Origin of the sequence: Ensifer sp. R-19 (assembly GCF_049905105.1) — a bacterium.
Classification (GTDB): Bacteria; Pseudomonadota; Alphaproteobacteria; order Rhizobiales; family Rhizobiaceae; genus Ensifer.
In genome coordinates this window covers 1,180,399-1,289,592 of the sequence record NZ_CP184569.1, presented here as the reverse complement: position 1 = coordinate 1,289,592, position 109,194 = coordinate 1,180,399, and the positions used below count along the sequence as shown (strand labels likewise).

Below are 109,194 nucleotides of genomic sequence, written 5' to 3'. Positions count from 1 at the left end.
TCAGGGATGCCGACCCTGTGACCAAGGCGCGGCTCGCCGAACAAGATTCGCGCATTCGCGCCCGCTACCAGAGCCTTTCCGACAACTACCAGTCGGGCAAGGATCACAACGCCATTCCGCTGAACTGAGATCCATGGAACCTTCACGCGATATAAAACGCCTGCTCGATATCATGGCCGCGCTCCGGCAGCCGGAAACCGGTTGCCCCTGGGACATCGTCCAGACCTTCGAGACGATCAAACCCTACACGATCGAGGAAGCCTATGAGGTTGCCGATGCCATCGAGCGCGGCGACATGCACGACCTCTGCGACGAACTCGGCGATCTGCTGCTGCAGGTGGTGTTCCATGCCCGGATGGCGGAGGAAGCCGGCGACTTTGCCTTTGGCGACGTCGTCGAAGCGGTGACGCGCAAGATGATCCGCCGCCATCCGCATGTCTTTGCCCGCTCCGAGGCCGATACGCCTGAAGCGGTCAAGTTGCAGTGGGACGAGATCAAGCAGGCCGAAAAGGCTGAGCGGCAGGAAAAGCGCGCCAAGCGCGGCCTTCTTCCGGACTCCGCCGCAAGCCATCTCGGCTCGGTCCAGCGCTCGTTTCCGGCACTGGTCGAGGCCCTAAAGCTGCAGGAACGGGCCGCCAAGGTCGGCTTCGACTGGTCGGAGCCCGAGCCTATTCTCGATAAGATTGAGGAAGAGATCGGCGAATTGCGTCAGGCGCTGCGCGAAAAGGACCGCGCCAAGGTCAGCGATGAACTGGGCGACGTGATTTTTGCGGTGGTCAATATTGGCCGTCATGTCGGGACCGATCCGGAAATGGCCCTTCGCGGCACCAACACCAAGTTCCGCCGCCGCTTCGCCCATATCGAGCGCGAACTCGGCGACGCCGGCGAGACGCTGGATGGCGCGACGCTCGAGCGGATGGAAGAGCTTTGGCAAGCGGCGAAGGCGATCGAGCGGCAACTCGGCTAAGGCAATCGGGAACGCATATATCCTATGCGTTCCCTCGCGCGAAAGCTGAGGTCAACAGTGAGCGAATCGGAGGAAGGCGCAGGCTTACCAGTCTTCCTCAACGGGCTTTGGCCCGTTTCCGAGGCGGCGTTCCAGATCGGCGGCCTCGTTTTCGGTCAGCCTGAGTTCAAGGCTCACACGCCCGTCCTCCAGGTCCTCACGGCCGTCGACGATGGCGTGCTGATAGACCCAGGGCAGAAGCTGCAGCTGATCGATGCCGAGCACGACGGTGCATTCGGTCAGCACGCCTGACAGGCGGCGACCAATTTCGCCGAGCAGCTCATCGACGCCCTCGCCGGTGATGGCGGAAACGGCGACCGTGTTGCCCGAGGTTGCCGCCTTGCTCTGCAGCGCCTCACGCGATTCGGCGTCGAGCCGGTCGATCTTGTTCCAGACCTCGATGAGCCGTTCGGAGGCTTCCTTCTCGTCGATGCCGAGATCGGCGAGAATGCGAAGCACATCGCTTGCCTGCGCCTGGTTGTCCGGGTCGGAGAGATCGCGCACATGCAGGATCAGGTCCGCTTCCAGCACCTCTTCAAGCGTCGCGCGGAATGCGGCGACCAAGTGCGTCGGCAGATCGGAAATGAACCCGACCGTGTCGGAGAGGATGACCATGCGGCCATGGGGCAGCTTCAAGCGCCGAAGGGTCGGATCCAGCGTCGCAAACAGCATGTCCTCGGCCAGAACGCCCGCCCCAGTCATGCGATTGAAAAGCGTGGACTTGCCAGCGTTGGTGTAGCCGACGAGAGCGACGATCGGATGCGGCACCTTCTTGCGCTTTGAACGGTGCAACTGCCGGGTCCGGCGGACCTGCTCCAATTCGCGCTCGAGCTTGACGATGCGGTCCTGCAGCAGGCGGCGGTCCGCTTCGATCTGGGTTTCACCCGGACCGCCCATGAAGCCGCCACCACCGCGCTGACGCTCAAGGTGCGTCCAGCTTCGGACCAGGCGGCCTTTCTGGTAATTGAGATGGGCGAGATCGACCTGCAGCGTGCCTTCCTTGGTGGAAGCGCGGCGACCGAAAATCTCCAGAATGAGGCCGGTCCGGTCGATGACCTTGGCGTTCCATTCTTTTTCGAGGTTGCGTTGCTGCACCGGCGTCAAGGGATGGTCGACGATGACGAGGCCAGCATCGAGATCAACGAGAATATGGCCGATTTCCTCGATCTTGCCGCTGCCGAGCAGCGTGCCTGGCTTGGGCTGCGACACCGGAACGATGACGCCATGCACGACTTCCAGATCGATCGCCATCGCCAGACCGGTCGCCTCTTCAAGGCGACTTTCGTCAGTACGCGTCGTTGTCGTCGAGAGGATCTCTGCGGACTGCCTTCCGGTCTTTTTCAAGACCGGAACGATGACGACCGCGCGCATGTCGTCGCGGAGCTTCTCGAGCTCCGGAATGATCGACGACGACTTTGAATCTCGCTTGGTAATGTGCCTAACGTCCCGTCAGGATGCAGCTTCTTCGTTCTCGAACATCTGCAGCGGCTGGCCGGGCATGATGGTCGAAATTGCGTGCTTGTAGACCAATTGCGAATGGCCATCGCGACGCAACAGGACGCAGAAATTATCAAAAGACGTCACGACGCCGGTGAGCTTGACACCGTTGATAAGAAAAATTGTCAATGAAATCTTTTGCTTGCGGACCGTGTTGAGAAAGAGATCCTGCAAGTTTTGAGAACGTTCCGCCATCGCGCCGCTTCTTTCTTATTTGCCGGCGTTTCGCGCCGGTGCATTTTTGTCGATATCTGCAATCAGAGGCGCCACAAGTACCTTCCCCGACACCTCTTTAAGTTTGGTATCAAATCAATGTCTTTTCCGCAACGCCGAAAAAGGCTTCACGAATATTCTGTGCTATGCTTCCCGGATGCCCATTGCCGATCGGTCTGCCGTCCACCGAAATGACCGGAAAGCAGATGCTGGTGGCAGCGGTAATGAAGACCTCGCGCGCCGCGAGCATTTCCTCGACTGAGAACGCTCTCTCCTCGACCTTGAGCCCAAGTGGCCCCGCCACATCCATCAAGGTGGTGCGGGTGATTCCCTTCAAGATTCCGTGCTCGGCCGGACGGGTGCGCAGGGTTCCGTCGCCATCGACGATCCAGACATTGGTCGCGGCGCCCTCCTTCACCGTGCCATCGGCGTCGACGAAAATTGCCTCCTGAGCACCCTCCTCCTTCGCCTTCTGGCGGGCGAGCACGTTGGGAAGGAGCCCGACGGACTTGATGTCCACCCGGTCCCAGCGGTTTTCCGGTACGGTGATCGCCGCGATCCCTTGCGTCGCCTTTTCGGCGATGGCCTCGGCATCGGTGCGCTTCGCCGTCACCACGATCGTCGGCATCGTCTCCTTGGCCGGAAACACATGGTCACGGCGCGCCACGCCGCGCGTGACCTGGATATAGAACAGACCATTCCGGACCCGGTTGCGCCGAACCACCTCTCGGATCACATGCACGAGCGCCGCCCGGCTCATCGGCCGGTCGATGCGCAGTTCACGAAGCGAACGGTCGAGGCGATCGAGATGCCGGCTGAGATCGACGATGTAACCATGGCGTATCTCACAAACTTCGTAGACGCCGTCCGCAAATTGATAACCGCGATCCTCGATATGGATGCCGGCGTCGGCATGCGGCACGTAGGCACCGTTGACATAGGCAATTCTCGGCATGGATCTCGGCCCTAGAAGTACTGGATGCTGACGCGGAAAAGCTGTTCGACGTGCCGTACGGCATCGGCGGTGGCAAAGAGCACAACACGGTCCTTCGCCTTGATCTTTGTATTGCCGTCCGGGCGAATAAACGTCTTGTCGCGATAGAGTGCACCGATGCGGATGCCTTCGGGAAGATCGAGGTCACGCAGGGCTCTGCCAACGAGCGGCGAGGTTTCCAACGCTTCGGCCTCGATCACCTCGGCCATGCCCTTCTGCACCGCATACACGGAGCGAATGCGCCCCTTGCGGACGTGCTGCAGCACGCGCGAGATGGTCACGGCACGTGGGTTCACATAGGCGTCGACGCCAGCCGTGCCGGCAAAATCCTGATAGGACGGCTCGTTGATCAGCACGAGCGTCGACTTGGCGCCCAGCCGCTTCGCCATCATGCTGCCGAGGATGTTGATCTGGTCGTTGTTGGTCAGCGCCACCACGAGATCGGCATCCTGAACGTCAGCTTGTGCCAAAATCCGCTGATCCATCGCCGAACCGTTGAGCACAACGGTGTTGCTCAGCTTATCCGCCATCACCACTGCCCGGTCGCGATCGCTTTCGATCAGTTTCACCCGGGTCCGCGGCTGATGCTCCTCGATGGCCTTGGCAACGAAGTAGCCGACATTGCCGCCACCGAAGATGATGATGCGCCGCGCTTCCTGCTCCTCATGGCCGAAGAGCGCCAAGGTCCGGCGGGCGTGGTCCCGGTCGCAAACGACATAGGCGATATCGCCGGCCTGCAGCTGGTCATCCGAATGCGGCACCATGACCTTGCCGTTGCGGAAGATGCCGGTGACTGTTGCAAGCAGATCGGGGAACAGTTCGCTCAGCTGCTGCAGTGGCGTGCCGACGACCGGGCAATCTTCCAGGCACTCGAAGGCGACCATGGCGATGCGATCTTCGGCGAAACGCACGACATCGATCGCCCCCGGAAAGGATATGCGCCGCAGCACCAGCCGCCCAACCTCGACTTCGGGCGAGATGGTGACGTCGATCGGCACGTTCTCACGCGAGAACAGGTTCGAATACTCGGGCGCGAGATAGCTTTGCGCCCGGATGCGCGCGACCTTCGTCGGCACGTTGAAGATCGCATGGGCGACTTCACAGGCGACGATGTTGACCTCGTCGGAGAGCGTGACGGCAATCAGCATGTCGGCCTGGTCGGCGCCGGCCTTGGCCAGCACATCCGGATGCGCGCCGTGGCCGACATAGCCGCGCACGTCGAGGCTCTCGGTGATGTTGGCAATCAGCGTCGCCGAGGTATCGATCACCGATACGTCGTTATCTTCCTGCGCCAGCCGCTCGGCAATGCCGTACCCCACCTGGCCCGCACCACAAATGACTACCTTCATGTCGTACTTTCACCTGGGAGCGCTGCCGCGATGGCCGGAAAATGCCTCAGACGCCCAGCGACTTCAGCTTGCGATGCAGCGCCGACCGCTCCATTCCGACAAATTCCGCCGTACGGGAAATATTGCCCCCGAATCGGTTGATCTGCGCGATCAGATAATCACGCTCGAACATTTCGCGAGCCTCGCGCAACGGCAACGTCATGATGTGCTGGTCGCCCTGCGCGGAGATCTTCGGCAGCGTATCGCCCACCTCCGTCGGCAGCATGTCCGCGGAAATCGGCGTGTCCGGACCGTCGCTGCGGGCAAGAATCATCAGGCGCTCGATGTTGTTGCGAAGCTGGCGGATGTTGCCCGGCCAGTCGTGGGCCTGGAGCACGGCCAGGGCATCGTCGCCGATCTTGCGCGGACGAATGCCGGCCTGTTCGCTGACCTGGCGCATGAACATGTCGACGAGGAACGGAATATCCTCGCGCCGTTCGGCGAGCGCCGGCACACGCACCGGAATGACGGCAAGCCGGTGGAACAGGTCTTCGCGGAACAGGCCCTCGGAGATCATGTTTTCGAGATTGTAGGCGGTCGAGGAGATGATCCGGACATCGACCTTGACGCGCTTGGTACCGCCGACACGCTCGAACTGCTGGTCGACGAGCACCCGCAGAATCTTGTTCTGCGTCTCGCGCGGCATCTCGCCGATTTCGTCGAGATAGAGGATGCCGCCATGGGCTTCCTCGAGCGCACCGGTGCGGCGTGGCTGTCCCGGCGTTCCCTCGGTTCCGAACAGCGCGATTTCCATGCGGTCAGGCGTGATCGCCGCCGCGTTCAGCGCCACGAAAGGACCGGTCGACCGTGTCGACTTGCGGTGGATCATCCGCGCGACCAGTTCCTTGCCCGATCCTGACGGCCCCTGGATCATGATGCGGCTGTTGGTCGGCGCGACCTTCTCGATCGTCTGACGAAGCTGCGACACGGCAACCGACGTCCCGATCAGTTCGACGGGATCGCCGGACTTCTTCTTCAGCTCCGAGACTTCACGCTTGAGCTTCGAGTTTTCCAGCGCCCGCTCGGCAATCAGGATCAGCCGGTCGGCCTTGAAGGGCTTCTCGATGAAATCGTAGGCGCCACGCTTGATGGCGTTGACGGCGGTCTCGATATTGCCGTGACCGGAAATCATGACGACGGGGAGGTCCGGATAGCGCCCCTTGATCTCGTCGAGCAGCGCCAGGCCGTCGAGCCGGCTTCCCTGCATCCAGATATCGAGGAAGACTAGGCGCGGCACGCGATCGCTGATCGCCGCCAGCGCGCTGTCGCTGTCGAAGGCGGTGCGGGTTTCGTGCCCTTCGTCAGAGAGAATACCCGACACGATCTCGCGGATATCTTCCTCATCGTCCACAACCAGAATATCAGCGGCCATCGCTCGCACCCTTATCCTTCAAACTGTCTTCGCCCCCGGTTTCTCCGGCAGGCGGCAGGACCACGCGGATCATCGCCCCGACACCGCCGTCAAAATCGGCTGGCGCGTCGTGCAACTCCAATTGTCCGCCATGGTCCTCAATGATCTTCTTGACGATGGCGAGTCCCAGGCCCGTGCCCTTCTCGCGCATCGTCATGTATGGCTCCAGAATCCTGTGTCGGTTCTCCGTCGGCAGCCCCTTGCCGTTGTCGATGATATCGACGACAAAGCGACCCGTTGCCACGTCGGTTCGTGCTCGTGCGACAATCCTCGGATGGCCGCGCACCGCATCGGCCGGCACCGCTTCGATCGATTCGACCGCGTTCTTGACGATGTTGCCGAAGGCCTGACCGAGCATGCGCCCGTCGAACAGGCCCTCGAGCGGCTCTTCGCCGAGGTCCCGCACAAAATCGATGTGATTGTTGCCCATCTCGCGCAGGAACATCGCATCCTTCAGGATCGTGCGGAGATCCGCCTTTTCCTTGGTCGGCTTCGGCATGCGCGCGAAAGCCGAGAACTCGTCGACCATGCGACCGATGTCTTCTACCTGGCGCACGATCGTATCGGTGCACTGGTCGAAGATAGCCTTGTCTTCCTGGTTGATCTGCTTGCCATAACGGCGCTTCAGACGTTCGGCGGAGAGCTGGATCGGCGTCAGCGGGTTCTTGATCTCGTGCGCGATGCGGCGCGCTACATCGGCCCACGCGGTCGAGCGCTGAGCGATGACGAGGTCGGTGATGTCATCGATGGTGATGACGTAGGATTCGTTCGCTTCGCCACCCTCTTCGCGCGTCACCTGAACGTTCAGCGTCCGCTCGGTTCCGCTGCGCATGATATTGATCTGCTTGCGGTAGTCGTTGCGATGGCGGCTTTCGGCCTCCACCAGAACCTCTTCGACCTCCGGCGCTACCGTGCGCAGGTCCGCGCCGAGGAGTTCAGGCGCCGCCTTCTTCAGGAACTCTTCGGAAAACGAGTTGACGATGGTGATCTGTCGATCGCGCCCGACACCGATCACCGCCGCAGTCACGCCTGAAAGAACAGCCTCGATGAAACGACGGCGATGATCGACTTCGTCCTTGGCCTCCAGGATCTGTTCCTGCTGGCTGCGGATTTCCGAGACCATCTTGTTGAAGGTGCGCGACAGGTTACCAACGTCGCCGTCGACGGCACGGACCGGCACGACAACATCGAGATTGCCGGAGGCGACACTGTCGGCAGCGCCGATCAACTGGCGAATGGGCCGGACGATGCGGTCGGCAACCGCGATCGCGGTCCAGATCGCAGCCAGGAGAACGATGAGCGCAAACCCGATATAGAGAACACCGAAGGCGATCTGCGTGAAGGTTCGACCGGCCTCAAGCATCTTGTACTCGGCCGTGTTCTCTTCCATCAGCCGCAGCGAGCGCATCACTTCCGGATCGACATTGCGAACCGTGTAGAGATAGGTGCCCGGAATGTCGTCGAGCGGAATAACGGCCCCGACAAGGTTGGTGACCCCTGGCGGAATCAGTGTCGGTTGACCGGATACCGAGCTTTTCAGTGCGTCCGGCGGAATGGAGGGCAGCGGACGGTCCGTGGAGATGTTGGCCTGAATTATAGCGCTGCCATCAGCACGAACCAGGAATGCCCCAAGCATGCCGCGGCCGCGCGCCTGGCGGGTCATGAGTTCCGTGAAACCGGTGCGGTCGAGGCTATAGAGCTGCCGGTTGCGTTCGAGGTCGTTGGCCATCGACACCGTCTGACCCTGCAGATAGCTGGCATTCTCGAGCACATAGGCCTGGGCGACGTTGATCGACGAGCGGACGATCGCCTGCGTCCGCAGCGAAAACCAGCGATCGAGGCCGACGTCGAGCGTGATGCTGGCAAAAATCGCGACAAGAACCGCAGGCGTGATCGCCACGATCGAAAACAGCGCAACGATGCGCACGTGAAGGCGCGCGGCGGCGCGGCCTTTGCGTCGGGCGCGTAGCAGCCGCAGGATTTCGCGGGCGATCAGATAGATCAGGCCAACGACGAACAGGCTGTTGATGGCAGCGCAGGCGATGACGACATTTCGCTCGAGCCGTATCGGCGTCAATCCGAGAAGAACGAGCAGCGAGACAGTGGCGCAGATCAAGGCGCCGGTCGCCAGCATCAGCCCCGGCAGGGCAAAGGACGCGCGCCGGTCCTGCGCCGCGAGTCCCTCATCTGTGCCCAGCGGCAAGGCCATTGCGTCCACCATGAAAAGCGTTCCCCCAACCGGCGCCAGCCGGCGACGGCATCACTTGCTAGCATTCTCTGGTCAAAGGTTGACCTCGCCGCCCAAAGGGCTGCCGCGTTGCACCCCCAGTCAATCAATTGGGTCAAATCGATTGAACGAGACGGCAACGACACGCGATTCGGCGATCGTCACACGTTCAAGCAACGCATTGTGGCGAAAATGCAACGGTGGCCGTGTCCAAGTCAAGCGCTGCGTGAGCTGCGATAGACCGAAACACCGAGTTCGCGGATTTTCTTGCGCAGCGTGTTACGGTTGAGGCCGAGCAAATCGGCCGCCTTGATCTGGTTACCACGGGTTGCGGTGAGCGCCGCAAGGATCAGCGGATACTCCATTTCGGCAAGCACGCGATCGTAAAGGCCGGCCGGAGGCAAAGCTTCGCCGAAGCTTGCGAAATACTGGCGCATGTTTTCTTCGACGGCCTGCGAAATGGTGAGCGATCCGGGCCGCGCCGCGGTCTTTTCGATCGGGCTGTCCGGTATCTCGGAACGCAACTCGTTTTCGATGATCTCGCGGGTGATCACGTCCTGTGGATAAAGTGCCGTCAGGCGCCGCACCAGGTTTTCCAACTCGCGCACGTTGCCCGGCCATGCATGCGCCTTCATCAGTTCCAGCGCTTCATGATCGAAGCGCTTGACGTCGAGCCCTTCCTTTTCGGCCTGCTGGACGAAGTGACGAACGAGATCCGGAATATCCTCCGCGCGGTCACGCAGCGGGGGCAGACGCAGCGGCACGACGTTGAGGCGATAATAGAGGTCTTCGCGGAACAGGCCCTGATTGATCGATTGCTTCAGGTCCTTGTTGGTCGCCGCCACGATGCGCACGTCCGAACGGATCGGCGTGCGGCCGCCAACGGTCGTGTATTCGCCCTGCTGCAGCACGCGCAGCAGGCGGGTCTGTGCGTCCATCGGCATGTCGCCGATTTCATCGAGGAAAAGCGTGCCGCCCTCGGCCTGTTCGAAACGACCAGTCGAGCGCACCTGGGCACCGGTGAAGGCGCCCTTCTCGTGGCCGAAAAGCTCCGATTCGATAAGATCGCGCGGGATCGCCGCCATGTTGATCGCAACGAACGGACCGTTGCGTCGCTTGCCATAATCGTGCAGCGCGCGGGCGACGAGTTCCTTGCCGGTGCCGGACTCGCCGGTGATCATCAGGGTGAGGTCCGTCTGCATCAGGCGCGCCAGCACCCGGTAGATTTCCTGCATCGCCGCCGAACGACCAACCAGCGGCATACCGTCCTGGGTGTCGTCGTCGAGCTTGGCCGGCCGGCGCTTGGGCTCCGACAGCGCCCGGCCGATGATGCCGATCAATTCGGTCAGGTCGAAGGGCTTGGGCAGATAGTCGTAGGCACCCTTCTCCGAAGCCTTGATCGCCGTCATGAAGGTGTTCTGGGCACTCATGACCAGCACCGGCAGATCGGGGCGCGCCTTCTTGATGCGCGGCAGGAGATCGAAGGCATTCTCGTCGGGCATGACAACGTCGGTCACGACGAGATCGCCGTCGCCCGCTGCGATCCAGCGCCAGAGCGTCGCCGCATTGGAGGTGATGCGGACATCGTAGCCGGCGCGGCTCAGCGCCTGGTTCAGCACGGTGCGAATGGCGGCATCATCATCCGCAACGAGGATCGTGGCACCCGTCATGCAAGGCTTCCTTTTGTCATCGGCATGTCGTCTTCATCCGCTGCCTGGCCTTTGGAGGCCGGCATCAGGACACGGAAAGTGGTGCGGTTCTGCTGGCTGTCGCATTCGACGATGCCGCCATGGGCACCGATGATCTTGGCGACCAGCGCCAGCCCCAGGCCGGAACCGTTGGTCTTGGTGGTAATGAAAGGATCGAAGAGCAGCGGCAGCAGGTCGGACGGCACGCCCGGTCCATTGTCGTGCACGCAGAATTCCAGCGGCAGCGAGATCTTCTCGCGCGTCCCGGCTACCGACAGGCGTATACCCGGCCTGTAGGCCGTCGTCAGCACGATCTCGCCATCGCTGCGGTCGCCGATCGCTTCGGCCGCATTCTTGATCAGGTTCAGGAACACCTGAACCAGTTGGTCGCGGTTCGCATAAACGGGCGGCAGAGACGGATCGTAGTTCTCCGCAAACTTGATGTGTCGGGCAAAACCGGCCTTGGCGATCGCCTTCACATGGTCGAGCACCGAATGGATGTTCAGCGGCACGCGATCCACCGGGCGCTCGTCGGAAAACACCTCCATGCGATCGACCAGCGAGACGATGCGGTCGGTCTCATCGCAGATCAGACGTGTCAGCGCCCTGTCTTCGTCATTGGCGGAGGTTTCCAGCAGTTGGGCGGCACCGCGGATGCCCGAAAGCGGGTTCTTGATTTCGTGCGCCAGCATCGAGGCAAGCCCCGTCACCGAACGGGCAGCACCACGATGGGTAAGCTGCCGGTCGATCTTGTCGGCCATCGAGCGCTCCTGGAAGACGACGACGACCGAGCCTGGCTCGGAAAGGACCGGGGCGACATAGAGATCGACGAGCTTGTCGGCGCCGAGACGCGGCGAACTCAGGTCGACGCGGTACTCGTTGACCGGCGCCTTGCGCTCGCGCACCTGTTCGATCAGGGTCAAGAGCGGGCTGCCGAAGGGGATGAAGGCGCTGATGTTGTGGCGCGCCAGATGATTGGCGCTCGCGCCGAAAAACGATTCGGCTTCCCAGTTGGCAAACGCGACCAAACCATTGGCATCGACCAGAATCACCGGGTTCTGAATGGCGTTCAGAACCGCCATCGACAGACCGTTGGCGGCCGCATCGGGAATGCTCGGCTTCTCGGTCATGCGGCCATTCCTTCCGCGACCGCCTCGCCTTCCAGCTTGGCCGGAGCCGCATCGAGTATCGCGGCGCGTGCCCTGTCGCAGACGAAACGGGTATCAGTCGATGTCAGGATCGCTGCCTTTTCCGTGCCTGCGATATCAGGGGCAAAGCGGTCAAGGTACCAGGCGACATGTTTGCGCGCGTGCCGCACGGCGACGTCGACACCATAGAATTCGAGCATCATTTCGTAGTGCTCCGCAAAGATATCGGCGATCGCCGCCTGCGACGGGTGCTCAACGGCACCGGCAAGAAAGCCGACGTGCCACGGGCGCCCCTGCGACGAACGCCCGGCCATGACGGCATCAGCGCCCGACCGGCGGAGAATCTCTTCCGCGTCGGCGATCGTCTCCACGTCGCCATTGGCGACCAGGGGGACGGTAATGACCTCGCGAACCGGGCGAATGGCATCCCAATCCGCCTTGCCGTTGTAGAACTGCATGCGTGTACGGCCGTGCACGGTAATCGCCTTCACCCCGGCGTCTTCGGCGCGCTTGGCAATCAGCGGCGCGTTGATCGAGTTTTCGTCCCAGCCGAGCCGCATCTTCAACGTCACCGGCACTTCGACGGCATCGACTGTCGCCTCAACCAGCGACAGCGCGTGATCGGGATCGCGCATGAGTGCCGAGCCGGAGTAGCCACCCGTCACCTTCTTGGCCGGGCATCCCATGTTGATGTCGATGATATCGGCACCATTGTCTGCAGCTATCTTGGCGGCTTCCGCCATCCAATGGGCCTCACGGCCGGCAAGCTGAACGATATGCGGTTTGATGCCGGAGTTCTTGAGCCGCGCCCAAGATTCAGACGCGTTGCCGACCAACTCGCGGCTCGCAACCATCTCGGTCACGACAAAGCCGGCGCCATAGCGCCATGCAAGCCGCCGGAACGGCAGATCGGTAACGCCGGACATGGGGGCGAGCGCAACGCGATTGCGGAGTTCGATAGTCCCGATCCGGAGCGGAGACGAAAGAGCCGGAATTGGCAAATGCATATCTTTCAGGCACATGTTGTTCCTGCACTATTTTTAGACATTGTTCTCAGGCTTGCCAAGCGATTTCGGCGCCTTGCGCAAAATTCCCGGCTTACAGCGCCGCGCGTCTCTCAAGACGCGCTAAGGTCGCTGTAAGATTTTAGACCTGCCGCATAATTTTGCCCGTAGATCGATTCCGATCTAAGCAATTATGCAGTGCTGGCAAAGCACGACCCTTCGCGGTACATCACGGCGAAGATCGGCGAATGCGGGACCTCATACAGAAGATGCAGCCTCAAGAACAGCTAAAGTGCGGCGTGGTAATCGTTGCAGCCGGACGCGGCGAACGTGCCGGGCAATCCGCCGAGGGCCCGAAGCAGTATCGAACCATCGGCGATCGCCCCGTTATCGCCCATACGCTTGACACTTTCGCGACATGGCCGGGCGCCGGCCCGATCGTCGTCGTCATCCATCCGGACGACGAGGCCCTGTTCGATGCCGCACGCAAACGCTCAGTCGTCGGCGATGTGATCATCGTCCATGGTGGCGCGACCCGGCAGATCTCCGTGCTCGCCGGCCTCGAAGCCCTGGCTGAAACCGGCGCCGGTCATGTGATGATCCACGATGCGGTCCGTCCCTTTGCCGATCACGCACTACTCTCGCGCTGCGCAGCGGCGCTTGGTGGCGAGGTCAAAGCCGTGTTGCCGGCGGTCGCCGTCGCGGACACGCTGAAGCGCGCGTGCAAGGATGGCGTCGTACTGGAGACTGTGCCGCGCGACGGTCTCTATGGCGCGCAAACACCGCAGACCTTCGATCTTCCGGCCATTCTTGCTGCCCACCGGGATGCAGCCAAGAGCGGCCGCGCTGATTTTACTGACGATGCCTCGATCGCCGAATGGGCCGGCCTCAAGGTCGTCCTCGTCGAGGGCACGGTAGACAACGTCAAGCTGACATTGAAAAGAGACATCGCCATGGCCGACGAGAAGCTCAACCGGACCGCCCTGCCCGACGTACGCACGGGCAACGGTTACGACGTGCACCAGTTGATCGAGGGCGACGGCGTGACGCTCTGCGGCGTCTTCATTCCGCACACGAAGAGGCTCTCCGGCCATTCCGATGCCGATGTGGCGCTGCACGCGCTCACCGACGCGCTGCTTGCCACCTGTGGCGCCGGCGACATCGGCGACCATTTCCCGCCGTCCGACCCGCAATGGAAGGGCGCGCCGTCGCGCATCTTCCTGGAGCATGCGGCTCGCATCGTGCGCGAGCGCGGCGGCATCATCACCAATGCGGACGTTTCCCTGATCGCGGAGGCACCGAAGGTCGGCCCGCATCGGCTGACGATGCGCGAGAACCTTGCAGACATGCTCGGCATCTCGCTCGACCGCTGCTCGGTCAAGGCAACGACGAACGAACGCCTCGGCTTCGTGGGCCGCGATGAAGGCATTGCCGCCATCGCCACGGCGACCGTCGTCTATGGGAGCCTTTCGTAATGTGGCCCGCCGATATCGAAGTCAAAGCCGGTGAGATCATCGCCAAGTTCACGGCGCGGGACCTCAAAGTCGCCACCGCCGAATCCTGCACCGGCGGCCTGATCGCCGGGGCGCTGACCGAGATTTCCGGTTCGTCCGCGGTCGTCGATCGCGGTTTCGTCACCTACTCCAACGAAGCGAAGGTAGCGATGCTTGGCGTCGAGACCGCAACACTTGCGGCCCATGGCGCCGTTTCGCGGGAGACAGCAATTGAGATGGCGCGTGGCGCCCTCTCGCATTCGGCAGCGGATTTCGCCGTTGCCGTCACCGGCATTGCCGGTCCCAGCGGCGGTTCGGCTGAAAAGCCGGTCGGGCTCGTGCACCTTGCGGCATCCGGGCGAAACGGCGCGATGCTGCACCGGGAGATGCGCTATGGTGATATCGGCCGCAGCGGCATCCGGCTTGCGACCGTCCGCACCGCGCTCGACATGCTCATGGAAATCGCTCAGGCCGTATAGATGCTGTCGGCGCGCTTTTCGAAGGCGTCGGAGAACATGCGGAAGGCGCGGTCGAACATCGATCCCATCAACGCGCCGAGAATGCGGCTCTTGAACTCGTAGTCGATGTAGAAATGCACGATCGACTGCCCCTCGCCCGCGGGTTCGAAGCGCCAGCGGTTGTCGAGATATTTGAACGGCCCGTCGATGTATTTGACTTCGATCGCGCGCTCGGCCTTGTTCAACAGCACCTGCGTCGTGAAAGTCTCGCGGATCGCCTTGTAGCCGACGGTCATGTCGGCCAGCAGCAACACCTTGCCGTCGCGCTCCTTGCGCGTGCGCACCGTCAGTGCCTCGCAGAGCGGCAGGAATGCGGGATAGTGCTCGACATCGGCAACCAGATCGAACATCTGGTCCGCGGTATGCTTGACGACATGGTTGGTTTCAAAATGCGGCATGATCGAGAGCTAGTCGCCCCGCCTTATCTTCGCAAGTAGTAACGCCGTTTCCGCGTGCGATTTCAACACGAGAACCGGCAGGTTGGCATGGCCGGCCAGCTGCGCCTCGATCTCAACCGCATCCCTGCGCTCGAAGTTCCAGATGTAGCGAAGGAAATCGAGATCGACCTTCTCCGGACAATCATCGGCCATATCCGGGCGGGTCTTTTTCCAATGGGCGAACCAGCGCCAGAGCACACCGCGCAGCGAAACCCAGCGCGGCGGCCGCATCCAGATCACCACGTGTGTGCGTGGCAAGCGGAGCGGCAGCGTCTTCGGACTGGTACCATCCATGATCCAGCGTTCGCCAGCCGCAGCCTTCGAGATCAGGGCAAGCATTTCCTGCCTCGGCCGCAGCTTCCACCCCGGCAACCAGAAGAATTCCCGATCCATCGCCAGATGCGGCAAACCGAACTGCTCGGACAGTTGCCGGGAAAGCGTGCTCTTGCCGCTGCCGGAACAGCCTATTACCAGAATGCGTTGCGCGCTTTCGAGATGCGACACCGCCTCGTCCCAGTTGCTCACGTATCGCGGCATCGGCTCGCGTCCTCCAGAGACAGCCGTTAGGTGATTGAACGGGAGGATGCAAGCTTTGCGCGAGCAGCCCGATGTCGCTCCGACGCCCTCCCCAAAACAAAAACTCCGGCGCAAGCGCCGGAGCCGATCGTTTTTTGAGAACCTGTTTCCGTCTTACTCGGCAGCCTGCAGCTTCTTCTCACGCGCTGCCCTGAGGCGGGCGAAGTCGTCGCCGGCATGGTGCGACGAGCGCGTCAGCGGGCTCGAGGAGACCATGAGGAAGCCCTTGGTGTAGGCGACGGTCTCGTAGGACTTGAACTCCTCGGGGGTCACGAACTTCTCGACCTTGTGGTGCTTGCGCGTCGGCTGCAGGTACTGGCCGATCGTCAGGAAGTCGACATCCGCGGTGCGCAGGTCGTCCATCAGCTGCAGCACTTCGTTGCGCTCTTCGCCGAGGCCGACCATGATGCCGGACTTGGTGAACATCGTCGGATCCAGCTCCTTCACGCGCTGCAACAGGCGGACGGAGTGGAAGTAGCGCGCACCCGGACGGACCGTCAGATAGTTGCCGGGCACGGTTTCCATATTGTGGTTGAAGACGTCGGGCTTGGCGGCGACGACGCGCTCCAGTGCACCCGGCTTCTTCAGGAAGTCCGGCGTCAGGATCTCGATGGTCGTCGCCGGCGACGCTTCGCGGATCGCCCAGATCACCTTCTCGAAGTGCTCGGCGCCGCCATCTTCCAGGTCGTCACGGTCGACGGAGGTGATGACGACGTGTCTGAGGCCCATCTGCTTGACGGCCTTGGCAATGTTCGCCGGCTCTTCGAGATCGAGCGCATTCGGCTTGCCGGTCGCGACGTTGCAGAAGGCGCAGGCGCGGGTACAGATCTCGCCCATGATCATGAAGGTGGCGTGCTTCTTGTCCCAGCATTCGCCGATGTTCGGGCAGCCCGCTTCTTCGCAAACAGTGACGAGCTTGTGGCTCTTCACGATCGAACGCGTCTCCTGATATCCCTTGGACATCGGCGCCTTGACGCGGATCCACTCCGGCTTGCGCATGACTTCGGTGTCGGGCTTGTGGGCCTTTTCCGGGTGGCGGACGCGTTGCGCCCGGTCAGAGACGACATCGAATACCGTTACCATACTGTCTTCCTCGTCGCGGCGGGCCGGCATCAGGCCGGATGACCCATTTTCGCTCTATATAGACGGCCCGACGGGAAATGTCAGGCCGTCTCGCCCGACGGAAGCGCAAATGGCCCGGCAGGCTATCGTTTGACGGCGCGACCAACGGCAATCAGCAGGCAGGCGCCGATAAAGCCGATGACCAGATAGGCGACCCAGCCGGCAAAAGCCATGCCGAAGGCCTCCAGGATGAAATTCAGCACCACCGCGCCGATGATGCCGAGCAGTATGTTCATGAACAGACCCATCTCGCTGCTCATGAACCTCTCCGCGAGCCACCCGGCCAAACCGCCGATGATGATCGCAGCCAGAATGCCGACGCCGTTCACGCTCATTTTGATCTCCGTGCATTGAAAACGAGGCCATTCTCAATGCCGAAGCCTATCAAAAGTTCCGGCGAGGATACAGCGCCGCGCGTCTCGAAGGACGCGCAAAGGTCGCTGTAACCCTTTGAATGCCGTATAATTTTGTCCTTAAATCGATGTCGATCTAAGGAATTATACGGGGCTCTAGGCGTTGAGCGCGCGGCCGTAGGCGTCGAGCACGCTTTCCTTGATCGTCTCCGAAATCGTCGGATGCGGGAAGATCGTGTGCATCAGGTCTTCTTCTGTCGTCTCGAGGTTCATCGCGACGACGAAGCCCTGGATGAGCTCGGTGACTTCGGCCCCGACCATATGGGCGCCGAGCAGCTCACCGGTCTTCTTATCGAAGATGGTCTTGACGAGACCCTGGTCCTCGCCGAGCGCGATTGCCTTGCCGTTGGCAACGAAGGGGAAGCGGCCGACGCGGATCTCGCGGCCCAATTCCTTGGCCTTGGCTTCGGTGAGGCCGACGGAGGCGACCTGCGGATGGCAATAGGTGCAGCCCGGGATCTTCAGCTTGTCCATCGGGTGCACATTCGGCAGGCCGGCGATCTTTTCGACGCAGATCACGGCCTCGTGCTCGGCCTTGTGGGCGAGCATCGGCGGGCCGGCGACGTCACCGATGGCGTAGATGCCCGGCACGTTGGTCTTGCCGTAACCATCGATGGCGATGAAGCCGCGATCGGTCTTCACGCCGAGGGCCTCAAGACCGATATTTTCGACATTGGCCTGCACGCCGACGGCGGAGATCATCCGGTCCGCGGTGATCTTTTCGACCTTGCCGTCCTTCATCTCCACATGGGCTGTGATCGAGTTCGCGCCCTTCTCGACCTTCGTCACCTTGGCTTCGAGATGGATCTTCATGCCCTGCTTTTCGAACTGCTTCTTGGCAACGCCGGATATTTCGGCGTCCTCGACCGGCATCACGGTCGACATGACTTCGACAACCGTTACGTCAACGCCCATGGTGCGGTAGAACGAGGCGAACTCGATGCCGATCGCGCCCGAGCCCATGACCAGCAGCGACTTCGGCATTTCCTCAGGCTTCATCGCCTCGAAATAGGTCCAGATCAGCTTGCCATCGGGCTCGATGCCCGGAAGCGCGCGCGGCCGGGCGCCGGTCGCGATGATGATGTGCTTGGCGGTGTAGGTGCCCTCGCCCTTGGTGTTCTTCGGCAGCGGCGCCTGCGGCTGGACAACCGGCTTCGTCGATTTACCGACGACGATCTCGCCGGGCCTCGTCAGCTTCGCCTCGCCCCAGATCACGTCGACCTTGTTTTTCTTCATCAGGAAGCCGACGCCGCCGTTCATGCGTTCGGCAATGCCGCGTGAGCGTGCGACGATCGCCTTCAGGTCCGGCGTCACCGTGCCTTCGATCTTGACGCCATAGGCGCCCGGATGCTGGGCGTAGTGCAGAACTTCGGCGGAGCGCAGCAGCGCCTTGGTCGGAATGCAGCCCCAGTTGGAGCAGATGCCGGCCAGATGCTCGCGCTCGACGATCGCGGTCTTGAGACCCAACTGCGCCGCACGAATGGCGGCGATATAGCCCCCTGGACCCGAACCGATGACGATGACGTCGTAATTCTCAGCCATATGTTTCCTGCCTTTGTCTCAAGCGACCTTGCGGGTGAACAGCACCCAGTCGTGTTTCTTGCTTTCCTCAAAGAGCGGAACCGCCCCGGCGCGCGCTGCCTCGCCGAAACCGTTTGCTCTGTATAGTGCCTGGGCCCTGTCGTTGTGGCTTTCGGTGATCAGGCTCACCGGCGCCGATCCGGCGCGTTCGAATTCCTTTGCCAGGAGCGCGCTGCCGATTCCGCGGCGGCGCTGATGGCGATAGACGCCGAGGCTCTCGATGAACCAGTGACCGACGATCTGCCTCTGCAGTGCCAGCAAGGGTTCCAGAACCGGGTGCTTGGGAACGATCTCCAGCACTTCCGGACCGATCGAATAGCCGACCGCCAGACCGACAACTTCATCATCAACTTCAGCAACGAGAGCGTCGCGCCAGTTTCCAGGCCCGGGCTCTTCGCGCAGCTTGTTGCGGCCACGCTCGAAGGCCGTATCCGTCACCCCATGAAGAACGGCGCCGTACCAGAGCCAGGAGGCAAAGCCATGCGCGGCGACATCGACGAGGATGGCGAGCTCGGCCGCCTCGCGCTTTTCCGCCGGACGAATGGTGACGCCCCCCACCATCTCTAGACCCCAAGCATCATCCGCACGACCGGTTCGAGACCCCGGCCGATCGCACGCGTATTCTCCGCATCGAGATGCACACCATCGAGCGGCGTGGTCTGAGCGACCGATCCGGCGTCGAAAAAGCCGCAATCGAGTTCGTCGGCGAGATCGCGATAAAGCGGTGCCAGCATCGCCGACTGCTCGACGCCGCCGGCGTACATCGCGCCGAAGGCGGCATTGGCCGTTTCGCAGAGCATCGGCGGCGAGACGATCAGGATTTCCGGCCCACCCTCGTCTTCGACCGGCCAGTCATGCCGGCGCACGAGCGTGACGAGACGCTGGATGCCCTTCACGGCGCCGAAAGCGGTTCCGTGGATCACCGGCTTCATATCGTTGGCGCCGAGAAGAAGAATGATCAGATCGAGCGGCGCATGGCTGTGCAGCACCGTCGGCAGCACTTTTGCGCCGTTGCGGTCGCAATCGGCGAGATGGTCGTCATAGGCGGTCGTACGACCGTTCAGTCCCTCGGCGATGACCTGAACGTCCGAACCCAGCGCCTTCTGCAAGACGCTCGGCCAGCGATCGGCAAACGCGTGACGACCACCATCCGCGGCATCGTAGCCCCAGGTCAGACTGTCGCCATAGCAGAGAACTGTTTTCATCGTCCGGGCCGCCTTCGACTGCGCGAAAAGGAACGGACCGGCCCGAAGGCCGGTCCCTATCCAACTCAGACCAGCATGCCCATCGGGTTTTCGATGTAGCGCTTGAAGGCTCCGAGCAGTTCGGCGCCGAGCGCGCCATCGACGCAGCGATGGTCGGTCGAGAGCGTAACGGTCATGACATTGGCGATGACCATCTGTTTGTTTTTGACGACGACGCGCTCCTCGCCCGCACCGACCGCGAGGATCGTGGCATGCGGCGGGTTGACGACGGCGGCGAAGTTCTTGACGCCCATCATGCCCATGTTGGAGACCGCCGTGGTGCCGCCCTGGTACTCCTCGGGCTTCAGCTTGCGGTCCTTGGCGCGCTGGCCGAGGTCCTTCATCTCGTTGGAGATGGCAGACAGGCTCTTCAGCTCCGCCTGGCGCACGATCGGGGTGATCAGGCCGCCCGGGATCGACACGGCAACGCCGACGTCAGCGTGCTTGTGCTTGACCATGTTGCTCTCGGTCCAGGAGACGTTCGCATTCGGAACGTCGCGCAGCGCAAGCGCCAGGGCCTTGATGACCATGTCGTTTACGGAGAGCTTGTAGACCGGCTTGCCGCCCTGCTCCGGAGCAGCGGCATTGAGCTGGGCGCGCAGTGCAAGAAGCGCGTCGAGCTCGCAGTCGAGCGACACGTAGAAGTGCGGGATCGTCTGCTTGGATTCGACCAGGCGCTTGGCGATCGTCTTGCGCATGCCGTCATGCGGTATGAGCTCGTAAGAGCCCGGCTCGAAGAGCTTGAGAACGGCATCGTCCGACGGGCCCTTGGCAAGCGGTGCGGCCGCGGGAGCGGCAGTGCCGGCAACCGGTGCGGTTGCAGGCTTCGCGGTGCCACCGGCAACGGCAGTCTCAACGTCCTTCTTGACGACGCGACCATGCGGGCCTGTGCCGGCGATTGCCGACAGGTCGATGCCGGCGTCCTTGGCCAGACGACGGGCGAGCGGCGAGGAGAAGACGCGAGCGCCTTCGGACTTCGCCGGCTGGGCTGCAACCGGAGCCGGAGCAGCGGCAGGAGCCGCAGCCGGAGCGCTCGGCGCTACCGGTGCCGGCGCTTCCGCCTTGGCCGCGGGAGCCGGTGCGGCTGCGCCGTTGCCACCCTTTGCAGCGGCAGCAACATCCTCGCCATCTGCGGCGAGAACGGCGATCAGCGCATTGACCTTGACGCCATCGGTGCCGGCGGGAACGACGATCTTGGCGACGGTGCCTTCGTCGACGGCTTCGACTTCCATCGTCGCCTTGTCGGTCTCGATCTCGGCAATCACGTCACCGGACTTGACCTTGTCGCCTTCCTTGACCAGCCACTTGGCCAGATTGCCTTCTTCCATCGTCGGAGAGAGGGCCGGCATTGTGATGTTGATAGGCATCGAAGAACCCTCCCCTTATTTGTAGCAAACGGCTTTCACCGCATCGACGACTTCAGCAACGTTCGGAAGCGCGAGCTTCTCGAGGTTCGCGGCGTAAGGCATCGGCACATCCTTGCCGGCGATCGTCAGGATCGGAGCGTCAAGGTAATCGAATGCCTGCTGCATGACGCGGGTCGCGATCTCGGTACCGACGGACGACTGCGGGTAGCCTTCTTCGACGGTGACGAGGCGACCGGTCTTCTTGACCGATTCGATGACCGTCGGCAGGTCCATCGGACGGATGGTACGCAGGTCGATAAGCTCGACGTCGATGCCCTGGGCTTCGAGTTCAGCAACCGCCTTGACCGCATAGGTCATACCGATGCCGAAGGAGACGATAGTTGCGTCCTTGCCGACCTTGTGGATGCGGGCCTTGCCGATCGGCAGCACGAAATCGTCAAGCTTCGGCACTTCAAAGGAGTGACCGTAGAGGATTTCGTTTTCGAGGAAGATGACCGGGTTCGGGTCGCGGATCGCGGCCTTCAGCAGACCCTTGGCGTCGGCTGCCGTATAGGGCATGACGACCTTGAGGCCGGGGATATGGCTGTACCAGGCGGCATAGCACTGCGAGTGCTGGGCAGCCACGCGGGCAGCGGCACCGCTCGGGCCGCGGAAGACGATCGGCGCGCCCATCTGGCCACCGGACATGTAGAGCGTCTTGGCAGCGGAGTTGATGATCTGGTCGATCGCCTGCATGGCGAAGTTGAAGGTCATGAACTCGACGATCGGGCGAAGACCGGTCATGGCAGCGCCGACGCCGACACCGGCAAAGCCATGCTCGGTGATCGGGGTGTCAATGACGCGACGCGAACCGAATTCCTGCAACAGGCCTTGGGTGATCTTGTAGGCGCCCTGGTACTCGGCGACTTCTTCGCCCATGACGAAAACGTCGTCGCTCAAGCGCATTTCTTCGGCCATGGCGTCGCGAAGCGCTTCGCGAACGGTCATCGTCACCATTTCGGTGCCGGCCGGGATTGCCGGATCGGCGGCAACTTCAACCTTCGGCTGGGCTGCAACCGGAGCCGGCGCGGACGCAGCCGGAGCCTCAGTGGCTGCCGCCTTCGGCGCTTCGGCCTTTGGAGCGGCGATATCGCCTGCCGCTTCGCCGTCCTGCAGCAACACGGCGATCGGCGTGTTGACCTTGACGCCCTCGGTGCCGGCGGCAATCAAGAGCTTGCCGATCGTGCCTTCGTCGACGGCTTCGACTTCCATCGTCGCCTTGTCCGTCTCGATTTCAGCGATGACGTCGCCGGAAGACACCTTGTCTCCCTCGTTCTTCAGCCATTTCGAGAGCGTGCCTTCCTCCATCGTCGGGGAAAGGGCGGGCATAAGAATTTCTACTGGCATGTTTGTCCCTCCCCGGATCAAAGCAGGATGTCGGTGTAGAGCTCGGATGCATCCGGCTCCGGATCAGCCTGGGCGAAATCGGCGCTGTCGGCGACGATGTCGCGGACGTCCTTGTCGACCTGCTTCAGCTCGTCCTCGCTCGCCCAGCCCTTTTCGGTCAGACGGGCTTTCACCTGCTCGATCGGGTCGTGTTCCGACCGCATCTTCTGCACTTCGTCCTTCGAGCGGTATTTCGCCGGGTCGGACATGGAGTGGCCACGATAACGGTAGGTCTGCATTTCGAGGATGATCGGGCCCTTGCCGGAACGGCAATACTCGACGGCCTCGTCGGCGGCCGCCTTGACGGCGCGAACGTCCATGCCGTCGACCTGGAAGCCCGGAATGTTGAAGGAAACGCCGCGCTGCGAAAAGTCGGTCTGGGCCGAGGCACGCGATACTGCCGTACCCATGGCGTAGCGGTTGTTCTCGATCACGTAGATCACCGGCAGCTTCCACAGCTGCGCCATGTTGAAGCTTTCGTAGACCTGACCCTGGTTGGCAGCGCCGTCACCGAAATAGGCGACGCTGACATTGTCGTTGCCGCGATAGCGGTTTGCGAATGCAAGGCCGGTACCGAGCGACACCTGGGCGCCGACGATGCCGTGACCGCCGTAGAAGTGCTTTTCCTTGGAGAACATGTGCATCGAGCCGCCCTTCCCCTTGGAAAGACCGCTGCGACGACCGGTAAGTTCGGCCATGACGCCACGAGCGCTCATGCCGCAGGCCAGCATGTGGCCATGGTCACGATAGGCGGTGATAACCTGATCACCGTCTTTCAGTGCCATCTGCATGCCGACGACAACAGCCTCCTGGCCGATGTAAAGGTGACAGAAGCCGCCGATGAAACCCATGCCATAGAGCTGGCCGGCCTTTTCCTCGAAACGCCGGATGAGCAGCATTTCGCGGTAAGCCTTCAGGTCATCTTCTTTGGTGAAATCGGCGATGGTGCCGCCGTTGAAGTCCTTCTTGGCCGGCTTTGCGGCGGCCTTACGGCTGGAGACGGACGCGGTTTTTCGCGGAGCCATTCATTCCTCCCAATGGTTAGCCTTTGGCGGTTACCATAGGGAAAGAAAAGCGCCACAGCAATGCCATATTTGCATGGCTCGCATTCCACGCAAACAATTGAATTTGCTTCACAAATTTCAATTAACTGAATTCAGGTTAATTTTCGGGGCGGTGAAAAATAACGATCTCGTCACTTCGCGACATGTTCAGCGCGAGGCGAGCTTTTTCATCCAGCATGTCCCGTTCCAGCGACCCATCACTCATCAGTTGGACCTCTTTTTCAAGGATCATCCGCTGCTTCGTGAGCTTATCCAGCCGCGCCTGCCGCTCGACAATCTGGCGATCGAATTGCTCCGTCGCCTTCAAGCCATAGCCGCCGTGGATGGAATGATAGCCGAAGTAAGAGAGAAAGGCGACCGCGATCAACGGCATAACCAGCCGGCCCAGTTTCCGTTTCTTATGATGCCGTGTCCACATCCATTCACGCCCTGATACGCATTACGGAAATGAGACTAGCGTCGATTGATTAACCGACCGTTGACCATGAATGGCAGGAAAACAGAAACCCGCCCACGTGGGAACGTGGGCGGGTTTCGTTTGTCAGCTACAGCGACCTTTGCGCGTCTGAAAAGACGCGCGGCGCTACAGGATCAGCCGCGCAGGATCGAACGGCCGGCGTACGTGGCCTGCAGGCCGAGCTGCTCTTCGATGCGGATCAGCTGGTTGTACTTGGCGAGCCGGTCCGAACGGGCGAGCGAACCGGTCTTGATCTGGCCGCAGTTGGTGGCAACCGCGAGATCGGCGATCGTGGCGTCTTCGGTTTCGCCCGAGCGGTGCGACATGACGGCGGTGTAGCGCGCCTTGTGCGCGGTCTCGACGGCGTCGAGTGTCTCCGAAAGCGAGCCGATCTGGTTGACCTTGACGAGGATCGAGTTGGCGACGCCCATCTTGATGCCGTCGCGCAGGCGCGCCGAGTTGGTGACAAACAGGTCGTCGCCGACGAGCTGGCACTTGTTGCCGATGAGGTCGGTCACGGCCTTCCAGCCGTCCCAGTCGTCTTCCGCCATGCCGTCTTCGATCGAGAAGATCGGGTACTTGGCAGCGAGTTCCGCCAGGTATTCAGCCATTGCGCCCGGCTCCAGCGTGCGGCCTTCGCCTTCGAGCACGTACTTGCCGTCTTTGAAGAATTCGGTCGCAGCGCAATCAAGCGCGACGAACATGTCTTCGCCCGGCTTGTAGCCGGCCTTCTCGATTGACTTCATGATGAAGTCGAGCGCTGCCGGAGCGGAAGCGAGGCCCGGAGCGAAGCCGCCTTCGTCACCGACATTGGTGTTGTGGCCGTCGGCTGCAAGCTGCTTCTTCAGCGTGTGGAACACTTCCGAGCCCATGCGGACCGCATCGCGCATCGTATCGGCACCAACCGGAACGATCATGAATTCCTGGAAGTCGATCGGATTGTCGGCATGGGCGCCGCCGTTGATGATGTTCATCATCGGAACCGGAAGCACGTGAGCGTTCGGGCCGCCGACGTAACGGTAGAGCGGCAGGCCGGCCGCTTCGGCCGCAGCCTTGGCGACCGCAAGCGACACGCCGAGGATGGCGTTGGCGCCGAGGCGCGACTTGTTCGACGTGCCGTCGAGTTCGATCATGGTCTTGTCGATCTGGATCTGGTTCTCGGCATCGAGACCGCCGATCGCTTCGAAGATCTCGCCATTGACGGCTTCTACGGCGCGCTCGACGCCCTTGCCGAGGTAGCGCGTACCACCATCGCGCAGCTCGACAGCCTCATGCGCACCGGTCGAGGCGCCCGACGGGACCGCCGCACGGCCGAAGCTTCCGTCTTCCAGGTACACGTCGACCTCGACGGTCGGGTTGCCGCGGCTGTCCAGAATTTCTCGGCCGATGATGTCGATGATTGCAGTCATGATCTCTTCCCTGCTTGAGGACGGTGGAATGGTCGGGGCCTGTCATACGCCAAGGCCTCGAAATTTCAATGGCGCGCAAGATGCAAAACCGTTCGCGCCATTGCGGTTCATGAAAATTTCACGAAGCGCCGCTGATGGCTCAGCCCTTGGCGATCGCGTCGAAGGCGAGCAGCTTTTCGAGCAGCCGCGGCATGTCTTTCAGGTGCACCATGTTCGGACCGTCCGACGGCGCGTTGTCCGGATCTTCGTGCGTCTCGACGAACACACCGGCGACACCGACCGCGACGGCGGCGCGCGCCAAGGTCTCGACGAATTCACGCTGGCCGCCCGAAGAGCCGCCCTGCCCGCCCGGCTGCTGCACGGAATGGGTTGCATCGAAAACGATGGGTGCGCCGAGGGAAGCCATGATCGGCAGCGAGCGCATGTCGGACACGAGCGTGTTGTAGCCGAAGGAGGCGCCGCGCTCGCAGAGCATGACATTCGGGTTGCCGCTCTCGGTGAATTTCGCCAGTACGTTCTTCATGTCCCAGGGGGCGAGGAACTGGCCCTTCTTGACGTTGATTGCCCGGCCGGTCTTGGCCGCCGCGACCAAGAGGTCCGTCTGGCGCGACAGGAATGCGGGGATCTGCAGGATGTCGACCGTCTCGGCGACGAGAGCGCACTGCTCTTCGGTGTGCACGTCGGTCAGGACCGGAAAGCCGAACTCCTTCTTGAGGTCGGCAAAGATTTCCATCGCCTTATCCAGGCCGATGCCGCGCTTGCCGGAGAGCGATGTGCGGTTCGCCTTGTCGAAGGAGGACTTGTAGACGAGGCCGAGATCGAGCTTCTTGCAGAGTTCCGAGAGCGCGCCCGCCATCATGAAGGCGTGCTCGCGGCTCTCCATCTGGCAGGGGCCGGCGATCAGCGACAGCTTCTCGGTTTGCGCGAAGGCGACCTCATGGCCGCCGTTGCCGACTACTACTCTGGCATTGGTTTTCATCATCAAGCTCCAAAAGCAAAGATCACCCCTTGCCCCGGCATTTCGGGAACAATGAGGCGCCCGCCCATTTCTGCAAATTCGATGTCGTTCTCAGCAAACAGTGCACGCGTCGCCTCGAGGTCGGCGACACGGAAGACGATGGCGCGACCACGCAGGCCGCGCTCGGCACCGCGCACGGAACGGCCGAAGAAGGCTTCCATGCCGGCGGCGTTCAGCACCGAGATCTTGGCGTTGGTGGCCGACACATCCATGCCGAAGGAGTGGGCCGCGACCTCGCGCTCATCGATCGCTTCCTGCAGCAGGTACTGGAAATCGGTGGGGTTGGTTTCCGACAGAACCACCTCGGCGATGCCGATCACGCCGTTTTCATGCTGCTCCAGCGCAGCCCGATCGGTGGGCAGCGCCCGGACACGCTGACAGTTGAAGAGAAAGAGATCCGGCGAGCGCAGGTCTGCCGCGAAGGCAAGGCGGAAGGAACCCAATCCCTCACGGCCATCCGGCAGCTTCATCGGCCGCGAGAACTCCAGCATGTCGCCACCGGAAATGCCGCGCGCCCGAAAGCGGATGTGATCGCTCGCCGCATCTTCGGTGCCGAGGACCAGCGCCGAGAGACCTTCAGGACCCTGGCGGAAGCGGAAGGCCTGGTCGCGCGCGACAAAGGCATTACCTTCGAGTGCAGCGGCTTCGCATTCCTCGCGGGAAGCAACGGCGAGCGGCTCAAGATAGGTGCCATCGGAAAAGAACACGCAGGCGTTTTCGGTACCGAAGGGATGGCGGGCATCCTCAGCGACGGTGAAGCCGAGATTAGATAGGCGGCGCCGTGCCTGCGTAAGCGTATCCACCGGCAGCACGAGGTGATCGAGCGGGCGGGTGGTTCGCTTGGAGAGGCTCATGGCGTTTTCCCTGATGGTTCGCCGCTGTTTGCAACTTTTGGCCGGCGAATGCAAGCGGGCTGGCGGCCACAGAGCCGATTGGCCGCTTGAGCCCAAACAAAGGCCGCAAACAGGAACCCTCCGCGCCGGGCCGCGCCCGCCGCAGAGTCATGCTTGCCAGATGGTGCCGGGCTGCCAGGGTCTCAGTAGTAGCCCGGAGCCGCCGTGGCGTTGGCCGTATTTCCCGCCCCGAGACCGGGGGCGAAGATTTGGGGCTGCGCGTAGGTCGTATTGGTCGAGGACGTGGTGGCACAGCCCGCAAGCCCCAGCACGACCGCCAACGGTACGAACAACGAAGCGATGAAGCGCATATCTATTGACCCTTTCCAGTTTCGCTGACGAACAGAAAAGAATGAAACCGGTGATTTGGCGAGTACGTAACAGTAACGCGACGTAACAAGGCGGCAAAGGGGGCCGGTATCCGCAACCGCAGCGTCGTGTCGACCGCCGCGGTTGTTCTCGTTCCGCCTATGCTTTTGGCCTGAACAGCACGTTCGGGCCAATCCCATCAAAGATGCAGATCGCTCTTAATGGCGCACGTGGCAACAAAGGTCGGCACGAACCTGTCGATCAGGAAGCGTGGTACAGGTTGCCAGTCTTCGTGGAAGCCCGCCAGCACGAATCCGGCCCGTAATTGACCATCGATCTGTTCGGCTAGGTTATGCCCGAACACCAGCGCCTCGCCGCGTTCGATCTTGGATTTTACCACACCGCAGCGAGATGCTCAGCCTCGGCAAAGGGCAGCGCGTAGGCCGGGCGAATGAGGCCGTCTTCCGCATAGCTCGGATTCCGGTCGCCAACGAAAACCACCGGATTGAAGAAGCTGGCGAGCAGTCGTCCGCCGGCCTTGAGCACGCGATGGCATTCCTGCCAAACCGGCTGGATATCCGGAACGTAGAGATTCGATATCGGGTGAAAAACGATATCGAAGGTGTCATTCCGAAAAGCCGAGAGATCGCGCATGTCTCCCTGCACGGCCGTCAGCGACAGACCCTCGCGTGCGGCAACGAGCCGGTCCAGCGCGAGTTGCCCCTCGGAGATATCGAAGACGGTGACCTCGGCACCGGCGGCCGCCAGAATGGGCGCCTGCTGGCCGCCGGCCGAAGCCAGGCACAGGATCTTCTTGCCGCGAACGTCCGGCAGCCACCCCTTCGGCAGATCGCCGGGTGTCAGCCGCGCCTGCCAATGCCCCTCACGGGCCGCGGCGATCATTTCCGGCGTTACCGACCGCGACCACTCGCAGTGCTGACTTGCCTGCCTGTCCCAGGCCTGGCGGTTGTGATCGATGATATCGAGACTGGATTTATCTTGCACGTTCGGTCCCTGGAAACTTGTCCAAATGTGACCGCTCACGATGGAGAAGAGATCGCAGGCGAGGAATGCCTCGGCGTCTGTCCGTCAACGCGGGTCGAGCAATGCCATCGTCCATCCCCTTCGCAAGCGAAGTTGAGGCGAATTCGGTTTTCACCGGGCATTACTGGCGCATTGGACGACGCTGCTCCTGTTGCACCCGCAAGCTAGCGGCTGGGTTGCAGGCGGTCAATGTCGGCGACGACGACTTCGCAGTCGATGGCCGTGGCGTGGCGTCGCATCGGTTTGCGTTCGGTCGCCTCTCAGCGGGAGCGAATATCCAGGGCTCCTGGTCCGTTATCACGTTGCGTGTGATTTCAACCGCTTGAGAAGCGGGCGCAATCGCGTAAGGTTGGTCGATTGCAGCCTGGGGTTACGCCGGGCGCAGGCTGAGGGGGCAGCGCTTGATCTTATTGTTGCAAGGCATGGAACACATCTGGGCCCGACCGGCACGCTCTGCAAAGCGCGCTGGTACGACGGCCTGTTTATCTGGACATGAGCCCACATGATCCGCGATCTGACGGCCAAGCTGGCTTCCATCGCCATCATGATGTTTGCGCGCGCGCTGACTGCGGCGCGCGCCATCTGGCATGAGACCGGCCTCCCACCAAAGCAGAGTATCTATTTCGCCAATCACTCCAGCCATGGCGACTTCGTGCTGGTCTGGGCGGTGTTGCCACCCTGGCTTCGGGAACATGCGCGGCCGGTTGCCGGAGCGGAATACTGGCTGAAATCGAAGCTCTCGGCCTTCATCGGTCGCGACGTGTTCGACGCCGTATTGATCGAGCGCGACGCGACGGCCCGCACCCAGGATCCGGTCGAGCAGATGACAGCCATCCTCAATGACGGCTCGTCGCTGATTCTCTTTCCCGAGGGAACACGCAACCAGACCGAGGCGCGGCTCCTGCCTTTCAAGAGCGGGCTCTACCACCTCGCCTGCAAGCGGCCGGACGTGGCGCTCGTGCCCGTCTGGATCAACAATCTCAACCGCGTGATGCCGAAGGGGGAGTTCGTGCCGATCCCGCTGATTTGTACCGTAAGTTTCGGCGAACCGATGCGCCTCAAAGCGCAGGAGACCAAGGACGAGTTCATCGCCCGTGCCGAGGCCGCCCTGCTCTCGCTCGCCCCCTCTTCGACGGAAGACAATGCATGAGCGCGGCGAGCCTGGATATGCTCAAACTGCTTCTCGGCGTCGGCGGCATTCTCGTCCTGGCGTCGAGCATCGGCTACGTGCTCAAGCAGAAGCTTTCACCGGACGGATCGAACGGCGCGATCGAGAACCTCAACGCCCGCATCAAGGCGTGGTGGGCGATGGTGGTGTTGATTGCCATCGCCTTCGTTGCTGGTCGGGTCGGCGTGCTGCTGCTCTTTGCCTTTTGTTCTTTCGCGGCGCTGCGTGAATTCATCACGCTCATCAACACCCGCCGCGGTGACCACTGGGCGATCGCCGCGGCCTTCTTCGTCGTGCTGCCGATCAATTATTTCCTGCTTTGGGCCGAGCAGTACGGCATCTATTCGATCTTCGTGCCGGTCTATGCCTTTCTGCTGATGCCGATCATCGCGGTTCTGCACGGCGACACGCGCGACTTCCTGCTCAGGATCTCGGAGGTGCAATGGGCGCTGATGATCTGTGTCTTCTGCGCCTCGCATGTGCCGGCGCTGCTGACCCTGCAGATCCCGGGCTATGAGGGACGCAACGTTCTCTTGATCGCCTTCCTGGTCATCGTCGTCCAATCGAGCGACGTGCTGCAATATGTCTGGGGCAAGCTATTCGGCAGGACCAAGATCGCCCCAACGCTTTCGCCCTCGAAGACGGTCGAGGGTTTTGTCGGCGGGGTCGCAAGCGCCACCCTGATCGGCGCCTCGCTCTGGTGGATCACACCGTTCACGCCCGCCCAGGCGGCGTTGATGTCCTTAATCATCACCCTGATGGGCTTCTTCGGAGGGCTCGTCATGTCGGCGATCAAGCGGGACCGCGGCGTCAAGGACTGGGGCCATCTGATCGAGGGCCATGGCGGGTTGATCGACCGGCTGGATTCCGTCGTCTTCTCGGCGCCGATCTTCTTCCATCTGACGCGCTATTGGTGGTCGCTGACATGACCGCGAAGCTGAAGGGACTGGCGGGCAGCGGCGTCGTGCACGTGGCATTCGCTTTTTTCGCCATGGGCGGCTGGGCGCTTTTCGCCAACCGCCATCACCCGATGCCCAAGCCGCTTCTTGCCGCCGTCATCCAGGGTACGCTCTCGGCGCTTCTGACCCTTTACCTCAAGACAGCGGTCGACGCGCTTTCCCGGCGGTTCCGTGGAACCAAGCGATTGTTCCTGCCGCCGCTCCTCGCCTGTCTCGGCTCGTCGGCGGCGCTCGTGGCAATCCACACGATGAGCGGCACGCCGGAGGTCCTGAGGACGATCGCGTTGCCGCTCGCGGTGTCGACCACCTACGCCGCCATCTACAACTATTCCATCAACCGAGGAGAGCCCGGGCATGACCGGTGACCGCAGGCCGCTCGCAAGCCGCAACACCCGCTGGGCCCAGGCGATCGCCCGCCGCCTGGCATCGATGAATGTCACACCCAACCGGATCTCGCAGGCAAGCATGCTGGCCGCCGCCTTTGCCGGGCTGGCCTTCTGGCTGACGGGCGAAACCCAGGATGGCGTGAGGGTTACGCTGTTCATCGCTGCCGCCCTCTTCTGCCAGTTGCGCCTGCTCTGCAATCTCTTCGACGGCATGGTCGCCGTCGAGGGCGGCAAGGGCGAAGCCGACGGTCCGTTCTGGAATGAGTTTCCGGATCGGGTCGCGGATGTCTTCATCTTCGTCGGCGCCGGATACGGGATTGGCGCCCCCGCCCTCGGTTTTGCCGCAGCCGCCTTCGCCGTGCTGACCGCCTATGTACGCGAACTCGGCCGCGCCAATGGCGCCCCGAGCGACTTCTCCGGCCCCATGGCCAAACAGCACCGCATGGCGACAATCACGCTGGCTGCGGTCCTCTCGGCCTTTGAAGGTCTTTGGCTCGGCGACGGTGAAATCCTCTGGGCGGCGCTGCTGTTGATCTCGATCGGCGCGGCCTTAACCGCCCTCGTGCGTGCCCGCCGCCAGATCGCCTGGCTCCGGCACAACGCCACCCCGAAAGGCTGATCGTTCCTTACCGCTACAACTGAACGACGCCCGCGCGATAACCCGCAGGCGCCCCTTGACGTTTCGTTGCATTAATTATTAGATTGATTAGTCGATTTATTAAACTTGAACACTCGACGGGGCGGAGCGGCGTTGCCTGCACCCACTGGCGATCGAGAGGTTCATTTGTCGCAAAAGACTTCTGTTTCAATCGGCTACGGCGCGATCCTCCACGCCTTCCGCTACGGAGAACACGAATGACCAACCCCGACCGCATCGACGATGTCGACGCACTTCGCGGCTTTGCACTGCTCGGAATCCTTCTCGTCAACACCATGGCCTTCGCCTCCGCCTTCTACGGACTGGAACTCGCGGACCCCGCCTTCACCGGCATTGCCGATCGCACCGTGCATCTTGTGATCGCGCTGTTCTTCGAGATGAAGTTCTACCTGCTGTTCTCATTTCTATTCGGCTACAGCTTCACCCTGCAGATGCGCTCGGCGGAAAAATCCGGCGAGGCCTTCGTGCCGCGGCTCTTGCGTCGGCAGGCCGGCCTCTGGCTGATCGGTGTCGCCCATGCGGTTCTGCTCTTCCATGGCGATATTCTCACCACCTATGCCGTGCTCGGCATTGTCCTCCTGATGCTGCGAAACCGCAGCGACGGTGCCCTCTTCCGCCTGGCGAAATGGCTGGTGATTCTCGTCGCCGTCGCATGGGGCGCACTCGGGATTGTTGCCACCCTGGAACCAACGCCGCTTGATCGGCCTGGCATCCTTGCCGCCGCCAAGGCAACCGAACTTGCCTTCCGAGGCGACTGGCAGGCAATCATCAGCCAACACTTGACGGAGCTTTCGTCCGTCTGGGTGATCCTGGGTTTGCTGCAGGCGCCCTCGGCACTCGCGATGTTCGTACTCGGGCTCATCGCCGGCCGTCACAAGACGCTGGCGCGGCCGGAAGAAAACAAGGCGTTGTTCCAACGCCTGCTGCGCGCCGGCCTGTGGATCGGCCTGCCCGGCGCCATCGTCTATGCCTATGCCAGCGTCGAGATGATCGATTCGCCCGTCGCCATCATCGGGCTCTCGATCGGGCTGATTACCGGGCCGTTCCTGACGGGTGCCTATGTCGGCGGCGTGATGCTGTTCCTCGGAACGAAGGCCGGGCAGCGGTTGCGCAACTTACTGGCGCCTGCCGGCCGCATGGCGCTCTCCAACTACCTCGCGCAATCATTGATCGCCGCTCTGATCTTCCATGGCTACGGCCTTGGCCTCATCGGCCAGGCCACACCACTGACAACCGTGCTGATCGCCCTTGGTATCTACACGGCGCAGCTTTTCATCAGCCGCTGGTGGATGGCCCGTTTCGCCTACGGCCCGCTCGAATGGGTCTTGCGCTTCATCACCATCTGGCGGGCGCCGCAATGGCGCAAACCGGTCGGGGCGCGCTGACAACACCTCCGACTGACCGCGGGAGCAGTTCCGCACACCAGCGCGCATGAAAAAGGCCGGTCGCGAGACCGGCCTTTCCTGATCGATGCAAGCCCGGCTTAGACGAGACGGGACTGTTCCAGCGCCGCTTCGACGAAGCTCGCAAACAGCGGATGCGGATCGAGCGGGCGCGACTTCAGTTCCGGATGGTACTGAACGCCGATGAACCACGGATGATCCGGATATTCGACCGTTTCCGGCAGCACGCCGTCCGGCGACATGCCGGAGAAGACTAGTCCGCAAGCCTCAAGGCGGTCCTTGTAGTCGACATTGACTTCGTAGCGGTGGCGGTGGCGCTCGGAAATATCGGTCGAACCATAGATCTCGGCGATCTTAGTGCTGCCCTTGAGCGACGCGCGATAGGCGCCGAGGCGCATGGTGCCGCCGAGATTGCCGGAGGCCGAACGCTTCTCGAGTTCGTTGCCCTTCACCCACTCGGTCATCAGGCCGACAACCGGCTCCTTCGTCGGACCGAATTCGGTCGAGGAGGCCTTCTCGATGCCTGCGAGATTGCGTGCCGCTTCCACGACCGCCATCTGCATGCCGAAGCAGATGCCGAAATAGGGCACCTTGCGCTCGCGGGCAAAACGCGCCGCATTGATCTTGCCCTCGGAGCCGCGTTCACCGAAGCCGCCGGGAACGAGGATGCCGTGTACCTTCTCGAGATAGGGTGCCGGGTCTTCCTTCTCGAAGACTTCCGATTCGATCCACTCAAGCTTGACCTTCACCCGGTTGGCGATACCACCGTGATACAGCGCTTCGATCAGCGACTTGTAGGCGTCCTTGAGGCCGGTGTACTTGCCGACGATCGCGATCGTGACTTCGCCTTCCGGCGTGCGGATACGATCGGCAACGCGCTCCCAGGCTTCCATGCGCGGCTTCGGCGCCGGCTCGATGCCGAAGGCGGCCAGCACTTCGTTGTCGAGGCCTTCCTTGTGGTAGGCGATCGGAACGTCGTAGATCGAGGCAACGTCGAGCGCCTGGATAACGGCCGACTGGCGGACGTTGCAGAACAGCGAGAGCTTGCGACGCTCGGCTTCCGGAATTTCACGGTCGGCACGAACGAGCAGGATATCGGGATGAATGCCGAGCGCCTGCAGTTCCTTGACCGAATGCTGCGTCGGCTTGGTCTTCAGCTCGCCGGCCGCCGGAATATACGGCATCAGCGTCAGATGGACGTAGACGGCGGTGCCACGCGGCAGATCGTTGCCGAGCTGGCGGATCGCCTCCATGAACGGCATCGCTTCGATGTCGCCGACCGTGCCGCCGATTTCGCAGAGCACGAAATCATAGTCGTCGTTGCCTTCGGTAACGAAGCTCTTGATCTCGTTGGTAACGTGCGGGATCACCTGAACGGTTGCGCCGAGATAGTCGCCGCGCCGTTCCTTGTCGATGATGTTCTTGTAGATCCGGCCGGTGGTGATGTTGTCGGTCTTCGTCGCCGAACGCCCTGTGAAGCGTTCATAGTGGCCGAGATCGAGATCGGTCTCCGCACCATCATCGGTTACGAAAACCTCACCGTGCTGGGTCGGGCTCATGGTGCCCGGATCAACGTTGAGGTAGGGGTCGAGCTTGCGCAGTCTCACCCGGTAGCCACGCGCCTGCAGCAGTGCTCCGAGAGCCGCTGCAGCGATGCCTTTTCCGAGGGAGGAAACCACGCCGCCTGTGATGAATACATATCGCGCCATGGGAGTCACCGGATACCTTTTAACAAATGATTCCGCCACCGAAAAATTCATGTTCCAGAACTTTTCGTCTTGGGATGGAGGCAGACTTCACACAAAACAAAACCGGCGGATGAAACATCCGCCGGCGGGTTCTTCTGAATTGCGGCCTTATTGGCCGCTGGGAACTTGCGATCCCGAATTGTTGTTGGCGGGCGTCTCAGTCGTTGTGCCGCCTGCCGGAGCTTCGCCCGATGTTGCCGGCGCCGTCGAAGGGACACCGTTGCCAGTCGCAGCGCCGTTACCGGTTGCCGGGGCCGTTCCCGGCTGCTGCTGCGTGGCGCCACCGGCCGGAGCCTGGGTGTTGCCGCCACCGAGCGAATCGAGAACGCCGCCGCCGTTCGAGCTGGTGCCCGGGATACGGTCGAGGATGTCGGTCGCCTGCGGCTGATAGCGAGCGAGGATGCCCATCGCGAGCGCCAGAACGAAGAAGAGCGCGGCGAGGATCGCCGTCGTGCGGGTCAGCGCGTTGGCCGTGCCGCGGGCGGACATGAAGCCCGAGCCGCCGCCGATGCCGAGACCACCGCCTTCGGAACGCTGAATGAGAACGACGCCGATCAGGGCGACGACCACCATGAGATAGATGACGAGTAGTACGGTCTGCATCAGCTTCCAGTCCTGCCCTTGGGGCACACGAATCAAACCATGCGCAAACTCGGCCTGGCCGGGCGCAATTTTTCGCCTCTTTATACCAAGCCGTACGCCATTCCAAGCCCCTGCCCGGCAACCCGGGCGATCAGGCCGTCAATTCTTCATAAGCCCGGTAGATGGCGAGGAAGTCTTCGGCTTTCAAGCTCGCGCCGCCGATCAGTGCGCCGTCGACATTGGCGACGCCCATCAACTCCTTCGCATTGGAAGGCTTGACCGAGCCACCATAGAGGATACGCATCTTGGCTCCCGCGTCGGCAAAGCGCGAAACGAGTTCCTTGCGCATGAAGGCGTGCGCTTCCTCGACATCGGCTGCGGTCGGGGTCAGGCCCGTGCCGATCGCCCAGACGGGTTCGTAGGCGATGACGGTGTCTTCGGCGGTCGCCGCATCCGGCAAGCTCTCGGCGAGCTGGCGCCTCAGGACATCAAGGGTCTTGCCGGACTTGCGCTCGTCACCGGTTTCGCCGATGCAGACGATCGCCACGAGTTCGGCGGCGTGTGCGGCTTCCGTCTTCGCACGCACCAGCGCATCGCTTTCGGCATGATCGGTGCGGCGCTCGGAATGACCGACAATGACGTGGGTGCCGAAACAATCGGCGATCATTTCGGCGGAAACGTCGCCGGTGTGGGCGCCCGACTGCTTCTGATGGCAATCCTGCGCGCCGATCAGCAACGGGCTATCGTCGCAAAGCGCCGTCGCCACGTAGAGCAGGGTCGCAGGCGGGCAGATCAGCGTTTCGACCTTGGCGGAGAGTTCGCCCTTGACCCCTTCGGCCATCGCCTTGATCTGATCGAGCGAGGCGCGGGTTCCGTTCATCTTCCAGTTGCCGGCGACGAGCGGGCGGATATCGGGCGTCATGCAGTTTCCTCCGGATGCTTTTCTCCCGAAGCGGCCTAGCAAATGCGGCCGGCAAATAAAAGCGCTGACGGCGATTATTCCCGACGGCGGGGCTGGTTGCCTGCCCCGCCGCAAAGACACCTCATGCGGCGCGCGTCATCTCGACCACGGCAAACGGCAGCCCTTCGTCGTCGGTCGCCTTGCGTGCGGTTTCGACGAAACCGAGGCGGAGATAGAACGCGACCGCCGCCTGGTTGTCGGCATACACGCTTACATCCAGTCGCCCGAGCCGGGCGGTAGCATCCTCGACAAGCGCGCGACCGATACCGGCACCGCGAATGTCCGGATCCACGAACAGCCCGCCGATGAAATTCCCGATCAGCCCGATGAAGCCCACGACCTTCCCTTCGATTTCGGCGACCCAGTTGTCGGCCATCGGCAGGTAGGTGTCGCGCACCACCTGCTGCTGCTCGACAAGGCGCGTCTCGCCGAGAAACGGATGACCGAAGCGCGACGCCGCGAGCCAGATTGCCAACAGCCGCTCGCCCTCCTCGGGGCGCCAGGGCCGGATGGTGATGGGCTTGGCGCCAGCGACCGCCCGGCCCCTGCCCCCCGCTCCCTGCTTCCCTTGCGGCTGCAATGCCGCAATCGCATACATAAGCGGCAGGCTTGGCATGGTTGCAGGCGGCGCCATACGCCGGCCACCAAGGTCGCGCATGCCTTCGAAACCGATCCAGCCGTTGGAATAGGGATATTCCGTCAGACGCTCGATCCGGAGCCCGGCATCGATGAGCGCCTGGATCACATCCGCGATGCCCCAGTTGAACTCGAAAGATGGGTGGGGATTGCTAAAGCCCACCACACCCTCCTGGTAGCCTCCGGCCGCAAGACCGGCACCGGAATCCGCAACATAGTCGCCGACGCCCGCTTCGGCGACCGGTTCCTTCGGCGCGTAGTCATAGTGCGGCTCCCAGCTTGGGTCGAAGACCATCGCGAAGGGATGGAACTCGATGAAGGCGAAGCGCCCGCCGGGCTTGAGTACATCGGCGATACCGCGCGCCCAGGCCCCGAGGTCCGACAGCCAGCAGATGGTGCCGTAGGACGCAAAGACGCGATCGAACCGCCGTTCGTCTGCGCGGGCACGCTCGAACCATTCGAACAGGTCGGACCGTTCGAATCTGGCCGCGATCCTGCATTCTTCGGAAAGCCGCGTGGCGAAGGCGATCGCCTCATCCGAGATGTCGACGCCGGTCACATTCGCGCCGAGGCGCGCAAGGCTCAGGCTGTCCTGGCCGGAGTTGCATTGGAGATGGAGGAGGTCCAGCCCGGCGATATCACCGAGCAGTTCGATTTCCTCCGGATAGAGCGTGGAGCCCCCGGCACGGAAAAAGGCCGCCTGGTCGCCCTTATGGCTGTTGTGCGCGACTGTCGCCGCATTCCAGGAGAGGCGATTGGCCTCGTGTAGATCGTTACTCATAGTCTACTCATGAAAATCGTGCGGCAGACACGGAGCCAGGGCCCCATGCTGCGCTGTTTTTAGAATTTCAGCACGGCCTCGAGCTCGTCGTCATAGTGCTCGCCCGTCGGCTCAAAGCCGAGCTCTCGATAAAATCCTTCGGGACTGCCGGGACCCTGTCCGTAACTCGTGTAGAGTTCGCGAAGACCGCGCGCCTTCAGATCACGAACGACAAGGGCAATCGCCTGCTTGCCAAAGCCCCTGCCCTGGAACGGGCGGGCAATCATGAAGCGCCAGAGATAGACGCCGGGGCAATCGATACCGTCGTCCCAGTCGGATCCTTCATGCAGCATGATGAAGCCGACCAGCGTCTCTTCGGCATAAACAGCGCGGAACCAGGCATTCTCGGAAAAATGCGCCTCGGCAATCGAGGTGCCGTTGTCCGCCACCATGCTGCGCTGTTCGTCGCTTAGCGTTTCGCTGAGCTCGCAGACGTCGCAGACGGTCAGGGCTGAAATGCGCCGGAGGGTAATTTCGGCATCAGACGGCAATACGGTCCCACCATTGGAAACTCCTAAGAAAAATCAAAATGTTAAAAAAGAGCCGGAACCAGAACGGTCGACTTCGGATCACCCGCTAAAGGGGCAAACGGCACGTATGATGAAATCATGGCGAGAAAACGCCTGACCGTTCGCGATAGCGAACGGCGCTAGACTCCGGTTCGCAGATGGTCCTGGCCCTACCCTAGAAACCCAAAGTCACTTTGGTCGGCCTGCTGACGGATGTGTACCGCCGTTCTCCAGGCCGGCAATCGCCGCGTGAACGTCCGCCTCCACGTCTTCGTCGAACTGCTCGAAGATCGCATCGCCGATCAAGCCGTGAACCTCGCGCAGGTAAGGGGCAGCCGCCTCGCCTTCGCCAAGAGCGAGGTAGGAGCGTGCGATCGAAAGCGACGAAAGCGGCTGGCGCCGCTCCAAGGTCCACTCGCGGGACAGCAGCGAGACGGCGATGCTCTCGCGGTACCGCCCGGCATCGCAAAGTGCCGCGCCGTAACCACTCTTGATCCAGTAATACATGTCCGTGAAAGCGAGGTGGGCATCGGCTATGTCGGATGCCAGACGCCAGGCATCGATCGCCTCGCCATATTTGCCTTCGGTTCCAAGGCGGATGCCCGTGCGAGCCAGATCATAAGCCTCCCGCTCATGCGGACTCATTGGTGTCGTTTTTTTCTTCGGTGTCGTTTTTTTCTTCGTCATCTACGCCAGCCCAACTGCTTCCAGGAACAACCCCTCCGTGTCCCCTTCCACCGCAAGTGGACCACAGCTTGCTGACGTCAACAAGATCGCAGTGCAATTTTACGGTATTATCGGCGAATAAAAGCATGAGCTCATGGGTCTCACCGCCGTAACCGAGTTGTAGCGGCCGGGCTGGCGACCACGGAGACGAACATGTTGCGCAACGACAAGGCCGGGTTCGGCTGGGTCACCATCATCCTTCACTGGACGATTGCGGCGATCATCCTTGCCTTGCTCGCCCTCGGCTTCATCATGCGCCGGGTTCCGATCGACCCAGTGCTGCAGTTTTCGCTGTACCAGTGGCACAAGTCGCTGGGTTTCACCGCGCTTGGCCTGGCGGTGGTGCGCGCCCTCTGGCACGTGGTCGAGCTTCATCCGAAGCCGCCGGAAGGCCTCAGCCCCCTTGAGCAGCGCGCAGGCAGCGTCACTCATATCGTGCTCATGGGGCTTGCGCTCGCTGTCCCGCTTGCCGGTTGGGCCGTCGCATCCACCTCGACGCTGAACATCCCAAGCTTTTACTTCAACTGGGTCGTCATACCGCATCTGCCGATGGCGAAATCGGCACCGGCTGAGAACCTCTGGACGCTCGTCCATATGACGCTCGCCTATCTGCTCCTCGTCTTTGTGACGCTTCACGTATTGGCCGCCCTCTACCACCACTTTGCGCGGCGGGACGACGTCCTCGTCCGCATGCTGCCAACCGGATCGCGACGCCATAAACGCTCCCAAACGGCGGGCGCGGATCCGGTCATCGCTGGAAGGAAGAAACCATGACACTGCGCTTGCAACCATCACCCAAGGCAATTGCACTCGCCTTGCTGGCGGCCATGTCCGTTAGTCCCTCGCTCGCTGTCGGCGCCGCGCCAGACCTTGCCGATGCGGCCGGAAACTACGGCATCACGCCCGCTTCCCGTATCCATTTCACGGTAGCACAAGCAGGCGGCGGAGGAATCGTCGGCGACTTCGGCAAATTTTCCGGCAGCTTCCGCATCGACCGAAATGATGTCGACCACTCGACCGTCGAGTTCACGCTCTACCCGGAAAGTGTGAAAACGGGAGAGAAGCGGACCGAGGATTTCCTGAAGTCCAGCGCCGTTTTCGACACCGCGAACTACAGCACCGTCACCTTCCGTTCGACGAATGTGAAGCAGACCGGCCCCGCTACGGCGGCGGTCGAAGGAACGTTGACCGCCCGCGGCACCTCGCGAAAGGAACGCTTCTCGGTGACGCTGCTTGACTGGAACCGCGGCTCGATCGCCTTCAACATCCGCGGCAACATCCACCGTTCGCCCTATGGCATGGATGTCGGCACGCCGATCTATTCCAACGTCGTCGAGTTCGACATGAACATCAAAGGGCAGAGGCGGTGAACGCCCCTGCCCCTTTATGAACGCAAGTCCTCGGCTCAGCCGATCTGGCTGCCGACGAAATCCTTGACGATGCGCACGATACCGCGGCCGAGCAGGTCGTCGAGCGCCGCGATGAACTGGTCGACATGAGCGCGCTCGCAGATCAGCGGCGGCTCGAGCCGGATGACGTTGCGATTGTATTCGGTAAAGGCCACCAGCACATCGTAGTCGCGTAGGAGCAGCGCGCCGATGAAGCCGGACAACGAACCCTTGAGTTTGTCGTCAAGCATGGAGACGACTGGGCGCAGCACCATCGGCAGCGTCTGGCTGAAGTCCTGGAACTCCAGGCCGACCATCAGCCCCTGGCCGCGAACGTCCTTGATGATCTTCGGGTATTTCTCCTTCAGCGCCTGCAGGCGATCGAGCAGATAGTTGCCGCTGTCGGCGGCCCGGTCGATCAGGTGCTCGTCATAGAGCACGTTGATGCCTTCGATCGCCGTGACGCAGGCCTCGCCCATGCCGCCAAAGGTCGCCATGGCATGGATCATTGCGGTCTTCGACGTGCCGTAGGCCTTCATGTAGACTTCGCGACGGGCGATCATCGCGCCGACGGCTGCCTTGCCGGCGCCGAGCGACTTGGCGAGCGCTGTCACGTCAGGCACGACACCATAGTGCTCGAACGCATAGAAGCGGCCGGAGCGACCATAACCGCACTGTACCTCGTCGGCGACCCAGAGCACGCCGTACTTGTCGCAGAGCGCACGAAGCTTCTGCCAATACTCGGCCGGCGCCTGGATGATGCCGCCGCCTCCCTGGATGGTTTCGAGCACGATGACACCGATTTCCGGATCGGACTTGAAGGCGTTTTCCACCGCGTCGATATCGGCGAAGGGAACGCGCACCGTATTGTCGGTGAGCTTGAAGTCGGCGCGATAGAGTTGGCCGTCGGTGATGGCGAGCACACCCTTGGTCTTGCCGTGGAAGGAATTCTCGGCATAGACGACCTTAGGCCGCTTCGGACCGGCCGCACGCTCGGCAAGCTTGACGGCAGCCTCCATCGCTTCCGAGCCGGACGAGCCGAGGAAGACCATGTCGAGGTCACCCGGCGAGCAGGCGGCGATGTTCTTGGCCAGCGCCGCCGCATATTGCGACATGAAGGCGATGGCGATCTCGTGACGCTTCTCGTCCTGGAACTTCTGCCGCGCTTCAAGGATGCGCGGATGGTTATGGCCGAAGGCCAGCGAGCCGAAGCCACCGAAGAAATCGAGGATCTTGCGGCCGTTCTGGTCGGTGTAGAACATGCCCTCGGCGCTTTCGATCTTCACCTTGTGGAAGCCAAGAAGCTTCATAAAGTGAAGCTGTCCGGGATTCAGATGCTCCTTGAAAGCCGTGGTGATGTCGCCGATCGACATGGCCTTTGCCTGTTCCACGGTGATCAGTTCGGGCTTTGTCACACCACCATCGAGCGAAGGGGCGGCAACGGCGATACGGTTCGGTATGTCCAACATGGTGTCTCCCCTCATTCGGCCGGCACGGCGACGGCGGCGGTGGCCGCGGCACCCATTTTCTTTGCCCGATATTCGTCATAGGCGGCGACCAGCATGTCGCCATCATTGTATTCCGCACGCCATCCGAGCTCGCGCTTCAGCTTGCCGGTCTCACGCACGCACATCTCGTCTGCGATCAGATACTGCTCCGGATCCATGATCGGCTTGTTGATCAGATCGAAGAAGGCCAGCGTCTGCTTGACCGCGAAGGCGGGGGTCGGCAGCAGGAACGATTTGGAACCGGCGTGCTCGATGAGATTGCCGAGCAGGTCGCGCACCGAGGGCGGATTGTCGGAGCCGAGATTGTAAGCTTCATTCGGCACGCCACCCTTCCAGGCAAGGCGTGCAGCTTCGGCGCAATCGAAGACCGAGATGAACTGATAGGGCACCTTGCCCGAGCCGATCATCGGCACCGGCAGGTTCATGTCGATCAGCTTGAACAGCTTCTCGAGAATGCCGAGACGACCGGGGCCGATGATCAGGCGCGGGCGGAAGATCGAAATGTTCATGCCCTGCTTGCGCCATTGCACCGCAAGCTGCTCGGTCGCCCATTTCGACTTGCCGTATTCGCCGAGCGGCTTTGCCGGATGGGTTTCGGTCTGCGGCGATTGCACCGTGTGGCCGTAGATCATGTCGGTGGTGAACTGCACCAGGCGCGATGCGCCGGCGGCGTCCATGGCCTTCATGATGTTTTCGGCGCCGTAATAGTTGACGGGCCAGAAGAATTCCCAGCGCTTCGAGCGGATCTGCAGCGGCGACAGCATCTTGGCCGCCATATTGAAGACCATGTCATCGGGACCGATGCCGACCTTCTGTACAGCCTTCAGGTCAGTGACGTCGCAATGGACGAAGCGGGCGCGGCCGTAATGCGGCAGGTCGGACTTGACGATATCGGCGATCACCACGTCCTCGCCGTCCTTGACTAGACGTTCCGCCAGGTGACGGCCAACAAAGCCGTCGCCACCAAAGATGATGTGTTTCATGACTTGCTCCCGAATTCTGCAGTGCTCACCCCGGCTGCATCCGCCGACTTGTCATCGGCGTGGGATGAGATGCCCGACTGGGCGATAAGAAGGGTTCCTGCGCAGATCAGCGCGATGCCGGCGATGCGCCAGGCATTGAGGTCCTCGCGGAAAACGAAATAGGCGAAGACCGCGACTGCGACGTAGGCGAGGCTCAGGAACGGATAAGCAAAGGAAAGCTCGACCTTCGACAGCACATAGAGATGCGACGCCATCGAAATGACGAAGGTCGCGAGGCCGGCAAAGACCCAGGGGTTGAATACGATCTGGAACAGCCGGACGATCGCCGTTTCAGCGGTCATAGAAATCGGCCCGAGCGTCAGCATGCCCTGTTTCAGCATGAGCTGAGCGGCAGCGTTGGTAAGCACCGTAAAGAGAATGAATGGAATATATTTCATTGTTTTACTCCCAGTCCCGAAAATGTACTTACGGGCAAGAGACGGATTTTCCGTGAAGTTTGAAAGTTTATTTGAATAAAATTATCTGCATTCTCATTCTGGCAAAGCCAGAGCCGTGCGCTTCCAGAAGTTGGAAACGAGCGCTGGATCGCGCAACGCCTCGAGCCTCCTCCAGGAAGGGAAAGACATTTCAAAGACTTGCGGGCTCATGCGAGCATCCTTGTACGGATTGACCGCACCGCCTGCCTCCACCACGATGCTATCGAGCGCATCCAGCAGCTTTACTGTCCGTTCACCTTGATTGGCGAAGTCCAATGTCAAAGTAAAACCGGGTCGCGGGAAGGACAGAACGCCGCGCGAGCCGATATCGCCAAAACGCTTGAGAACCGTCAGGAACGACGCATGGCCGGCCTTGCGAGCCGTTTCCATGAGTTGCGCGGTGATCGCCGGTGCCCGCTCTGCCGGGTAGACGCTCTGGTGCTGATAGAGACCGCGTGGGCCGTAAAGCCTGTTCCAGGCGCCGATGGCATCCAGCGGATAGAAATAGGAGGTCCAGGGAACCGTCGTCACGGTTTCGCCAGGCTTTTCCTTGCGGAAGTAATATTCGTTGAAGGCCTTGAGCGTTGTCCGGTTCAGAAGATTGAAGGGCGGCGCGAAGGGCACCGAAAGCTTCAATCCCTTCGGGATATCGGGCAGTTCACAGGAGCCGTCGGCATGGTCGCCGGCCAGCAGTACGCCCCTGCCCGCGCGGGCTCCTACAGCGAGTTGGTCGATCCAGGCAACGGAATATTCGTGCTCGTCGTCGACCCGATCGACGAGGGCGAAGTATTGGTCGAGATTATCGAAGCGGATCGCATGCTGTTGCACGTGCGGCGACGGCACCTTCATCAGCCGCAGATCCACGGTCAGGATCAACCCCGTCAGGCCCATGCCGCCGATGGTCGCAGCGTAGAGTTCAGCGTTCTCTCCGGGCGAACAGGTCAATCGATCCCCGTTCGAGCGCAGAAGCGTGAAACCTGTCACGTGATTGCCGAAGGTGCCGCGCGCATGGTGGTTCTTGCCGTGCACGTCGTTGGCAAGTGCGCCGCCGACGGTCACGAAAGCCGTGCCGGGGGTGACCGGCAGGAAGAAGCGATGTTCGATCGCGCGTTCGAGCACCTCGCGCAACGTCACGCCGGCCTCGCAGGTCATCATGCCGGTGCCGGGATCGAAGGCGATGATCCGGCCATGCCGGCGGCTTTCGATCAGCGTGCCTCGGTCATTGTGGCAACTGTCGCCGTAGCTGCGGCCATTGCCGAAGGGCAAGTAGCCTTCCGCCTCCAGGCTGCCGAGGCGATCCTCATAGTCGTCAGGCGAAATGGCCGGCCGCGCGCGATTGTCGAGGCGGCCCCAGCTTTTATGGTCTTGCAAACTCATTGCGGCCCGATGGCTCCAAACAGTATCAACAGCGCGCCGATCAGCATGGTCAATTGGCTGCGCCAGTCACGCATGATGAAGACAACAGGGTCCTCATGCAGCATGCCGCGACGCGCGAGCATCCAGATGCGCAACAACATATAGAGCACCAGCGGGCAAAGCGGCCACAGCGCCCACGGCGTGGTGTACATTTCCTGGAGTTCCTTGCTGTGCACGTAGAGCGCAAGGACCAGAGCCGAGGTGAAAGCGGAAGCAACGCCAGCCTGCCCCACCATCTCGAAATCGACAGCGAGATAGCCGCGCCCCGGAACGTTGCCGCCATCCTTGTCGTCGAATTCGTGCAACTCGACATAGCGCTTCACCAGCGCCAGGCTGAGGAAGAAGAAGATGGCGAAGGAGACCAGCCAGAAGGAGAGTTCCGTGCCCGTGGCCGCGGCACCGGCAACAATGCGCGTGGTGTAGAGGCCGGCGAGCGTGAAGACGTCGACCAACAGCTTGCGCTTCAGCACGAAGGTATAGGCAGTCGTCGCGCAGGCATAGAACGCCAGCACACCGGCAAATTTCCATGGCAGCAACAGCGTCAGCGACAGCGATGCCAGGACGAGGCAGCCGGCAAGAATGAGCGCTGTTGGCACCGACATCTGGCCGCTGGCGAGCGGCCTGTGACGCTTCTTTGCATGGCGGCGATCATTGGCGAGGTCCGAAAGATCGTTGATGACATAGACCGCCGAGGCGAGGAAGCTGAAGGCGAAGAAGGCGACGATGACGCTCATGATCGCGTCGAAATGCAGCACCTCATGATTGAGGATCATCGGCACGCCGATGAGTACGTTTTTCGCCCATTGATGCACGCGGATGGACTTCAACGGCGCAAGCGCGCTCACCTTGCCGGTCTCCAGCCGTTCCGCGTCATGATTGCGGCGCCACTTCTCCGCCGCAGCATCCGGGGCGACCACGATCGCACGCCGCGCTACCTCGAAAACGGCGATATCGTCACGGCTGTTGCCCATATAGTCGAAGGCACCGTCGCCGAAACGATCGACCAACGCCTGGCGCTTGCGGCTGCTCGTCAGATTGAGCGCATCGGTCGAATGCATGACCGAGGAAAAAAGTCCGACATGATCGGCAACGTCTCTGGCGACCGACGGTGCAGCGCCGGTGACGAGCACCAGTTCGCGGCCCGCCTTTCTCTCCTCGGCGAGCCGATCGATGACGGCCTGCCGGTAGGGCCAGTCCTGAGCCTTGCGGCCGGAACGCAAGGCCACCTCATGCTTCAGCCGCGCCTTGCCCTTCGCCAACCAGAACAGCATGGGAAAGAGCATCAGCGGATTGCGCAAGAGAATGATCGCCGCACCTTCCCACAGCGTATCGGCGGCCAACAAAGTACCGTCCAGATCCACACACAGCGGAATGTGCCGTGTCTCGGTGCGCGCGTCCATGAATTCCATCCCAGCCATAATTGCCGGGCATGATGACGTCTTCAACTTTCCAGAGTGGAAACGCGGGCCACAATCTCGCCCGGAAACTGTCGGGCTGGTTAACAAATGTCAGCGGCGCGGACAAAGGTCAGCGGCGACCGATCCAGTTCAATGCATCGCGCCAGTCGGTCATGCGCACCGGGGTGCCGTGCGAGCCGGTTTCGAAGAGGACGAAGCGTGTCGGGTAGCCTTGGCCCTTCAGCGTGCGATAGAGCGCTTTCTGGCTCTCGGCCGGATAGACGCTGTCGCGGCTGCCATGGCTGAAGAACATGGGCAGCTTCGCCTTGTAAGCAGCGCTCTTGGTGAAATCGGGGTCGCTTACGCCACCCATGACCATCATGCCGCTGAGAGCCGCGACCGCGGAGGCATCGCGCGAAACGCCCCAGCAGATGAAGCTTCCCATCGAGGCGCAGGCCAGCACCACGGGGCGACCGCCTGAGTGCTCGGAAACCTGTTTGACCAGGCCGGCAATATCCGCAGCGCCTGCCGTGTCGAAGGAGCGGACGCTCGGCGCGTAGTAGACTCCGCCATTGGCGACGGCGAGGTTCTTCAGCCGATTGAAGTTACCGCCGAAGGAAAAATCGTTGGTGCCGAGCCGGCGATCACCGCCGCGGCCGTGGATGAAGATCACCGTGAAGGCAGCGCCGCGATCCGGACCGACACGGGTCACGTCAAGCAAGCGACCGCCAATGTCGAGCTTCTCATTGACTTGCTCGCTTTTCACGCCCAGCGAAACATAGGCGCGCTTCACCCGGCGTTCCGGAATTTCGTCCCGTTCGTTGATGTCGCGCAGTTCCTGATATTCCACCGTCAGGTCGTCGCCGCCATCATTTTGTTGCAGCACCTTGGCATAGGAGAAAAGCTCGTCCTTGAAGGGTTTCAATGTCTGCGCTTGAGCCGCGGAAGCGCCTGCGGCGAAGGCCGCAGCCAGAAAAAGCCGGCGAAACGGAAAAACAGTTGTGGACACGGCCAATGACGGGCTCCCTCTTTGGCCGGAAGCCTTGCCATCGCACGGACGCCAAAGCAACACTTGCTCCGTAACAGGGCCGCAAAGGCGGCATTTCACCTGCAAGCGATGCCAGCATTCTCCTTTTGTTCGCTCTTTCGGCGGGAGTCTGGCAGAATTCAGGTGATTCGACCGCCGGGGGATGGCGGCAAAGTCGAGGTCTTGCTATGGCCTCTCCCCAAGTGACAGGAACGATCCGAACGGCCCCATGGACGACAACAGCGACCTCTTCTCAATGCCCGAGCAACCGAAGCCCGTACAGCCGAGCGCCAAACCGGCTGTGCCAGTGGCACCAGTCGCGCGCGAAGAGCCGCGCCCTGCCCCGAAGGGTAGCGACGGCAGCGACTACGATGCTTCGGCGATCGAGGTGCTCGAAGGGCTGGAGCCAGTTCGTCGTCGTCCGGGCATGTATATCGGCGGCACCGACGAGAAGGCGCTGCACCACCTCTTCGCCGAAGTCATCGACAACTCGATGGACGAAGCGGTCGCCGGTCATGCAAATTTCATCGAAGTCCACCTCGATGCCGACGGCTTCCTGACGGTCACGGACAACGGCCGTGGTATCCCGGTCGAGAACCATCCGAAATTCCCGGGCAAGTCGACGCTCGAAGTCGTCATGACCATCCTCCATGCCGGCGGCAAGTTCGACGGCAAGGCCTATGAGACGTCGGGCGGTCTTCACGGTGTGGGCGTTTCCGTCGTCAATGCGCTTTCCGATGCGCTCGAGGTCGAGGTCGCACGCAACCGCAAGCTCTACCGGCAGCGCTTCTCCCGCGGTATTCCGCAGGGTGGGCTCGAGGAACTCGGCGACGTGCACAACCGCCGCGGCACGCGCGTTCGTTTCCATCCGGACCCGGATATTTTCGGTCCGCACGCGCATTTCGAGCCCGGACGGCTTTTCCGCATGGCGCGCTCGAAGGCCTATCTCTTCGGCGGCGTCGAAATCCGCTGGTCCTGCGATCCGTCGCTGCTGCAGGAAGGCTCGGAGATCCCGGACAAGGCCGTCTTCCACTTCCCGGGCGGCCTGAAGGATTATCTTGCCGCCACACTCGGCAAGGAATTCACCGTCACCCGCGAGATCTTCGCCGGCAAGTCGGAGAAGGCCAACGGCCACGGCTCGCTCGAATGGGCCGTCACCTGGTACGGCGGCGACCAGCAGGTCCATTCCTACTGCAACACCATCCCGACGCCCGAGGGCGGCACGCACGAAGCGGGCTTCCGCATCGCGCTGACCAAAGGCCTGAAAAACTATGCCGAACTGACGCAGAACAAGCGCGCGTCGATCGTCACCACCGACGACGTGATGATCTCGGCGGCGGGCATGCTGTCGGTCTTCATCCGCGAACCGGAATTCGTCGGCCAGACGAAGGACAAGCTCGCGACGGTCGAGGCACAGCGCATCGTCGAAAACGCGCTCCGCGACCCCTTCGATCACTACCTTGCCGACAATCCCGGAGAAGCCGCCAAGCTGCTCGACTGGGTGGTCGAGCGCGCCGAAGAGCGCGTCCGCCGGCGCAAGGAAAAGGAAGTCAACCGCAAGACGGCAGTGCGCAAGCTGCGCTTGCCGGGCAAGCTTGCGGACTGCTCGCAGAACACGGCCGAAGGCGCTGAACTCTTCATCGTCGAAGGGGACTCGGCTGGCGGATCGGCAAAGCAGGCGCGCAACCGCGCCAACCAGGCGATCCTGCCGCTTCGCGGCAAGATCCTCAACGTCGCGAGCGCAGGCCGCGAAAAGCTCAGCGCCAACCAGCAGATCACCGACCTCATTCAGGCACTCGGCTGCGGCACGCGTAGCAAGTACCGCGAAGAGGATTTGCGCTACGAACGCATCGTCGTCATGACCGACGCCGACGTCGACGGCGCGCATATCGCCTCGCTGCTCATCACCTTCTTCTATCAGGAGATGCCAGAGCTCATTCGCGGCGGTCACCTCTATCTCGCCGTACCGCCGCTCTACCGCATCAGCCAGGGCTCGAAGACGCTCTATGCCCGCGACGATGCGCACCGCGAAGAACTGATGCGAACCGAATTCGCCGGTCGCGGCAAGGTCGAGATCGGCCGGTTCAAAGGTCTTGGCGAGATGCTGCCCGCGCAGCTCAAGGAAACGACGATGGACCCGAAGTTCCGCACGTTGCTCAAGGTGGAGATCGACGAGATTGATTTCGAGGGCACGCGCGAGGCGGTGGACAATCTGATGGGGACGAAGGCCGACGCCCGCTTCCGCTTCATCCAGGAGCGCGCCGTGTTCGCCGAAAACCTGGATATCTGATTGGGCGATGGATGCGAAGGCGCATGACGTTCTTGCGCGCCGCACTCCCTGAGCAATCAATTTTGAGAACGGCGGCCCTCGCGCCGCCGTTTTGATTTTCAGCTCACGGGACCACTCGGCGTGGCGAGATCATGCCGCCTGGCGAACAGGCTTTTCCATGAACAGGCTGAGCGGATCCGGCTGATAGTAACCAAAGGGCGGACGCTCGATATAGCCGGCCGCCTTGTAAAGTCCGATCGCTTCGGGCTGATAGATGCCGGTTTCGAGGCGAATTGCCGTGTAGCCGAGCTCACCTGCGCGCGCTTCCAGTGCCTGCAACAGCAGCTTGCCGAGCCTCAGCCCCCTCGCCTCCGGATCCACGAACATACGCTTGATCTCAGCCGTACCGTCGCCGGCCTCTACCAGGGCGCAGCAACCGACGATGTTGTCGTCACGCCGCGCCACAAAGAAGGAAACCCCCGGCTGCTCCAGGCTCGAAAGGTCGACCATGTGGTTGCTTTCGGCGGGATAGAGCGAAGCGGCATAGGCGTCGGAGAGTTCCAGCAGACGCACGACCTGCGCTTGGCGTGGCTGCTCCAGGGCTATGGTTACGGCAGGCAATTGTTTCGTCCTTGTCGATTTTAACTGTTTGCGGCCGGACGTTAGTGCCACCCGTACCGCCAGCCAATACGTCAAATGACGCAGGCGCGCCCGGTGCTACCCTATCAATCCGGCTAACGGGCTGAAACAATTTGTTCCCTATCACCTGCAACGCCGCCCTATTTCGGGGAGAATCGCACAGGCATAGGTTGATCGCATCACAACCTCCAGGGACCGACAGGATCACCATGCAAGCGGCGCTGATTGTCATGACCATTCTCGGCTGCGACCACGATGTCAGCCAATGCCAGTACATTTCGACGGTCAACGGCACATGGCCGTCGATCGCCCAATGCGACACGGACTCGCAGGCGCAACTACCGAAGTTCTCGAACGCCAACTATCCGGTCGTCGTCGCGGTTTGCGAAACCTCCGGCCCAGCCCTTGCCGACCTCACCCCACCACCGGTCGGCTCGCAACAGAGCCAGATGCCGCCCTCGCAGGTGACGGAACCGGAGCCGGAACAAAACCTGCCGAAACGGACGCTGGCTTTCCTGTCCGGCGCCATGCCGGACCGGGAGAAGCTCAAGACCATCGTCACAAAGCCGGTGCACTACATCGAAGACGGCTATTCCTGGGTCGCTCGCCGCTTCACCAACTAGCGGGCACGCTCACACCAGACAGTGCCGATCAGGCTTTCGGCGCTGGCCATGACCGCCTCTTCTTTGGTTCGTCGGCTGCCAGCCCAGAACGCGACGCGCCTTCTCGTTGGAAATGCGGGAGTCGCGTCCCAACTCCCGGACGATCAGGCGCAAACCGGCATCGAAGGGAGCAGCCAAGCCTGCCAGCCAGTTCGGCAGAATGAACTTCGGCAGCTTGGCGGCATGCGCGGGAAACGCACGGCGCAGAACGGACGCGATGTCGGCAATAGACAACGTCTCTCCAGCGATCAGAAACCGCTCGCCCGCCGCATCGGCAACGGTCATTGCCCTTAGATGGGCATCGGCGACGTCACGAACATCGACGACGGGTACGCCGAACTTCGGCAGAGCGGGATACCCGCCTTTCAGGAGGTTTCGAACCACGGCAACAGAGGTGCCGATCTCGCGCCCGAGCAGCGGCCCGAGGACCATGCCTGGATTGATGACCACCAACTCAAGCCCTTTTCCAGCCGCATAGTCCCATGCCGCGTGTTCCGCAAAGGTCTTCGAGCGGTAGTAGGGCGTCGCCAGCGGCGATTGCGGATCGGTCCAGTCGTCCTCGGTGTATGGCGCACGACCGGCCCCGTAGATGACCGCGGCAATCGAAGAGGTTAGAACGACACGGCGAACGCCGGCCGACCGGGCGGCTTTCAGAACGCGCAGCGTGCCGTCCAGCGCTGGTCCGATCAGATCGGCCTCGTCGGCAGGCAGACGCGCCGGAAACGGCGATGCCGTGTGCATGACATAGGAAACGCCAGCGAAGGCATCGGCCCAGCCTTTTTCGCCCAGCAGGTCCGCTTCAGCAAAACTCAGTTTGGCCGCCTCCGTGCCGCCGGCGGCGCGGATTGATCGTTCGATCTCCTCTGCGCGCGCTAGGTCCCGAACGGTGCCGCGTACGTCATAGCCCCGCCGCAACAAGAGGAGCGCGACGTGACGCCCGACAAAGCCGCCTATGCCGGTTACAGCAACGGTTGCGTCGGCCCTCGCGTTCATGCGTCAGTTCCTCATTGACCGCGAACCCGCAATCATCGGGCCGCCAGCAGTATTACGTCGCGGATACAATCCGCCGCAATAGAAGTCAGGCGGCCTGCCGCGCCGCAAGTTCCGCATAATTGCGAGCCGACTGCCGTTCCTCGGCAAATGCCAGGCGTTCGAGCAGATCGATCATCGCAGTATTGACCGAGGACGGGCTCTCATTCCGCAGCCGCGCGAGCAGCGCCGTGGAGACGGAAGCCGTGCTGTCGTTTCCAGCTGAAGTGTCCTGGCGCCAGAAAAGCACAGCCGCAGCAAAGGTTTCGCTGACATCGTGGCCGAGGCCGGCGCTCTCGAACAGAGCACGGATCGAATGAACGCGGCCGCCGGACAGGATGGAGCGCACGCGCTTCTCGCAAACGCCGGAGAGATCGACGATCGCGGCCGAGAAAAACTCCGCACGGCCGGTCACCAGCGCGTGCAGCAGGAAGGCTGGGGTCAGGCGGCCGGTCTCACGCAGATGCACCACGAGGCCAGGCAACTCGTCCACAGCCAGCGTCCCGGCCATGCCGACGGCAGCAATATCGCAAGCTTCCCGCATGATCCGCTGGACCCGGGCTTCGCCGATCGCCATCTGCACCAGGCCGAAGGCTGCCAGCGCCGCTCCCACCTCTTCCACCAGCGCGTGGCGGGCATCGCTTGGCAGGTCCGGCCGGGCAAGCAACAGGTCGCGCACGGCCGCGAAGCAGCCAAGACGCTCGGCAATGCGTTTCAACGATCGGCGCGACAGGTTGGCGCCGGCGTTTTCCAGGAGGATCAGAATTTCTTCCTCACCGCCGATTTCAGCGATTGCGGCCGATACGGCACGGGAGACGAAACTGCGCGCCGCGATCAGAGCGCGCGTTTCGAGCGTTCCCCTGGCAGCAAGGTCGACCAGATCCTCATCGGTCAGGACAGGCGAGCGGGATATGACGACATAGGCAATTTCCGGCTGGTCTTCGGCAAGGCCGAGAATGATGCCGCGCGGAACGGACGAGCAGCCACAAAGCGCATCAGCGAGTGCACGCCGAACCTTCGGCGACGGATCGTCGAGCAGGAAGGTCATCGCCATCTCAGCGGCGCGGCGATCGAGGCCATTCATCTGCGCGTCGACATAGGCGCGACCGAGCGCACTGGCGGCGCGGGTGCGTTCACCCGTTCTCGCCGTTTCCACCCAGCGAAGAAATGCTTGTATGATCACCTACGCCCCACTAGACCACGCCAATGCCACCGATGTTCAAACCCTAGCCGGCAAAGGTTTAAGATTGGTTCACCATGTCTGTTAACCGCTCCCAAACCATGAAGCCGTTGCTGATCGTTAAGGGTACGGCTCCGGCGATGGAAGTCGCTGTGCTCAATGCGCTCGCCGGTGTCATCATGGATATCGGTTGCGACACAGAAATAGTGCGCAGCATGGCGCGTTTGGCAGGCCGCAGCTTCGCCCTTCTTGCGCGCGTCGAACCGCTGGAGCGGCTGGACGAAGAGGCATTGAACCGGCTGCTCGACAGCGGTGTCGACGGTATCGTGCTTTCCGGATGCCGCGGGCGCGCCGACATACAACGGCTCGACGTGATGTTGCGGGTTGCGGAAGCCGCCAACGGTACCGCGCCCAACCGTATTCGGATCTATGCGGAATACGGCGGCTCGCCGGGAGGCCTATTATCGCCCAATCCGCTGACAGGTTCGTCGTCCCGCCTGGAAGCGCTGATCTTCAACGGTGCAGCGTTGGCCAAGTCCCTTGGCTGTCTGGAGCCGACCAGCGCTCCCCATCAACGCGTCGCAGCGCCGATCCTTGCCGGACGAGCATATGTGGTCCTGAGGGCGTGCGAAGCTGGTGTGCCCGCCTATGAGGTGCTACCTGCTGCCACCCCCGACGAAGCCGCGACACGGTGGGCGCATTCACTGAGCCGGGACAACGGCTTTGCCTCGGTCGTTTGCAACTCGATCGAACAGGCAACGATCGTAAGCAACACGTGACCTATCAGGCGCGCAAAGTCGCTGATCTCAGAGGGTCGGGCGTGTCATCTGGAAGACGTCGCCGCCGTCGCAATAGTCCATGTAGCCGAGACGGGCGAGCGGCCTGACCGTCGCCATGTCGAAGCGGCCATCGCGGATTGCTTCCTCGCGGATATGAATGCCGACGACCTGGCCGATGACGACATAGTTGTCGGACACTTCGCCATCCAGGCCCTTCGGTTGAAACATCTCCGTCATCCGGCACTCGAGCGCAGCAAAGGCCTCACCGACGAACGGCGCCTTCACCAGAGTGCCGTCGACTGGCGTGAGCCCGGCGATCTCGAATTCACTCTCACCGTGCGGCGCGGGAATTGACGTCTTGTTCACAGCCTCGGCAAGACTGCGGCTGGCGAAGCTCGCCGTGAACTCACCGGTTGCTTCGATGTTGCGGACCGAATCCTTGTAGCCGCTCGATGAGAACATCACGAGCTTCGGCCGATCACTGATGGCATTGAAGAAAGAATAGGGCGCGAGGTTATGCGAACCGTCGCGCCCACGCGTGCCGATCCAACCGATCGGCCGCGGCGAGACGATGGCCTTGAAGGGGTCATGCGGCAAGCCGTGACGATTCGAGGCCGTATCGTAGAACATCAGGCGCCCTCGCCAACCCAGGTGACGATCTCTTCAAGCTCGGGCCTCGGCCGCTCCGTCGGCGGCACCATCGCAGTGCCGATATGAATGAAGCCGGCTGGCTTCTCACCCGGCTTGACGCCCAGCAAGGGATAGGCGCGCTCGTCGAAGGCAAACCATTCGGTCAGCCAGTTGGAGGCGTAGCCAAGTGCGTTTGCGGCCATCAGCAGGTTGAGGCACACGGCACCGGCAGACATCTGTTGCTCCCATTCCGGAATCTTGAAGTGCGGCGCAGCCGTGCTGACCACGGCGACCACGACCGGCGCCCGCGTCAGCCGCGTTTCCTCGACCTTGATCATTTCTTCCGAGAGATCGGGCTTCACTGCGAGCGCCATCGCCTTCAGCTCGGCGCTGATGCGCGCCCGCTCCTCACCGCGGTAGACGATAAAGCGCCAGGGTGCGAGCTTGCCGTGGTCCGGGACGCGGGAGGCGAGCTTCAACATCTCCTCGACCTCGGCCTTGCTGGGGCCGGGTTCGCCCATCTGGAATGCGGGGATCGAGCGACGGGACGCGAGATAATCAACAAGCTTAATTTCGGTTTTCATGTCGGATGAATTCCACTAATTTGCCGCAGCATCGGCAGCCACGAAAATGCCATATCGGCGTCCCAAGTGGAGTCACTCAGTCAGGAAGTCAACTGCTCTCATGCGTGCATGCTCTCGTATTTTCCTCAGAACCGGACTCGCGATCCTTGTCGCCGGCGCTGCTGCAGGAAGCGTGCTTGCTGAGGATGCAACGCAGGCCTTCGAGAGCTTTCCTTCGATCGCCGGCCCGCGCAAGATGCCGAAGCTTACGGGCTTCAGCCCAATGACGACGGATCCGATCGCCGACGGTACCTTGAGGGATGTCAAGCTCGAAGCGCTGCTCACTGAGAAAGGCGCCCCCGTCGAGGCCGGCCTGACCTGGCGCGTGTTCAGCCCGATCCCCGGAAGCGACGGCAAGCTGCCGCTTCTTGCAACGTCGGAAGGTGGATCGACGGCGTTCAACGTCGTGCCGGGCGATTATTTCGTCAACGTTTCCTTCGGACGTGCGTCCGCGACACGCAAGATCCGCGTTCCCCAGGAAGGCACGCTCGAAAAGCAGGTTCTGGTCCTGGATGCGGGCGGCATCAAGCTGAACGCCGTCTCCGGCAGCGATGTGCGCATACCACCGGCCGAACTCAGCTTCTCCGTCTATTCTGCCGATACCAAGAGCGACGGCGAACGGGCGCTCATCATGTCGGATGTGAAGCCGAATACGGTGATCCGACTCGGTGCCGGAACCTATCATGTGACCTCGAGTTACGGTGCCACCAACGCCTCGACGGCCGCCGACATCCAGGTTGAAGCCGGCAAGCTGACGGAAGCGACCATCCAGCATCGCGCCGCCAAGCTGACGCTCAAGCTCGTCTCTGAGCCCGGCGGCGAAGCGATTGCCAACACCGCATGGACGATCCTGACGTCCGCGGGCGACACGGTGGACGAAGAAAACGGCGCCTTCCCGACGCTGGTTCTGCTCGAAGGCAGCTACTCCGCCGTCGCACGCTACAAGGACAAGATCTACGAACGCGACTTCACCGTGAAGGCCGGCGTCAACACGGATGTGGAAGTGCTGCTCAGCAGCGGCGGCAACGACGCGAGTACCAATCCGGGCGCAATCTCCGACGCGGCCGACTAGGATCTTCTTCCAGCATCAACCAACTGACGCTACGTCAGCCTACCCGTCTCATGAACCGCCGGCGCGGCGGCGCCATGGAGAAGACCGCTTCATAGATGCGGGCCAGCAAATCCTTGCGATCGCCACAGGCACCGAGGTCCTCCGGCGTCAGCACACGGCCGATGCGCGCTGCGATCGTCGTGCCGGACAGACGGCGGAACTCGCGGATCAGCAGCGACAGCCTCAACGTCAGTGAAATCTTGCTCGCCAGGTGGAAAAAGGGACCGTTCTGTCCCTCGAAGTAGATCGGGATGACGCTCGCCCGCGCAGCCTGGATCAGCTTCGCCGGAAAGATCTTCCAGGGCAGGTCCTCGGCGCGGCCGAAACCCTTCGGCGCGGTCGCCACACCGCCGGCGGGAAAGATCACGATCGTCACACCTTCCTTCAGCAGGCGCAGCGCCTCATGGCGTGTCGCCATGTTGACCGCGAGCGCCTCCTTCGTCTCCTCGAACGACACCGGCAAGGAATAGGGCGCCATTTCTGGCACCTTCAGCAGTTCGTTGTTGATGAGCACACGGAACGGGCGGCCGAGCTGTTCGGCAAGCGCCAGCACAGCGATGCCGTCGCCGATGCCGAAGGGATGATTGGCGATGATGACGATCGGCGTGTCGGGCAAGTGCCGCGGCGGCCACTCACCCTGGGTTCGCAGCTTCACATCGATGAGCTGCAGCATCTCGCCGAAGACCCGATCGCTCTTGCCGACGATGTCGGACCGCCAGCGCGTGTAAAGCTTTGCGTAGCGATTGCGACCCGACAGACCTTCGATGGAGCGAATGAACCAGCGCTTCAGGCGCCGGTCGTTTTCATTGGCGTAGGACAGCTCTTTGAACTGCACGGACATCTCCGATGGATATAATCTTATCCGGATATTCCGCTAATATGACAGTTTGCTGACAAAGGAAGTGCCCGGGGGTTCAACCCCGGGCTTTCTTTTCCGCCTTGCGCTTGAGATCCGGCGCCATCGCCTCGAAGGCGAGCGAGGAAATTGCCTCGTCGAGCGACATCGCGGTCTGGGCCTGGGAGCCGAGACGGCGGATGTTGACCGAACGCTCTTCGGCTTCGCGCTTGCCGCAAACAACGATGACCGGAACCTTGGTCACCGAATGTTCGCGGACCTTGTAGTTGATCTTCTCGTTGCGGAAGTCGGTCTCGACGGTGAGGCCGGCGTCACGCAGGAGCTCGGCAACCTCGCGACCATAGTCGTCGGCTTCCGAGGTGATCGTTGCGACCACCACTTGCAGCGGCGAAACCCAAAGCGGCATGTGGCCGGCGAAGTTCTCGATCAAGATCCCGAGGAAGCGCTCCATCGAACCGCAGATGGCGCGGTGGATCATCACCGGCTGGCGCTTTTCCGATTCCTTGTCGATATAGAAGGCACCGAACCGCTCTGGCAGGTTGAAGTCGACCTGGGTCGTGCCGCACTGCCATTCGCGGCCGATCGCGTCCTTCAGCGTGTATTCGAACTTCGGACCGTAGAAAGCGCCCTCGCCCGGCAGGATGCCAGTCTTGATGCGGCCTTCCGACTGCGCCTCGATCGTCTTCAACACGTCCATCATCACGCTTTCGGCGCGATCCCACAGCTCGTCGGAGCCGACGCGCTTGTCCGGACGGGTGGAGAGTTTGACCACCACTTCCTTGAAGCCGAAGTCCTCGTAGACCGAGAGGATGAGGTCGTTGATGCGCAGGCATTCAGCCGCCATCTGCTCGTCGGTGCAGAAGACGTGGGCATCGTCCTGGGTAAAGCCGCGCACGCGCATCAGGCCGTGTAGAGCACCGGAGGGCTCGTAGCGGTGAACGTTGCCGAATTCGGCCAGGCGAACCGGAAGCTCGCGGTAGGACTTCAGGCCATGCTTGAAGATCTGGATATGGCCCGGGCAGTTCATCGGCTTCAGCGCGAAGACGCGATCGTCGTCGGTTTCATCGCCGGCAACCGTCACCTTGAACATGTTGTCGCGGTACCAACCCCAGTGACCCGAGGTTTCCCACAGCGACTTGTCGAGCACCTGCGGCGCATTGACTTCCTGGTAGGTGTTCGCAAGCCGACGGCGCATATAGGCCGTCAGCGTCTGGAACATGCGCCAGCCCTTGCCGTGCCAGAAGACGACGCCCGGACCCTCTTCCTGGAAATGGAACAGGTCCATTTCGCGGCCAAGGCGGCGGTGATCGCGCTTCTCGGCCTCGGCGAGCACGTGGAGATACTGGTCCAGCTCTTCCTGGGTGTGCCAGGCGGTGCCGTAGATGCGGGTCAGCATCGCGTTGTTGCTGTCGCCGCGCCAATAGGCGCCGGCCACCTTCATCAGCTTGAAGGCGGTGCCGATTTGACCGGTCGAGGCCATGTGCGGACCGCGGCAAAGATCGAACCAGTCGCCCTGGTAATAGATCTTGAGATCCTGTCCCTCGGGGATCGCATCGACGAGCTCGACCTTGTAGGCCTCGCCCTTGTCGGCAAAGACCTGCCGTGCCTTTTCGCGCGACCAGACTTCCTTGGTGAAAGGCTTGTTGCGGGCGATGATCTCCTTCATCCGCTTTTCGATGAGCGGCAGATCATCCGGCGTGAAGGGCTCGTTGCGGGCGAAGTCGTAGTAGAAGCCATTGTCGATGACCGGACCGATAGTCACCTGCGTTCCCGGCCACAGTTCCTGCACGGCCTCGGCCATCACGTGTGCGGCATCGTGACGGATAAGCTCAAGCGAACGCTTGTCGTCGCGCACGACGATCTCGAGCCGGCCATTGGTCACCGGATCGGACAGGTCGCGCAGCTCGTCGTCGAGCGCAATCGCGACCGCCTTCTTGGCGAGCGATTTCGAAATCGATTCTGCCACGTCGCGGCCGGTCGTGCCGAAAGGATATTCGCGCACCGAGCCATCTGGAAATGTAAGGGAAACAGGATTCGACATGATGATCTCCTATCCAGTCCCGCCAACGAATGCGGGTGGTATGGTTGACCGGAAACGACCGGTGAATTGACGATACAGCGTCGCATCCGTCAGACGCGCAAAGGTCGCTGTAGTGCTTTGGATTGCCGCATGTTTTGCCCTAGGCCGAGACGACCCAGGAAAACACGCCGTAGCCTGATAAAGGGTTTTCGAAAGTGAGTAAAGGCGAAGGCTGCGACAGAGCCTAGCCGCGCAGCATCTCGGCGAGCCCCTTGACGGTGTTCCAGTTGCGAAACGTCCCGATGCCCAAACGCTTGGTCGTCATTGCACCCAGCAGTTTCGATTTGCTGGCCTTGCCGGGAAAATGCACCCAGAGATCGCCGTCAACGATTGCCAGACGTTCCCCAGCGACGCAGTAACGCTGAAGTCCTTCGAGCGCGGGTTCGGTGAGCGGGTCGCGCATCACGCGGACATGCACGCGCGTGGCATCCTCTTCGCCTTCGTCGTGAAATGGATTGGATGCCGCGAGCTTCAGCCAACCGGCACCGGAACGAACAATGATGTCGACATGCCGACCGAATGTCTCGGAGAAGGCCTTCTCAAGCGGCGATTCTAAGTCGCCGATGGACGTTTGTCCGGTCTCGAACACGAGATTGCCTGTCGCAACCAGGGTTCGCGGCGAGCGATAGCCGAGGCCTTCGGCCATCTCTCTGAGATCGACCATCACGACACGTCGCCCGGCACCAAGAACAATGCTGTAAAGCAAGGCAACGTAGCTGTTCATCCACCCTCCCTTCAGGCTCGCCAGAAATCGGCAGCGCCTGCCGGAAGCCGGGCAAGAACCCGGTCGAGCTTCACCTCATCGAGGTTGCGACGCAAGGCGCCAGCCACGTCGGCAATGGCGCTGTCGGGGGAAATATTGTGATCCGGCCGCAGCGACTGCACCTCGCGGGTCATGGCGATGCGGCCCGAAAACGGGACCCTCGGTTCTTCGAGGTCCCATTCAGCCACGAAGATCGCGCGTAGCACCGGCGGCAAGACATCCGCGAACAGGATGGCATCCTCCAGCTCCAGCCGCCGGCGAAACGTCTGCAGCACGGCCTGCACCATCGTGTAGGCCTGGTTCGTCGTCTGCAGCCCGGCAAGGTCGCGCGCGTCGACGATGAAACGCTCGAAATCCGCGGAGGCCTGACGGTATTCCATCGGCATGGTCATGGGGGTCATCCAGCCTTCGGCCGCGGCCGCCAGTAGCGCCACGGCGCGTACCAGGTCAGGCGAGCTTCAAGCCGCTCCGGCACCGGATCGAAGCCGTGCGTCCCGCCCGGGCCGCAGCGCGCCACGCGAAACAGCGTCATCCACCCTCCGGCCCAGAAGCCATGGCGGGCGATTGCCTCATAGCCGTATTCCGAACAGGTCGGCAGGTGCCGGCACGAATTGCCGATGAAGCTCGAAAGCGTGAGCTGATAGACGCGGATCAGCGTCATCCCGATCAGCCGCCCTGGCGTCTTGCGAAACGGACCATCCCAGTTTCGGCCACGCACTGCAGGCTTCGCACCGTTGTCCGGCGTATGCCGACAATTCGGTTCGCCGCACATGTCAGACGGCCGCGAGCAGTCGCTTGGCCTCGATCTGCTCGATGGCATCGACGACGGCATCAAAGGTCAGCATCGTCGACGCGTGACGCGCCTTGTAATCCTTCACCGGACGCAGGAAGCGCATATCCTCGAAGCGCCCGGATGGGCCCTCGCCGTCCGCCTTCAACATGGCAAGCATGTCCGCGCGCGCCTGTCGGATTTCTTCCGCGCCGGCGCCGACGACATGGCGCGCCATGATCGAGGACGAGGCTTGGCCGAGGGCGCAGGCCTTCACGTCATGGGCAAAATCGGTGACCACGTCGCCGTCCATCTTCAGCCAGATATGCACTTTCGAACCACAGAGCTTCGAGTGCGCGGTCGCGTCCGCGTCGGCGTCGGCAATCGTTCCGATGCGCGGAATATTGCCGGCAAATTCGAGAATTCGGCTGTTGTAGATGTCATCCATCATTTGACGCGATCCGGCTGATTTTTCGCGGTTTTGAGTGATCGACGCATGATTTTCTCCGGTAGGCAGGAAAAAAGCACGACGCGACACGCTCCGCCTCTTTCATCTCTGTGGCACCATACTATATGCTATGTCGTGTTGGGGCGACAGTTCCGCAAGAGGAACAATGTCGCCTGTTGTTTGGGAAACCGTGCCGGAAGGTCCAGTGCACTGCTAAGCCAGGACCGGAAAGCCCCGGAGCCCGCCGACGGAACCCAAGCCTGCAGGGTTAGGCGAATGGCCAGTGGCGAGTTGTCCGAAAGATAAAACGTCAAGCAATCCCGTATTGCTAAAAGAGGCCATTATGGACGCCATAGTGAAGAATTTTCCCGTGCTCGACGATGCGAGCGGCCGCCCGACCCAGAAGGAGGCCGAGGAAGCCGTGCGCGTTCTCCTGCGCTGGGCCGGTGAAGACCCGGAACGCGAAGGGCTGCTGGACACGCCGGCGCGCGTCGCCAAGTCCTACCGCGAGCTTTTCAGCGGCTATGATCTCGCTGCCGAAGACGTACTCGGACGGACCTTCGAGGAAGTCGCCGGCTACGACGACATGGTACTCGTCAAGGACATCCCGTTCTATTCGCATTGCGAGCATCACATGGTGCCGATCATCGGCAAGGCGCATGTCGCCTATCTGCCGAATGGCCGCGTGCTCGGCCTTTCCAAGATCGCCCGGGTGGTCGATATCTATGGCCGCCGGCTGCAGACGCAGGAATCGATGACGGCGCAGATCGCCAAGGCGATCGACGAAACGCTTGCCCCGCGCGGCGTCGCGGTGATGATCGAAGCCGAACATATGTGCATGGCGATGCGTGGCGTGCAGAAGCAAGGCTCGACAACGCTAACCACCACATTTACGGGTACGTTCCAGACGGAACCGGCTGAACAGGCCCGGTTCATGACGATGCTCAGGGGCTTCAAGTAAGGCTCCGACAGACGGAGCCTTTCCATGACGCTCACCTTCGACGCTCCCTCCTCCAACAAGGCTGAACTGGAAACCGGTCCGGCCTTCACCCCGCGCTTCGATGAAAAGGGGCTGATCACGGCTGTCGTCACGGATGCGCGGGACGGTGAGCTTTTGATGGTCGCCCACATGAACGCCGAGGCCCTGGCTTTGACGATCGAGACGGGTGTCGCGCACTATTACAGCCGTTCGCGCAAGAGCCTCTGGAAGAAGGGCGAAAGCTCCGGCAACCTGCAGACGGTCAAGGAGATCCGCACCGATTGCGACCAGGATGCGATCTGGTTGAAAGTGTCCGTCGCCGGTCACGACGCCACCTGCCATACCGGCCGCCGGTCCTGCTTCTACCGCATGGTCGGCGCCGAAAACGGCAAGGCCATGGTCGAAATCACCGACGACCATAGGCACTTCGACCCCGCAGAAATCTATGATAAAAATTAAGCATCGCGCATCTTTTTGGTGCGGGCACATGCTATATTTATCTTTTGGAAACCAAGCGAGCGCCTAATCCTTTGGCAAGGATGCGGCGCTACGAGGGAACGGCAACGTTCCCGGCTGTATTGCAAACTGTATCCAATGTTTATCGATCCTGCCGCAATCGGCGACGGGATCGGTGATATACCTAAGAACGGTGCCAGTCTTTCAGCAATGGACAGGACGAGGCCGGCACCTGCGCCGGCTTGGCGGAGCCTCCCCAGGACGCGTGCAAGAAATTGCGTTCCTTCAGGATCGAATCCGATCCCTGAAAGTTAAGTCAGTCGTGAATTACCACAGCGACCTTCGCGCATCTTCATCGACGTGTCGCGCTGCGGAGTATTCGGCGGTGTTGGAGGTGCCGGATGTTGAATTGGACTTTTACGCGTAGCAACCAGATTGCAGATCTGTCCGGCCCGGACGGCACATCGATTTCAACAACACCACCAGAACCTGCGACACCTCCGCAGAGACCGAAGATCGCAATTGCCCTTGGGGGCGGCGCCGCGCGCGGCTGGGCCCATATCGGCGTGCTGCGAGCGCTCGACGAAGAAGGCATCGAAGTTGGCATGATTGCGGGCACCTCGATCGGCGCGCTCGTCGGCGGTTGCTATCTTGCCGGCAAGCTCGACGAACTCGAGACCTTCGCACGCTCCCTCACCGTCCGGCGGATTGCGGGACTGCTCGATTTCGCTATTGGCGGCGGCGGTCTCTTTGGCGGACTGAGGCTGACCAAGCGCATGCAGGAGCATCTGCAGGGACTTAGCATCGAAAGCCTCGACAGGCCATTCATTGCCGTTGCGACCGAAGTGCATAGTGGGCATGAGGTTTGGCTCGAAAAAGGATCGCTCATCACCGCGATCCGCGCTTCCTACGCCTTGCCCGGCATCTTCGAGCCGATCAAGGCGAACGGACGCACGCTCATCGACGGCGCGCTCGTCAACCCCGTCCCGGTCTCTGTCTGCCGCGCTCACGAGCAGCAGCTCGTCGTCGCCGTGAACCTCAACTACGAGCTCTATGGCCGCTCAGCCGTCGTCAAACACAGCGCCGGCATGGGGACGCCGGATGCCCCGGCGCAGGAAAAGGAAGCGACCCTTCACTCCCGCCTCGGCATGACCGGCGTGATGGTTCAGGCCTTCAACATCATCCAGGATCGTATTTCCCGTGCTCGTCTTGCCGGCGACCCTCCGGACCTGGCTTTGCACCCCAAGCTCAACGATATCGGCCTATCGGAGTTTCACCGTGCAGGTGAGGCGATCGACCGAGGCTACCACGAAGCGAAGGCCAAGCTCGTGGAGATCCGCCGGATGCAGGACGCCCTCGTGCGCTGACGAGCGATCTTCCGTCGATCTGTTGCGGGCTATCCGCGCAGCGATTGTGCGCGGGGTCGTTGTCCCATTACGGGGAATGCGTCGCGAACCGCAAGCAGGCCGCATCGCGCCATAAGACCTTGCCGCCCGATCGCTACAGCGCCGCGCGCCTTATCAGACACGCAAAGGTCGCTGCAGCACTTTGATTTTCTGCATGTCTTTGTCCTTAAATCGAGGTCGATTTAAGGAGACATGCAGTAGGCACGAACAGGGCAAAGTACCTGAGGTGGATAAGGGGGCGGCGCAGGCTGCCTTCCCATTTAGCCGGCGATATAGGCCTTGATCTGCTCGGTCTCGTGCTCGATCGCACGGATGTGGTGTTTGATCACGTCGCCGATCGAAACAATGCCGGCGAGCTGGCCATTTTTTTCGACCGGCAGGTGGCGGGCCCTGAGCTTGCTCATCATTTCCATCAGGGCCTGAACGGACATTTCCTCGGTGCAGCAGTAGACATTTTGCCACATGACGGCCGCGACCGACCTTTCGAGACAGGTCGCTCCCTGCTTGGCGATCGCTGCGACGATGTCGCGCTCGGTGAGGATGCCTGCGATCTGATCATCCGCATCGACGATGATGACCGCACCGATATGATTGTCACGCAAGAGAATGGCAGCCTGTTGGACTGTCATCTGCGGGCCGACCGTTACGACGTTGCGACCCTTTTCATCGAGTATTGCTTTTACTGACATGCGCACATCTCCCGTTGCGACAACTCCGGGTCGGCAGGGCAAGGTCCAGCCGTCTCTCGTGCGGTACGGTCGGGCGATGGAACCTGTACCCTGGCCGCTTATGATCGCCTGCCCGCGTGCTCCTCAGACGCGGACGGGCTTTCTATACCCGGCCTTCACGGGCCGCCTAGCCTTTCGACAATCGGCGACCGTAACAAATGGTGCGCCAGCGCTCCGGGGAAATCAAGCGCTCACAAGCGCCGTCCGCCGATCTTTCGACGTCGTCAGTCGCGGGGGTCGAAAAGGCCGAAGAGAAGGAAGCCGAAGAGGAAGCCGCCGATATGCGCTTCCCAGGCGATGCTACCCGCCCCCTCAGGCGTGAACATGCCGAGCCCGATCAGAAAGTTGGTGAGGAACCAGATCCCGGCGAACATCACGACAGAGCGATTTGCCAGCGCCTCACTGACGGGCAGCCGCCGGTTGAGATGGGCAAATTGCCGGCTGATCCGCCCGCTTGGCGAAAAGACGAAGCGCGCCGCCGCGCCCATGAAACCGGAAACGACGCCCGAGGCACCGACGACCACGATCATCTCGCCCCAGTGAAATGCCGTGTGCAGCGCAACTGCGGCCGCAGCCGAAAGGCACCAGAATACCGCAAGCCGTCCCATGCCGATGCGGCGCACGACCGGCGCACCGAAAGCGACCATCCAGAAGATATTGAAGATCAGGTGCTCCCAGCTGCCATGCAGGAACGAATAGGTAATGGGGCTCCAGAGCCAGGCGAGCCCCTGCTCGGCCAGGGGATGATCGTAGCGCGCCGGCAGAAAGGCGAAGTTGAAGATGATCTCCTGATCGATCGCAGGCGGCAGAACATAGGTGCGCAAGGCATGAATGGCGATCAGAAACAGCAGAATGCCGGTAAGTCCGGCCGGCAGATTGAAGGCAGGCTCACGTGACGGACTGGCGGCGCTGTCCCGGTCCGTCTCCGGTGGCGTTGCCGTCTGATCTCGTTCCATGGTTGCTGCTTTCTCCATCGATTGGCCCGTTCGATCGCATTCGATCGAGGCGATGGCATGACATCGCGGGATTCGGACCGGACTGGGGCGACCAGCCATAAGCAAACAAAAAAAGACCGTCCAGTAAAAACTGAACGGTCGCCAAGCTCAGATCCGAGCTCCAGTTCAAGTGCCGAAGCCAACGCTTCGTGAAGTCATGTCTTTCAGTGCCAGTCGCAGTGCTCCAGCGCAATCGAAACCATTCGTTAACCTTAATTTCGAGCTGGCATGCTTTTCGCTCCATTGATCTCAAGACCGCAATGATCGGCCAAACATGTGCCAGACCGGCACAAGCGGGCCGCAGAAATGGAATGAACGCAAGATGCGCAGCAAGACGACCATGGAGCTTTTCCGATACTGGAACACCATTCGCGGCAAGCGCGACCTTCCCTGTCGGGACGAACTCGAGCCGGGGGACATCCGCGCACTGTTGCCCAACCTGTTCATTCTCGAGCGTGATCGCAACGGCATCTCGTTTCGTCTTGGGGGAACCCATGTCTGCGCACTCTTCGGCCTTGAACTGCGCGGGCGACAATTCGGCATGCTGTGGCTGAACTCGCAGGCTGCCAAGACGCAGCGCATCGCCGGCCAGGTGATGACGCACCGGGTGCCTGTGATGCTGTCCGCCAAGGGGCGCACAGCCGATGCGCGCGAGGTCGAGGTCGAAATGCTGCTGTTGCCGCTCGCCTCAACCGAGGGTGCAAGCGACCGAATCCTTGGCGCGCTCTCGCCACTTTCCCGCCCGTACTGGTTGCATGCGACATCGGTGGAAGGCCTCGACGTCACCGGCATGAAAATCCTCGACCCCGACCGCACAGCCGTGTTTCGCGAAGAGCCGGCGGTGGAACACGTCTCCCCGCGTGCAGAATCCCGCGCTGGCGAAGGGTTTTTGGGAGAGTCCCGTCGCGTCGGACATCTTCGCATTCTGGAGGGCGGACGACGCGAATGATCGCTGCTGCTGTCCCGGGTTGGCCACGCGGACCAACCGCAGGACGAACATTCTATTAACCCGAACGTTCTAAACTCTGCCTGCCAAAATACGTCATGCAGAGTCACCATGTTCTCATTCCAGCACGCTCAGAATACCGCTCCGAAGCCGCATCACGAAGGTGCGTTCCAGCGCGTTTCCGTGAACCTTGCTGGACGGCTGATGCTGGCCAATCGCGACGAATATGATTGCACCGCCGTCGACATGTCGCCGGGTGACGTGCTGCTTTCCTCCCCGGCACGGCCGCGGGCGGGTGAGCGCATCATCGCCTATATCGACCATGTCGGCCGCCTTGAAGGCACCGTGTCGCGCATCGCCGACGATGCCTTCGTGATTCAGCTCAACGCCACCGAACGCAAGCGCGAGAAGTTGGCTGCGCAGCTCACCTGGATCGCCAACAAACACGAACTCGGTCTGCCCGAGGATCGGCGCCACGACCGCCTTGCGCCGCGCAAGACGTCAACCGAGCTGACGCTGGACACCGGCGAAAAATTCCCTTGCCGCATCATCGACCTCTCGCTCTCCGGCGCGGCCGTCGATATCGAGAACCGCCCGCCGATCGGCACCCCGGTCCTGCTCGGCAACATGAAGGGCAAGATCGTTCGCCATTTCCAGGAAGGCTGCGCCATCGAGTTCTCGGGCGTACAGTCGCGCGAAGCATTGACGGAATTCCTCTAAGGGCGTGTCCGCGCGACCCTCACTGGCCTACCCCGATCAAGATCGTTGCCTTGTCACCCCGATCGCGCACCAGCCCCCTGAGGCTCCGCGCCACTTCTTACGCGTGATTGCGGGCCGCCCCGATATGCGCAACGACAGACCAGCCAATCGCTGGCCCGATCCTGCGGCACGAAACCAACCTTGGCTTTCACAGTAGACCTGCCCCACGGGCCGCGACGACGCTGTCCGCGCGGACTGGGCGACCGGCATCGCCTCGCTGACGACGACTGCTTCATTTCGGAACATCTCGATCCGACCGCGACTTCTGACCGCAAATATTTTTTCGAACAAATTCAAGGCGCGACGCTTATTTGAAGTCGAAAAGCGACGACAAGATCGACGTCATCCGCCCCTGGCGCGACGCATCGCGACCGCGATTTTCCGGCAGCCACTGCTCCTGTCGCTCTGCGGATCGGCATAGGTCTATTGATTACAATCGCTTACATCGTCAAGGAAACATGAATGGAAGATCGCTCCGTCGAGAAATCGATAAAATTTGACTCAAATTCGATTTAAATAAAAATCAAATTCTATTCTTGTTTTATTCTTATACGACTTTCATTTGTACTTGTTTTTAGTTCGCAAGTTCGCGAGCGATAAAAACGTCTGTGCCATTGTCGAACCACAACGGGGAGACAATCATGCTCAAGACAATCACCAAGATGATCGCGGTTGCGGTCCTTTTCACCGGCGGTCTGATCGAAACGGCGCTGGCGCTTCCGGCCAACATGGTCGTCACCGGTGCAACCAACCCGCCGATCGGTCACTACGAGTTCTGCAAGATCTATCCGTCGGAGTGCACCTCCAACGGTAAGGACCGCGGCCCGATGATGCTGACGCGCGAAGGCTGGCAGAAGATTCTCGAGGTCAACTACGACGTCAATCAGGCGGTCACCCCGATGACCGACATGGAAATTCATGGCGTCGAGGAGAAGTGGTCCTATCCGGACACGGTTGGCGACTGTGAAGACTATGTCCTCTTGAAGCGCCGCAAACTGATCGAGAACGGTTTCTCTCCGTCGGACCTCCTGATCACCGTCGTTCTGCAACCGAACGGTGATGGCCATGCCGTTCTCACCGTGCGCACTGACCGTGGCGACTTCATTCTCGACAACATGCGCAACAAGGTGCTGCTGTGGTCGGACACCGAATACACCTACCTCAAGCGCCAATCGACCGAACACTCCGGTCGCTGGGTCAAGCTCCAGGACGGCCGCACCGTCGCCGTCGGCAGCGTACGGACGCAGTAAGCACAGAAGACATCGGAGGCGGCGCGCCTTTCGCAGCAGCCTCCACCATTCCAGGGCACCGGTCATAAACATCCCCGTCCAGACCGAGCCTCGGCCGGTTCCGCGTCCCTCGGAACCGGCCGTTTTTATGACCGGCATTCCCGGCGCTAAACCGTGTCGCGATCTTTCTTTAAGTTTTTGATGTTTCGCAGCTCGAGGGGGAATTCACAGAAAATTAACCATCCTCGACCAGCGTCGGGCAAGCGACGTCGTCCATCCTACGATGCGCGGGAATGCGTGAGCCGAACAACGGACCGCCGGGGTTCGGCCATCGCGACGGGACAGCCCAACGATGAGCAGCTCTTCAAACGACATTCACGAACCGGAGCTCCGACCGCTGCTGTCGCCCGGCTTCGTCTACCGGGTGATGGCAGCGGTCGCGGTGCTTGCGGCGCTGACCGCTGCCATCTCATTTGCAGGGCGCTGGTTCGGCGAAAACCTCGCCCTTGCCGGCCACACCGCGAGCAACGAGCTTTTCGACATCTTCATCGGCCAGGATCACTTGCGCCTGCCGGCCAACATGATCCGCTTCGAGGCACAACGAGCCACCTCGATCGTCGAGCGCGTCGATCTCTACCTGACCTGGCCGGGGCTCGAAGGTTACAGCGCCCGGAGCCGGGCACTCTTCAACAATGTTGACGCACCCGAAAGCCTCCTTTTCCTGCAGATTTCCCAAAGCACGATGTCGCGCGACATGTCCGGGCGGCTGGAGCCGATCTATTCGCAGGTCTTCGACGGCGCGCCCACGGCTGGCCCGGCCGGGCTGACGGAGCACGCAGTCAAGCCGACATCCAGCTATGCGGGCGAAGTGTTCTTTACCGCTGAGACGAGCACCCATGCGCCCTACGTGGTGCGCTGCCTCGGCCCACAATCCATCTCGACCAGCGCCGATTGCCAGCGCGACATTCACGCCGGAAAGGACCTCGCCGTGCTCTACAGATTCTCCAACAAACTGCTGCCGCAGTGGCGCGAAATCGACCAAGCGATCACCGCCTTCGTCAAAAACCGTCTCGTGCCCTGATTTCGTCTAACTGGTGTGGTGCAGGCAGCCTGCCGCACCATTGCGCTACACCGGCATCGCCCTTGTACAAATGCGTTCGATTCCGGAAACCAATCATTCATCATAAACCGATTGGTAACGCTATGCCGATACTGTCTCGAGAACGGTCGTTCCCGGAGGCGGCGTCCGGACAACCCCATGACATGAGAATAAAGAGTAGCGTAGTGTCCCAATCCGGTTTTTTTGATCTCGCGAAGCGCCCGTTCGGTGCTCTTTCAAAGATGGTAGGACGGGTCGTCCTTGCGGGCGCCATTGCATCGGCCGCCTTTGCCGCACCGGCCTTCGCCGCCTCGAACTATGCCAATCCGAAATATTCGGGCATCGTCGTCGATGCCAAGACCGGCAAGATTCTTTACGGCGAGGATGCCGACGAACTGCGCTATCCCGCGTCTCTCACCAAGATGATGACGCTCTATCTGACCTTCGAAGCGCTCGAAGCCGGTCGGATCACGAAGTCCACCTCCATCCCCTTTTCGAAAAACGCTTCCGCCGAGCCGCCATCGAAGCTTGGTGTGCGTGCCGGACAGTCGATCACCGTCGAACAGGCGATCCTTTCGCTCGTCACCCGCTCGGCCAACGATGCGTCGACGGCGCTCGGTGAATATCTCGGCGGTTCGGAGCAGCGTTTTGCCCGCATGATGACGAACAAGGCCCGGGCGCTCGGCATGACGCGCACGACCTATCGCAATGCCAACGGCCTGCCCGACCCGGAACAGCGCACGACCGCGCGCGACCAGGCTCGTCTCGGCCTCGCGCTTCGCCAGCATTTTCCGCAGTATTACGATTACTTCTCCACCCGCAGCTTCCGTTTCGGCAAGCAGACGATCGGCAATCACAACCGCCTGCTCGGCAATGTCCGCGGCGTGGATGGCATCAAGACCGGTTACACCCGCGCGTCGGGCTTCAATCTCGTGACCTCGGCTCAGCTCGAGGGTCGCAGCATCGTCGCCGTCGTCATGGGCGGCAGCTCCGGCGCCAGCCGTGATGCGCAGATGCGCCGGCTCGTCGCCAAGTACATGCCGTCGGCATCGCGGCGTGGCGACGGCAATCTGATTGCCGAGACCAAGCCTACTCCCGTTCCGGCTGAAGAGACCCAGGTTGCAGAGGCGGCTCCCGTTGCGGATACGCCTGTCGTCGCGGCCGCGGCCAGCGGTCACGACCTGCCCAACACCGGACCGGTTCCTGGCATCCGCTATAACGGCGAAAGCGCGAGCAGCGTACAGATGGCCTATGCCGGCAACAAGCGCGCGTCGGACAACCCCGTTCTTTCCCCGAAGATCGTTCCCAACACGCTCGACGCACAGAGCCTGAAACTCCGTCAGCCTGTCGCCGCCGGCATGGTTGACACCCAGATCACCAATTCCGTTCCGAAGAAGGCCGACGCGGTTGCGAAGGCCGAACCGGCCGAAGCCGCAAAAGCCGAACCGATGCCGGCGCAGCCGCAGGGCTGGGTCATCCAGATCGGCGCAACGCCGGACAAGGATCAGGCCATGACCCTTCTCGGCAACGCCAAGGACAAGGGCGGCAAGGCACTTCGCGATGCAAAACCCTTCACTGTCGCTTTCGGCCAGGTCTATCGCGCCCGTTTCGGCGGCTTCGACGACCAGAATGCAGCGGTCAATGCCTGCAAGGCCCTGAAGAAGAAAGGCATCTCCTGCTGGGCGAGCCAGCAGTAAGGTCAAAAGATTTGGCGGCCGGATGTGTTTGTTTTCCGGCCTCCTTCCTCGGATTTGTACAGCGTAACGAGGTTAATCATGGCGATGAACGAAAACGTTCCGGGTGTCACCCCGCTGCCGGGACGGCGCGCCAAGCCGTCGCGCATCAACCTGCATCCCCTGCACGAGGCGGCCATGCGCATTGCCGATCTCGGGCTGAACCGATCGAAGGCGAAGACGCGCGATCTGGTCGGGATGCTCCTGACGCACGGCGCCCGCGCCTGGCGGTCGACGCAGCCGCGTGCCGGCATTCATCTTCACGTGACGGGGCCGAACCGGCGCCATCCCCTGAAAATGCGGATCACCTGAACGTTCATGAAATTCCGAAAGGCGGCCTGTGCCGCCTTTTTTCTTGTTGCGACACCGCCGCAACCATGCGCGTGCCAGCATCGCAACCTGCCCTGTGATGGGTCGTCAGGTCATCCATATTGAAGATTAGAGAAGTCCGAGTTCCGCCAATTCGCGGCGCAGCTCGAGCGGCATCTCGGCACCGCCACCGGAAAGCGACGCAAGGTCGCGCGGCGCATCCTTGTCGGTGAGATAGCGCCAGCCCTGGAAGGCACGCCGCGGCTGCAACTCCGTCTCGACCACTTCAGGGCCAAGCAGCAGATTGCAGCGGCCGATACCCTCGCCATCCGTGAAGGTTTCGATACCGATCAAGGACTGTCGCGCCTGCACGGTCCCCTTGATCACCCAGTAGAGCGAACCGCCGCTCAGCAGTTCCTCCACCCGTTTCGGCACCATGCGGGTCGTGTGGAAGGAATGGGGCTCGAGGCCAGCGGCCATGGCGGCCATAGCCTTGCGCGAAACCCATTCGCGCAGGTCCTCGATCGATTCCGCTCCGACGCAGAGCTTTATGAGATGCAGAGACATAGCTGTTTTGAACACCCGTCCGGCCGTTGCGGTCAAGCGGCCAGACGCTGTTCATCCACAATCACCGTGGCGGCTCAACATTCGACGACGTTGACCGCGAGACCGCCGGTCGATGTTTCCTTGTACTTCTCGTTCATGTCGACGCCGGTTTGGCGCATCGTCTCGATGCAGGCATCGAGCGGCACAAAATGCTTACCGTCGCCCTTGAGCGCCAGCGAGGCTGCCGTCACCGCCTTGACCGCACCGAGCGCGTTGCGCTCGATGCACGGAACCTGAACCAGGCCGGCGACCGGATCACAGGTCATGCCGAGGTGGTGCTCGAGTGCGATCTCGGCGGCATTTTCGATCTGCTCGGGCGTACCGCCCATGACGGCAGCAAGGCCGGCAGCGGCCATGGCGGACGCTGAGCCGACCTCACCCTGACAGCCGACCTCGGCACCGGAGATCGAGGCGTTGTGCTTGATGATGCCACCGATTGCGGCAGCCGTCAGCAGATAGTCGCGGATGCCCTCCTGATCCGCGTCGTCATGGAAATGCATGTAGTAGCGGATAGTGGCGGGGACGACGCCTGCTGCACCGTTGGTCGGCGACGTGACGACGCGGCCGCCGGCGGCATTCTCTTCATTGACCGCCATCGCGTAGACGCTCAGCCAGTCGTTGGCGAGCAGCGGGTTGGTCTTGTTGGAGCGCCATTCTTCCTGCAGCTTGTCGTGGATCGAGCGTGCGCGGCGGCGGACCTTCAAGCCACCGGGCATGATGCCCTCCTGGCTCAGCCCACGGTCGATACAGTTGCTCATCGCGCCCCAGATGCGGTCGAGCCCGGCATTCAGCTCATCCGGCGACATGGTCGCTTCTTCGTTCGCCCGTTTCATCTGGGCGATCGTCATCCCGGAGCGGGCCGCCATGTCCAGCATCTCCTGGGCCGACGAGAACGGGAATGGCACCTTGACGCCGGCCGCCTTGTTCTTCGAGGCACGCATCGCCTCGAGTTCCGTATCGGTCACGACGAAGCCGCCGCCGATCGAATAATAGATCCGCTTCAGCAGCAGCCGGCCGTCGCGGTCGAACGCGGAGAAGGACATGCCGTTGGCATGGCCGGGCAGCGGCACCTTCTTGTCGAAGACCAGGTCCGTCTTCGGCTGGAATTCATAGGACGGATGTCCCGGCGGCGAAATGCGGCCGCTGCGCTCGACCTCGTCGATCAAGCCGTCCATGCGATCAGGATCGACCAGGTCGGGGCGTTCGCCGACGAGACCAAGGACAACCGCCCTGCCCGTGCCGTGGCCGATACCGGTATGGGCCAGCGAACCGTGCAGGCTGACCTTGATCGCCGCAACGGCAGCATGGGACGGGCGCGGCCAGTCGTCGGAAAGAATGAGTTCGAGAAAGCGGTTGGCGGCCGACATCGGCCCCATCGTATGCGAGCTCGAAGGCCCGATACCGATCTTGAACACGTCGAAGACGGAAAGAAACATAAGTTTGCCTGCCCCGGAGACTGACTCGCGGCGCACCGGCATGATTGCCCGAGCACCGCATTCACGATTGCCTCGATATCACGCTTCACGGTCTGTGCGAACCGGCGCGCTATCCTCATATTTACTGCGCGATTTTATCCTCAGATCGGCACCGATTTAAGGAAATCCGCAACAAATATAGGAACGAAGCCTAAGCGATCCCATAGCAGACGGTCAGGCGGTCAACCGACATTCGATCCCATCCGTGCGACATTGTCATCCCGCAAAGGCTCCGGGGTGTCGAGATTGGCTGCCTGGAATCAAAAACGGCGCGGCTTTTGGGAAGCCGCGCCGTCAATCAGTGGTCTTTTCTAGATACCAGATATCAAAGGCCGCCGAAAAGATAAGCAAGAACAAGAACGCCAGCGAAACCAGCCACGGCGCGTGCAGTTACGCCCCAGCAAGATTTCTGAATTGTATTGTCCATGATGTCTCCGAAAACACTCTCAACGGCCGCGAGCAGCACATTGGGTGCCCGCGTCTGGGGCCTTGCATATTGAAGAAAGTGTTACTGCGCAATGGGGAAATATGGCGGAAAGGTGTCAGGCCCTCGCCGCTCAGTACACTAAGCTGGTGAAAACCGCGCAATTGGCCGGCGGGAGCGGAGAAAAATTCCGCCGCAATTTCATCACAGTAGTTGACGCGCCGTCGATTCCCGCGCCGCCGCGCCCACCTTGCATTTTCCAAAAGCCATGCCAAAAACACGTGTATGACCTTCGAAGATTACATAGCGCTTGTCGTGTTTATCCTGCTTTGGGCGGGTTTCAGCTGGGCGACCGACGGCACGCGCGGCTTCAAGCGGGTGAGTCTCACCCGCCTCATGAACGAGCATCGTGGCCGCTGGATCCGCAATTCGCTCAACCGCGATCTGAAGATGATCGATACGCAGATCATCGCGGGGCTGCAGGCCGGCACCGCCTTCTTTGCCTCGACGACGATCTTCGCCCTCGGTGGCTGCTTCGCTCTGCTCGGCGCAACCGAACAGGTGCAAGTGATCTTCGCGGACATGCCCTATGTCTTCCATGGCGGTCGGACCGCGTTCGAGCTGAAGGTCGGTGGCCTCACCTGTCTCTTCGGCTATTCCTTCTTCAAGTTCGGCTGGTCCTACCGGCTGTTCAACTATTGCTCGATCCTGATGGGCGGCATTCCAATGACCGCCGACATGCAACGCGACCTGCAGGCGGCGGAGAAGGCAGCCGAACGGGCGATCCGCATGAACGTGCTGGCCGCCAAGCACTTCAACGCCGGGCTTCGGGCGATTTTCCTGTCGATCGGATATCTCGGCTGGTTCATCAGCCCCTATGTCTTCGTCGGGCTCACCGTCTTCGTCATCTTTGTGCTGACCCGCAGGCAGTTCTTCTCGGAGGCACGCGCGGCGCTGCTGCCGGACGCAACGCCCTGACAGCATGCGCGCCCATCGCGCTGAACGGAAACAGACCAGGCCTGACCACTTCCACCATCAGCCAACGACGCGTGTTTGGCACAAGCCAAACATGGCACTCTTCTTCACGCCCACAGGATGGCGAATGCCCATGTCCGACAGCAATGTGACTTCACCGACGACACCGATACCGGCTCAATCTGCCGCACGGGGGCGGCTCGCCTTCATCGACGTCGCGCGCGGCGTGGCACTGCTCGCCATGGCTACCTATCATTTCGTCTGGGATCTCGAGTTCTTCGGCTACGTCGCCGCGGGAACCGCCGGCACCGGCGGCTGGAAGATCTTTGCCCGGCTCATCGCCAGCAGCTTCCTGTTTCTCGCCGGGTACAGCCTTGTGCTCGGACAATGGCCGAAGCTTCGCCTCGACGCGTTCATGCGGCGCTTTGCCAAAATCGCCGGTGCGGCAGCGCTGATCACGACCGCGACCTATTTCGCGTTCCCGGACACCTTCATCTTCTTCGGCATCCTGCATGCGATCGCCGCGGCAAGCGTGATCGGCCTTGTCTTCCTGCGGCTTCCCGCCGTCGTTTCCCTTGTTGCGGCGGCAGCAGCCATCGCGGCACCCTTCTATTTGCGCTCGCCGGCCTTCGATGCACCCTGGCTCTGGTGGGTCGGACTGTCGGAAACCTTCGCGCGCTCCAACGACTATGTGCCGCTGCTGCCGTGGCTCGGGCCTTTCCTCTTCGGCCTTGCCGCAGCCAAGCTCTTCCATGCGCGGCTCGTCGCGGTCCTCGCAAACCGTCCGTCCACAGGTGGCAAGGGCAAGCTGTGGATGAGCCCGCTCGTCTTCGGCGGCCGTCACAGTCTGGCCATATACCTCATTCACCAGCCCGTGCTCATCGGACTGGTCTATCTCTTCTCGCTGATTTCACCGCCGACATTGCCGGATCCCAAGCAAGCCTACCGCAGCAATTGCGTCGCGGCCTGCAACCAGGGGAACCCGGCCGTGCCGTGCGAGGCCTTCTGCGGCTGTACGCTCGACCTTCTGGTACAACAGAACCTGTTCGATAGCCTGAACAGGGGAGAGATCAACGTCAGCACCGATGAACGCATTGCGCGAATCGCGCGACAGTGCACAATGGACGTGCAATCAGGGGACTAGGACATGAATGCCTATCGTGCCAAGCCGCTGAATTTCCCGTGGCCCGCCCTGCTCTACGGCGTCGCCACGCTCGCGGCCCTTGTTCTGGCGCGATATTCCCCCATCCCCGTCGCACACGGACACAGCTGGTTTCCCTGGATCAGCGGCGGCACACTGATCATCGTCGCCATCTGGCTGGATCTCTGGGCAGTCAAGACCTTGCTCGACCGGCACACGGCCGTCATGCCCTACCGGTCGGCGACCTGCCTCGTCACCTACGGCCCCTTCCGCTTCACACGCAACCCGATCTATCTCGGCTACACCCTGATGATGGTCGGCTTCGGTCTGGCGACGCTCAATCCTTGGTTCTTCATCACGGCGATCGCAGCGGTGATGCTGACGACCGTCTTTGCCATTCGCAACGAAGAGCGGCATCTGCTGTCGCGCTTCGGCTTCGAGTTCGAGCGTTATTGCCGGCACACCAGCCGCTGGATCTGACCAAAAGACCGCACAGCCCAAAACCAAAAAGGGCAGCGCGGACGCCACCCTTCGAAACTTTCGCTTTTAAGAATACGCCCGCCTGCTCAGGTACCGACGCCGATCTCCGCGAGACGCGTCAGGCAAGCCTCCTCGACATTGTCGAGCTCTGCCAGCGTGTCTTCGATATCCTTGCGCTTCTGCCGAAGCTCCTCGCGCTTTTCCTCGACACGGTTCATCAAGAGCCGAAGCTGGCCCATCTCGCCGGGTGGATCCTTGTAGACCTGGATGATTTCGCGGATTTCGGCAATCGTGAAGCCGATGCGCCGGCCACGCAGAATTTCCTGGATCAGCCGCCGATCCGCAGGCCGGAACAGGCGCGTGCGTCCACGGCGTTCAGGATGAATGAGGCCCTCGTCCTCATAGAACCGCAGCGTTCGGGTGGAAATGCCGAATTCCCGCGTCAATTCGGTGATGCTATAATATTTATTCACGCTGCCATTCCATGATTTACTGCATCGTTCCTAAAATCGGTATCGATTTAAGGTCAAAATTATGCAGCAGGTCAAAGTGTTACAGCGATCTCAGCGTGTCATGGAAGACGCGCGCGCTGTAATGCGTATACACTATCGTTGACCTTGACGTAAAAGTCAAACAACGGCGTTCACCTCACGTAACGTGAAACCACCACGTGGCGATGCCGAGAAAACTGAAGAAACCGGTTATGTCGGTGATGGCCGTCACGAAAACGGCAGAAGACACGGCCGGATCGGCACCGAAGCGGTCCAGGCAGAGCGGGACGAGGATGCCGCCAAGTGCTGCGGCCATCATATTGATCAGCATGGCCGTGGCGATGATACCGCCGATGTTCGGGTCCTGAAACCAGAGACCGGCGAGCAGGCCGATTAGCGTGCCGAAGATCATGCCGTTCAACAGCCCCACGCCCGCTTCGCGCCGGATAATGCGCGGCGCGTTGTGAATGTCGAGGCCGCGGGTCGCAAGCGCGCGGACGGTAACGGTCATGGTCTGCGAGCCGGCATTGCCGCCCATTCCGGCGACAATCGGCATCAGAATGGCGAGCGCCACGATCTGCTGAATGGTCGCATCGAACAGACCGATGACCGAGGCGGACATGCACGCCGTCATCGAATTGATGAACAGCCACGGCACGCGCGAGCGCGATGCCTCGGCAACCGAGTCCGAGAGCTCTTCATCGCCGACACCGCTCAAGCGCAAGAGGTCTTCTTCCGCTTCTTCCTGAATGACGTCAACGACGTCATCGATGGTGAGCACGCCGACGAGCCTTCCATTGTCATCGACGACCGCCGCGGAGAGAAGGTCATATTGCTCAAACAGTTGCGCTGCCTCTTCCTGGTCCATCTCGGCCGGAATCGCATGGCTCGTGTCATGCATGATCGCGTCGACCTTGACCGAGCGCTTGGTCCTGAGGATGCGGTCGAGGTCCATGGCACCGAGCAGCTTGAAGGTCGGGTCGATGACAAAGATCTGCGTGAAGCTCTCGGGCAGGTCCTCGTCTTCGCGCATGTAGTCGATCGTCTGGCCAACGGTCCAGAATGGCGGCACCGCCACGAACTCGGTCTGCATGCGCCGGCCGGCGGTGCTCTCCGGATAATCGAGCGAGCGGCGAAGGCGAACCCGTTCCGTAAAGGGAAGCTTCGCCAGGATCTCGTCCTGATCTTCCTGGTCGAGGTCCTCGAGAATGTAGACGGCGTCGTCGGAGTCCATTTCGCCGATAGCCTCGGCGATCTGCTCGTTCGGCAGATGCTCGACGATATCGAGACGGATGGCCTCGTCGACCTCCGTCAGCGCCGAAAGGTCGAATTCCTTGCCGAGCAGTGAGACCAGCGCCAGGCGCTGGTCAGGCTGGATCGCTTCAAGCAGGTCGCCGAGTTCCGACGAATGCAGGCCGGCGACGTGCTGGCGCAGATAGATCGTATCGCGATCGGCGATCGCGGCCCCGACATGCATGAGGAAATCGGAACGGACCGAACCGTCGTCGGCATAGATGTCCGAGCCGTCAAAGGTCTTGACGTCTTCGATACCGCTGTCGTCGTCGCCGATATTGCTCATGGGCGCCCTCGAAACGATTGCTGCTTTCCGGTGCTCCATCATACGGACCGGAAAGAATGCGTCACTGACGGTTGGTGCCTCTTCCGCTGCCGTGCTCCGGAAGTTGGGTCCTACAGCCCTGCTAGCGCAAAGCCCCGCCGAGGTCCACAGCACAGATAGCACCCTGTGCGCGGCGATAACAGATTTATTCAAGCTGTTGCAAATACATGAGAAACCGGCTGCATCTCGATACTGTCGACATCGATCGCGCGATCGGCTAGCACTTCTCTTCGTTCCCTGGAACCGGAATCGATATCAGAGAACGAAACAGCAGCCCAAGGTTTACGGCGCCCCTTGCGCTCCTCAACGGGACGCACGGCGCCGCAAACGCTGCAGCCGAGGAACATCTGATGGCGATCCGTCCCATTGTCCGTTTTCCCAGTCCCTTACTGAGCCAGAAGGCGGACACCGTTACCCACTTTGATGCGGCGCTCGAAGCCCTTGCGGACGACCTGCTCGACACGATGCGAGCGGCACCGGGTATCGGCATCACCGCTCCGCATGTCGGTGTCCTGCAAAGGGTGACGGTGATCGAGCTCGACCGGGAGAGCGGCGTCAGGATTTACATCAATCCAGAGATTGTCTGGAACTCCGCCGAAGTCATGAAACATTCTGAAGGCAGTGTATCGATGCCTGGGGTTTCGGAGGACATCGAGCGACCGCAGACCGTCCGTGTTCGCTATCAAACCCTTTCAGGCGAAGAGGTCGAAGAGGAAGCCGAAGGACTGATGGCCATTTGCCTGCAACACGAGATCGACCAGCTCGACGGTATTTTCTGGACCCAACGCCTCTCGCGCCTGAAACGCGATCGGGCGATCAAGAAATTCGAAAAGCTGACAAGGGAACAAACGCGCGTCTAGGACTTCCCGCCGACAGCATCAAATGCCTCCCAGTTCACCAAGGATCGAACAATGAAGCCAACATATCTTGCAGTCATCGGCCTCCTGGCCCTCGCCGGTTGCAACAGTGCCCAACAGAGTCTTGAGCCCCTGCCCGAGAGCCTGACCTACGGCGAAAACGCCAGCAAAAGAAAGACGCAGGCCGCTCCCGGCACCATGGTTCAGCACCGTTTCATGTATGAAGGGCAGATGGTCTACGAAACCTATGAGGTTCAGCCCGATCACAGCTTCAAGCTTATCCGCCGCCGCATGGACCAGAGCGGACCGCAAGGCAACAGCTGACGACGTGGACGCAGGGCGGGGCAAGCGCGCGGCGCGCGGTGCAAGCGACCCAGGCTTGGCGTGTGCAATCAAATGTTTCGGCCGACTACCTTGGAAAGGCGGAGTAGACCGCCGTTTCGAAGTCAAGGTAGCCCCCGATCGAGGCCGGGTCGACGAAGGGCAATATCTGCGTCGCCCAGAGGCCGCCGAGACCATTTTGGCGGTCTATCCAGTAATAGAGGTTTGCAAGCCCAGCCCAGGCCAGCGCGCCGGCCGGTCGGCCTGTCGGCGCGGCTTCATCATTGATCATGAAGCTAAGCCCCCAGGATTTCGGCATTCCGGGGAAAAATTCGACGTCGTGCGAAAGGCTCGGTATCACCCCGGGAAGCTTTTTGATCTTCTTTTCTCCGAGGCCATTCTTTTCCGCCATTTCGACGGTTTCGGGTTTCAGCACGCGGCCGCCGGGTGCCACCCCGTCGTTGAGCCACATGCGAATAAATTTTGAGTAATCGGTAGCTGTCGAGTAGAGGCCATGCCCACCCATTTGGACCTCGGGTTCCTGGGGGAACCGGAAATCGGGCACCGGCTGCAATCGCCCTGCATCGTCCCGCTGATGCAGCGTGACCACGCGTGAGGCCATCGCTGGGGTCAATGCAAAACCGGTATCGTCCATGCCGAGCGGCTGAAGGATTCGCTCGGTCATCACCTCGCCCAATCGCTTACCGGCTATGCCCTCCACCACCTGTCCGGCCCAGTCCAGGTTGCTTCCATATTCCCAGTCGTCGCCTGGGTCGAACAGCAATGGGGTGCGGATGGACGCATAGGAGCTCGTGATCACGCTCGGCTGCCCATGCTGCCGGGCCAACCTGGCGTAGGTCTCATTGAAGAAGTCGTATCCAAAGCCAGCCGTATGCAAAAGCAGCATGCGCGTCGTGATATCCCGCTTGGGCGGGCGGAGCTTCGGGTTCCCGGAGGAATCAAAGCCATCGATCACCTGCAGCTTGCCGATCTCGGGAGCGTATCGCCTGGCTGGAGCATCGAGATCGAGCCTGCCCTCTTCGACCAGTTGCAGGCAGGCAGTGCCGGTGATCGCTTTCGTCATCGAGAAGAGCCCGAAGACGCTGTCGGCGGTCATGTCCGCATCGCCACCCAATGCTCGCTTTCCGGCTGCACCGGTGTAGATATCGCCCCGTCTATCTGTGGCAATCGCGACGACGCCGGGCACGCCATCCGCGGCGCTGACGACGGTATTGAGGATTGCATCGGCAACAGCCCTGAGATCGCCGCCCAAAGGAACCTCCCAAGCAAACAGGCTTCGTCATTGGTGCAGGTCGCCCAGCCACCGCCGCGCCCAGAAAACTGCTCCAGCCCGGCCCTCGTTCTGGAATACCGCGCCAAGGTTAGCACCAAATAACATTCCAAGCCATTTCGCCTGCAACGTGGCGGTGCTCGTTCACTCTTTTTCCGCGGCGGAAAGCGCTATGCACGCCGAAGTGCGGTCGGAAGATGTATTGAGGTTTGCGGGCTTGCAGCTTCGGCCCGAGGCTGAGCCGCGCGGTGGGCTCTAGACCTAAGCGTTGGAGATAAAAACGAAAAAACCGGCCGAAGCCGGTTTTGGTGCGGTCGAGAAGACTCGAACTTCCACGGGTTGCCCCACAGCGACCTCAACGCTGCGCGTCTACCAATTCCGCCACGACCGCATCGTGGTAGATGCCGACCTGCGCCGGCGGGGGTGCATGTAGCAAAAGCCCCCGCAGTGCACAAGAGATGGCTGTGCACAATTCGGGCGATCATGACAGAACTCAGCGGCCCGTCGCATTGCGAGCGAACCGGCCAGGTCGCCTTTCCGCGCATCAAGCGCGCGCACCTTGTCGGCCACCGCGCCGAGACCGATTGTTGGGCGCGGGATCCCGTTCGTCTTCGGCCATTCGCCAGCAAAGAGAGCGCGCTCCTTCCCACCGTGCCAAACGCCTACGCTTGATTGGAAACGTCCAGAAAAGGGATGTGTCAGCGACGCGATTCCGCGCAGCTCGCCGTGTTCGCTAGGCAGGATAAAAACAAAAAACCCGGCCAAAGCCGGGTTTTTTTGGTGCGGTCGAGAAGACTCGAACTTCCACGGGTTGCCCCACAGCGACCTCAACGCTGCGCGTCTACCAATTCCGCCACGACCGCATCGTGGTAGGTGTCGACCTGCGTCGACGGGGCTGCATGTAGCAAAAGCCCCTGGGGGGCACAAGGGGATGACGACAGAAATTTGACGGGAAATGAAACTATTTCAACAGCCCGCTGGGGAAGCGTTGGAAACGCTGGACTCTTGTCACGCGCCATCCCATTTACAAGCTCTGAAAACAGGAATGCAGACCGAATGCAGCGTGAGAATCTGAGCCAGACCATGTTCGCCCCCCCGGAATCACCCCCGGTTCGCTGGCGGGTTGCCTCTGATCTGGTGGATTATCCACAGGCAGTCGAACTGATGGAACAGGAAGCTGCCGCGATCGCCGCCGGCACCGCGGACGAACTCGTCTGGCTGGTCGAACATCCGCCGCTATACACAGCCGGTACCAGCGCCGATGTTGCTGATCTGGTGATGCCGGATCGCTTTCCGGTGTTCTCGACGGGTCGCGGCGGTGAATACACCTATCACGGGCCGGGCCAGCGCGTCGTTTACGTTATGCTCGACCTCAAGCGCCGAAAGCAGGACGTGCGCGCCTTCGTCGCTGCGCTGGAAAGCGTCGTGATCTCCACGCTCGATTCGATGAATGTGAGAGGTGAGCGCCGCGAAGATCGGGTCGGCGTCTGGGTTCGCCGCCCGGAAAAGCCCGCCCTGCCCGATGGTTCGGTGGCGGAAGACAAGATTGCCGCGATCGGCATTCGCCTGCGCAAATGGGTAAGCTTCCACGGCTTCGCACTGAACGTCGATCCGGATCTCGACCATTTCGGCGGCATCGTGCCCTGCGGTATTCGCGGCTACGGCGTAACAAGCCTCGTCGACCTCGGCCTGCCGGTGATGATGCCGGATGTCGATATCCGGCTGCGCGAGGCCTTCGAGACGGTGTTCGGCCCGACAAAGACCGACGGCGCCTGAACCCATTCAGCTTGCCGTTCGACGTCCCGCCTGCCGCTCGCGCCAGATAATAAAGAGGCCCGAGCCGACGATGATGGGATGCCAAGCCATTTGGAGAGCGACGGGAAGTCTCCGAAGATGAGATAGCCGAGCGCCGTCGCCGTGACGATCTCGAAATAGTGGAATGGCGCCAACAAGGAGACAGGTGCCGCCCGGAAGGCTTTGACGACCAGCAGATGGCCGTAACCGGAGAGCGCGCCGAGGATAACCACCAGCGTCCAGCCAAGCGCCGATTTGGGCAAGGACGGCACGAAGTCGGGGCTGCCCATGCCGTTGCCGACCAGGATCACCAGCGCCATCATCAATGTGCCGCCGATGCCAGCGATGGTCTGCATCGTCAGCGGCGAGTCACCCGTACCGACCGCGCGATTGAGAAGCAGATAGCAGGCAAACACGAAGGCGCAGGCCACCGGCAGCAAAGCCGTCACGCCGAAAGCCGCGAAACTCGGCTGGATGACGATCATCGCCCCACCGAAGCCGACGATGATGGCAAGCCAGCGTCGCCAGCCGACTCTTTCCTTCAGGAACACCGCCGAAAGGCAGGTCAGGATGAAGGGCTCGACGAAATAGATGGCAAAGGTATCGGCCAGCGGCATGTACTTCACGGAAATGAAGAAGAACAGGGCCGCGGTCGCCAGCAGCACGCCGCGCAGCAGATTGGCCCAGGGTCGCTTCGGCTTCAGCGCCCGCAGGCCGCCGGCGCCAAGCAGCATCGGCAGCGTCGCCACCAGCTGGAAGAAGAACCGGTAGAAGGTCACCTGGCCGGGCGACATGCCTTCGTAAACAGCCATATACTTCGCGATCACGTCCATGCCGGGCAGGATGACCATCGCAAAGAGCATGATGGCGACACCTTGCATCACGGTATCGGCAGGCTCGGCAGCCGCAGTTCGGGCGTCGGTCATGGGGCAAGCTCCGGTTGGCCGCCGCACATTAGAGCCTAGGCTACGGTTTTCAACGGCCGAGGATACTCCGGAGGCCGAACTATCCGCGCCTTAGCCGCAATTGACGGTGTTTTTGGCGCTTCGGGGTGGTCCCTCGCTGGCCGAATGCCTATAAGCTCAGGACCATCTTCCGCCCCGGAAGTCAAAAGCGGCTTCCTGCCGTCTCTCCGGGACCTTTGAACGTAACCGTGGCAAAGGAGATATCCATGCGCTTGTCCACCGAAACGATGATTGCCCGCCTGCGCGACACCAGCGACGGTGATACGCTGGGAGGACGCATCTGGAGGGCGCGCGACGCCGCCAACATCAGCACCAAGGACCTGGCAGACCAACTCGGAGTCCGCGCTGAAACGGTCGCCGCCTGGGAGCGCGACCGCGCCGAACCCCGGACGAACCGGCTCTTCATGCTTGCCGGCGTGCTGGGCGTTACCCCGGCCTGGCTGATCGCCGGCCTCGGCAAGGCGCCGGATTCGGACGCGGTCGATGACGAGCGCGACGGCCTTCGCGAGCAGCTTGCCCTGGTCAAGAAGCTGCACGAACAGACCGGCAAGGCCATCGCCGCACTTGAGATGGAACTCAATCGCGTTCAACAGAACATTCGTTAGCTTATTGTCGATTCCAACGGGCCGCCGCCCTGGCGGCCCGAAACCATTTTTGTCCTAGGGAGAAAATAGATGGATGTACGTGCCGCCATTGCCGTTCAGGCAGGCAAGCCGCTCGAGGTCATGACGGTTCAACTCGAAGGCCCAAAGGCCGGCGAAGTGCTGATCGAGGTCAAGGCCACCGGCATCTGCCACACGGACGACTTCACGCTGTCCGGCGCCGATCCGGAAGGCCTGTTCCCGGCCATCCTCGGCCATGAGGGTGCCGGCATCGTCGTCGACGTCGGCCCGGGGGTCACCTCGGTGAAGAAGGGCGATCACGTCATTCCGCTCTACACGCCCGAGTGCCGCTCCTGCCCGTCGTGCCTGTCGCGCAAGACCAACCTGTGCACCGCGATCCGCTCGACGCAAGGGCAAGGCCTGATGCCGGACGGCACCTCGCGCTTCTCGATCGGCAAGGACAAGATCCACCACTACATGGGCTGCTCGACCTTCGCCAACTACACGGTGCTGCCCGAGATCGCCGTTGCCAAGGTCAATCCGGACGCACCCTTCGACAAGATCTGCTACATCGGCTGTGGCGTCACCACCGGCATCGGTGCGGTCATCAACACAGCCAAGGTCGAGATGGGCGCGACCGCGATCGTCTTCGGTCTCGGCGGTATCGGCCTCAACGTCATCCAGGGCCTGCGTCTTGCCGGCGCCGACATGATCATCGGCGTCGACCTCAACAACGACAAGAAGGCCTGGGGCGAGCGCTTCGGCATGACCCACTTCGTCAATCCGAAGGAGGTCGGCGACGACATCGTGCCCTACCTCGTCAACATGACCAAGCGTGGGGCCGACCAGATCGGCGGCGCCGACTACACCTTCGACTGCACCGGCAACACCAAGGTGATGCGCCAGGCGCTCGAGGCCTCACATCGCGGCTGGGGCAAGTCGGTCGTCATCGGCGTCGCCGGCGCGGGCCAGGAGATTTCCACCCGGCCGTTCCAGCTCGTCACCGGCCGCAGTTGGATGGGCACCGCCTTCGGCGGCGCGCGCGGCCGCACCGACGTGCCGAAGATTGTCGACTGGTACATGGAGGGCAAGATCGAGATCGATCCGATGATCACCCACACCTTGGCCCTCGAAGACATCAACAAGGGCTTCGAGCTGATGCATTCCGGCGAAAGCATCCGTTCGGTCGTTCTTTACTAAGGTGCAAATGGCGCAATTCCGGGAAAATCGCTTCGCACTTTTCCTGGAATTGCTTCACAATCCGATTCAGAACGGCGTCGGAGTCGATTGATTTCCGGCGCCTTTTCAGTCCCGTTGAGAAACTGATACAAGATGATCTATGTCGATGCCGATGCCTGCCCGGTGAAGTCGGAAATCCTGAAGGTGGCCGAACGCCATGGAATAGAGGTGACTTTCGTCGCCAATTCCGGCCTGCGCCCCTCGCGCGATCCGATGGTGCACAACGTCATCGTCTCGGCGGGTTTCGATGCGGCCGACAACTGGATTGCGGAACGGGCGCATGAGGGCGATATCGTCGTCACCGCCGACGTACCGCTGGCCGTGCGTTGCGTTGCCGCCGGGGCGTTGGTTACCGGCCCTTCCGGACGCATCTTCGACAAGGGCAATATCGGCATGGCTTCGGCGATGCGCGATCTTGGGCAGCATTTGCGTGAAACCGGCGAGAGCAAGGGCTACAACGCCGCCTTCACGCCGCGCGATCGATCCGCCTTCCTCGAAACGCTTGACCGACTCGCACGGCAGGCGAAAAAGTGACGGTGCGGCAGCCGCTTCCGCTGCAGATCGCAGGGGTATCTGGATGACAGCGACGACGACGAGGCTCAGGCACTGGCCCTTCTACACTGCCATTCTATGCGCGCTAGCAAGCGTGCCCGTCCTCTGGTTCGTTGCGCGACGCTTCGCACTTGAAGGCGCTGCGATTACCTTCTTCTGCGTCTATCTCGTCATGTGCTGGCGGCGATTGCGGATGATGACCGGGCGGCACCTGAAGACCCATGCCAGAAACACCGACGAGCCCGAGTTCGTTATCCTCCTCGTGACATTCGGTGCGGCTGCGAGCTCGCTCATCTCGCTGTTCTTTGCGCTCAACGGCGAGAAGGCGGGATCAGCGCTGGCTCTCGGCCTCGCCTTTGCCTCGGTCGTGCTCGGCTGGGCGACGATCCATATGATGGCCGCGATGCATTATGCGCACATATACTGGGTGCCTTCCGCGGATGCGCAAACGCCGGAGCCGGCACGCGGCCTCGACTTTCCCGAGACACCCGAGCCCGGCGGTTTTGATTTCCTCTACTTTTCCTTCGTCATCGGCATGACCGCGCAGACCTCGGATGTCGCCATCACCACAAAAGCCATGCGGCGCATCAATCTGATGCACGCCATCGTTTCTTTCTTCTTCAACACCGTGCTCGTCGCCGCCGCCGTCAACGCGGCCGTGCAGCTTGCCGGTTGAGAAGCATTATCCAAGGAGCAGTCCATGAAAGTCCTTTCGCAGAACACCGCTTTCGGCGGCATGCAGGGCGTCTTTTCGCACGAGTCCGAGGCTTGCAAGGGCGAGATGACCTTTGCCGTCTTCGTGCCGCCGCAGGCGATCAAGGAACCGAAACCAGTGCTCTGGTACTTGTCCGGCCTCACCTGCACGCACGCGAACGTCATGGAGAAAGGCGAATACCGGCGCATGGCCGCCGAGCTCGGGCTTATCATCGTTTGCCCCGACACGAGCCCGCGCGGCGCCGACGTGCCGGACGAACTGACAAACTGGCAGATGGGCAAAGGCGCGGGTTTCTATGTCGACGCCACCGAGAAGCCCTGGGCCGAGCACTACCAGATGTACAGCTACATCACCGAAGAACTGCCCGCTTTCGTCAGCCAGCACTTCCGCATGGACATGAGCCGCCAGGGCATTTTCGGCCATTCCATGGGCGGCCACGGCGCCATGACCATTGCGCTCAAACACCCGGATCGCTTCAAGAGCTGCTCGGCTTTCGCGCCGATCGTCGAGCCCTCGACCGCCGACTGGTCGGTCGGCGCCTTCGAAAAGTATCTCGGCACAGACCGCGCCGCCTGGCGCCAATATGATGCCTGCGCCCTCGTCAAGGACGGTGCGCGCTTCCCGGAATTTCTGATCGACCAGGGCAAGGCGGACAGCTTTCTCGAAAACGGCCTGCGCCCGTGGCTGTTCGAGGATGCGGTCAAGGGAACCGGCATCGATCTGACGCTCCGCATGCATGAGCGCTACGACCACTCCTACTACTTCATCTCCACCTTCATGGACGATCACCTGAAGTGGCATGCCGAACGGCTGGCCTAGGCCGATTTTGTCCCGGAGCGACTGATGACCCACCTCCTTCTCGTTGGAGCCGGCGGCGCGATCGGCTCGATCTTGCGCTACCTTGTCGGCCTCTGGACCGTCCATCGCTTCGGGGCGGGCTTCCCGTGGGGCACACTCGGCGTCAATATCACCGGCTCGTTCCTGATCGGCGTGCTGGCAGAGGTGATCATGCGCAAGTTCGGCGCATCGCCGGAAATGCGCGTGTTCCTCATTACCGGGGTTCTCGGCGGCTACACCACCTTTTCCGCCTTTTCGCTGGATGCGATCACGCTCTTCGAGCGTGGTGATGTCATGCTTTCCGTCATCTATGTCGTTGCCAGCGTCGCGCTTTCGCTCCTTGCGGTCTTCAGCGGGCTGGCTCTGATGCGCGCAATAGTCTAAAGGCTGCTTCTACGAGCGCTGCGTAGCCTGAGGGAAACGCGGTGCGTTGCTGCATTGCTCTTCAACCGTCATCGCTTCAGGGGCATTGTCATGCAGCCGTTAAAGGATTGCGGCAGCCCTTGCGCACCTGAAGCGTTTTCTTGCGTCCATCCCAACGTAAGAGCTTCAGATTGACGCGCGACGCTGCAGGAACAGAAAGCAGGTTCGCTCAAATGGCAGGCATAGAACACAGGCAAGTGGACGGTGACGAGGCAGGCATGCGCCTTGACCGCTGGTTCAAAGTGCATTTTCCGGGGCTGGGTTTCGGTCCGCTGCAGAAGCTTTTGCGTTCGGGCCAGATCCGTGTCGACGGCGGCCGCGTCAAGTCCGACACGCGCCTACAACCGGGCCAGACGGTGCGCATCCCTCCCCTTGGCGTCGATGCGAAGGAGACGAAGACAGGCCCGATCGCCGGCCGCGACCTTCGCCACTCGCCCGACGGAGAATTGCTGTCGCGGATGGTGCTGCATGAGGACGCGAAGGTGATCGTGCTGAACAAGCCGGCCGGGCTTGCCGTGCAAGGCGGCTCCGGCGTCAACCGTCACATCGACAAGATGCTCGAGGCCTGGACCAATCAGCGTGGCGAAAAGCCCCGTCTGGTGCACCGCCTCGACCGTGACACCTCAGGTGTTCTGGTCATTGCCCGTACGCGTGGCGCCGCCCAGAAGCTGACGGCCGCCTTCCGAGAGCGCGACACCAAGAAGACCTATTGGGCGCTGGTGAAAGGCGTGCCGCGCAAGCGCGAAGACCGGATCTCGACCTGGCTGGTCAAAGAACAGACGCCGGACGGCGACCGCATGCGCATCGCCAAGCATGGCGAGGACGGTGCCGACCACGCGATTTCCTACTACCGAATTCGTGAGCAAGCGGCACAGAACCTCGCCTGGCTCGAGATGGAGCCCTATACCGGCCGTACCCATCAGTTGCGCGTGCATGCCTTGCATATCGGTCACCCGATCCTCGGCGACCCGAAGTATTTCGACGCCGATATCAACTGGAGCCTGCCCGGCGGCATGCAGAACCGTCTGCATCTGCACGCGCGCCATATCGATATCCCGCATCCGGACGGCGGTCGCCTGCGCGTGACCGCGCCGCTGCCGCCGCACATGGTCCAAAGCTGGAACCTACTGGGCTTTGAAGAGAACGAGCCGGGCGAGGACGACTGATGAAACTGGCGCTTTTCGATTGCGACGGGACGCTGGTCGATAGCGGCGGGCTGATCCATGAGGTGATGGCGCGCACCTTCGAGGCGTTCGATCGCGAGCGCCCGCCGCTTTCAGCGACCAAGGGCATCATCGGCCTGACACTCGACATCGCCATTGCCCGCCTGCTTGGCCGCGAGCACGTCGACGACCTGGCGCTGGGGATGACTGCGCACTACAAGTCGATCTTCGCGGGCGTGCGCAGCGAAGCCGGCTTCCAGGAGCTTTTGTTTCCGGGCATCGCCGACATGATGCAGACGCTCTCGTCGCGGGACGCGCTGCTGATCGGCGCCGTCACCGGCAAGTCTCGGCGCGGCCTCACCCACATCTCCGAAACCCACGGTTTCGACAGGATTTTCTTCGTTTCGCGCACCGCCGACGACTGCCCCTCCAAGCCACACCCGGCAATGGTGACGGAATGCTGCTCGGAAGCCGGCATCGACGCGAAGGATACTGTCGTCATCGGCGACGCGATCTACGACATGCAAATGGCCAAGGCCGCGGGAGCCGCCGCCATCGGCGTTGCCTGGGGCTATGCGTCCGTTCCCGATCTCATCGAGGCGGGTGCGGATTTCGTTGCCCAGACGCCGGCAGACATCATTGAATGGATGGAACACAATCATGCCTGATATTCGCGACGAACTCAGCGGTGCGATGAGCCACGAAGATCCGGTCCGCCGCGCACAAATTCAGATGCTGAAGCCGCTGCCGAAGCGCTTCTACAAGGCGGTCAGCGTCGCTGCGGCGGAAGGCGACACCCACGCCGTGCTGCTCGACGGCCGCACGGTGCGCACACCAGCAAAGCAACCGCTTGCCGTGCCGACGCGCAAGCTTGCCGATATGCTAGCCGCCGAGTGGGAGGCACAGGCCGAGGTCATCGATCCCGCCCGAATGCCGGTCACCCGCATCGTCAACACGGCGCTCGATGGTGTTGCGAAAGACCAGCGCTCGGTGTTCGACGACATCCTGCGCTTCGCCGGAACCGACATGATCTGCTATCGCGCCGACAGCCCGGAAGGCCTGGTCGCACGCCAGAACGAGATCTGGAACCCGGTGCTCGACTGGGCGCGGCAAACGCTCGGCGCCCGCTTCATCCTCGCCGAAGGCGTGATCCATCAGGAGCAGCCGGAGGAAGCCCTTTCGGCCTATGCCGAGGGTCTGCGCGCTTTCGCCACTCCGCTCGGGCTCACCTGCGTTCATACGGTGACGAGCCTGACGGGTTCGGCCCTGCTGGCGCTCGCCTTCGCCTCCGGCAGGCTCACGGCCGAAGAGGCCTGGACGGCCGCACATGTCGACGAAGACTGGCAGATCGAGCATTGGGGAACCGACGCGGAAGCCTTCCGCCGCCGTGAAAACCGCTGGCAGGAAATGCTGGCGGCTGCTGCGGTTCTCGACGCCTTGCGGTAATCGGAGACAGCGAAACATCTCTGAATACGATTGCGGGCTGCGCGTCCTTCATAACGCGCAGCCCGCTTCGTTTTTTCGACGGTGGCAGCAGCTTCAAAGCAAGGTCGCTGGTGTACTTTACGCTACGTCAGCGCGATCACGTCCCGTTAGGCAGCTAACTTCAGCCCGGCGATGCCGCTGACGATCAAGGCGATGCAGCCGAGGCGAACCAAGGTCGCCGGCTCTGCGAACAGGAAGATCCCGAGGATCACCGTGCCAACGGTACCGATGCCCGTCCAGACCGCATAGGCCGTGCCGAGCGGCAGGGTGCGCACGGCAAGGCCGAGCAGCGCGATGCTGAGGATCATCGACCCGACGGTCAGGATCGTCGGCGTAACGCGTGTGAAGCCATCCGTGTATTTGAGACCGATTGCCCAGCCGATTTCGAGGATACCGGCAAGCAGAAGAAGGAACCAGGCCATGTCAAACTCCTAATACTGGAGCGAGGCCGTCCCCGCGGATGTTCGGTTTCGAATTCGCGAACCGTGCAGCCGTCTGCAATGCCGGTTCTATCTCACACTCCGGTTCCGACGGCAAGGCAGCCACGGGCAAATCAGCCTTGCACCGGTGGTAAGGCTAAGCCACGTGCCGCATTCCTTGAAGCCTTGAAAACGACGGGGTTTTCGTCCGGGCCAAGCACAAGGAAAGGCCGTCTTACAGTTTCCTGGACATTCTAGGGAGCATTGCGCTCCCGGCGGAGTTTCGCCCACCATTCCAGGCGCTTGCGGATTTCTCGCTCGAAACCACGCTCCGGCGGATCATAGTAAGTCTGGCGCCCCATCTTTTCCGGAAAATAGTCCTGGCCGGAAAAGGCATCCGGTTCGTCGTGATCGTAGCGATAGCCGTCACCATAGCCTTCGCCCTTCATCAGCTTGGTCGGGGCGTTGAGAATGTGCTTCGGCGGCAGCAGCGAGCCGTTCTCCTTGGCAGCGCGCATCGCCGCCTTGTAGGCGGTGTAGACGCCGTTCGACTTCGGCGCGGTCGCCAGATAGACACAGGCTTCGGCGAGCGCCAGTTCCCCCTCCGGCGAGCCCAGGTAATCATAGGCGTCCTTGGCGGCGTTGCAGATCACCAGGGCTTGAGGGTCGGCAAGGCCGATATCTTCAACCGCCATGCGTACCAGGCGTCGCCCGAGATAAAGAGGATCCTCGCCGGCATCGAACATGCGGCAGAGATAATAGAGCGCGGCATCCGGATCGGAACCACGTACCGACTTGTGCAGCGCCGAGATCAGATTGTAGTGGCCGTCCTGGCCCTTGTCGTAGACCGGCGCCCGGCGCTGGACGATGTTCTGAAGTGCTGCCGCGTCGAAGATTTCGTCGCGCCGCGCGGCGCGCCAGACTTCTTCCGCCAGCGTCAGCGCCGCCCGGCCATCGCCATCGGCCATGCGGATCAGGCTCGCGCGTGCGTCCGCATCAAGCGGCAACGCCTTGCCTTCTGCCTGCTCGGCACGGGACAGAAGCTCCTGGATGCTGTCCTCACCGTGTGGCTTGAACGTCAGCACGCGAGCGCGGGACAACAGAGCGGCGTTGAGCTCGAAGGACGGATTTTCGGTCGTGGCGCCGACGAGGATGACGGTGCCATCCTCCATCACGGGCAGGAAACTATCCTGCTGGGCACGATTGAAACGGTGGATCTCGTCGACGAACAGCAGGGTCTGCCGGCCGGACATGCGCCGTGCACGCGCCGATTCGAACACCTTCTTGAGATCGGCAACACCGGAGAAGATGGCGGAGATCTGCTCGAAGGCGAGTCCCGCCTCCCCCGAAAGCAGACGCGCGACGGTCGTCTTGCCGGTGCCTGGCGGTCCCCAGAAGATCATCGATCCGAGAGAACCCGACGCGATCATACGCGACAGCACCCCATCATCCCCGGTCAGGTGCTCCTGGCCCGTGACTTCGGCGAGCGTACGCGGGCGAAGCCGGTCGGCAAGCGGTCTTGCGGACGCCATCTCAGGAGGCTCGTGTGCTGTAAACAGATCGCTCATCGGAAGAACTGACGGATAAGTTGGCCGTCCCGCTCGATTTCGACGCGCCAGAAGGAGGCGTCGTCGGCCATCACATGCTCCAGCGTCTTGGACGTGTCGATCGCCGTGCCGTTGACAGAGCGCACGATGTCCTTCGGCTCAAGGCCGATGCGTGCTGCCGGCGAACCGCGGTTGATCTGCATGACGACGACGCCCTGGAGCGAAGTCGACATGCGCAGTTCGTCGGCCAGACGCGGCGACAGATTGGCGACGACCGCACCGGCAAAGGGATTGCGCCCTTCAATCAGCCGTTCGTCACGCGGCGAGGTCTCCGGTGCCCGATCGAGCTTGAGCGTCACCTCACGCGGTTTGCCGTTTTCCGACACGGTAACGCGCGCCTCGTGGCCGATGCCGACCGTCGTCAAGCGGTAGCCGAGCGCATCCGGATGTTCGACTTCAATGCCGTTGACGGCGGTGATCACCTGCCCCGGCTTGATGCCTGCCAGTTCGGCCGGGCCACCCGCCACGACAGCCGTCACCAGCGCACCGCGGGCGCGGTTGAGGCCAAGGGCTTCGGCCACTTCCGACGTCACCGGTTCGAAGCTTGCGCCGATGAAGGGACGGACGAAGGCGCCATTGCCGCCGTCAGCGGACGCGACGAAGACCTTTACCAGATTGGCGGGGATGGCAAAGCCGACGCCGTTCGAGCCGCCCCCCTTGGAGAAGATCGCGGTGTTGATGCCGATCAGCTGCCCGTTCATGTCGATGAGGCCGCCGCCGGAATTGCCCGGATTGATCGCCGCATCCGTCTGGATGAAGAAGCCGAAATCCCCTGAGGAAACCTGGTTGCGCGCGAGAGCCGAGACGATGCCGCTCGTGACCGTCTGGCCGACGCCGAAGGGATTGCCGATCGCCAGCACGAGGTCGCCGACTTCAACCGCATCCGAGTCGCCGAGTGGGACGATCTCGAACGGGCCTTCCGACTGGATCTTCAGCACCGCCAGGTCGAGTCGGTCATCCTTGAGCACGATCTTGCAGGGAAACTCGCGCCCGTCCGCCAGCGCGACCTTGATGTCGTCGGCGCCCTCGATGACGTGATTGTTGGTCACGACGATGCCGTTCTTACCGACGATCACGCCGGAGCCGAGCGAGGATTGCTTTTCCGAGCGGTTCGGCATGCGCTGGCCAAAGAACTCCTCGAAGAAGGGATCGCCGGAAAAGATCGAGCGGCGCTCGACCACGCGTTCGGCGTAGACGTTGACGACCGCATTTGCCGTCTGCTTGACGAGCGGCGCGAAGGAAAGCTGCATTTCGGTGCGCGACTGCGGAACCGTCTTGGCCTCCTCAGCCCATGCCGGACAGGCAAGAGACACAGCAATGACGAGCGCAACAAGCGCTCTTTGACCAACGATCATGTGAAGCATTCTCCTATTCGTCACGGCTACGTTCAGATAGGATTTCGCGCGAAAAAAGGCAAATGTTGGCGCAGGATACGCAAAGTTGCCGGCTTCACGCGCTACGCACGAAAACGTGGTTCCGCACCCCTTTCACGGTGATCGAAAGTCTGCTGAGTTCGTACAAGACAAGGCTCATAAACCACTCTCGGATAAGACCATGCCATCCTACCGTCCACCACGAATCGTTTCCTCCGAAATCACGCCGGAGAACATCTTCATCAATCGCCGCGCATTCCTGGGCGCCGCGGTCGGCGGCGTCCTTCTTGCCGGAAGTGGCACAGGTATGGCGGCGGCGCTTAGCGCACCAAAAGGCAAGTACACCGTCGAAGAAGACCTGACCCCCGAAGCCGACGTCACGGGCTACAACAACTTCTATGAGTTCGGGACCGGCAAAGGTGACCCGGCCGCCAATTCGAGCAGCTTCAAGCCGACCCCCTGGACAGTGAAGGTCGATGGCCTCGTCGGCAAGCCGAAGGAGTTTGGGCTGGAGGAACTGCTGAAGTTCCCCATCGAGGAACGCGTCTATCGCATGCGCTGCGTCGAGGCGTGGTCGATGGTGATCCCCTGGACCGGCTTCCAGCTTTCGACCCTGCTCGACAAGGTGGAGCCGCTGGGCAGCGCCAAATATGTCTCGTTCGAAACGGTCGTTCGCCCGGCGGAGATGTCGGGCCAATCCGGCTTCTTTCAGCCGTTGCCCTGGCCCTATCGCGAAGGACTGAGGCTCGATGAAGCCCGTCACCCGCTCACACTGCTGTCCATCGGCGTCTACGGCAAGACGCTTCCCAACCAGAATGGCGCACCGATTCGGCTCGTCACCCCCTGGAAGTACGGCTTCAAGGGGATCAAGTCGATCGTGCGGATCTCGCTCACCGAGGCGCAGCCGCCCTCCACCTGGAACCTCTCGGCCCCCAACGAGTACGGCTTCTATGCCAACGTCAACCCGGCCGTCGATCACCCGCGCTGGAGCCAGGCGACGGAGAACCGCATCGGGGGCGGAGGCTTCTTCGGCTCCAACCGTCGCGACACTCTGCCCTTCAACGGCTATGCCGACGAGGTTGCCAGCCTCTATGCCAGCATGGATCTGAGAGCGAACTACTGACGATGGCCGGCCTGCCCACACTCCCGAAACGCTTTCATTCGGCCTCGGTCTGGGCGCTCTATGGTTTTGGCCTGGTGCCGGCGGCGTTTGCCTTCTATCTCGGCGCTACCGGGCAACTGCCCGGCAATCCGGTCAAGGGATTCGAGCATCTGCTCGGGATCTGGGCGCTGCGCTTTCTCGTGGCCACGTTGGCAATCACCCCGATTCGCGATCTCTTCGGCATCAACTGGCTACGCTACCGCCGGGCGCTCGGGCTGCTGGCATTCTACTACGTGCTGATGCACTTCCTGGCCTACATGCTGCTCGATCAGGTGCTGAACGTCCCGGCGATCCTCGCCGACATCGCGCGCCGTCCGTTCATCACGATCGGCATGGCCGCCCTCGTCATGCTGATCCCGCTGGCGTTGACGTCCAACACCTGGTCGATCCGCAGACTTGGCACCCGCTGGAACACGTTACACAGGCTCGCCTACGTGATTGCTGCCGCCGGCGCCCTGCATTTTGCCATGTCGGTGAAGGTCGTTGGCCCCGAGCAGATGCTCTATCTCGGCTTGGTCGCCGCGTTGCTTCTCTGGCGGTTGGCGCGCAAACCCTATCTCCGCCGCAAACGTCAGACGGCGAGCGCGCCGGCCAGGGCGATCCCAGGAAAAGTGTAATTTTCCCATTCGCTCGGAGCAGCCGGATACTCGGTCGCTCAAGCGCTCGACCAAGCATTGAAATGGTGCAAACCACCGCCCATAGAAAAATGGCCGGGTGATGAACACCCGGCCATTTCGATTTCACTGCCTTCGATCGGCTTAGGCTGCTTCAGCAGCTTCAGCTTCAGCGGCAACGCGGGCGAGATCCTTCGCACCCTTTGCCGAGACGTCGCGGTCAACGAATTCGATGACGGCGAGCGCGGCGTTGTCGCCGTGACGGAAGCCGGCCTTCATGATGCGCAGGTAGCCGCCGTTGCGGGTGGCGTAGCGCGATGCAATCGTGTCGAACAGCTTCGAAACGACAGCGGCGTCGCGGATCTGCGAGATCGCCTGGCGGCGAGCGTGCAGGTCACCGCGCTTGCCGAGCGTGACGAGCTTCTCGACGATCGGGCGGATTTCCTTGGCCTTCGGCAGGGTCGTAACGATCTGCTCGTGTTCGATCAGCGAAGCTGCCATGTTGGCAAACATCGCCTTGCGGTGGCTGGCGGTTCTATTCAGCTTGCGGCCGGCTTTACCGTGGCGCATGGCTATTCTCCTTCACTTGCAGGCATCCGCCCGCAGTCTAATGGTTAGTATTGGTCTTCGTAACGCTTGGCGAGATCTTCGATGTTCTCAGGCGGCCAGGACGGCACTTCCATGCCGAGGTGCAGACCCATGGAAGCGAGAACTTCCTTGATTTCGTTCAGCGACTTGCGACCAAAATTCGGCGTGCGGAGCATTTCTGCTTCGGTCTTCTGAATGAGGTCGCCGATGTAGACGATGTTGTCGTTCTTCAGGCAGTTGGCCGAACGGACCGAAAGTTCCAGTTCGTCGACCTTCTTGAGAAGCGCCGGGTTGAAGGCGAGTTCGGTGACTGCCTCTTCCTCTGCTTCCTTCTGCGGCTCGTCGAAGTTGACGAAAACCGACAGCTGGTCCTGAAGGATGCGGGCCGCAAATGCGATCGCATCTTCACCGGTGACGGAACCGTCCGTCTCGATGGACATCGTCAGCTTGTCGTAGTCAAGAACCTGGCCTTCACGGGTGTTTTCCACCTTGTAGGACACCTTCTTGACCGGCGAGTACAGGCTGTCGACCGGGATCAGGCCGATCGGAGCATCTTCCGAACGGTTGCGATCAGCCGGCACGTAGCCCTTGCCGTTGTTGACGGTGAACTCCATGCGGATCTCGGCGCCCTCGTCGAGGGTGCAGATCACATGGTTCGGGTTGAGGATTTCGATATCGCCAACCGTCTGGATGTCACCGGCGGTTACAACGCCCGGACCCTGCTTGCGCACAACCATGCGCTTTGCGTCGTCGCCATCCATCTTGATGGCGATTTCCTTGATGTTGAGCACGATGTCCGTCACATCTTCCCGGACGCCCGGGATAGAGGAGAACTCGTGCAGGACGCCGTCGATCTGCACTGCGGTGACAGCAGCACCGCGCAGCGACGACAGAAGCACGCGGCGAAGCGCGTTGCCGAGGGTCAGACCGAAGCCGCGCTCAAGCGGTTCCGCAACCAGCGTTGCCTTGGTGCGGCCGGAGGAGACGAACTCCACCTTGTTCGGCTTGATCAGTTCCTGCCAATTCTTCTGGATCATGTTTTCTGCCTTCCGTTCGTTGCCACCATCCAATCGTGACAACCGAGCCCCGAAGACCGGGAGAGAGCGGATGCCCCCTCACCGGCATGTTGAACGCAAATGATCAGACGCGGCGCTTCTTGCGCGGGCGGCAACCGTTGTGCGGGATCGGGGTCACATCGCGGATCGAGGTGATCATGAAGCCCGCAGCCTGCAGCGCGCGAAGAGCGGATTCACGGCCGGAACCCGGGCCGCAAACTTCGACTTCCAGCGACTTCATGCCGTGTTCCTGAGCCTTCTTGGCGCAGTCTTCAGCGGCGATCTGAGCGGCAAACGGGGTCGACTTACGCGAACCCTTGAAACCCTTGGCACCGGCAGACGACCAGGCAATCGCGTTGCCCTGTGCGTCGGTGATGGTGATCATGGTGTTGTTGAACGACGAATTGACGTGAGCAACGCCAGACGTGATGTTCTTGCGTTCGCGACGGCGAACGCGGGTGGCTTCCTTGGCCATAGGATCCCTTTCTTAGATCTCTGCACCGCCGTAATTCCAGCGGCTCCACCGGGAAAAGGATTTGTCGTCCCCTGCCCTGCATCTTCATTCTCCCGCCGAGAGGATATCCACTCCGCGGACTTCACACCCGGTCATTGGACCGGACGGCGGTCAGGCAAGCGCCTTTCCAAACTGCAAAAGGAGGCCGGCGCTTGACGCCAGCCTCCCAATCTCCCTTTTCGGGAAATTACTTCTTCTTACCGGCAATCGCCTTCGCCGGACCCTTGCGGGTGCGAGCGTTGGTGTGGGTGCGCTGACCGCGAACCGGCAGGCCACGACGGTGACGCAGGCCGCGGTAGCAGCCGAGGTCCATCAGGCGCTTGATGTTCATCGAGGTCTCGCGACGCAGGTCACCTTCGACCTGGTAGTCACGGTCGATCGCTTCGCGGATCTGCAGGACTTCAGCGTCCGTCAGCTGATGCACGCGACGATCAGCCGGGATACCGACCTTCTCGATGATTTCCTGTGCGAATTTCGGGCCGATCCCGTGAATGTAGGTCAGCGCGATAACTACGCGCTTCGCCGTCGGGATGTTGACGCCAGCGATACGTGCCACGTCTATTCTCCTTGCGTTCCAGTTGCCATCCGGCAATAGGTGCTTCGTTACGCGACCTCGAAGAGCCGCACGTTGATTGAGGTTCGAGACACGTCAAAAACGACCGTACTCGGACTTCATTTTCTTTGAAGACCGCGCCGATCGCTCTCATGTCGCGAGTTGGCGCTGTCTTTGGCGGAATCGGCCGGAAAAGTCAACTCCCCGGCGGTTCCTTTTCGGCAAAGACCAGTGTCTAAGCCAGAATCTTCTCGATCTCGGCAGTAACGGTGTTCACATCCGCCATGCCATCCACCGTTCTCAGCTGCCCCGTACCGGCATAATGCTCCGACAACGGTGCGGTCTTTTCACGATACTCGGTCAGCCGGCGCTTGAACGCCTCCGGATTGTCGTCCGAACGGACCGTGCCTCCCGCAGCGATGGTTTCCGCTACGCGATTCTCCATCCGCTTTACAAGGGCTGCCTCGTCGACCTTCAGCTCGATGACTGCGTCGAGCTTCAGACCTTTGCCCTCGAGCATCTTGCCGAGCGCAATCGCCTGCGGAACGGTACGCGGGTAACCATCAAGGATGAAACCCTTTGCACAATCCGGCTGGTCGATGCGATCCGACACGATTTCGTTGACGATCTCATCGGATACCAGCTGACCGGCATCCATGACGGCCTTGGCACGCTTGCCGACCTCAGTCGCCTGGGCAACGGCCGCCCGCAGCATATCGCCTGTGGAAAGCTGCGGAATGCCGTATCTCTCCGTCAGAAGCTTGGCTTGCGTCCCCTTGCCAGCGCCCGGCGGTCCCAAAAAAATCAGTCTCATCGTCCCCTCTTTCCTCCGCGCAGCTTCGACTTCTTGATCAGCCCCTCATATTGCTGTGCGATGAGGTGGCCCTGGATCTGTGCTACCGTATCAAGGGTCACGCTGACAACAATCAAAAGCGACGTACCACCAAGGTAGAACGGCACGCCGGTCTGCGAAATCAGAACTTCCGGCAGAATGCAGACGAAGATCAGGTAGACCGCACCGATGACGGTGATGCGCGTCAGGACGTAATCGATGTATTCCGCGGTGCGCTCACCCGGACGAATGCCCGGAATGAAGCCGCCGTGCTTCTTGAGATTGTCGGCCGTGTCCTTCGGATTGAAGACGATTGCCGTGTAGAAGAAGGCGAAGAAGGCAATCATCGCACCGTAGAGGACCATGTAGAGCGGCTTGCCGTGAGCAAGTGCGCCAACGATGGTGGTGGCCCAGCCCGGCAGCGCCGCCGTGTTGGCAAAGCCCGCGAGCGTTGCCGGCAAGAGCAGCAGTGAGGATGCGAAGATTGCCGGGATGACGCCCGAAGTGTTGAGCTTCAACGGTAGGTGCGAGGTGTCGCCCTGGAACATGCGGTTGCCGACCTGGCGCTTCGGATACTGGATCAGAAGTCGGCGCTGCGCCCGTTCGACAAAGACGATAAGGGCGATGACGGCAACGACCATGATGATGATCGCCAGGATCAGCGGCGTCGAAAGCGCGCCGGTGCGGCCGAGTTCGAGCGTACCGGCGAGAGCCGTCGGCAGGTGCGCGACAATACCAGCGAAGATGATCAGCGAAATACCGTTGCCGATACCGCGCGAGGTGATCTGCTCACCGAGCCACATCAGGAACATGGTGCCGCCGAGCAGGGAAATGACAGTCGAAATGCGGAAGAACCAGCCCGGATCGTTCACAAGGCCATTGCCGCTCTCGAGGCCGACGGCGATGGCGTAAGCCTGCGCCGTGCCGAGAAGCACCGTGCCGTAGCGGGTGTACTGGTTGATGATCTTGCGTCCCTGCTCACCTTCCTTCTTCAGCTGTTCCAGAGCCGGAACGACCGAGGTCATCAGCTGAACAATGATCGAGGCAGAGATATAGGGCATGATGCCGAGCGCGAAGATCGCCATGCGCTCAACTGCACCGCCCGAAAACATGTTGAAGAGGCCGAGAATGCCGCCGCTCTGGCCGCGGAATGCCTGGGCAAACGCTTCCGGGTTAAGACCGGGCAGCGGAATATAGGTGCCAAGACGGTAAACCAGAAGCGCACCAAGCGTGAACCAAAGCCGTTTCTTCAGATCTTCCGCCTTGGCGAAAGTCGAGAAATTCAGGTTCGAGGCGAGCTGTTCCGCTGCAGAAGCCATGCAATTCTCCGCGTACCAAATCTCGGAATCAGCGGGAACACCCGGTCCGTTCCGGAAGGAGTAACTTTTCGTATTGAAAACCGGACGCGAGGCGATTGTGTCTGCAATCGGATGCCTCACCGTGGTTTCCGCTATGTCCGCTTGCGGCAAGCGATTCGCCGGCTGCGGACGTGAGGCTCACATATGGGAGCAAAACCGCCCGGAGTGAAGCACCCCGGGCGGTTCATCAATAATATTATTCAGCAGCGGCTGCGAGCAGCTTGACCGAACCGCCGGCCTTTTCGATCTTTTCGATCGCCGACTTGGAAGCGCCAGCGACTTCGATCGAAACCTTCGCCTTCAGTTCGCCGTCAGCGAGAACGCGGACGCCGTCCTTTTCGCGACGGATGACGCCGGCAGCCTTGAGGGCAGCCGCATCGACGGTCTTCGAAGCGTCGAGCTTCTTGGCGTCGATTGCCGTCTGGATACGGCCGAGCGACACGACAACAAACTCCGAAGCGAAGATGTTGTTGAAGCCGCGCTTCGGCAGACGACGGTAGATCGGCATCTGGCCGCCTTCGAAGCCGTTGATAGCAACGCCCGAACGAGCCTTCTGACCCTTGACACCGCGGCCGGCCGTCTTGCCGGAACCCGAACCGATACCACGGCCGAGACGCTTACGGCTGTGGGTAGAGCCTTCGTTGTCCTTGATTTCATTCAGTTTCATGAGCTTATCCCCCTCACTTCTCGTCGACGACGCGAACGAGGTGCTGGACGGTCCGGATCATGCCGCGAACAGACGGAGTGTCTTCGAGCGTGCGAACCCGGTGCATCTTGTTGAGGCCCAGACCGATGAGCGTCTGACGCTGCACGGCCGGACGGCGAATGGGGCTACCGATCTGCTCGACGGTAACCGTCTTCTTGGCAAGTTCTTTCTTAGCCATCTGTCAGCTCCCTTATTCTTCGGAAGCAGCGCCGGAGGAAACACGACGAGCCTGGAGCGTGGCGTACTTGATGCCGCGCTGAGCTGCGATGTCCTTCGGGTGCATCTGGTTCTTGAGGGCGTCGAAGGTTGCGCGAACCATGTTGTAGGGGTTCGACGAACCGGTCGACTTGGCGACGACGTCATGAACGCCGAGCGTTTCGAAGACGGCGCGCATCGGGCCACCAGCGATGATACCGGTACCGGCCTTGGCCGAACGCAGCAGCACCTTGCCGGCGCCGTGACGGCCATGAACGTCGTGATGCAGGGTACGACCACCACGCAGCGGGACGAAAATCAGGTCGCGCTTGGCAGCTTCCGTCGCCTTGCGGATGGCTTCCGGCACTTCGCGTGCCTTGCCATGGCCGAAGCCGACGCGGCCCTTCTGGTCGCCAACGACGACGAGAGCGGCGAAACCGAAACGACGACCGCCCTTCACCACCTTGGCGACGCGGTTGATTGCTACGAGCTTGTCGACAAATTCGCTGTCGCGCTCTTCGCGGTTCTGGCGATCTTCGCGAGAACCCTTTCTTTCTTGTGCCATTGTCCTTTTCCTTTTTCTTTTCCGGGTGCAATCGGCAGATTGACAAAAGTCGCCTCCGTCTTTCCGACTGGAAGCGACCGGAAACCACTGATCGTCCAGGGCGGACTCGAGGCCCGCCCTGTGATCGATCAGAAGTTCAGACCACCTTCACGTGCAGCTTCGGCCAAAGCCTTGATGCGGCCGTGATAGATGAAGGCGCCACGATCAAAGACAACGTCCTTGACGCCAGCCTTTACGGCGCGCTCAGCGATGAGCTTGCCGACGGCAGCAGCAGCTGCCGCGTCAGCGCCCGTCTTCAAAGACGAACGCAGATCGGTATCGAGCGTGGAGGCAGACGCAAGCGTCTTGCCGGCAACGTCATCGATAACCTGTACGTAGATGTTCTTCGACGAGCGATGAACCGACAGGCGCGGACGGCCATTGGCGACCGCCTTGATTTGACGGCGCACGCGGTTGGCGCGACGCACAAGAGTATCTTTCCTGCTAGCCATTTCGCGTGATCCTTACTTCTTCTTGCCTTCTTTGCGGACAATCCGCTCTTCGGCATACTTGACGCCCTTGCCCTTGTAGGGCTCGGGGCCACGGTATTCGCGGATTTCCGCGGCAACCTGGCCGACCTGCTGCTTGTTGATGCCGGACACGATGATTTCGGTCGGCTTCGGAACAGCAATCGTGATGCCTTCCGGCGTCTGGTAGACGACGTCGTGGCTGAAACCGAGCGCCAGTTGCAGGTTCTTGCCCTGCAGCGACGCACGATAACCAACGCCGTTGATTTCGAGCTTGCGCTCGTAACCGTCCTTGACGCCCTTCAAGATGTTCTCGATCATCGTGCGGGACATGCCCCACTTCGAACGAGCATCCTTGCTCTGGCTGAGCGGCTGTACGACAACCGCATTATCTTCGAGCTTTACCGAAACTTCGTCGTTTGCAACAAAGAACAGTTCGCCCTTCGGGCCCTTCGCCGTTACCTTCTGGCCATCAACGCTTGCCGTGACGCCTGCCGGAACCTGAACGGGCTTCTTACCGATACGAGACATTTTTATACCTGTCTGTTCGCTATGGAGAACTTGCTACGCCTTAGAAGACGGAGCAAAGAATCTCGCCACCAACATTCTGTTCGCGTGCCTGGTGATCGGCCATCACACCCTTCGGGGTCGAAAGGATGGTGATGCCGAGGCCGTTCGCGACCTGCGGAATGGACTTAACCGAGACATAAACTCGGCGGCCCGGCTTGGAAACGCGTCCGATCTCACGGATTACGGAAGCGCCTTCGTAGTACTTCAGTTCGATGTTCAGCTCGGCCTTGCCGTTGCCAAACACGACTTCAGAGTATCCACGGATGTAGCCTTCAGCCTGAAGGACATCCAGAACGCGTGCGCGGAGCTTCGAAGCCGGCGTGGAAACGCTCGACTTGCGGCGAGCCGCGCCGTTACGGATACGGGTGAGCATATCGCCCAGCGGATCAGTCATTGCCATGTGCCCGTCTCCTTACCAGCTCGACTTGACGATGCCCGGCACCTTGCCGAGATTGCCCAGTTCGCGAAGCGCAATACGCGACATACGAAGTTTACGATAGTAGGCGCGCGGACGGCCGGTGACTTCGCAGCGGTTGCGAATGCGGGTCTTGGATCCATCGCGCGGCAGACCTGCCAGCTTGATGGTTGCCTTGAACCGCTCTTCGATCGGCAGAGACTGGTTCATGATGATTGCCTTCAGCGCGGCACGCTTTGAAGCTTGCCCGGCAACCAGTTTGCGGCGGCGCTTGTTCTTTTCAACTGCGCTCGTTTTCGCCATAACAGTTATCCTTCTTTACGCTTGTCGTTACGGATTACTGACGGAACGGGAAGTTGAACTCTGTGAGCAGAGCGCGTGCTTCGTCGTCGTTAGTAGCCGTCGTGCAAACGATGATGTCCATGCCCCACATCTGATCAACCTTGTCGTAGTTGATCTCAGGGAACACAATGTGCTCCTTGACGCCCATGGCGAAGTTGCCACGGCCATCGAAGGACTTCGGATTGAGGCCACGGAAGTCGCGAACGCGCGGAAGAGCGATGTTCACGAGACGATCCAGGAACTCATACATCCGAACGCCGCGCAGGGTAACCTTGGCACCAATCGGCATGCCTTCGCGAAGCTTGAAGCCTGCGATGGAGTTGCGAGCGCGGGTGATTACCGGCTTCTGACCAGCAATCGCAGCGAGGTCGGCAGCAGCAACGGTCGGCTTCTTCGAGTCGCCCGTCGATTCGCCAACACCCATGTTGATGACGATCTTGTCGAGGCGCGGGATCTGCATTTCGTTGGCGTAGGAGAACTTCTCCTGCATCGCCTTGCGGATGCGCTCTACGTATTCCTTCTTGAGCCGCGGCTCGTAAGCGGACTTAGCCATCGATCACTACTCCCGAACGCTTGGCCACGCGGACCTTCTTGTCACCGTCGATCTTGAAACCGACGCGAGTCGGCTTGCCGTCCTTCGGATCGGCAATCGCGATGTTCGAAAGATGGATCGAGGCTTCCTTGTTGATGATGCCGGCTTCCTGGCTCTGGGTCTGGCGCTGGTGACGCTTCACCATGTTGACGCCACGCACAACAGCCCGGTCTTCCTTCGGCATAACCTGGACGACTTCGCCGGTACGGCCCTTGTCCTTACCGGTGAGAACGACAACCTTGTCGCCTTTGCGAATCTTTTGCATCTCTCTACGCTCCTTTAGAGTACTTCTGGAGCCAGCGAGATGATCTTCATGTGGTTCTTGGCGCGAAGTTCGCGCGGAACCGGTCCGAAGATACGGGTGCCGATCGGCTCTTTCTTGTTATCGATAAGAACGGCTGCGTTGGTGTCAAAGCGGATGACAGAGCCATCCGGACGGCGGATGTCCTTCGCAGTGCGAACGACAACAGCCTTCATGACATCACCCTTCTTTACGCGGCCGCGCGGAATGGCTTCCTTGATCGAAACGACAATGATGTCGCCGACCGACGCATACTTGCGCTTGGAGCCGCCCAGCACCTTGATGCACATGACACGACGTGCGCCGGAATTATCCGCCACGTCGAGGTTTGTTTGCATCTGAATCATGTCAGGTCGCCTTCTTGTTGTTACCCGGCCGGTTGGGTCGAAACCCCCTCGCCTGGCTTATAGTGCTCATCTCAAAGCAAAAGAACGCCCGGACTCGAGCGTTCCCCTGCTTCAATTGCGTGCTTCATACAGGTATTTGCCCAAGACGCAAGGGTCTTCAGGTCAAAACCTGCAGAAATCAAGCGTGGACGGCTACAACCGTCCAGCGCTTATCCTTCGAGATCGGCGCACATTCCTCAATGGAAACGACGTCACCAACCTTGAACTGGTTGTTTTCGTCGTGCGCCTTGTACTTCTTCGAGCGACGGACAGTCTTCTGGAGGATCGGGTGCGCAAAACGGCGCTCGACCCGGACGACGACGGTCTTGTCGTTCTTGTCGCTGACAACAGTGCCCTGCAGAATGCGTTTCGGCATATTTTCTGGTCCTTAGGCCTTGGCTTCTGCCGCCTTCTGGCGGGCAATGGTTTTGACGCGTGCGATGTCCTTGCGGACTTCGTTGATACGCGAAGACTTCTCGAGCTGGCCGGTTGCCTTCTGGAAGCGCAGGTTGAACTGCTCCTTCTTCAGCTTGGCAAGCTCTTCGTTGAGTTGATCGGCGCTCAGAGCGCGAACTTCTACGGCTTTCATGAGTTCACTCCTTACTCTGCGATACGCTGCACGAAGCGCGTCTTGACAGAGAGCTTGGCAGCGCCAAGACGAAGTGCCTCACGGGCAAGTTCTTCGCTGACACCATCGATCTCAAACATCATACGGCCGGGCTTGACCTTGCATGCCCAGTATTCGACCGAACCCTTACCCTTACCCATGCGGACTTCCGTCGGCTTGGCGGTTACGGGAACGTCGGGGAACACACGGATCCACACGCGGCCGGCGCGCTTCATGTGACGCGTGATCGCGCGGCGGGCCGCTTCGATCTCGCGCGCATTGACGCGGTTCGGCTCTTGAGCCTTCAGGCCGAATTCGCCGAAGGCAAGATCAGAACCGCCCTTGGCTACGCCCTTGATGCGGCCCTTGAACTGCTTGCGATACTTCGTACGCTTTGGCTGCAACATTTTTTTACTTCTCCGATATTGGCTGCCAAACGCGAGTGTTACGCGTTTTCACGACGGCGGTCACGATCGCCACGGTCGCGATCACGGCTGCCAGGGCCCTGGTTGTCACTTTCGATCGCACGGCGCTCGGAAGCCATCGGATCGTGCTCAAGGATTTCGCCCTTGAAGATCCAGACCTTGATGCCGCAGATACCGAAAGCGGTTTCCGCTTCGGCCGTGCCGTAGTCGATGTCCGCACGCAGCGTGTGCAGCGGAACGCGACCTTCGCGGTACCATTCGGTACGAGCGATTTCGGCGCCACCGAGACGACCGGCGCAGGTGATCTTGATGCCTTCGGCGCCAAGACGCATGGCCGACTGAACAGCGCGCTTCATCGCACGGCGGAAAGCCACGCGGCGCTCGAGCTGCTGGGCGATCGACTGGGCAACGAGCGTTGCGTCAACTTCCGGCTTGCGCACTTCAACGATGTTGAGGTGCGTTTCGGAGTTGGTCATCTCGGAAAGCTTCTTGCGGAGCTTTTCGATGTCAGCGCCCTTCTTGCCGATGATGAGACCCGGGCGAGCCGAGTGGATCGTGACGCGGCACTTCTTGTGCGGACGCTCGATGACCACCTTGGCGATGCCGGCAGCCTTCAGCTCTTCCATCAGGTAAGCGCGGATCTTCAGGTCTTCATGAAGCAGCTGGCCGTATTCGGCGTTGTCTGCAAACCAACGGCTATCCCAGGTCCGGTTGATACCGAGACGGAAACCGATCGGATTAATCTTCTGACCCATTATGCGGCCTCCCCTTTGGCTTCCACTTCGCGAACGACGATCGTCAAGTGCGAGAACGGCTTTTCGACGCGCGATGCACGGCCGCGACCACGGGCGTGGAAGCGCTTCATGACGATCGACTTGCCAACGTAAGCTTCTGCAACGACGAGCGAATCGACGTCGAGATCGTGGTTGTTCTCTGCGTTTGCGATGGCAGATTCAAGGGTCTTCTTGACCGTTTCTGCAATGCGCTTGCGGGAGAACTCCAGTTCGGCCAGAGCGCGGTCGACCTTCTTGCCGCGGATCATCGCGGCAACCAGGTTGAGCTTCTGGGGGCTGACGCGGATCGTGCGCGCAATTGCCTGCGCCTCATTATCCTTCAGCCGGCGTTCGGCTTTTGCCTTGCCCATTGTTACTTCCTCTTTGCCTTCTTGTCCGCGCCATGACCGTAGTAGGTCCGGGTCGGAGAGAATTCGCCAAACTTGTGACCGACCATGTCTTCATTGACGCTGACCGGAACGTGCTTGCTGCCGTTGTAGACGCCGAAGGTGAGGCCGACAAACTGCGGAAGGATCGTGGAGCGGCGGCTCCAAATCTTGATCACTTCGTTACGACCGCCTTCGCGGACCTTCTCAGCCTTCTTGAGAAGATAACCGTCAACGAACGGACCTTTCCATACTGAACGAGTCATTCGAGACTTCCTCTCTTACTTCTTCTTCTGGTGCCGCGAGCGCATGATGAACTTGTCGGTCGACTTGTTCGAGCGCGTACGCTTGCCCTTCGTGGGCTTGCCCCACGGGGTAACCGGGTGACGACCACCCGAGGTACGGCCTTCACCACCGCCGTGCGGGTGGTCAACCGGGTTCATGACGACGCCGCGAACGTGCGGACGCTTGCCGCGCCAACGCGAACGACCAGCCTTACCGTCATTGATGTTGCCGTGATCGGGGTTCGATACGGCGCCGATCGATGCGAGGCAGGAACCGTGCACGAGACGCTGTTCGCCCGAGTTCAGACGAAGGATCGCCATGCCCTGGTCGCGACCGACGAGCTGCGCGTAGGTACCGGCCGAGCGGGCCATCTGGCCGCCCTTGCCCGGCTTCATTTCCACGTTGTGGATGATGGAGCCGACCGGGATGTACTGCAG

Annotated in this window: 122 protein-coding genes, 2 tRNA genes and 1 pseudogene (2 of these 125 cut by a window edge); 41 read left to right on the top strand and 84 right to left on the bottom strand. The window is 61.4% G+C overall.

The window, feature by feature from the left end:
- Together ACN9MO_RS06375 and mazG are read left to right on the top strand one after the other, a co-directional pair.
- Window positions 1–128, top strand: the 3' portion of a protein-coding gene (locus ACN9MO_RS06375) for a nucleoside deaminase (protein ID WP_112995912.1). Its footprint begins 460 nt before the window's first position; 128 of the gene's 588 nt are visible here — the last part of the coding sequence; the start codon falls outside the window, past its left edge; its stop codon occupies window positions 126–128.
- 5 nt (window positions 129–133) lie between these two features.
- Window positions 134–967: a nucleoside triphosphate pyrophosphohydrolase gene (gene mazG / locus ACN9MO_RS06370; protein ID WP_112995913.1), complete on the top strand. Its 834-nt coding sequence runs from the start codon at window positions 134–136 to the stop codon at window positions 965–967.
- A gap of 84 nt (window positions 968–1,051) precedes the next feature.
- Here mazG and hflX read toward each other — a convergent pair whose 3' ends face one another.
- The 9 genes from hflX to dusB form a co-directional block, all read right to left on the bottom strand.
- The gene (gene hflX, locus ACN9MO_RS06365) at window positions 1,052–2,377 is read right to left on the bottom strand and encodes a GTPase HflX (protein ID WP_058326653.1); all 1,326 of its coding nucleotides are present in this window, start codon (window positions 2,375–2,377) and stop codon (window positions 1,052–1,054) included.
- Window positions 2,378–2,455: 78 nt separating this feature from the next.
- Complete coding sequence (hfq, locus tag ACN9MO_RS06360) at window positions 2,456–2,698, bottom strand: RNA chaperone Hfq (RefSeq protein WP_003535434.1); 243 nt, start codon at window positions 2,696–2,698, stop codon at window positions 2,456–2,458.
- A 109-nt stretch (window positions 2,699–2,807) separates the two neighbouring features.
- Window positions 2,808–3,671 carry a D-amino-acid transaminase gene (locus ACN9MO_RS06355; RefSeq protein ID WP_093232391.1) on the bottom strand — a complete coding sequence of 288 codons (864 nt, stop codon included), beginning with the start codon at window positions 3,669–3,671 and terminating at the stop codon, window positions 2,808–2,810.
- Window positions 3,672–3,682: 11 nt separating this feature from the next.
- The gene (gene trkA / locus ACN9MO_RS06350) at window positions 3,683–5,059 is read right to left on the bottom strand and encodes a Trk system potassium transporter TrkA (protein ID WP_058326655.1); all 1,377 of its coding nucleotides are present in this window, start codon (window positions 5,057–5,059) and stop codon (window positions 3,683–3,685) included.
- Window positions 5,060–5,105: 46 nt separating this feature from the next.
- Complete coding sequence (gene ntrX / locus ACN9MO_RS06345; protein WP_057255682.1) at window positions 5,106–6,470, bottom strand: two-component system response regulator NtrX; 1,365 nt, start codon at window positions 6,468–6,470, stop codon at window positions 5,106–5,108.
- A complete protein-coding gene (locus ACN9MO_RS06340; protein WP_113131796.1) occupies window positions 6,460–8,730 on the bottom strand; it encodes a sensor histidine kinase in 2,271 nt (756 codons plus the stop codon). Before ACN9MO_RS06340 ends, ntrX begins: the two co-directional genes overlap by 11 nt.
- Window positions 8,731–8,951: 221 nt before the next feature.
- Window positions 8,952–10,406: a nitrogen regulation protein NR(I) gene (ntrC, locus tag ACN9MO_RS06335; RefSeq protein WP_057255678.1), complete on the bottom strand. Its 1,455-nt coding sequence runs from the start codon at window positions 10,404–10,406 to the stop codon at window positions 8,952–8,954.
- Window positions 10,403–11,554, bottom strand: coding sequence for a two-component system sensor histidine kinase NtrB (locus ACN9MO_RS06330; RefSeq protein ID WP_058326657.1), 1,152 nt, complete (start codon window positions 11,552–11,554; stop codon window positions 10,403–10,405). Before ACN9MO_RS06330 ends, ntrC begins: the two co-directional genes overlap by 4 nt.
- The gene (gene dusB / locus ACN9MO_RS06325; protein ID WP_058326658.1) at window positions 11,551–12,594 is read right to left on the bottom strand and encodes a tRNA dihydrouridine synthase DusB; all 1,044 of its coding nucleotides are present in this window, start codon (window positions 12,592–12,594) and stop codon (window positions 11,551–11,553) included. Before dusB ends, ACN9MO_RS06330 begins: the two co-directional genes overlap by 4 nt.
- A gap of 251 nt (window positions 12,595–12,845) precedes the next feature.
- On the opposite strand from dusB, the gene ACN9MO_RS06320 reads away from it, so the two are divergent.
- Window positions 12,846–14,051 carry a bifunctional 2-C-methyl-D-erythritol 4-phosphate cytidylyltransferase/2-C-methyl-D-erythritol 2,4-cyclodiphosphate synthase gene (locus tag ACN9MO_RS06320; RefSeq protein ID WP_348627339.1) on the top strand — a complete coding sequence of 402 codons (1,206 nt, stop codon included), beginning with the start codon at window positions 12,846–12,848 and terminating at the stop codon, window positions 14,049–14,051.
- Complete coding sequence (locus ACN9MO_RS06315; RefSeq protein ID WP_057255671.1) at window positions 14,051–14,548, top strand: CinA family protein; 498 nt, start codon at window positions 14,051–14,053, stop codon at window positions 14,546–14,548. Before ACN9MO_RS06320 ends, ACN9MO_RS06315 begins: the two co-directional genes overlap by 1 nt.
- Here the strand turns inward: ACN9MO_RS06315 and ACN9MO_RS06310 are convergent.
- The 16 genes from ACN9MO_RS06310 to ACN9MO_RS06235 form a co-directional block, all read right to left on the bottom strand.
- A complete protein-coding gene (locus ACN9MO_RS06310) occupies window positions 14,536–14,985 on the bottom strand; it encodes a type II toxin-antitoxin system RatA family toxin (RefSeq protein WP_057255670.1) in 450 nt (149 codons plus the stop codon). The two genes, ACN9MO_RS06315 and ACN9MO_RS06310, sit on opposite strands and share 13 nt — an antisense overlap.
- 9 nt (window positions 14,986–14,994) lie before the next feature.
- The gene (locus tag ACN9MO_RS06305; RefSeq protein WP_057255668.1) at window positions 14,995–15,561 is read right to left on the bottom strand and encodes an AAA family ATPase; all 567 of its coding nucleotides are present in this window, start codon (window positions 15,559–15,561) and stop codon (window positions 14,995–14,997) included.
- A gap of 153 nt (window positions 15,562–15,714) precedes the next feature.
- The gene (lipA, locus tag ACN9MO_RS06300) at window positions 15,715–16,683 is read right to left on the bottom strand and encodes a lipoyl synthase (RefSeq protein WP_113131816.1); all 969 of its coding nucleotides are present in this window, start codon (window positions 16,681–16,683) and stop codon (window positions 15,715–15,717) included.
- Between the two features lie 122 nt (window positions 16,684–16,805).
- Window positions 16,806–17,057 (bottom strand): GlsB/YeaQ/YmgE family stress response membrane protein, encoded by a 252-nt coding sequence (locus tag ACN9MO_RS06295; protein ID WP_112995919.1) that lies wholly within the window; start codon window positions 17,055–17,057, stop codon window positions 16,806–16,808.
- A 174-nt stretch (window positions 17,058–17,231) separates the two neighbouring features.
- A complete protein-coding gene (lpdA, locus tag ACN9MO_RS06290) occupies window positions 17,232–18,677 on the bottom strand; it encodes a dihydrolipoyl dehydrogenase (protein ID WP_058326661.1) in 1,446 nt (481 codons plus the stop codon).
- A gap of 18 nt (window positions 18,678–18,695) precedes the next feature.
- Window positions 18,696–19,277, bottom strand: coding sequence for a GNAT family N-acetyltransferase (locus tag ACN9MO_RS06285; RefSeq protein WP_058326662.1), 582 nt, complete (start codon window positions 19,275–19,277; stop codon window positions 18,696–18,698).
- A gap of 2 nt (window positions 19,278–19,279) precedes the next feature.
- Window positions 19,280–19,921 carry an SGNH/GDSL hydrolase family protein gene (locus ACN9MO_RS06280; RefSeq protein WP_057255660.1) on the bottom strand — a complete coding sequence of 214 codons (642 nt, stop codon included), beginning with the start codon at window positions 19,919–19,921 and terminating at the stop codon, window positions 19,280–19,282.
- 65 nt (window positions 19,922–19,986) lie between these two features.
- The gene (locus ACN9MO_RS06275; RefSeq protein WP_058320576.1) at window positions 19,987–21,327 is read right to left on the bottom strand and encodes a pyruvate dehydrogenase complex dihydrolipoamide acetyltransferase; all 1,341 of its coding nucleotides are present in this window, start codon (window positions 21,325–21,327) and stop codon (window positions 19,987–19,989) included.
- Between the two features lie 15 nt (window positions 21,328–21,342).
- Complete coding sequence (locus ACN9MO_RS06270) at window positions 21,343–22,713, bottom strand: pyruvate dehydrogenase complex E1 component subunit beta (RefSeq protein WP_057255658.1); 1,371 nt, start codon at window positions 22,711–22,713, stop codon at window positions 21,343–21,345.
- Between the two features lie 17 nt (window positions 22,714–22,730).
- Window positions 22,731–23,777, bottom strand: a complete 1,047-nt coding sequence (gene pdhA / locus ACN9MO_RS06265; protein WP_058326663.1) for a pyruvate dehydrogenase (acetyl-transferring) E1 component subunit alpha — start codon at window positions 23,775–23,777, stop codon at window positions 22,731–22,733.
- A 136-nt stretch (window positions 23,778–23,913) separates the two neighbouring features.
- Window positions 23,914–24,234 carry an FtsB family cell division protein gene (locus ACN9MO_RS06260; protein WP_057255656.1) on the bottom strand — a complete coding sequence of 107 codons (321 nt, stop codon included), beginning with the start codon at window positions 24,232–24,234 and terminating at the stop codon, window positions 23,914–23,916.
- Window positions 24,235–24,407: 173 nt separating this feature from the next.
- The gene (eno, locus tag ACN9MO_RS06255) at window positions 24,408–25,682 is read right to left on the bottom strand and encodes a phosphopyruvate hydratase (RefSeq protein WP_057255655.1); all 1,275 of its coding nucleotides are present in this window, start codon (window positions 25,680–25,682) and stop codon (window positions 24,408–24,410) included.
- Between the two features lie 139 nt (window positions 25,683–25,821).
- On the bottom strand, window positions 25,822–26,664 hold the full coding sequence (kdsA, locus tag ACN9MO_RS06250) for a 3-deoxy-8-phosphooctulonate synthase (protein ID WP_176907138.1): 843 nt from the start codon (window positions 26,662–26,664) through the stop codon (window positions 25,822–25,824).
- Entirely contained in the window at window positions 26,664–27,554 is an 891-nt protein-coding gene (locus ACN9MO_RS06245; RefSeq protein WP_113131795.1) for a VOC family protein, read from the bottom strand. Before ACN9MO_RS06245 ends, kdsA begins: the two co-directional genes overlap by 1 nt.
- 547 nt (window positions 27,555–28,101) lie before the next feature.
- On the bottom strand, window positions 28,102–28,302 hold the full coding sequence (locus ACN9MO_RS06240; protein WP_425986913.1) for a hypothetical protein: 201 nt from the start codon (window positions 28,300–28,302) through the stop codon (window positions 28,102–28,104).
- Window positions 28,296–28,907 (bottom strand): class I SAM-dependent methyltransferase, encoded by a 612-nt coding sequence (locus ACN9MO_RS06235; RefSeq protein WP_197417230.1) that lies wholly within the window; start codon window positions 28,905–28,907, stop codon window positions 28,296–28,298. The genes ACN9MO_RS06240 and ACN9MO_RS06235 overlap by 7 nt, the downstream gene beginning before the upstream one ends.
- A gap of 541 nt (window positions 28,908–29,448) precedes the next feature.
- On the opposite strand from ACN9MO_RS06235, the gene ACN9MO_RS06230 reads away from it, so the two are divergent.
- The 5 genes from ACN9MO_RS06230 (at window position 29,449) to ACN9MO_RS06210 (ending at window position 33,502) form a co-directional block, all read left to right on the top strand.
- On the top strand, window positions 29,449–30,096 hold the full coding sequence (locus ACN9MO_RS06230; RefSeq protein ID WP_373419809.1) for a lysophospholipid acyltransferase family protein: 648 nt from the start codon (window positions 29,449–29,451) through the stop codon (window positions 30,094–30,096).
- Window positions 30,093–31,043, top strand: a complete 951-nt coding sequence (locus tag ACN9MO_RS06225; protein ID WP_058320572.1) for a phosphatidate cytidylyltransferase — start codon at window positions 30,093–30,095, stop codon at window positions 31,041–31,043. Before ACN9MO_RS06230 ends, ACN9MO_RS06225 begins: the two co-directional genes overlap by 4 nt.
- Complete coding sequence (locus ACN9MO_RS06220) at window positions 31,040–31,438, top strand: hypothetical protein (protein ID WP_057255650.1); 399 nt, start codon at window positions 31,040–31,042, stop codon at window positions 31,436–31,438. Before ACN9MO_RS06225 ends, ACN9MO_RS06220 begins: the two co-directional genes overlap by 4 nt.
- Window positions 31,428–32,078, top strand: a complete 651-nt coding sequence (locus ACN9MO_RS06215) for a CDP-alcohol phosphatidyltransferase family protein (RefSeq protein WP_058320571.1) — start codon at window positions 31,428–31,430, stop codon at window positions 32,076–32,078. The genes ACN9MO_RS06220 and ACN9MO_RS06215 overlap by 11 nt, the downstream gene beginning before the upstream one ends.
- A gap of 236 nt (window positions 32,079–32,314) precedes the next feature.
- Window positions 32,315–33,502 (top strand): DUF418 domain-containing protein, encoded by a 1,188-nt coding sequence (locus ACN9MO_RS06210; RefSeq protein WP_058320570.1) that lies wholly within the window; start codon window positions 32,315–32,317, stop codon window positions 33,500–33,502.
- Window positions 33,503–33,600: 98 nt separating this feature from the next.
- Here the strand turns inward: ACN9MO_RS06210 and ACN9MO_RS06205 are convergent, their stop codons facing one another.
- From ACN9MO_RS06205 to ACN9MO_RS06180, 6 genes are all read right to left on the bottom strand, one after another.
- Window positions 33,601–35,238 (bottom strand): CTP synthase, encoded by a 1,638-nt coding sequence (locus ACN9MO_RS06205; RefSeq protein WP_082663638.1) that lies wholly within the window; start codon window positions 35,236–35,238, stop codon window positions 33,601–33,603.
- A gap of 138 nt (window positions 35,239–35,376) precedes the next feature.
- Window positions 35,377–35,871, bottom strand: coding sequence for a preprotein translocase subunit SecG (gene secG, locus ACN9MO_RS06200; RefSeq protein ID WP_057255646.1), 495 nt, complete (start codon window positions 35,869–35,871; stop codon window positions 35,377–35,379).
- A gap of 130 nt (window positions 35,872–36,001) precedes the next feature.
- Entirely contained in the window at window positions 36,002–36,772 is a 771-nt protein-coding gene (tpiA, locus tag ACN9MO_RS06195; protein WP_057255645.1) for a triose-phosphate isomerase, read from the bottom strand.
- 121 nt (window positions 36,773–36,893) lie between these two features.
- Complete coding sequence (locus ACN9MO_RS06190) at window positions 36,894–38,228, bottom strand: GNAT family N-acetyltransferase (protein ID WP_425986908.1); 1,335 nt, start codon at window positions 38,226–38,228, stop codon at window positions 36,894–36,896.
- A 59-nt stretch (window positions 38,229–38,287) separates the two neighbouring features.
- On the bottom strand, window positions 38,288–38,758 hold the full coding sequence (locus ACN9MO_RS06185) for a GNAT family N-acetyltransferase (RefSeq protein WP_058328565.1): 471 nt from the start codon (window positions 38,756–38,758) through the stop codon (window positions 38,288–38,290).
- A gap of 207 nt (window positions 38,759–38,965) precedes the next feature.
- A complete protein-coding gene (locus ACN9MO_RS06180; RefSeq protein WP_113131794.1) occupies window positions 38,966–39,463 on the bottom strand; it encodes a hypothetical protein in 498 nt (165 codons plus the stop codon).
- A 192-nt stretch (window positions 39,464–39,655) separates the two neighbouring features.
- Here ACN9MO_RS06180 and ACN9MO_RS06175 point away from each other — a divergent pair, with 192 nt between their 5' ends.
- Together ACN9MO_RS06175 and ACN9MO_RS06170 are read left to right on the top strand one after the other, a co-directional pair.
- A complete protein-coding gene (locus ACN9MO_RS06175; RefSeq protein WP_058328563.1) occupies window positions 39,656–40,276 on the top strand; it encodes a cytochrome b in 621 nt (206 codons plus the stop codon).
- On the top strand, window positions 40,273–40,872 hold the full coding sequence (locus ACN9MO_RS06170) for a YceI family protein (protein WP_058328562.1): 600 nt from the start codon (window positions 40,273–40,275) through the stop codon (window positions 40,870–40,872). The genes ACN9MO_RS06175 and ACN9MO_RS06170 overlap by 4 nt, the downstream gene beginning before the upstream one ends.
- A 35-nt stretch (window positions 40,873–40,907) precedes the next feature.
- On the opposite strand, the gene ACN9MO_RS06165 is transcribed toward ACN9MO_RS06170, so the two are convergent.
- The 6 genes from ACN9MO_RS06165 to ACN9MO_RS06140 all read right to left on the bottom strand — a co-directional run bounded on the left by ACN9MO_RS06165 (window position 40,908) and on the right by ACN9MO_RS06140 (window position 47,685).
- On the bottom strand, window positions 40,908–42,359 hold the full coding sequence (locus ACN9MO_RS06165) for an aspartate aminotransferase family protein (protein WP_425986905.1): 1,452 nt from the start codon (window positions 42,357–42,359) through the stop codon (window positions 40,908–40,910).
- Between the two features lie 11 nt (window positions 42,360–42,370).
- Window positions 42,371–43,381 (bottom strand): NAD-dependent epimerase/dehydratase family protein, encoded by a 1,011-nt coding sequence (locus tag ACN9MO_RS06160; protein ID WP_113131793.1) that lies wholly within the window; start codon window positions 43,379–43,381, stop codon window positions 42,371–42,373.
- Window positions 43,378–43,818, bottom strand: a complete 441-nt coding sequence (locus ACN9MO_RS06155; protein WP_058320563.1) for an EamA family transporter — start codon at window positions 43,816–43,818, stop codon at window positions 43,378–43,380. The genes ACN9MO_RS06160 and ACN9MO_RS06155 overlap by 4 nt, the downstream gene beginning before the upstream one ends.
- A gap of 93 nt (window positions 43,819–43,911) precedes the next feature.
- Entirely contained in the window at window positions 43,912–45,234 is a 1,323-nt protein-coding gene (locus tag ACN9MO_RS06150; protein WP_162733539.1) for an FAD-binding oxidoreductase, read from the bottom strand.
- Window positions 45,231–46,673, bottom strand: coding sequence for a UbiA family prenyltransferase (locus tag ACN9MO_RS06145; RefSeq protein WP_093232478.1), 1,443 nt, complete (start codon window positions 46,671–46,673; stop codon window positions 45,231–45,233). Before ACN9MO_RS06145 ends, ACN9MO_RS06150 begins: the two co-directional genes overlap by 4 nt.
- A gap of 127 nt (window positions 46,674–46,800) precedes the next feature.
- Entirely contained in the window at window positions 46,801–47,685 is an 885-nt protein-coding gene (locus ACN9MO_RS06140; RefSeq protein ID WP_112995923.1) for an alpha/beta hydrolase, read from the bottom strand.
- Window positions 47,686–47,926: 241 nt separating this feature from the next.
- On the opposite strand from ACN9MO_RS06140, the gene parE reads away from it, so the two are divergent.
- Entirely contained in the window at window positions 47,927–49,987 is a 2,061-nt protein-coding gene (gene parE, locus ACN9MO_RS06135; RefSeq protein WP_058328558.1) for a DNA topoisomerase IV subunit B, read from the top strand.
- 129 nt (window positions 49,988–50,116) lie between these two features.
- Here the strand turns inward: parE and ACN9MO_RS06130 are convergent, their stop codons facing one another.
- Entirely contained in the window at window positions 50,117–50,587 is a 471-nt protein-coding gene (locus ACN9MO_RS06130; RefSeq protein WP_110878312.1) for a GNAT family N-acetyltransferase, read from the bottom strand.
- Window positions 50,588–50,814: 227 nt separating this feature from the next.
- Here ACN9MO_RS06130 and ACN9MO_RS06125 point away from each other — a divergent pair, with 227 nt between their 5' ends.
- Window positions 50,815–51,228, top strand: a complete 414-nt coding sequence (locus tag ACN9MO_RS06125) for a hypothetical protein (protein WP_112995924.1) — start codon at window positions 50,815–50,817, stop codon at window positions 51,226–51,228.
- A 9-nt stretch (window positions 51,229–51,237) separates the two neighbouring features.
- On the opposite strand, the gene ACN9MO_RS06120 is transcribed toward ACN9MO_RS06125, so the two are convergent.
- Both ACN9MO_RS06120 and ACN9MO_RS06115 read right to left on the bottom strand, forming a co-directional pair.
- Window positions 51,238–52,260, bottom strand: a complete 1,023-nt coding sequence (locus ACN9MO_RS06120; RefSeq protein WP_348272249.1) for an aldehyde reductase — start codon at window positions 52,258–52,260, stop codon at window positions 51,238–51,240.
- Between the two features lie 85 nt (window positions 52,261–52,345).
- On the bottom strand, window positions 52,346–53,479 hold the full coding sequence (locus ACN9MO_RS06115) for a DUF2336 domain-containing protein (protein ID WP_057255631.1): 1,134 nt from the start codon (window positions 53,477–53,479) through the stop codon (window positions 52,346–52,348).
- A gap of 74 nt (window positions 53,480–53,553) precedes the next feature.
- Between ACN9MO_RS06115 and ACN9MO_RS06110 the strand changes: the two genes are divergently transcribed.
- A complete protein-coding gene (locus ACN9MO_RS06110) occupies window positions 53,554–54,255 on the top strand; it encodes an aldolase (RefSeq protein ID WP_113478417.1) in 702 nt (233 codons plus the stop codon).
- A 27-nt stretch (window positions 54,256–54,282) separates the two neighbouring features.
- Here the strand turns inward: ACN9MO_RS06110 and ACN9MO_RS06105 are convergent, their stop codons facing one another.
- Both ACN9MO_RS06105 and ACN9MO_RS06100 read right to left on the bottom strand, forming a co-directional pair.
- Entirely contained in the window at window positions 54,283–54,885 is a 603-nt protein-coding gene (locus ACN9MO_RS06105) for a flavin reductase family protein (RefSeq protein WP_057255629.1), read from the bottom strand.
- Window positions 54,885–55,469 carry a nitroreductase family protein gene (locus ACN9MO_RS06100; protein WP_057255628.1) on the bottom strand — a complete coding sequence of 195 codons (585 nt, stop codon included), beginning with the start codon at window positions 55,467–55,469 and terminating at the stop codon, window positions 54,885–54,887. The genes ACN9MO_RS06105 and ACN9MO_RS06100 overlap by 1 nt, the downstream gene beginning before the upstream one ends.
- Before the next feature lie 100 nt (window positions 55,470–55,569).
- Here ACN9MO_RS06100 and ACN9MO_RS06095 point away from each other — a divergent pair, with 100 nt between their 5' ends.
- Window positions 55,570–56,580 carry a hypothetical protein gene (locus tag ACN9MO_RS06095; protein ID WP_093232361.1) on the top strand — a complete coding sequence of 337 codons (1,011 nt, stop codon included), beginning with the start codon at window positions 55,570–55,572 and terminating at the stop codon, window positions 56,578–56,580.
- 34 nt (window positions 56,581–56,614) lie between these two features.
- Here ACN9MO_RS06095 and ACN9MO_RS06090 read toward each other — a convergent pair whose 3' ends face one another.
- The 6 genes from ACN9MO_RS06090 to ACN9MO_RS06065 all read right to left on the bottom strand — a co-directional run bounded on the left by ACN9MO_RS06090 (window position 56,615) and on the right by ACN9MO_RS06065 (window position 61,538).
- Window positions 56,615–57,454 (bottom strand): lysophospholipid acyltransferase family protein, encoded by an 840-nt coding sequence (locus ACN9MO_RS06090; RefSeq protein ID WP_058328570.1) that lies wholly within the window; start codon window positions 57,452–57,454, stop codon window positions 56,615–56,617.
- Between the two features lie 79 nt (window positions 57,455–57,533).
- Window positions 57,534–59,516, bottom strand: a complete 1,983-nt coding sequence (gene thrS, locus ACN9MO_RS06085) for a threonine--tRNA ligase (RefSeq protein WP_057255626.1) — start codon at window positions 59,514–59,516, stop codon at window positions 57,534–57,536.
- 223 nt (window positions 59,517–59,739) lie between these two features.
- Entirely contained in the window at window positions 59,740–60,279 is a 540-nt protein-coding gene (locus ACN9MO_RS06080; RefSeq protein ID WP_057255625.1) for a DUF1697 domain-containing protein, read from the bottom strand.
- 11 nt (window positions 60,280–60,290) lie between these two features.
- Entirely contained in the window at window positions 60,291–60,719 is a 429-nt protein-coding gene (locus ACN9MO_RS06075) for a DUF2267 domain-containing protein (RefSeq protein WP_057255624.1), read from the bottom strand.
- On the bottom strand, window positions 60,716–61,090 hold the full coding sequence (gene yidD, locus ACN9MO_RS06070; RefSeq protein ID WP_057255623.1) for a membrane protein insertion efficiency factor YidD: 375 nt from the start codon (window positions 61,088–61,090) through the stop codon (window positions 60,716–60,718). Before yidD ends, ACN9MO_RS06075 begins: the two co-directional genes overlap by 4 nt.
- Window position 61,091: 1 nt before the next feature.
- A complete protein-coding gene (locus tag ACN9MO_RS06065; protein ID WP_057255622.1) occupies window positions 61,092–61,538 on the bottom strand; it encodes an iron-sulfur cluster assembly scaffold protein in 447 nt (148 codons plus the stop codon).
- A 340-nt stretch (window positions 61,539–61,878) separates the two neighbouring features.
- Here ACN9MO_RS06065 and folE point away from each other — a divergent pair, with 340 nt between their 5' ends.
- From folE to ACN9MO_RS06050, 3 genes are all read left to right on the top strand, one after another.
- Window positions 61,879–62,496: a GTP cyclohydrolase I FolE gene (gene folE, locus ACN9MO_RS06060; RefSeq protein ID WP_057255621.1), complete on the top strand. Its 618-nt coding sequence runs from the start codon at window positions 61,879–61,881 to the stop codon at window positions 62,494–62,496.
- Between the two features lie 24 nt (window positions 62,497–62,520).
- A complete protein-coding gene (gene hisI / locus ACN9MO_RS06055; RefSeq protein WP_057255620.1) occupies window positions 62,521–62,973 on the top strand; it encodes a phosphoribosyl-AMP cyclohydrolase in 453 nt (150 codons plus the stop codon).
- 398 nt (window positions 62,974–63,371) lie between these two features.
- On the top strand, window positions 63,372–64,337 hold the full coding sequence (locus tag ACN9MO_RS06050; RefSeq protein ID WP_057255619.1) for a patatin-like phospholipase family protein: 966 nt from the start codon (window positions 63,372–63,374) through the stop codon (window positions 64,335–64,337).
- 299 nt (window positions 64,338–64,636) lie between these two features.
- On the opposite strand, the gene ACN9MO_RS06045 is transcribed toward ACN9MO_RS06050, so the two are convergent.
- Both ACN9MO_RS06045 and ACN9MO_RS06040 read right to left on the bottom strand, forming a co-directional pair.
- Window positions 64,637–65,065, bottom strand: coding sequence for a CBS domain-containing protein (locus tag ACN9MO_RS06045; protein WP_057255618.1), 429 nt, complete (start codon window positions 65,063–65,065; stop codon window positions 64,637–64,639).
- Between the two features lie 263 nt (window positions 65,066–65,328).
- Window positions 65,329–66,060 carry a rhomboid family intramembrane serine protease gene (locus ACN9MO_RS06040; protein ID WP_112995925.1) on the bottom strand — a complete coding sequence of 244 codons (732 nt, stop codon included), beginning with the start codon at window positions 66,058–66,060 and terminating at the stop codon, window positions 65,329–65,331.
- 361 nt (window positions 66,061–66,421) lie between these two features.
- Between ACN9MO_RS06040 and ACN9MO_RS06035 the strand changes: the two genes are divergently transcribed.
- The 6 genes from ACN9MO_RS06035 to ACN9MO_RS06010 all read left to right on the top strand — a co-directional run bounded on the left by ACN9MO_RS06035 (window position 66,422) and on the right by ACN9MO_RS06010 (window position 72,177).
- Window positions 66,422–67,048, top strand: a complete 627-nt coding sequence (locus ACN9MO_RS06035; protein ID WP_063891421.1) for a PAS domain-containing protein — start codon at window positions 66,422–66,424, stop codon at window positions 67,046–67,048.
- A 108-nt stretch (window positions 67,049–67,156) separates the two neighbouring features.
- Window positions 67,157–67,765, top strand: a complete 609-nt coding sequence (locus ACN9MO_RS06030) for a PilZ domain-containing protein (protein ID WP_057255615.1) — start codon at window positions 67,157–67,159, stop codon at window positions 67,763–67,765.
- Window positions 67,766–68,445: 680 nt separating this feature from the next.
- Window positions 68,446–69,054, top strand: coding sequence for a transglutaminase-like cysteine peptidase (locus ACN9MO_RS06025; RefSeq protein ID WP_058328550.1), 609 nt, complete (start codon window positions 68,446–68,448; stop codon window positions 69,052–69,054).
- A 331-nt stretch (window positions 69,055–69,385) separates the two neighbouring features.
- A complete protein-coding gene (locus ACN9MO_RS06020; protein ID WP_113131792.1) occupies window positions 69,386–70,114 on the top strand; it encodes a hypothetical protein in 729 nt (242 codons plus the stop codon).
- A 182-nt stretch (window positions 70,115–70,296) separates the two neighbouring features.
- Window positions 70,297–71,829 (top strand): SPOR domain-containing protein, encoded by a 1,533-nt coding sequence (locus ACN9MO_RS06015; protein ID WP_058320549.1) that lies wholly within the window; start codon window positions 70,297–70,299, stop codon window positions 71,827–71,829.
- Between the two features lie 78 nt (window positions 71,830–71,907).
- Entirely contained in the window at window positions 71,908–72,177 is a 270-nt protein-coding gene (locus ACN9MO_RS06010; protein ID WP_058320548.1) for a hypothetical protein, read from the top strand.
- Window positions 72,178–72,303: 126 nt separating this feature from the next.
- Here ACN9MO_RS06010 and ACN9MO_RS06005 read toward each other — a convergent pair whose 3' ends face one another.
- Both ACN9MO_RS06005 and ACN9MO_RS06000 read right to left on the bottom strand, forming a co-directional pair.
- Window positions 72,304–72,741, bottom strand: coding sequence for a DUF1489 family protein (locus ACN9MO_RS06005; protein WP_057255610.1), 438 nt, complete (start codon window positions 72,739–72,741; stop codon window positions 72,304–72,306).
- A gap of 74 nt (window positions 72,742–72,815) precedes the next feature.
- Window positions 72,816–74,216: an L-serine ammonia-lyase gene (locus ACN9MO_RS06000; protein ID WP_057255609.1), complete on the bottom strand. Its 1,401-nt coding sequence runs from the start codon at window positions 74,214–74,216 to the stop codon at window positions 72,816–72,818.
- Between the two features lie 748 nt (window positions 74,217–74,964).
- On the opposite strand from ACN9MO_RS06000, the gene ACN9MO_RS05995 reads away from it, so the two are divergent.
- The 3 genes from ACN9MO_RS05995 (at window position 74,965) to ACN9MO_RS05985 (ending at window position 77,275) form a co-directional block, all read left to right on the top strand.
- Window positions 74,965–75,657 (top strand): DUF599 domain-containing protein, encoded by a 693-nt coding sequence (locus ACN9MO_RS05995; RefSeq protein WP_058328549.1) that lies wholly within the window; start codon window positions 74,965–74,967, stop codon window positions 75,655–75,657.
- 130 nt (window positions 75,658–75,787) lie between these two features.
- The gene (locus tag ACN9MO_RS05990; RefSeq protein WP_112995926.1) at window positions 75,788–76,798 is read left to right on the top strand and encodes a DUF1624 domain-containing protein; all 1,011 of its coding nucleotides are present in this window, start codon (window positions 75,788–75,790) and stop codon (window positions 76,796–76,798) included.
- Between the two features lie 3 nt (window positions 76,799–76,801).
- Window positions 76,802–77,275: a methyltransferase family protein gene (locus ACN9MO_RS05985; RefSeq protein WP_057255606.1), complete on the top strand. Its 474-nt coding sequence runs from the start codon at window positions 76,802–76,804 to the stop codon at window positions 77,273–77,275.
- A gap of 86 nt (window positions 77,276–77,361) precedes the next feature.
- On the opposite strand, the gene ACN9MO_RS05980 is transcribed toward ACN9MO_RS05985, so the two are convergent.
- Both ACN9MO_RS05980 and mgtE read right to left on the bottom strand, forming a co-directional pair.
- Window positions 77,362–77,748 (bottom strand): MerR family transcriptional regulator, encoded by a 387-nt coding sequence (locus ACN9MO_RS05980; protein ID WP_057255605.1) that lies wholly within the window; start codon window positions 77,746–77,748, stop codon window positions 77,362–77,364.
- Between the two features lie 175 nt (window positions 77,749–77,923).
- Window positions 77,924–79,345: a magnesium transporter gene (mgtE, locus tag ACN9MO_RS05975; RefSeq protein WP_057255604.1), complete on the bottom strand. Its 1,422-nt coding sequence runs from the start codon at window positions 79,343–79,345 to the stop codon at window positions 77,924–77,926.
- A 389-nt stretch (window positions 79,346–79,734) separates the two neighbouring features.
- Here mgtE and ACN9MO_RS05970 point away from each other — a divergent pair, with 389 nt between their 5' ends.
- Window positions 79,735–80,244 (top strand): peptide deformylase, encoded by a 510-nt coding sequence (locus ACN9MO_RS05970; RefSeq protein ID WP_112995927.1) that lies wholly within the window; start codon window positions 79,735–79,737, stop codon window positions 80,242–80,244.
- Window positions 80,245–80,295: 51 nt separating this feature from the next.
- A complete protein-coding gene (locus ACN9MO_RS05965) occupies window positions 80,296–80,565 on the top strand; it encodes a hypothetical protein (RefSeq protein WP_057255602.1) in 270 nt (89 codons plus the stop codon).
- 85 nt (window positions 80,566–80,650) lie between these two features.
- Here ACN9MO_RS05965 and ACN9MO_RS05960 read toward each other — a convergent pair whose 3' ends face one another.
- The 3 genes from ACN9MO_RS05960 to ACN9MO_RS05950 all read right to left on the bottom strand — a co-directional run bounded on the left by ACN9MO_RS05960 (window position 80,651) and on the right by ACN9MO_RS05950 (window position 82,716).
- On the bottom strand, window positions 80,651–81,835 hold the full coding sequence (locus tag ACN9MO_RS05960; protein WP_113131791.1) for a serine hydrolase domain-containing protein: 1,185 nt from the start codon (window positions 81,833–81,835) through the stop codon (window positions 80,651–80,653).
- A gap of 324 nt (window positions 81,836–82,159) precedes the next feature.
- Window positions 82,160–82,244 (bottom strand) — tRNA-Leu (locus tag ACN9MO_RS05955).
- Between the two features lie 387 nt (window positions 82,245–82,631).
- Window positions 82,632–82,716: transfer RNA gene (locus ACN9MO_RS05950), tRNA-Leu, on the bottom strand.
- Between the two features lie 193 nt (window positions 82,717–82,909).
- Between ACN9MO_RS05950 and lipB the strand changes: the two genes are divergently transcribed.
- Window positions 82,910–83,629: a lipoyl(octanoyl) transferase LipB gene (gene lipB, locus ACN9MO_RS05945; protein WP_058328544.1), complete on the top strand. Its 720-nt coding sequence runs from the start codon at window positions 82,910–82,912 to the stop codon at window positions 83,627–83,629.
- Window positions 83,630–83,635: 6 nt separating this feature from the next.
- Here lipB and ACN9MO_RS05940 read toward each other — a convergent pair.
- Window positions 83,636–84,528 (bottom strand): annotated as a pseudogene (locus ACN9MO_RS05940) (DMT family transporter).
- A 290-nt stretch (window positions 84,529–84,818) separates the two neighbouring features.
- Between ACN9MO_RS05940 and ACN9MO_RS05935 the strand changes: the two are divergent.
- From ACN9MO_RS05935 to ACN9MO_RS05895, 9 genes are all read left to right on the top strand, one after another.
- On the top strand, window positions 84,819–85,217 hold the full coding sequence (locus ACN9MO_RS05935) for a helix-turn-helix domain-containing protein (RefSeq protein WP_057255598.1): 399 nt from the start codon (window positions 84,819–84,821) through the stop codon (window positions 85,215–85,217).
- A 69-nt stretch (window positions 85,218–85,286) separates the two neighbouring features.
- Window positions 85,287–86,414 carry an S-(hydroxymethyl)glutathione dehydrogenase/class III alcohol dehydrogenase gene (locus tag ACN9MO_RS05930; RefSeq protein WP_425986888.1) on the top strand — a complete coding sequence of 376 codons (1,128 nt, stop codon included), beginning with the start codon at window positions 85,287–85,289 and terminating at the stop codon, window positions 86,412–86,414.
- Between the two features lie 132 nt (window positions 86,415–86,546).
- Entirely contained in the window at window positions 86,547–86,987 is a 441-nt protein-coding gene (locus tag ACN9MO_RS05925) for a YaiI/YqxD family protein (RefSeq protein WP_057255596.1), read from the top strand.
- Between the two features lie 43 nt (window positions 86,988–87,030).
- Window positions 87,031–87,681: a DUF1345 domain-containing protein gene (locus ACN9MO_RS05920; RefSeq protein ID WP_425986886.1), complete on the top strand. Its 651-nt coding sequence runs from the start codon at window positions 87,031–87,033 to the stop codon at window positions 87,679–87,681.
- Window positions 87,682–87,705: 24 nt separating this feature from the next.
- Window positions 87,706–88,539, top strand: coding sequence for an S-formylglutathione hydrolase (gene fghA, locus ACN9MO_RS05915; RefSeq protein WP_057255594.1), 834 nt, complete (start codon window positions 87,706–87,708; stop codon window positions 88,537–88,539).
- 24 nt (window positions 88,540–88,563) lie between these two features.
- Window positions 88,564–88,941, top strand: a complete 378-nt coding sequence (gene crcB / locus ACN9MO_RS05910) for a fluoride efflux transporter CrcB (RefSeq protein ID WP_057255593.1) — start codon at window positions 88,564–88,566, stop codon at window positions 88,939–88,941.
- A gap of 212 nt (window positions 88,942–89,153) precedes the next feature.
- Window positions 89,154–90,146, top strand: a complete 993-nt coding sequence (locus ACN9MO_RS05905) for an RluA family pseudouridine synthase (RefSeq protein WP_057255592.1) — start codon at window positions 89,154–89,156, stop codon at window positions 90,144–90,146.
- Window positions 90,146–90,811, top strand: coding sequence for an HAD-IA family hydrolase (locus ACN9MO_RS05900; RefSeq protein ID WP_110878297.1), 666 nt, complete (start codon window positions 90,146–90,148; stop codon window positions 90,809–90,811). The genes ACN9MO_RS05905 and ACN9MO_RS05900 overlap by 1 nt, the downstream gene beginning before the upstream one ends.
- Window positions 90,804–91,589: an ATP12 family chaperone protein gene (locus ACN9MO_RS05895; protein ID WP_112997214.1), complete on the top strand. Its 786-nt coding sequence runs from the start codon at window positions 90,804–90,806 to the stop codon at window positions 91,587–91,589. Before ACN9MO_RS05900 ends, ACN9MO_RS05895 begins: the two co-directional genes overlap by 8 nt.
- Window positions 91,590–91,735: 146 nt before the next feature.
- On the opposite strand, the gene sugE is transcribed toward ACN9MO_RS05895, so the two are convergent.
- The 3 genes from sugE to ACN9MO_RS05880 all read right to left on the bottom strand — a co-directional run bounded on the left by sugE (window position 91,736) and on the right by ACN9MO_RS05880 (window position 95,009).
- Window positions 91,736–92,050, bottom strand: a complete 315-nt coding sequence (gene sugE, locus ACN9MO_RS05890) for a quaternary ammonium compound efflux SMR transporter SugE (protein ID WP_058324765.1) — start codon at window positions 92,048–92,050, stop codon at window positions 91,736–91,738.
- Between the two features lie 251 nt (window positions 92,051–92,301).
- A complete protein-coding gene (locus ACN9MO_RS05885; RefSeq protein WP_058324766.1) occupies window positions 92,302–93,615 on the bottom strand; it encodes a replication-associated recombination protein A in 1,314 nt (437 codons plus the stop codon).
- The gene (locus ACN9MO_RS05880) at window positions 93,612–95,009 is read right to left on the bottom strand and encodes a DegQ family serine endoprotease (protein WP_112997213.1); all 1,398 of its coding nucleotides are present in this window, start codon (window positions 95,007–95,009) and stop codon (window positions 93,612–93,614) included. Before ACN9MO_RS05880 ends, ACN9MO_RS05885 begins: the two co-directional genes overlap by 4 nt.
- 199 nt (window positions 95,010–95,208) lie before the next feature.
- Between ACN9MO_RS05880 and msrP the strand changes: the two genes are divergently transcribed.
- Both msrP and msrQ read left to right on the top strand, forming a co-directional pair.
- Window positions 95,209–96,150 (top strand): protein-methionine-sulfoxide reductase catalytic subunit MsrP, encoded by a 942-nt coding sequence (gene msrP / locus ACN9MO_RS05875; protein WP_112997212.1) that lies wholly within the window; start codon window positions 95,209–95,211, stop codon window positions 96,148–96,150.
- A gap of 2 nt (window positions 96,151–96,152) precedes the next feature.
- Window positions 96,153–96,806, top strand: a complete 654-nt coding sequence (gene msrQ / locus ACN9MO_RS05870; RefSeq protein WP_058324769.1) for a protein-methionine-sulfoxide reductase heme-binding subunit MsrQ — start codon at window positions 96,153–96,155, stop codon at window positions 96,804–96,806.
- A 141-nt stretch (window positions 96,807–96,947) separates the two neighbouring features.
- Here the strand turns inward: msrQ and rplQ are convergent, their stop codons facing one another.
- From rplQ to rplB, 23 genes are all read right to left on the bottom strand, one after another.
- Window positions 96,948–97,373, bottom strand: coding sequence for a 50S ribosomal protein L17 (gene rplQ / locus ACN9MO_RS05865; RefSeq protein WP_057255585.1), 426 nt, complete (start codon window positions 97,371–97,373; stop codon window positions 96,948–96,950).
- Between the two features lie 44 nt (window positions 97,374–97,417).
- Window positions 97,418–98,428, bottom strand: coding sequence for a DNA-directed RNA polymerase subunit alpha (locus ACN9MO_RS05860; protein WP_034795592.1), 1,011 nt, complete (start codon window positions 98,426–98,428; stop codon window positions 97,418–97,420).
- Between the two features lie 103 nt (window positions 98,429–98,531).
- Window positions 98,532–98,921, bottom strand: coding sequence for a 30S ribosomal protein S11 (gene rpsK, locus ACN9MO_RS05855; protein WP_003536496.1), 390 nt, complete (start codon window positions 98,919–98,921; stop codon window positions 98,532–98,534).
- A gap of 226 nt (window positions 98,922–99,147) precedes the next feature.
- On the bottom strand, window positions 99,148–99,516 hold the full coding sequence (gene rpsM, locus ACN9MO_RS05850) for a 30S ribosomal protein S13 (protein WP_058329561.1): 369 nt from the start codon (window positions 99,514–99,516) through the stop codon (window positions 99,148–99,150).
- Window positions 99,517–99,748: 232 nt separating this feature from the next.
- Window positions 99,749–100,327 (bottom strand): adenylate kinase, encoded by a 579-nt coding sequence (locus ACN9MO_RS05845; RefSeq protein ID WP_057255584.1) that lies wholly within the window; start codon window positions 100,325–100,327, stop codon window positions 99,749–99,751.
- Window positions 100,324–101,664 (bottom strand): preprotein translocase subunit SecY, encoded by a 1,341-nt coding sequence (gene secY, locus ACN9MO_RS05840; protein ID WP_058324770.1) that lies wholly within the window; start codon window positions 101,662–101,664, stop codon window positions 100,324–100,326. Before secY ends, ACN9MO_RS05845 begins: the two co-directional genes overlap by 4 nt.
- A gap of 235 nt (window positions 101,665–101,899) precedes the next feature.
- Window positions 101,900–102,370: a 50S ribosomal protein L15 gene (gene rplO / locus ACN9MO_RS05835; protein ID WP_057255582.1), complete on the bottom strand. Its 471-nt coding sequence runs from the start codon at window positions 102,368–102,370 to the stop codon at window positions 101,900–101,902.
- 13 nt (window positions 102,371–102,383) lie between these two features.
- Window positions 102,384–102,587, bottom strand: coding sequence for a 50S ribosomal protein L30 (gene rpmD / locus ACN9MO_RS05830; protein ID WP_058329562.1), 204 nt, complete (start codon window positions 102,585–102,587; stop codon window positions 102,384–102,386).
- Window positions 102,588–102,599: 12 nt separating this feature from the next.
- Window positions 102,600–103,169 (bottom strand): 30S ribosomal protein S5, encoded by a 570-nt coding sequence (gene rpsE / locus ACN9MO_RS05825; protein ID WP_057255580.1) that lies wholly within the window; start codon window positions 103,167–103,169, stop codon window positions 102,600–102,602.
- Window positions 103,170–103,297: 128 nt separating this feature from the next.
- Window positions 103,298–103,660, bottom strand: coding sequence for a 50S ribosomal protein L18 (gene rplR, locus ACN9MO_RS05820; protein ID WP_025426679.1), 363 nt, complete (start codon window positions 103,658–103,660; stop codon window positions 103,298–103,300).
- Window positions 103,661–103,672: 12 nt separating this feature from the next.
- A complete protein-coding gene (gene rplF / locus ACN9MO_RS05815; protein WP_057255579.1) occupies window positions 103,673–104,206 on the bottom strand; it encodes a 50S ribosomal protein L6 in 534 nt (177 codons plus the stop codon).
- A gap of 40 nt (window positions 104,207–104,246) precedes the next feature.
- Window positions 104,247–104,645 carry a 30S ribosomal protein S8 gene (gene rpsH, locus ACN9MO_RS05810; RefSeq protein WP_025426677.1) on the bottom strand — a complete coding sequence of 133 codons (399 nt, stop codon included), beginning with the start codon at window positions 104,643–104,645 and terminating at the stop codon, window positions 104,247–104,249.
- 12 nt (window positions 104,646–104,657) lie between these two features.
- Entirely contained in the window at window positions 104,658–104,963 is a 306-nt protein-coding gene (gene rpsN, locus ACN9MO_RS05805; RefSeq protein ID WP_057255578.1) for a 30S ribosomal protein S14, read from the bottom strand.
- A gap of 34 nt (window positions 104,964–104,997) precedes the next feature.
- Window positions 104,998–105,555, bottom strand: a complete 558-nt coding sequence (gene rplE, locus ACN9MO_RS05800) for a 50S ribosomal protein L5 (RefSeq protein WP_057255577.1) — start codon at window positions 105,553–105,555, stop codon at window positions 104,998–105,000.
- Window positions 105,548–105,859, bottom strand: a complete 312-nt coding sequence (rplX, locus tag ACN9MO_RS05795) for a 50S ribosomal protein L24 (RefSeq protein ID WP_025426674.1) — start codon at window positions 105,857–105,859, stop codon at window positions 105,548–105,550. The genes rplE and rplX overlap by 8 nt, the downstream gene beginning before the upstream one ends.
- 14 nt (window positions 105,860–105,873) lie before the next feature.
- Window positions 105,874–106,242, bottom strand: a complete 369-nt coding sequence (gene rplN / locus ACN9MO_RS05790; protein ID WP_034795548.1) for a 50S ribosomal protein L14 — start codon at window positions 106,240–106,242, stop codon at window positions 105,874–105,876.
- A 178-nt stretch (window positions 106,243–106,420) separates the two neighbouring features.
- On the bottom strand, window positions 106,421–106,657 hold the full coding sequence (gene rpsQ / locus ACN9MO_RS05785; protein ID WP_057255576.1) for a 30S ribosomal protein S17: 237 nt from the start codon (window positions 106,655–106,657) through the stop codon (window positions 106,421–106,423).
- A 12-nt stretch (window positions 106,658–106,669) separates the two neighbouring features.
- A complete protein-coding gene (gene rpmC / locus ACN9MO_RS05780) occupies window positions 106,670–106,870 on the bottom strand; it encodes a 50S ribosomal protein L29 (protein ID WP_057255575.1) in 201 nt (66 codons plus the stop codon).
- A gap of 11 nt (window positions 106,871–106,881) precedes the next feature.
- The gene (gene rplP, locus ACN9MO_RS05775) at window positions 106,882–107,295 is read right to left on the bottom strand and encodes a 50S ribosomal protein L16 (RefSeq protein WP_011975175.1); all 414 of its coding nucleotides are present in this window, start codon (window positions 107,293–107,295) and stop codon (window positions 106,882–106,884) included.
- 38 nt (window positions 107,296–107,333) lie between these two features.
- Window positions 107,334–108,068, bottom strand: coding sequence for a 30S ribosomal protein S3 (gene rpsC, locus ACN9MO_RS05770; RefSeq protein WP_057255574.1), 735 nt, complete (start codon window positions 108,066–108,068; stop codon window positions 107,334–107,336).
- The gene (gene rplV, locus ACN9MO_RS05765; RefSeq protein WP_057255573.1) at window positions 108,068–108,457 is read right to left on the bottom strand and encodes a 50S ribosomal protein L22; all 390 of its coding nucleotides are present in this window, start codon (window positions 108,455–108,457) and stop codon (window positions 108,068–108,070) included. The genes rpsC and rplV overlap by 1 nt, the downstream gene beginning before the upstream one ends.
- Window positions 108,458–108,459: 2 nt before the next feature.
- Window positions 108,460–108,738, bottom strand: coding sequence for a 30S ribosomal protein S19 (rpsS, locus tag ACN9MO_RS05760; protein WP_018239488.1), 279 nt, complete (start codon window positions 108,736–108,738; stop codon window positions 108,460–108,462).
- 15 nt (window positions 108,739–108,753) lie between these two features.
- Window positions 108,754–109,194, bottom strand: the 3' portion of a protein-coding gene (gene rplB, locus ACN9MO_RS05755; RefSeq protein ID WP_057255572.1) for a 50S ribosomal protein L2. It continues 396 nt past the right edge of the window; 441 of the gene's 837 nt are visible here — the last part of the coding sequence; its start codon lies beyond the right edge, outside the window; its stop codon occupies window positions 108,754–108,756.

Excerpts from the sequence above, each read along its gene's own strand:
- folE (WP_057255621.1), top strand. The coding sequence starts at position 61,879 with ATGGACGCCATAGTGAAGAATTTTCCCGTGCTCGACGATGCGAGCGGC.
- thrS (WP_057255626.1), bottom strand. The coding sequence starts at position 59,516 with ATGTCGAATCCTGTTTCCCTTACATTTCCAGATGGCTCGGTGCGCGAA.
- eno (WP_057255655.1), bottom strand. The coding sequence starts at position 25,682 with ATGACTGCAATCATCGACATCATCGGCCGAGAAATTCTGGACAGCCGC.
- pdhA (WP_058326663.1), bottom strand. The coding sequence starts at position 23,777 with ATGGCTCCGCGAAAAACCGCGTCCGTCTCCAGCCGTAAGGCCGCCGCA.
- lpdA (WP_058326661.1), bottom strand. The coding sequence starts at position 18,677 with ATGGCTGAGAATTACGACGTCATCGTCATCGGTTCGGGTCCAGGGGGC.
- ACN9MO_RS05970 (WP_112995927.1), top strand. The coding sequence starts at position 79,735 with ATGGCGATCCGTCCCATTGTCCGTTTTCCCAGTCCCTTACTGAGCCAG.
- ACN9MO_RS06005 (WP_057255610.1), bottom strand. The coding sequence starts at position 72,741 with ATGTCTCTGCATCTCATAAAGCTCTGCGTCGGAGCGGAATCGATCGAG.
- ACN9MO_RS06150 (WP_162733539.1), bottom strand. The coding sequence starts at position 45,234 with ATGAGTTTGCAAGACCATAAAAGCTGGGGCCGCCTCGACAATCGCGCG.
- ACN9MO_RS06125 (WP_112995924.1), top strand. The coding sequence starts at position 50,815 with ATGCAAGCGGCGCTGATTGTCATGACCATTCTCGGCTGCGACCACGAT.
- ACN9MO_RS06040 (WP_112995925.1), bottom strand. The coding sequence starts at position 66,060 with ATGGAACGAGATCAGACGGCAACGCCACCGGAGACGGACCGGGACAGC.
- lipA (WP_113131816.1), bottom strand. The coding sequence starts at position 16,683 with ATGGTAACGGTATTCGATGTCGTCTCTGACCGGGCGCAACGCGTCCGC.
- ACN9MO_RS06095 (WP_093232361.1), top strand. The coding sequence starts at position 55,570 with ATGCGTGCATGCTCTCGTATTTTCCTCAGAACCGGACTCGCGATCCTT.
- ACN9MO_RS06260 (WP_057255656.1), bottom strand. The coding sequence starts at position 24,234 with ATGTGGACACGGCATCATAAGAAACGGAAACTGGGCCGGCTGGTTATG.
- ACN9MO_RS06225 (WP_058320572.1), top strand. The coding sequence starts at position 30,093 with ATGAGCGCGGCGAGCCTGGATATGCTCAAACTGCTTCTCGGCGTCGGC.
- ACN9MO_RS06305 (WP_057255668.1), bottom strand. The coding sequence starts at position 15,561 with ATGCCGCGATACGTGAGCAACTGGGACGAGGCGGTGTCGCATCTCGAA.
- ACN9MO_RS06080 (WP_057255625.1), bottom strand. The coding sequence starts at position 60,279 with ATGAACAGCTACGTTGCCTTGCTTTACAGCATTGTTCTTGGTGCCGGG.
- ACN9MO_RS06190 (WP_425986908.1), bottom strand. The coding sequence starts at position 38,228 with ATGAGTAACGATCTACACGAGGCCAATCGCCTCTCCTGGAATGCGGCG.
- ACN9MO_RS05995 (WP_058328549.1), top strand. The coding sequence starts at position 74,965 with ATGACCTTCGAAGATTACATAGCGCTTGTCGTGTTTATCCTGCTTTGG.
- ACN9MO_RS06155 (WP_058320563.1), bottom strand. The coding sequence starts at position 43,818 with ATGAAATATATTCCATTCATTCTCTTTACGGTGCTTACCAACGCTGCC.
- ACN9MO_RS06330 (WP_058326657.1), bottom strand. The coding sequence starts at position 11,554 with ATGACCGAGAAGCCGAGCATTCCCGATGCGGCCGCCAACGGTCTGTCG.
- crcB (WP_057255593.1), top strand. The coding sequence starts at position 88,564 with ATGACCCACCTCCTTCTCGTTGGAGCCGGCGGCGCGATCGGCTCGATC.
- trkA (WP_058326655.1), bottom strand. The coding sequence starts at position 5,059 with ATGAAGGTAGTCATTTGTGGTGCGGGCCAGGTGGGGTACGGCATTGCC.
- ACN9MO_RS05860 (WP_034795592.1), bottom strand. The coding sequence starts at position 98,428 with ATGATCCAGAAGAATTGGCAGGAACTGATCAAGCCGAACAAGGTGGAG.
- ACN9MO_RS06145 (WP_093232478.1), bottom strand. The coding sequence starts at position 46,673 with ATGGACGCGCGCACCGAGACACGGCACATTCCGCTGTGTGTGGATCTG.
- rpsK (WP_003536496.1), bottom strand. The coding sequence starts at position 98,921 with ATGGCCAAGGAAGCCACCCGCGTTCGCCGTCGCGAACGCAAGAACATC.
- sugE (WP_058324765.1), bottom strand. The coding sequence starts at position 92,050 with ATGGCCTGGTTCCTTCTTCTGCTTGCCGGTATCCTCGAAATCGGCTGG.
- ACN9MO_RS06100 (WP_057255628.1), bottom strand. The coding sequence starts at position 55,469 with ATGAAAACCGAAATTAAGCTTGTTGATTATCTCGCGTCCCGTCGCTCG.
- ACN9MO_RS06030 (WP_057255615.1), top strand. The coding sequence starts at position 67,157 with ATGTTCTCATTCCAGCACGCTCAGAATACCGCTCCGAAGCCGCATCAC.
- ACN9MO_RS05935 (WP_057255598.1), top strand. The coding sequence starts at position 84,819 with ATGCGCTTGTCCACCGAAACGATGATTGCCCGCCTGCGCGACACCAGC.
- ACN9MO_RS05985 (WP_057255606.1), top strand. The coding sequence starts at position 76,802 with ATGAATGCCTATCGTGCCAAGCCGCTGAATTTCCCGTGGCCCGCCCTG.
- ACN9MO_RS06310 (WP_057255670.1), bottom strand. The coding sequence starts at position 14,985 with ATGCCGCATTTTGAAACCAACCATGTCGTCAAGCATACCGCGGACCAG.
- ACN9MO_RS05930 (WP_425986888.1), top strand. The coding sequence starts at position 85,287 with ATGGATGTACGTGCCGCCATTGCCGTTCAGGCAGGCAAGCCGCTCGAG.
- secG (WP_057255646.1), bottom strand. The coding sequence starts at position 35,871 with ATGCAGACCGTACTACTCGTCATCTATCTCATGGTGGTCGTCGCCCTG.
- rplR (WP_025426679.1), bottom strand. The coding sequence starts at position 103,660 with ATGGCTAGCAGGAAAGATACTCTTGTGCGTCGCGCCAACCGCGTGCGC.
- rplP (WP_011975175.1), bottom strand. The coding sequence starts at position 107,295 with ATGTTGCAGCCAAAGCGTACGAAGTATCGCAAGCAGTTCAAGGGCCGC.
- ACN9MO_RS05905 (WP_057255592.1), top strand. The coding sequence starts at position 89,154 with ATGGCAGGCATAGAACACAGGCAAGTGGACGGTGACGAGGCAGGCATG.
- hflX (WP_058326653.1), bottom strand. The coding sequence starts at position 2,377 with ATGCGCGCGGTCGTCATCGTTCCGGTCTTGAAAAAGACCGGAAGGCAG.
- ACN9MO_RS06120 (WP_348272249.1), bottom strand. The coding sequence starts at position 52,260 with ATGAACGCGAGGGCCGACGCAACCGTTGCTGTAACCGGCATAGGCGGC.
- ACN9MO_RS06230 (WP_373419809.1), top strand. The coding sequence starts at position 29,449 with ATGATCCGCGATCTGACGGCCAAGCTGGCTTCCATCGCCATCATGATG.
- mazG (WP_112995913.1), top strand. The coding sequence starts at position 134 with ATGGAACCTTCACGCGATATAAAACGCCTGCTCGATATCATGGCCGCG.
- ACN9MO_RS06035 (WP_063891421.1), top strand. The coding sequence starts at position 66,422 with ATGCGCAGCAAGACGACCATGGAGCTTTTCCGATACTGGAACACCATT.
- ACN9MO_RS06015 (WP_058320549.1), top strand. The coding sequence starts at position 70,297 with ATGAGAATAAAGAGTAGCGTAGTGTCCCAATCCGGTTTTTTTGATCTC.
- mgtE (WP_057255604.1), bottom strand. The coding sequence starts at position 79,345 with ATGAGCAATATCGGCGACGACGACAGCGGTATCGAAGACGTCAAGACC.
- ACN9MO_RS06285 (WP_058326662.1), bottom strand. The coding sequence starts at position 19,277 with ATGGTGGGGGGCGTCACCATTCGTCCGGCGGAAAAGCGCGAGGCGGCC.
- ACN9MO_RS06110 (WP_113478417.1), top strand. The coding sequence starts at position 53,554 with ATGTCTGTTAACCGCTCCCAAACCATGAAGCCGTTGCTGATCGTTAAG.
- ACN9MO_RS05990 (WP_112995926.1), top strand. The coding sequence starts at position 75,788 with ATGTCCGACAGCAATGTGACTTCACCGACGACACCGATACCGGCTCAA.
- ACN9MO_RS06280 (WP_057255660.1), bottom strand. The coding sequence starts at position 19,921 with ATGAAAACAGTTCTCTGCTATGGCGACAGTCTGACCTGGGGCTACGAT.
- ACN9MO_RS06010 (WP_058320548.1), top strand. The coding sequence starts at position 71,908 with ATGGCGATGAACGAAAACGTTCCGGGTGTCACCCCGCTGCCGGGACGG.
- ACN9MO_RS06050 (WP_057255619.1), top strand. The coding sequence starts at position 63,372 with ATGTTGAATTGGACTTTTACGCGTAGCAACCAGATTGCAGATCTGTCC.
- rpsS (WP_018239488.1), bottom strand. The coding sequence starts at position 108,738 with ATGACTCGTTCAGTATGGAAAGGTCCGTTCGTTGACGGTTATCTTCTC.
- ACN9MO_RS06340 (WP_113131796.1), bottom strand. The coding sequence starts at position 8,730 with ATGGTGGACGCAATGGCCTTGCCGCTGGGCACAGATGAGGGACTCGCG.
- ACN9MO_RS06215 (WP_058320571.1), top strand. The coding sequence starts at position 31,428 with ATGACCGGTGACCGCAGGCCGCTCGCAAGCCGCAACACCCGCTGGGCC.
- ACN9MO_RS06165 (WP_425986905.1), bottom strand. The coding sequence starts at position 42,359 with ATGTTGGACATACCGAACCGTATCGCCGTTGCCGCCCCTTCGCTCGAT.
- ntrX (WP_057255682.1), bottom strand. The coding sequence starts at position 6,470 with ATGGCCGCTGATATTCTGGTTGTGGACGATGAGGAAGATATCCGCGAG.
- ACN9MO_RS06355 (WP_093232391.1), bottom strand. The coding sequence starts at position 3,671 with ATGCCGAGAATTGCCTATGTCAACGGTGCCTACGTGCCGCATGCCGAC.
- ACN9MO_RS05880 (WP_112997213.1), bottom strand. The coding sequence starts at position 95,009 with ATGATCGTTGGTCAAAGAGCGCTTGTTGCGCTCGTCATTGCTGTGTCT.
- ACN9MO_RS06275 (WP_058320576.1), bottom strand. The coding sequence starts at position 21,327 with ATGCCTATCAACATCACAATGCCGGCCCTCTCTCCGACGATGGAAGAA.
- ACN9MO_RS06210 (WP_058320570.1), top strand. The coding sequence starts at position 32,315 with ATGACCAACCCCGACCGCATCGACGATGTCGACGCACTTCGCGGCTTT.
- rplV (WP_057255573.1), bottom strand. The coding sequence starts at position 108,457 with ATGGGCAAGGCAAAAGCCGAACGCCGGCTGAAGGATAATGAGGCGCAG.
- ACN9MO_RS06025 (WP_058328550.1), top strand. The coding sequence starts at position 68,446 with ATGCTCAAGACAATCACCAAGATGATCGCGGTTGCGGTCCTTTTCACC.
- yidD (WP_057255623.1), bottom strand. The coding sequence starts at position 61,090 with ATGTGCGGCGAACCGAATTGTCGGCATACGCCGGACAACGGTGCGAAG.
- ACN9MO_RS05920 (WP_425986886.1), top strand. The coding sequence starts at position 87,031 with ATGACAGCGACGACGACGAGGCTCAGGCACTGGCCCTTCTACACTGCC.
- fghA (WP_057255594.1), top strand. The coding sequence starts at position 87,706 with ATGAAAGTCCTTTCGCAGAACACCGCTTTCGGCGGCATGCAGGGCGTC.
- rpsC (WP_057255574.1), bottom strand. The coding sequence starts at position 108,068 with ATGGGTCAGAAGATTAATCCGATCGGTTTCCGTCTCGGTATCAACCGG.
- ACN9MO_RS06315 (WP_057255671.1), top strand. The coding sequence starts at position 14,051 with ATGTGGCCCGCCGATATCGAAGTCAAAGCCGGTGAGATCATCGCCAAG.
- ACN9MO_RS06320 (WP_348627339.1), top strand. The coding sequence starts at position 12,846 with ATGCAGCCTCAAGAACAGCTAAAGTGCGGCGTGGTAATCGTTGCAGCC.
- ACN9MO_RS05895 (WP_112997214.1), top strand. The coding sequence starts at position 90,804 with ATGCCTGATATTCGCGACGAACTCAGCGGTGCGATGAGCCACGAAGAT.
- ACN9MO_RS06105 (WP_057255629.1), bottom strand. The coding sequence starts at position 54,885 with ATGTTCTACGATACGGCCTCGAATCGTCACGGCTTGCCGCATGACCCC.
- rpmD (WP_058329562.1), bottom strand. The coding sequence starts at position 102,587 with ATGGCTAAGAAAGAACTTGCCAAGAAGACGGTTACCGTCGAGCAGATC.
- ACN9MO_RS05885 (WP_058324766.1), bottom strand. The coding sequence starts at position 93,615 with ATGAGCGATCTGTTTACAGCACACGAGCCTCCTGAGATGGCGTCCGCA.
- ACN9MO_RS06065 (WP_057255622.1), bottom strand. The coding sequence starts at position 61,538 with ATGATGGATGACATCTACAACAGCCGAATTCTCGAATTTGCCGGCAAT.
- rpsH (WP_025426677.1), bottom strand. The coding sequence starts at position 104,645 with ATGGCAATGACTGATCCGCTGGGCGATATGCTCACCCGTATCCGTAAC.
- msrQ (WP_058324769.1), top strand. The coding sequence starts at position 96,153 with ATGGCCGGCCTGCCCACACTCCCGAAACGCTTTCATTCGGCCTCGGTC.
- tpiA (WP_057255645.1), bottom strand. The coding sequence starts at position 36,772 with ATGACGCCCGATATCCGCCCGCTCGTCGCCGGCAACTGGAAGATGAAC.
- rplE (WP_057255577.1), bottom strand. The coding sequence starts at position 105,555 with ATGGCTAAGTCCGCTTACGAGCCGCGGCTCAAGAAGGAATACGTAGAG.
- ACN9MO_RS06170 (WP_058328562.1), top strand. The coding sequence starts at position 40,273 with ATGACACTGCGCTTGCAACCATCACCCAAGGCAATTGCACTCGCCTTG.
- ACN9MO_RS06160 (WP_113131793.1), bottom strand. The coding sequence starts at position 43,381 with ATGAAACACATCATCTTTGGTGGCGACGGCTTTGTTGGCCGTCACCTG.
- hfq (WP_003535434.1), bottom strand. The coding sequence starts at position 2,698 with ATGGCGGAACGTTCTCAAAACTTGCAGGATCTCTTTCTCAACACGGTC.
- ACN9MO_RS06175 (WP_058328563.1), top strand. The coding sequence starts at position 39,656 with ATGTTGCGCAACGACAAGGCCGGGTTCGGCTGGGTCACCATCATCCTT.
- kdsA (WP_176907138.1), bottom strand. The coding sequence starts at position 26,664 with ATGATGAAAACCAATGCCAGAGTAGTAGTCGGCAACGGCGGCCATGAG.
- ACN9MO_RS05845 (WP_057255584.1), bottom strand. The coding sequence starts at position 100,327 with ATGAGACTGATTTTTTTGGGACCGCCGGGCGCTGGCAAGGGGACGCAA.
- lipB (WP_058328544.1), top strand. The coding sequence starts at position 82,910 with ATGCAGCGTGAGAATCTGAGCCAGACCATGTTCGCCCCCCCGGAATCA.
- rpsQ (WP_057255576.1), bottom strand. The coding sequence starts at position 106,657 with ATGCCGAAACGCATTCTGCAGGGCACTGTTGTCAGCGACAAGAACGAC.
- hisI (WP_057255620.1), top strand. The coding sequence starts at position 62,521 with ATGACGCTCACCTTCGACGCTCCCTCCTCCAACAAGGCTGAACTGGAA.
- ACN9MO_RS06045 (WP_057255618.1), bottom strand. The coding sequence starts at position 65,065 with ATGTCAGTAAAAGCAATACTCGATGAAAAGGGTCGCAACGTCGTAACG.
- rpsE (WP_057255580.1), bottom strand. The coding sequence starts at position 103,169 with ATGGCACAAGAAAGAAAGGGTTCTCGCGAAGATCGCCAGAACCGCGAA.
- dusB (WP_058326658.1), bottom strand. The coding sequence starts at position 12,594 with ATGTGCCTGAAAGATATGCATTTGCCAATTCCGGCTCTTTCGTCTCCG.
- ACN9MO_RS06295 (WP_112995919.1), bottom strand. The coding sequence starts at position 17,057 with ATGAGCGTGAACGGCGTCGGCATTCTGGCTGCGATCATCATCGGCGGT.
- ACN9MO_RS06020 (WP_113131792.1), top strand. The coding sequence starts at position 69,386 with ATGAGCAGCTCTTCAAACGACATTCACGAACCGGAGCTCCGACCGCTG.
- rpmC (WP_057255575.1), bottom strand. The coding sequence starts at position 106,870 with ATGAAAGCCGTAGAAGTTCGCGCTCTGAGCGCCGATCAACTCAACGAA.
- ntrC (WP_057255678.1), bottom strand. The coding sequence starts at position 10,406 with ATGACGGGTGCCACGATCCTCGTTGCGGATGATGATGCCGCCATTCGC.
- ACN9MO_RS06270 (WP_057255658.1), bottom strand. The coding sequence starts at position 22,713 with ATGCCAGTAGAAATTCTTATGCCCGCCCTTTCCCCGACGATGGAGGAA.
- rplN (WP_034795548.1), bottom strand. The coding sequence starts at position 106,242 with ATGATTCAGATGCAAACAAACCTCGACGTGGCGGATAATTCCGGCGCA.
- ACN9MO_RS06220 (WP_057255650.1), top strand. The coding sequence starts at position 31,040 with ATGACCGCGAAGCTGAAGGGACTGGCGGGCAGCGGCGTCGTGCACGTG.
- ACN9MO_RS05900 (WP_110878297.1), top strand. The coding sequence starts at position 90,146 with ATGAAACTGGCGCTTTTCGATTGCGACGGGACGCTGGTCGATAGCGGC.
- ACN9MO_RS06000 (WP_057255609.1), bottom strand. The coding sequence starts at position 74,216 with ATGTTTCTTTCCGTCTTCGACGTGTTCAAGATCGGTATCGGGCCTTCG.
- ACN9MO_RS05925 (WP_057255596.1), top strand. The coding sequence starts at position 86,547 with ATGATCTATGTCGATGCCGATGCCTGCCCGGTGAAGTCGGAAATCCTG.
- ACN9MO_RS05965 (WP_057255602.1), top strand. The coding sequence starts at position 80,296 with ATGAAGCCAACATATCTTGCAGTCATCGGCCTCCTGGCCCTCGCCGGT.
- secY (WP_058324770.1), bottom strand. The coding sequence starts at position 101,664 with ATGGCTTCTGCAGCGGAACAGCTCGCCTCGAACCTGAATTTCTCGACT.
- rpsN (WP_057255578.1), bottom strand. The coding sequence starts at position 104,963 with ATGGCGAAAACGAGCGCAGTTGAAAAGAACAAGCGCCGCCGCAAACTG.
- ACN9MO_RS06075 (WP_057255624.1), bottom strand. The coding sequence starts at position 60,719 with ATGACCCCCATGACCATGCCGATGGAATACCGTCAGGCCTCCGCGGAT.
- rplX (WP_025426674.1), bottom strand. The coding sequence starts at position 105,859 with ATGCAAAAGATTCGCAAAGGCGACAAGGTTGTCGTTCTCACCGGTAAG.
- rplQ (WP_057255585.1), bottom strand. The coding sequence starts at position 97,373 with ATGCGCCACGGTAAAGCCGGCCGCAAGCTGAATAGAACCGCCAGCCAC.
- ACN9MO_RS06245 (WP_113131795.1), bottom strand. The coding sequence starts at position 27,554 with ATGAGCCTCTCCAAGCGAACCACCCGCCCGCTCGATCACCTCGTGCTG.
- ACN9MO_RS06180 (WP_113131794.1), bottom strand. The coding sequence starts at position 39,463 with ATGACGAAGAAAAAAACGACACCGAAGAAAAAAACGACACCAATGAGT.
- msrP (WP_112997212.1), top strand. The coding sequence starts at position 95,209 with ATGCCATCCTACCGTCCACCACGAATCGTTTCCTCCGAAATCACGCCG.
- rplF (WP_057255579.1), bottom strand. The coding sequence starts at position 104,206 with ATGTCTCGTATCGGTAAGAAGCCCGTTCAGGTTCCGGCAGGCGTCACG.
- parE (WP_058328558.1), top strand. The coding sequence starts at position 47,927 with ATGGACGACAACAGCGACCTCTTCTCAATGCCCGAGCAACCGAAGCCC.
- rplO (WP_057255582.1), bottom strand. The coding sequence starts at position 102,370 with ATGAAACTGAATGAAATCAAGGACAACGAAGGCTCTACCCACAGCCGT.